Below are 111,030 nucleotides of genomic sequence, written 5' to 3'. Positions count from 1 at the left end.
CTCGGTCGATCCGCAGCAGGGCGGCGACGTCACGCTCCTGCGGGACGGCGGGATCGCGGGCGCGATCTTCCGGTCGAATCCGGCCGCATCGGGCGACACCGCCTTTCCCGACCGCCTGCGGGCGCTCGCCTCGGTCCTGGCGGCGGACCGCGCCTTCGACCCGTCCTCGGAGCTTGCGACCCGGAGCAGCCTCCAGGACTTCGCCACGGCCTCCATCGGCTGGCTCGCGGGCAAGCGGCAGGCCGCCACGGCGGAATCGGCCTACCAGGCGACGCTGCTCGCCCGCGCCTCCGACGCCTATTCCAACGCCACCGGCGTCAACGCCGACGACGAGACGGCGGCGGCCCTCGCCCTCGAACGGTCCTACACCGCCTCGGCCAAGCTGCTGACCCTGGTGAACGACCTCCTGAAAACCCTCATGGACGCGGTGCGATAGACCCGATGCGGACCAACGCCCTCTCCACCCTGAGCTTCTGGAACACGCCGCGCATCGGCGTGTCCCGCATGCAGTCCGACATGGCGCGGGCCAACCAGGAACTCGTCACCGGCCGCTACGCCGATGTCGGCCTCGCCCTCGGCGGCCGCACCGGCCTCGCCGTCGGGCTGCGCCAGAAGACCGCCGAACTGGCGGCCCTGCGCGAGGGCAACAACGCCGCGACGCTGCGGCTCGGCACCACGCAGGCCGTGCTGAAGCAGATGCAGGCCGGGGCCGACGCCACCCTGACGGCGCTCACCGGCACGCCCGAAGACAAGCGCGCCGGCGTCCTCAAGGACATTGCGGCGAACGGGCTCGTCACCCTCACCGCGCTCCTCAACACCTCCGCGGGCGGCCAGTTCGTCTTCGGCGGCACCCGGACCGCCGAGGCGCCGGTGACCGCCTATGCGGGCAGCCCGGCCTCCCCGGCGAAGACCGCCGTCGATGCGGCCTTCCAGGCGGCCTTCGGGATGTCGCAGGACAGTCCCGGCGCGAGCGCGATCACGGCCGCCGACATGGCGAGCTTCCTCGACGGACCGGCCTTCCAGGGCCTGTTCGACGCCGGCACGTGGAGCACCGACTGGTCCAAGGCCGGCACCACGCCCCTGACGAATCAGATCTCTCTGAGCGAGACCGTCACGACCTCGGCGAGCGCCAACGCACCGGCCCTGCGCAAGCTCGCCATGGCCTACGTGATGGCCTCCGACCTCGGCGCCCAGAACCTCTCGGCGGCGGCGCAGAACGTCCTCACCACGCGGGTCGCCGGGTTGCTCGGCGAGGCGAGCCAGGGTCTGATCACGCTCCAGGCCGACCTCGGACGCTCGCAGGCCGCGATCACCGCCGCCAACACCCGGCTCGAGTCCCAGACGACCCTGCTCCAGTCGCAGATCGGCGCGATGGAGGGCGTGGACACCGCCGAGGCCAAGACCCGGGTCGACCGCCTGTCGACGCAGGTGCAGATCTCCTACGCCCTGACCTCTCAGCTGCGCCAGCTCAGCCTCGTCAACTACCTCTAGCGCGGCGCCGGCCCGGGCTTCCGGGCACCGCGACGACCCGGCGGCGGGGCCTCGACCCCGAGGGACCCCGCCGGCCCCAACGGCTCACCGGCCCGGTCCGCGCCTCGGCGCGGCGGGCCGCGGATACACGGGACAGGACCGATATGTACCAGTTTTCCTATGCCGAGATCCTGGAGGAGGCTCCGGCCATCGCGCGCGAGCGCGAGCGCGCCGCCTTCGACCAGGCCCTCGACCTGCTGCGCATCGCCGACCGGCCCGATGCCCAGCAGACCGACCGCGCCACGGCGGCCGGCTTCCTGCAGAGCCTCTGGGGCGTGCTCATCGAGGACCTGCACAGCGAGGATAACGGCCTGCCGCCGGACCTGCGCGCCGACCTCGTCTCCATCGGCCTGTGGAGCATGCACGAGGCCAACGCGGTGATCGCCGCGCCGGACCGGACCCTGTCGGCCCTCATCGCGGTGAACACCTCGATCCGGGACGGCCTGCGGTGAGCCGGCCCATGCGCCTGTCCCTGCGCGCCGGCGAGCGCGTGTTCGTGAACGGCGCGGTCCTGCGCGTCGATCGGAAGGTCTCCCTGGAGCTTCTGAACGACGCCGCCTTCCTGCTCGAGACGCACGTGCTCCAGGCGGAGGCGGCGACGACGCCCCTGCGCCAGCTCTATTTCGCGATCCAGGCGATCGTGATCGAGCCGGCCGGCGCCGAGCGCGCCCGGGACCTCTGCCGCACCCTGCAGGCCGGAATCCTCGACGTCGTCGCCGATCCGGAGATCCGCGAGGGCGTCCTCGGCGTCGACCAGCTCGTCGCGGCGGGCCGGCTGATCGAGGCGCTCAAGCTGCTGCGCGGCCTCTATCCGCGCGAGGCCGCCCTGCTGGCGGCCACCCCGCAGGCGGGTGCGGTCGCCCTCGAGGCTCTGCCAGGCCTCCCGGCCGCATCCGCGAAATCCCACACCCACCCGGCCTGACCCGGCCATCGAACCAGGAGGCCCGCCGATGAGCGTCGCCAGCGTCACCAGCACGGCCACATCCCAGACGGCCACCACCGCCGCCGCCACCAAGACGGCGACGGGCATCGCCGCCTCGATGAACGCCGACACGTTCCTCACCCTGCTGATGACGCAGCTGAAGAACCAGGACCCGACCAAGCCGATGGATTCCACGGCCTATGTCAGCGAACTGGCGACCTTCTCGCAGGTGGAGCAGGCGACCAAGACCAACACGAAGCTCGACTCGCTGCTGTCGTCGAGCTTCCTCTCGCAGGCCGATCAGATCATCGGGCGCACCGTCACCTCCGCGGACGGCACCACCACCGGCGAGGTCCAGTCGGTGAAGATCACCAGCGAGGGCGCGCTCGCCCGCCTGACCAGCGGCCAGGACGTGCTCCTCACCGAGGGCATCTCGCTGTCGCGGTGACGGGTTCCGGTCTAGACACGGCCCGACCCTTCCACAGGACGAGGCAACCACCCGGATGAACGAGGTCGACGCCCTGGAACTCGTGCGCGCCGCGATCTGGACCGTGATCGTCGCCGCCGGTCCCGCGATCGCCGCGGCGATGCTGATCGGCATCGCCGTCGCGCTGCTGCAGGCGCTCACGCAGATCCAGGAGGTGACCCTCACCTTCGTGCCCAAGATCGTCGTGATCCTGCTGGTGCTCCTCGTCACGAGCTCGTTCATCGGGGCGCAGATCTACACCTTCGCCGAAGCCACCTACGGGCGCATCGTCACCGGGTTCTGACCGAGACCCCGGAGGACGATCCCGGCTTCCTCCAGGCGCGCCCGCACCGCCCGCGCCATCGCCACCGCCTGCGCGCTGTCGCCGTGCACGCAGACCGAGTCGATCCGCGTCGGCAGCAGCGTGCCCTGCGCGCTGAGGATGCCGCCGGCCCGCACCATCGCCAGCACCCGGTCCGCCGCCGCCTCGGCCTCGGCGATCAGCGCCCCGGTCCGGCCGCGCGGGATCAACTGGCCCGCCTCGGTGTAGCCGCGGTCGGCGAAGATCTCGGCATGGACGGCGAGGCCCGCCGCCTCGCCGGCCGCCACCTGCTCGGTGCGGGCGATCGCCAGGAGCCCGAGCGTCGGATCGACGGCCCTGACCGCCCGCGCGACGGCATCGGCCACGTCCCGCTCCGCCGCCGCCCGGTTGGCGAGCGCCCCGTGCGCCTTGACGTAGGCCAGGCGATGGCCCGTCAGGGCGGCCAGGGCCTGCGCGGCGCCGATCTGATAGGCGACCTGCCGCTCGATCTCGGCCGGGCCGAACGGCATCGGCCGGCGGCCGAAGCCGGCGAGGTCTGGAAAGCCCGGATGCGCCCCCACGGCGACGCCCCGCGCCAGCGCCAGGGCGAAGGTCTCGGCCATGATCTCGGGGTCGCCGGCATGGAAGCCGCAGGCGACGTTGGCCGAGGTCACGAGATCGAGCATCGCCGCATCGTCGCTGCAGCGATAGGCGCCGAAGCCCTCGCCGAGATCGGCGTTCAGGTCGATGGTCGGCATCGTGGCGCATCCCGGCTCGGCGCGGCCCGGCGGCCGCTGGCGGCGCGATCCTAGCCGACCACGCCGCCGATGAGATTGGTCCCGAGCAGGAATTCCGAGGGGAAATCGGTGCGCAGCACGGGCTGGCGCGCGATGGCCGGGACCAGGGCCGCGCGCTCCGCCCGCCGCGCCGCCACCGCCTCGGCGATCCCGACGGCGGCGAAGCGCAGCCGCGTGCCCGTCTGGGCCTGGGCGAGCCGGCCGAGATCGGCGCCGATCACAGTGGCGATCTTCGGGTAGCCGCCCGTGGGCTGGCGGTCGGCCATCAGCACCAGCGGCTGGCCCGAGCCCGGCACCTGGATCGCCCCCATGGCGATGCCGTCGGAGACGATGTCGTGAGTTCGGGCGCGGATCGCGGGACCTTCGAGGAAGCAGGCCATGCGGTCGCCCCGGGGGCCGATCCGCCAGGGTCCCGCCAGGAAGGCGTCGCGGCCGCAGGCCTCGAACAGATCGTCCTGCGGCCCCCAGATGACGCGGATCACCTCCGGGGGCCGGTGCAGCCAGGGAACGGCCAGGCGCGCGGGCTCTCCGACCGCGGCCCGCGGACGCGCCACCGGAAGGCCGTCGCCCGCCCGCAGGCCGCGCCCGTGGAGGCCCCCGAGCCCGGAGCGGGTGTGGGTCGCCGTCGAGCCCAGGACCGGCGCCGCGGCGATCTCGCCCGCCACCGCGAGGCTGCACCAGGCCCCGACCCGTCCCGCCCGGAGGGTCAGCCGGGCGCCCGGCCGCAGGGTCAGGGCGACGGCCGGGGGGAGGGGGCGCCCGTCGAGGTCGATGCGCAGGTCGCCGCCCGCCAGGGCGACGTCGATGGCGGCCTCCGCCACTGTGAGCGTGAGGCCGCCGAGGGAGACCTCGATGGCGGTGGCGGTCAGGGGATTGTCGAGGGCGCGGTTGGCGGTGGCGTGGGCCAGGGGGTCCATCGGCCCGGCCGGCGTGATGCCGTAGCGCAGGAAGCCGTGCCGGCCGGCATCCTGCAGGGTCACGCCGCCCCCCGCCGCGAGGATCCGGAGCGTGGCCTCGGCCGTCACGGGCTCCTCCGCGCGAGGACTTCCCCTGCCTCCGCCCGGGCGTCCAGGGCGGCGAAGGTCGCCGCGTCGATGGGCTCGAAGCGAAGCGCATCGCCGGGCTCGACGAGGAAGCTCTGCGGACGCGCCTCGGAATAGAGCCGCTCCGGCGTACGGCCGACGACGTACCAGCCCGTGGGCATCGGGACGGTCGCCACCGCGGCGAGGCCACCGCCCACCAGGAGGGCGTTGGCGGGATGGGGCGTGCGCGGGGTCTGGCGCCGGGGAATCGCCAGGGTTTCGGAAAGGCCGCCGAGATAGGCAAAGCCCGGCGCGAACCCGTACATGTAGACCCGGTACGAACCCTGGGCGTGGCGCTCGGCGACGGCGGAGGCCGTCAAACCGGCGTGGTCGGCGACCGCCGCGAGATCCTCCGCATGGACCGGGTCGTAGCAGCAGGGCAGCGTCCAGCTGCGCCCCGTGCGCGACGGTGCCGCGGAGCGGCCGAGACGATCGGCGACCCAAGCCGCGAGGACGTCGCGGCCGAGAACCAGCGGGTCGTAGTGGATCATCAGAGAACGGTAGGTCGGCACCGTCTCCAGCAGGCCGGTGATCCGGTCCTCCGCCAGTGCCGCGTCCAGGGCGAGCACCCGTGCATTGAGATCCGGATCGACCCGGGCGCCGAACTCGACGACCAGGGCCGCCTCGGCGGCATCGAGAAACCGGACGGTGTCTGCCTCGGGCTGCGGCACGGCGGGATCCTGGTTCGCGTCGGCGAGCGGCCGGTGCCGCCGGACCCTCAACGGTTGGACTTCTTCTCGCGCTGGTAGGTCCGGATCGCCCGAGCGCAGTCCGGCGAGAGCTTGCGCAGGTTCTGACGGAAGCAGGCCTCGACCTCCGGTCCGCCGGGAGGATGCATGCTGCAATGCTCGAGATAGTCCCCCGTGCAGGAGAGCTTGAGCAGCTCGCGGATCGGCGTGGGTTCCGCCGATGCGATGCCCGGAACGAGCAGGGCGGGGAGGAGGAGTGCGAGGGGGAGCTTGGACATGGGTCGATCGCGACTTTCACTGGATACGCTACAGGCGACGCGCGGTGGGTTCGAAGTCCCAACGCGCGTCGTCGACGCAGACAAAGATCTTAGCACGCGCGCATCTGCGCGGCGGGATCGTCGGTATTCCAACGCGCGCCGAGCCCGTTCGGTCGCCTCCCCGGCGCCAGGCGACCCTCGCACAAGCTTGCGGGGAGACAAGCCGGTGCAGATTCACGGGGGTTGAGTATCCGCCATGGCGGCAAGCGCCACGATCGCACCGGAGCGCCGCTCCCAGCGGGACATCGGGTTCGCGGCGGGCATCGTCGCCATCCTGGCGATCCTGTTCCTGCCGGTGCCGGCGATCCTGCTCGACATCGGTCTCGCCTTCTCGATCGCCCTCTCGGTCCTGATCCTGATGGTGGCGCTCTGGATCAAGAAGCCGCTGGAATTCTCGGCCTTTCCCACCGTCCTCCTGATCGCGACCCTGCTGCGCCTGGCGCTCGGCATCGCCACCACCCGTCTCATCCTGGCCAACGGCCAGCACGGCGTGTCGGCGGCCGGCCACGTCATCCAGGGCTTCTCACAGTTCGTGATGAGCGGCGACTTCGTCATCGGGATCGTGGTCTTCCTGATCCTGATCACGGTGAACTTCCTCGTCATCACCAAGGGCGCCACCCGCATCGCCGAGGTCGGCGCGCGCTTCACCCTCGATGCCATCCCCGGCAAGCAGATGGCGATCGACGCCGATCTCAACGCGGGGCTCATCGACGACAAGGAGGCGCAGAGCCGCCGGCGCGAACTGGAGGAGGAGAGCGCCTTCTTCGGCTCCATGGACGGCGCCTCGAAATTCGTGCGCGGCGAGGCCATCGCGTCCCTGATCACCATCGCCGTCAACGTCTTCGGCGGCATCATCATCGGCACCACCCGCCACGGCATGCCGCTGGGGCAGGCGGCGGACGTGTTCACCAAGCTCTCGGTGGGCGACGGGCTCGTCTCGCAGATCCCGGCGCTCATCGTCTCGCTGGCCGCCGGCCTCCTCGTCTCCAAGGGCGGCACCCGGGGCACCGCCGAGCAGGCGGTGATGGGCCAGCTCGGGGCCTATCCCCGCGCCCTCGCGGTGGCCGCCGCCCTGATGTTCATGTTCGCCCTGGTGCCGGGGCTGCCCTTCCTGCCCTTCATGGTGCTCTCCGGGCTGATGGCCTTCACCGCCTACGCGATCCCGCGGAAGCTCGCCGCCGAGAAGGCCCTCGTCGATGCCAAGGCCCTCGCGGAGGAGGAGAAGAAGCAGATCGCGGTCCGCGAATCCGTCAAGGAATCGCTCAAGACCCCGGAGATCGAGCTCTGCCTCGGGCGCCAGATCTCGGCCCAGCTCCAGGGCGCCCAGTCCGAGCTCTCGCACCGGGTCGCCAAGATGCGCCGCAAGTTCGCGCGCCAGTACGGCTTCGTCGTGCCCGACATCAAGCTGACCGACAGCCTCGCCGTGCCGCCGAAATGCTACCAGATCCTCATCCACGGCACCGTGGTGGCGACCCAGGAACTGCGGCCGGGCGAACTCCTCGTGGTGGTCGGCGACGGCCCCGTCCCGGACGTGCCGAGCGACGAGGTCCGCGAGCCCGCCTTCGGCATGAAGGCGCGCTGGGTGCTCGACGCCTATGCGGGCGAGGTCCGGCGCGGCGGGTTCGAGCCCATCGACGGCTCCTCGGTGCTGCTGACCCACCTCTCCGAGGTCATCCACAACAACCTGCCGACCCTCCTGTCCTACAAGGACATGCGCAACCTGCTCGACCGGCTCGACCCCGAGTACAAGCGCCTGCTCGATGAGATCTGTCCGTCGCAGATCTCCTATTCGGGCCTGCAGGCGGTGCTGAAGCTCCTCCTCTCCGAGCGGGTGTCGATCCGCAACCTGCACCTCATCCTGGAGGCGGTGGCCGAGATCACGCCCCATGCCCGCCGGGCCGAGCAGATCGCCGAGCATGTCCGCATGCGCATCGCCCAGCAGATCTGCGGGGATCTGGCCGAGAACGGCGTGCTCGCGGTGCTGCGCCTCGGCAGCGCCTGGGACCTCTCCTTCCACCAGAGCCTGAAGCGCGACGGCAAGGGCGAGGTCATCGAGTTCGACATCGACCCGCGCCTCGTGGAGCAGTTCGGCACCGAGGCCTCGGAGGCGATCCGCCGGCAGATGCGCGAGACCCGCAACTTCGCCCTCGTCACCGCGCCGGACGCGCGCCCCTACGTGCGCATGATCATCGAGCGGCTCTACCCGACGCTGGCCGTCCTCTCGCATCTGGAGATCGCGCGCGGGGTCGAGATCCGCTCCCTCGGGACCATTTCGTGACGGCTCCGCTCCTGGCCGTGCTGGGTCCCGAGAGCTTTCTCGGGGTGTTCCTGATCTTCTGCAGGGTCGGTGCCTGCCTGCTCATCGTACCGGGCTTCTCGAGCCCCCGCGTGCCCGCGCAGGTCCGCCTCCTCATCTCGCTCGCGGTCTCGCTGGCCCTGACCCCGCTGCTGCTGCCGCTGTTCCAGGGCAAGCTCGCTGCGCAGGACCCCGGCGCGACCCTGGGCTGGATCGTCACCGAGAGCCTGACCGGCCTCGTCCTCGGCTTCCTCGGCCGGATCTACTACGTCGTCCTGGAGACCGTCGTGAACGCCGCCGTCACCATGGTGGGTTTCGGCGGCATGCCCGGCTCCGTCGCCGAGGGCATGGACCCGGTGCCGGCCGTCGAGGCGATGATCATGATGGCAGCGGCCGCCCTGCTGTTCGCCGCCGACCTGCACTGGGAGCTCTTCCGCGGTCTGATCGATTCCTATGCGCGCATCCCGCCCGGCGAGGGCATCGGCTCGCAGGCCGCCCTGGTGCGCATCGTGGACCAGATCACGACCGCCTTCGTGCTCGGGCTGCGCATCACCGCGCCGTTCCTCGTCTACGCGGTGGCGGTGAACCTCGCCGCCGGCTTCGTCAACAAGCTCGTGCCGCAGATCCCGGTCTACTTCATCGCCACGCCGTTCATCATGGCCGGCGGGCTGCTGCTCCTCTACGCCATCAGCAACGAGTTCATGACGCAGTTCGTCATGGGCTACTTCGACTACCTGCGCCGGGGCTGAGCCGATGACCACCCGCCTCCGGCTCGTCCGCGCCCAGCGCCTGCTCCGGGTCCAGGAGCAGATGCGGGGCATCGCCGAACGCGACCTCGCCGCCAATCGCGCGCAGGCCGCCAAGGTCGAGGCCGATCGGGCCGCCATGCTGGCCACCCTCGCCGGCGAGACCATGCACGGCCTGTTCCTCGACGCCGCCGCGCGGCGGCTGCGCGCGCTCGCGGCCGAGGCGACCGAACTCAGCGCGACCTCGACACGACTGTCTGAAATACTGTGCGCCCGCGGCCTCGCCGAGAAGCGCGCCGAGCGCCAGACCGACGGCCTCCTGAAGCTGCGCCACCGCGAGCGCGAGCAGCACGCCCTGCTCGAGCAACTCGACCTCATGGCCGCGCGCGGCGCGCATCCGTCGGACTGACCGGCAAGGCCACGATGCAAGCCTGCCGAAAGCCACGGGGCCTATTGGTCCGGGCAACCGGCTCCTCGAACCTGCCGAAACGCCTGCCATGAGCATCTCGCCCCCCACCGACATCGTCCTCGACGTGGCCCGCGCTGCCGATCCGGGCCGCGTGCAGGAGGCTGCCGCCAAGCTGTCGGCCCCCGGGACCGATCCGGCGGCGTTCGGCGACGCCTACCGCATGGCCGGCGTCTCGGTGCACATGCCCCTCGACGCCCGCGGAACCCTCACCGCCCTGCAGACCGACAACGCGGTCTCCGGCGCCGGCAAGGCCGGCGATCCCTACAAGCAGTTCGAGGCCTTCGTCCTGCGCCAGTTCGTCGAGACGATGATGCCCTCGAAGGCCAGTGCCGTCTTCGGCAAGGGCAATGCCGGCGGGATCTGGAAGTCGATGCTCGCCGATCAGGTCGGGACCCAGGTCGCCAAGGCCGGCGGGGTCGGCATCGCCCGGATGCTCGAGGCGGCGCGCCCGCTCAATCCGCCCGCGGCCGCCATCGCCCCGTCGGCCAAGACCTCTGAGAGCTGAGACCGCATGCTGCTCGAATCCCTGAAGCGCCTGGAAGCCACCGTCACGGCGGAGACCGAGGCGCTGCTGGCGCACCGCCCCGTCGATCAGGAGGCGGTGAACCGGCGCAAGAGCCAGAGCCTGCTCGAACTCACCCGCCTGACGCGCGGCCTCGATCCCGCCGACCTCGAGCCATCGCTGCTCGACCAGCTCCTACGCCTGCGCGGCGCCCTGGAGCGAAACCAGGATGCGGTCGGTCTGCACCTGCGGGCCGTCGACGAAATCTCCGGCATCGTCGCGGACTCGATCCGCGAGGCGGAGTCCGACGGCACCTATTCCGGCCATCTCCGGCGCTGAGGCCCGCTCCCCGCCATGCGCATCCTGATCACCGGCCTGTGGATCTGCGGCCTCACCATCCTGTCCTGCTACGGCGCGGTGACCTGGGGCGCGGGGTTGTTCGCCAAGAAAACCGAGCCCTACCTCGAAGGTCTCCAGTATCAGAAGCTGCCGCCCATCAACGTCCCCATGGTTGTCGACGGCAAGGTACAGGGTTACATCATTGCCGTCCTGGTCTTCACGGCCGATGCACGGTTGATGCACACGCTCTCCGTCCCGCCCAACGCCTTCGTGGTCGATGAAACATTCCGGCAGATCTACACGGATCCGGCGATCGATTTCAAACGCCTGTCCCGCTACAACGTCACCCAGCGCCTCGCCGAGATCCGCAAGCAGGTGAATGCCCGCCTCGGCTCCGACGTGGTGAAGGACGTTCTGGTGGAGGAGTTCAACTTCGTCGCCAAGCGCGAAGTGCGCTCCTGAGACCGAGCCCTACGTCTCCGTGAGCAGGCGCTCGAAGGCGGTCTCGCCGAGGAGCGCGGTCAGCCGGCGATCGGCATCCGCGTCGGCCGCGAGGACGAGGCCGCCGCAGACCGTGCCCTGGCCGGCGAAGGCGTAGCCGAGCACGCTGGTCGGCTGCAGGCCGCCGGAGGGCGCGGCGACGAAGCCCTGCAGGGCGCCCGGATGGCCGTTGCAGCCGTTGCGGATCGTCAGGCCGGCGCAGCGCCCCGTCACCGCCAGGGGCGAGAGCGAGAGCCGGTGGCGACCGGCCTGGGCCATCGCCCGGCGCGGACCCGCCAGGGCCAGCAGGATGTCCGGGGACAGGTGGACGGCGCCCTCGAAGCTGAGAGCGCCCGGCCCGGCGAAACGGTCGAACACCGCCAGCCCGGAGAGGTCGTCGAGGACGAGGAAGACCCGCCGGTGGGCGATCCCGGGGCCGTAGGCCTGCGTGGCGAGACGGTGGGCGGTGGCGCCGATGAGGCGCTGCGCCCCGAGGTAGAGGGCCGGGCCGGCCATGGGTTCGCGCTGGTCGAGGGCCGCCACGTTGTGGCCGGCGCCCGAGAGCAGGTGGTGGCGGGCGGCGCCGGTCTCGACCTGGCTCGACCCGCCGGCTTCGACGATCCAGCGCACGCCTTCGCAGGCATAGACGAAGGAGCCGACGTCCCGGTGGCCCGGACCGGGGCCCTGGCTGGCGAAGGTACAGGCGAAGTGGCCCCAGCCGCGGCCGGGGGCGTCGTGGCGCTGCGCGATCATCCCCGAGGCCGGGTCGACGCGGCCCGCGGCGGGCTCGGGGGTGACGCGCGGTATACCAGGACGGTCGCGTCGAGGTCGTGGGCTTTCGGACCAGCGCTCGGCACTGAGCGCGCGTCCCGCATCCGCGCCGAGGCGCCCGATCCAGCCGGCGGCATCCTCGCCGGCGGGGGCGTCCCCGAACGGCGGCAGGCGCCCAGTCGGATCGAGGAGACCGGCGATCGCCGGGAGCCCGGCCGCGACGAGCCGGTCGAGCCGGGCCTTGAGCGCCGACTCGGCGGGGTCGTCGGCGTCGAGGCCGAGGCCCAGGGCGCGCAGCAGGGTCAGGAGCTCGAGGCGCTGGTGCAGGGCGGGGTCGGAGAACCGCCCCTCCGCATCGAGGAGCGGCGCCAGTCCGTCCGCGAGGGCGGCGTCGGCCAGGGAGCCCCAATGCGCCGAGAGCGGCAGCAGCGGCAGGGCGCGGGCGACGGCGCGCAGGGTCGCCGCCGCCTGAAGCTGGTGGATCGAGCGGCCGAAGGTGTTCTGGCCGAGGATTTCGGCGAGCGCGAAGCCGTGGCGCACCGCCTCGCCGGTGAGGGTGAGGGAGGCCGGGCCGCCGGGCTTGCCGGCCCGGGCGAGGAGCCGCAGGACGGTCTCGGTGCGGGCGGCCAGCGCCGCCGGATGCAGGGCGAGGCCGTCGGTGGGCGCCCCCCAGGGGTTGGCCCGCGACCAGGACAGGGCGAGGCCGACGGCCGTGGCCGCCCCGCCGGGGGCCTCGGCGAGCGCCCCGAGCCAGGCCAGGGACTGGTACTCCAGGCGCCAGGGCACCGAGCGGAACGGGTCCTCGGTCCAGTCCGGCGCCTCCGGCAGGGTCCAGGCCGGCTGGCCGGCGAGGCGCAGGATCCGGTCGAGGCCGGCGGCGCGGTGATTCGCGCCGCGCTGGATCGCCCGGGCGCGGGCGAGCACCCCCGGCCGGGCGGCCACCGCCTCGGGCTGCGGGCACCAGCCGGCGAAGGCGGCGGCGGGCAGGGACAGGCGCTCGGCGAGGCGGGCGAGGAAGTCCGGGGCGGCGAGGAGGTCGTCGGCGCAGAGGCTCTCCAGCCGCATCCGGTCCTCCAGGGCCACCTCCGGCGGGGCCAGGAGTTCCGCCTCCGGCGGGGCCGGGAGTTCCGCCTCCGGCCCGTCCGCCTCCCAGGTGGCGAAGCCGACCGCCACCCGCGCCGCCCCGGCGGGGGGCTGGAGCTCCAGGGTGAAGCGCCGGGCCTGCTGGTGGGCCGAGAGGTCGACGAGGGCGCCGAGGCCCGGCACCGAGATCGTGCCGGGATAGGGCGGGTCGAGCGCCGCCCCGTCCCGGTCGCGGTAGACGATGCGGGCGAGGGCCGCGTGGGCGCCCGGCCGCGGCGTGTGGAGCTGGCCGCGCAGCACGAGGCCGCAGCCCGGCACCAGGGCGTGGTCGCGCCAGGCCGGCTCCGGCCCGAGCCGGTGCCGGATCCGGGGGATCAGGGAGGGCGCCGGCGGCAGGTCCGCCCCTTGCGTCAGGCGGGCCTCGGCCACCGCGAAGGGGTGGCTGTTGCGCCAGGAGCGGATCGTCACCGTGAGGCGGGTGGCCGGCGCGGGCACCCGGAAGGCGAGGTGGAGGCGTGCCGCCCGCGCCCCGTGCGTTTCCGGCGGCAGGGCGGACGGGCCGGCGATCCAGGCGCCGTGCGGGTCCAGCAGCGTCCGGTCGAGGCCCGGCACGTGGTCGAAGTCGAGGCTCGACCCGTCCGCGGCCAGGAAGTCGATCCCCACCAGGGCGAAGTCGAGGGCGCCGCCGGCGGTCTCCGCCTCCGCCCAGGCGAGGCGGAAGCCGAGGTGGCACCACCCCTCCGACGCCACGCCGTCGAAGGGCAGCACCACCCGCGACCAGCGGTTCTTGGCCGGAATCCAGTGCTCGTTCTCCCCCGGCCCGACGCCCGCCCCGCCGGCATAGCGGGCCGCCTCCGGCAGCAGGAACCGGACGTCGGACGCAAGCGGCGCGCTCACGAGGCGGACCGGACGGGGGCTGCGGGCGGGGAGATCGGCAAGGCGGGGCGTGGGGTGTGGGTCAGGGGAGGTCCGGCCGATGTCGGGTGCGCCCGGGGCTTGCCGGGGTGTGGGCACTGAGGCGGGCAGGCTCGTGCGTGTCAAGCAGATGGCGCTGCCATGGGCTTTCAGTCCCCATTGGAAGGGGCGCCGAGGCAAACCGCACGACCTTGTCGAGGCGTCCTGGCATCGGTCGCGCCAGCGCTTTCAAGAAAGCGGAAGCGGAGTATCGCTCCTCGAAAGCTCTGCGCGCTGGCTGCCGACCAAGCCGGGTGGCCGCGAGTCATTCTGTTGCCGACAGGAAGATTCCGTCTGCATGGGCTGCGTCGTCTAAAGATCTATACCCGTGAGGGCATAAGTCGTCACTCTCCTTCTCCTGTAGAGGCCAAGCCGAGAGGTTTCGTTGAACCCGTTCCCCCGTGTGGCGCGCCGTCGTCCAATAGTCTGCGAATCCGACATGTAATCGAGTTCACGTCTGCACAGATATTCTTCGATATTCAGTTTAGAGGCCTGGAATTTTGTAAATATCGTGTGCTCGGACGCCACGCGGGAGAGGCCTGCGCTATGCTGAAGAGGAAGCTCTCGCCTTTGCCGCTCGCGTGGACGTTGTGCAGCCTTGCTGCGCCCGCCCTCGCCGAAATCCATATCGATGGCGCGAAGATCACGGCCGGGGAACTGTGGGTCCTCGGGTCCGTCGACGAACCAAGTGCCGAGATCATGCTCGATGAAAAATTTAGTCGCTGGACCGATGCGAAAGGCAACTATGAATTTCGTGTGATCTACCATCCCTCGAGTTGCATCATCAAACTCCGGACACGAAAGCAAGTCCGCGAGGTCGTCGTCGGAGAATGCGGGCAGCAGGGTCCTCAAGGGCCGGCTGCCGTCGGTCCACCCGGGTCCATGGGCCTGATGGGTCCGAAAGGTGAGCGAGGCCCATCCGGGCCGCAAGGGCTACCTGGGCCACAGGGTCCTTCCGGATCCGATGGCGCGATGGGCCTTGCCGGCCCGGAGGGGCCTCAAGGGCCGGGCGGGCCACGCGGCGAAGCCGGACTCGTCGGAGCGATCGGCCCGGCCGGCCCCCCAGGACCGCAAGGGGCGGTCGGTCAGGCGGGACCTCGCGGTCCGGCAGGACCACAAGGCGAGCCGGGGCGTCCGGGCGCCGCCGGTCCGCCCGGACCCATCGGCAGGACGGGTCCGCCCGGTCCTCCGGGAAAGACGAGTCCGCCGCCCCCTGCAAGGCCGCAGAACACTGCTCCCTTGCCCGCCCGGAGGGACCAACCTCCAGCGGAACGACCCGAGGAGGGGGCAGGAGGCGGTCCGAACGAAGCGGATCGCTATTAGTGTTCGGCTCTGTCCTGCAGCTTGAGGATGCCAGACCAACGTTCGTCTCGCTGACAGCCATGGCTGCGCGCGACATGGTCCGAGACGGGTACGGGCGGACCTTGGCCTTGCTTCCGGAAGGGGTCGTTCTCTATCCGACCCAACCTCGCCGTCCGGGACGCCATCAGGCTTCCCCGAAAGCGGCCGTAGGATAACCGCCTCTAAAAATCCTCCCGAATCAATTGACAAATCTCGCGCTTTGTTTTGGCTGCTTGTGCTTCTCATCTCGATAGTCAATTATTGCTTGTCCCAATCACGAATAATTATTTTCTAGTTAACACATTTCTCTACCAATTATTTGCAAAATATTCAGTGGCGGCGCGCGTTGTCTTTTACGCCTTGGATTAACTGGTGTATAAACTTCTTTTCCCGACCGATTTCATCTGTAGAAATCCGAGAAAATAAGCGATCAAACCAAATCGATGTAAAGAATATTAGGACCCAGCCTGTCGAGAACATAAGAAATTCAGTTCCGGCAATCTGTATGCTCCCCTGCCAAAGCCTGACGAGAACCCCGGACAGATAGATGACCGGATAAAGCCAAAACATTTTCCAGTTTGAGGGCATAGCGTAACTCCACACCCTTCGACCCTACGATGCAGAAATCAATGGCGCCTTATCGGAGAAGCGCAAAATCGAACTTTGGCCACTGTTTGTGAGCGGCCGCGACTGTGACATCCGCTTCACTGCATTGCTGCTCGGAAGCGGACGGTCTCAAGACCACCCAATCTGGTCATTCTAAGCTGCTTCTCGAGAGCTTGAGAGCGGACGTTCACTCATCCGCAATAGGCCGATAACGACCTGAACGGTGTGTCTGGTATCCAATCCCTTTACCGACACCCGGAAGTTCGCCTTTTATCATCGACTTTTGTCGAGCCCGAACCTGTCGCGAAGATCCGACCGGATCTGTCATGTCGGAGAAACCCGAGCCGCCGGCAGGGCCGACAAACGCGGGCGTGTTCCGCGGCACGCCATCTCGAACGGGGTCCATGCCGCGGACAGGTCGCGTCTGACCGATCCTGACCCCATACGCACCTCACGCAACCCGAAGCCTCTCCCGGTATGGGGGCCGTCGCCGCCCGCGCGCCACCGCCCTCCGGAAGCCCGCACGCACCTCCCACCCCCCGCCAGCCTCGGACAAGATAGCCGCCCTAAAGCTCCGGTCATGAACGATTGGGATCGGAACCGGCCGTGACAGGCGTCTACCTCTTCGACCTGGCCTCGCAGCAGGCGCGCTACCTCGCGGTGCGGCAGGCGACCATCGCGAGCAACGTCGCGAACGCCAACACGCCCGACTACAAGGCGCGGGACGTGGTGCCCTTCGCCGAGGTGATGGCCCGCACGGCCTCCACGGGCATGACCATGACGGAGAGCGCCCACGTCACGGCCGGCGAGGGCCGCATCCCGGTCAAGCCGGTGGCCGCCGGGGAGGCCTGGGACGCACTCTCGACCTCGAGCTCGGTGAGCCTGGAGCAGGAGATGCTCAAGGCCGGCACGGTGAGCCGCGAGCACAACCTCAACATGGGCATCGTCAAGGCCTTCGACCGGATGCTCAAGGCCGCGGTGCGGGGCAGCTGATGATCGACCCGCTCACCGCCTCCACCCGTCTCGCCTCCGCCGGCATGGAGGCGCAGTCCCTGCGCCTGCGCATCGCCGCCGAGAACGTCGCCAACGCGCAATCGGTGGGCGACGCCCCCGGGGCGGACCCCTATGCCCGCAAGACCGTGACCTTCCGGTCCGCCATGGACCGGGCGGCCGGCGGCCCCACCGTGGCCCTGCGCCGGATCGGCACCGACGACGCGCCCTTCCGCATCGAGCGCGACCCCGGCAACCCGGCCGCCGATGCCGAGGGCAACGTGAAGATGCCCAACGTCAACGTGCTGGTGGAGATGGCCGACATCCGCGAGGCCAACCGCTCCTACGAAGCCAACGTCCAGGTGATCAAGCAGGCCCGCGCCATGGTCGCCAGCGTCATCGACCTCCTGAGGACCTGAGACCGAGCGATGATCGAAGCCCTCACCTCGCTCGCCGCCTTCGACCGGGCCGCCGGCATCACCCGCACCGACAATGCCGCGCCCCTGGCGCGCACCAGCTTCCCCGTGCTGCCGGCGGCCTCCCCGGCCGCGCCCGGCACGGATTTCGGCGACGTCATGGCCCAGCTCGCCGGCGGCCTGCGCATCTCCCTGCGCACCGGCGAGGCCGCCGCCATCTCGGGCATCCAGGGCAAGGCCTCGACGCAGCAGGTGGTCGAGGCGGTGATGTCCGCCGAGCAGAGCCTGCAGACCGCCATCGCCGTCCGGGACAAGGTGGTCGCCGCCTATCTCGAACTCAGCCGCATGCCGATCTGACCTTTGCGCCATCCGAACCTCGCCCGACCGAACCCTGGCCGATCCGACGAACCGACGGGACCGTGACACCATGAGAGCGCTCGCCATCGCGGCCACGGGCATGAACGCCCAGCAGATGAACCTCGAGGTCATCGCCAACAACATCGCCAACCTGAACACCACCGGCTTCAAGGGCGCCCGGGCCGAGTTCACCGACCTGCTCTACCAGGCCGAGCGCCAGCAGGGCGTGCCGAACCAGGCCGGCCAGGAGCCGGTGCCGGAGGGCGCGATGCTCGGCCTCGGCGTGCGCACCGCCGCCATCCGCAACCTGCACCGGCAGGGCCCCCTGGCGAACACGGCCAACCAGCTCGACCTGGCGGTGAACGGCCGGGGCTACTTCCAGATCACCAACCCCAACGGCGAGATCAACTACACCCGCGCGGGCGCCTTCAACCGCAACAACACCGGCCAGATCGTCACCCTGGAGGGCTATGCCCTCGACCCGGCGGTCCTGATCCCCAACGGCGCCGTCGACGTGGTGATCAACCAGTCGGGCCAGGTCTTCGCCAAGGTGGACGGGCAGGTGCAGGCGCAGAATCTCGGCCAGATCACCCTGGCCAACTTCGCCAACGACGCCGGCCTGGAGCCCCTCGGCAACGGCCTCTACCGCGAGACCGCGGCCTCCGGCGCCCCCGTCACCGGCGTGCCCGGCGACCCGAGCTTCGGCAAGCTCCAGCAAGGTTATCTCGAGAGCTCGAACGTCGATCCCGTCAAGGAGATCACCAACATGATCACGGCCCAGCGCGCCTTCGAGATGAACTCGAAGGTGATCCAGGCCGCCGACGAGATGGCCGGCACGATCTCCAAGGGCATCCGCTAGGCCGAACGGTTTCCACTGAGCCGGCTCGGCGGCGGCGCCCGACCTCGACATCCCCAACCTCCGCGCGGCGGCGACGGGCGGCACCGGCTCCCCGCCGGCGCGCGCGGCCGCCCGTCCGGGCCTCCTTCCAAGGGCGCGACCACCTCATGGGCATTCACCTTCCGGGCTCCTTCCTGCGCACCCGGTGCCGCCTGGCGGCCCTCGGCCTCGCGCTGCTGGCCGGGCCGGCCGCCGCCGACGACCTGCTGCTGCCGGTGCCGACGGTGACGATCTATCCCGGCGACACGATCAAGGCCGCGATGCTGCGGGTCCAGGCCTATCCGGACACCTTCAAGGCGCGCACCGCCGTGGTCGACGCGCCGATGGCCATCGTCGGCCGGGTCGCGCGGCGGATGCTGCTGCCGGGCGAGCCCGTGCCGGTCAACGCCATCGACGATCCGCGCCTCGTCAGCCGGGGCACGCCGACGCAGATCGTGTTCGAGGAGCAGGGCCTGCTCATCACCGCCGTCGGCGCGCCGCTCCAGAACGGGGGCCTCGGCGACGTCATCCGCGTGCGCAACACCGACACCAACCGCATCGTGCTCGGCACAGTGATGGCGGACGGGCGAATCCGGACCGGGGACCGCTGATGCGCCGCTTCCTGGCGATCCTCGTCTCCCTCGCCCTCGCCCTGCCGATCCCGGCCCTGGCCGGCACCCGGATCAAGGACATCGCCACCCTCAAGGGCGTGCGCGACAACCAGCTCGTGGGCTACGGCCTCGTCACCGGCCTGCAGGGCACCGGCGACACCCTGCGCAACGCCCAGTTCACCGAGCAGTCGCTGCAATCGATGCTCGACCGCATGGGCATCAACGTCCGCGACGCGCGCCTGCGCACCCGCAACGTCGCCGCCGTGATGGTGACCGCCGACCTGCCGCCCTACACCGGCACCGGCTCGCGCATCGACGTCACCGTGACCTCGCTCGGCGACGCCACCTCGCTCAAGGGCGGCACCCTGCTGATGACGCCGCTGATGGGCGGCGACAGCCTCACCTACGCGGCCGCGCAGGGGCCGCTGGCGGTCTCCGGCTTCAGCGTCGGCGGCCAGGCCGAGACGGTGACGCAGGGCGTGCCCACCGCCGGGCGCATCCCCAACGGCGCCCTGATCGAGCGCGAGGTGCCGGGCACCTTCCGCGACCTGCCCGAGCTCGTGTTCGAGCTGAAGAACCCCGACTTCAAGACCGCCACCATGGTGGCCGACGCCATCAACGCCTATTCCCTGGCGCGCTTCAACCGCCGGGTCGCCGCCCCGCGCGACCAGCGCGCCATCGCCCTGCTGCGGCCCGGCAACATCGCCCAGACCCGGTTCGTGGCCGAGATCGGCGACCTCACCATCAACCCCGACACCCCGGCCCGGGTCGTCGTCGACCAGCGCACCGGCACGGTGGTGATCGGCCGCAACGTCCAGATCTCCACCGTGGCGGTGACGCACGGCAACCTCACGGTGCGGGTCACCGAGGCGCCGGAGGTCTCGCAGCCCGCCCCGTTCTCCAACGGGCAGACGGCGGTGGTCCCGCGCACGGAGGTGGCGGTCAACGAGCAGGCCGGCCGGATGGCGATCATCGGCGGCTCGGATCTCCAGACCCTGGTGCGCGGCCTCAACAATGTCGGGCTCAAGCCCAGCGACATCATCTCGATCCTGCAGGCGGTGAAGACCTCCGGGGCTCTCCAGGCGGAGCTGGTGGTGCAATGAGCGCGACGAGCGGCCTTCCGCTGCCGGGCGAGCCGGCCCGCCTCGTGGTCCAGAGCCGTCCGCCGGCGGCGTCCGGGCGCTGGCTCGCGCTGATGGCCCTGCGGGTGCTGCTCTTCGTCGGCGCCCTGGCCCTCGCCTCGTTCGGCCTCGGCCCGGTCCGCGCCGCCGAGGGCGGCCGGCCCGCGATCTCGGGGCTGAACCCGGGGCCGCTCCCGAGATCCGCCCCGAAGCCGGCGGTCCCCCGCCTCGCCGTCGCGGCCAAGCCGGTGACGGACCCCGCCGTCACGGTGGTGTCCCAGCCCATCGAGACCACGGGGGCGATCGACGCCAAGGGGATCGACGCCAAGGGGATCGACGCCAAGGGGATCGAGACGCAGGTCGCCGAGATCCGGGCGCCCGAGGCGGAACCGGCCAAGCCCGACCTCGCGAAGCCCGACCTCGCGAAGCCTGCGCCGAAGCCGCCGGCCTATTGCGCCAGCATCGCGGATGCCGCGGCGGACGCGCGCTTCGCCTGGCAGAAGGAGCAGCTGGCCATCCTGGAGAAGCAGGTCGAGGAGCGGATCGCCGCCCTGGAGGCCAAGCGCGCCGAGTACGAGACGTGGCTCGCCCGCCGCGACGCCTTCCTGGCCAAGGCCGACGAGGGCGTGGTCGCGATCTACACCAAGATGCGGGCGGATGCCGCCGCGCTCCAGCTCGCCAACATGCCCGACGAGGGCGCCGCCGCGATCCTGACCAAGCTCAACGCCCGCACGGCGAGCGCGATCCTGAGCGAGATGGAGGCCGCGCGCGCCGCGCAGCTGGCCCGCATGATGACCGAGATGGGCAAGACCGGCGCGGCCAAGGCCGACGCGGCCAAGAAGCCCCGCACGAGCGAGAAATCCTGATGTTGTCCAACACGTTCCGGGCCGGCCTGATCCTCGCGCTGGCGGCGCCCGCCCTCGGCGCCTGCAACACCCCGGTGGACCGGATCGGCCAGGCGCCGCTGCTGACGCCGATCGGCACGGGCCTGCAGCCGCCCCGCGAGGCGCTGCCGACCACCTACGGCTCCCTCGGGCGCCGCACCTATCACTCGACCTGGTCCCCGGGCAGCGCCGAGATGTTCCAGGACCCGCGCGCCCGCAACATCGGCGACGTGATCACGGTCTCGATCCTGATCGACGACAAGGCGCAGTTCGGCAATTCGAGCGACCGCTCGCGCAGCCAGAAATCGGGCCTCGGCTTCGATTTCGGCTACGGCGTCTCGGGTCTGAAGGATTCGGCCACCGCCGATACCGGCATCCGCTCGTCCACCGAGACCAAGGGGGCGGGCAACATCGACCGCTCGGAGGTGCTGCGCCTGCAGGTCGCCGCCATCGTCACCGAGCAGATGCCCAACGGCAACGTCGTGATCAGCGGCTCGCAGGAGGTGCGGGTCAACAACGAGGTCCGCGTCCTCACCGTGGCGGGCATCGTGCGGCCGCGGGACATCTCGCGCAAGAACACCATCGACTACGACAAGATCGCCGAGGCGCGCATCTCCTATGGCGGGCGCGGCCGCATCTCCGACGTGCAGGCGCCGACCTTCGGCCAGCAGGTCTTCGAGACCCTGGCGCCGTTCTGAGACCTCGGGAGCGGGAGCGCAGCCATGGCGGCCAAGACCGGCGACAAGGCGGACGACAAGAAGGGCGGCGGCAAGGGCTGGATCCTGGCGCTCGCCCTGACCAGCCTCGTCGCCATCGGCACCGGCGGCGGCCTGGGGATGTACCTCCTCTCCACCGTCGAGAAGGCGGTGGACGTCAAGAAGAAGGACGAGGAGGATAAGGCGGTCAAGGTGCTGAAGTACACCGGCGACCTCGCCCTGCGCAGCGTCGGCTCGGTGGTGACCAACCTCGCCGACACCAACGACGCCTGGGTCCGCCTCGAATCCTCGGTGGTGTTCAAGACCGGCTCCGTGCCGAACCCGGACGTGGCGCTGGCCGAGATCCGCTCCGACATCGTCGCCTACCTGCGCACGGTCTCCCTGAAGCAGCTCGAGGGCGCCAGCGGGCTGCAGCACCTGCGCGAGGACCTCAACGAACGCGTCGCCCTGCGCACCAAGGGGCAGGTGCGCGAGCTGATCGTCGAGATGCTGGTGGTGCAGTAGGGCGCCGTCGCCGGAGCCCCGTCCTCCTCGGCTGCTGGGAAGAACCATGAAACCGCTCACCACCGAAGGCCTCGCCCTCGCCGCCGGACTCGCCGCCGGCCTCGCCCTCGCGGGGCCGGCCCTGGCCCAGTCGGCCACGGGGCTTCCGGCCCTCGACGCCCTGCTGCCGGCCGGCAACGGGGCGGCGAGCGGGCGCATCCTGCAGCTCGTGGCGCTGCTCACCGTGCTGTCGCTGGCGCCGGGCCTCCTCGTCATGGTGACGAGCTTCACCCGGTTCGCCATCGCGTTCTCGTTCCTGCGCTCGGGGCTCGGCCTCCAGAGCACGCCGGCCAACATCTTCCTCGTCAGCCTGTCGCTGTTCATGACGTTCTACGTCATGGCGCCGACCTTCGACCGGGCCTGGAACGAGGGCGTGAAGCCGCTCACCGAGAATAGGATCTCCGAGGAGGAGGCGATCCCCAAGCTCGTCGAGCCGTTCCGCGAGTTCATGATCCAGCACGTGCGCCCGAAGGATCTCCAGACCTTCACGGATCTGGCCAGCCGCACCATCCCCAAGGCCGAGGGCGGCGAGAAGATCGACCTGCGCATCCTGATCCCGGCCTTCATGATCTCCGAGCTGCGCCGCGGCTTCGAGATCGGCTTCCTGATCGCGCTGCCGTTCCTGGTGATCGACATGATCGTCTCCACCATCGTCATGTCGATGGGCATGATGATGCTGCCGCCCACGGTGATCTCCCTGCCGTTCAAGGTGCTGTTCTTCATCCTCATCGACGGCTGGAACATGCTGGTCGGCGGGTTGGTGCGATCGTTCTTCTGAGGCGGAGACCCGCAGCGCATGGTCCCACGCAGAACGGCGCTTTTCCCTTGTGAACGCGGGTCCGACCCGTTCGCCTAACGAGATGGAAACGCTGTTTCACAGCACAGGGCGGAGGCTCTGTTTTTCGCTCACCCGATCGGTGCGGCCATGTATCCTGCGCGTGTGCGGTCAGACTTCGGAGATGCTTGATGTTTCGGTCCTGTTCCTGTTCGGAGAGCCATTCCGGCGACTGCACGATACCGGGCGAGCTCGGCCGGCGCGCCTTTCTGGCGAGTGCCGTCGGGGTCGGGATGTCCCTGGCCATGGCACCCGGAGCCGTCGCGCAGGCCGCCCCGGTTCCCCCCGGGCGGAAGGCGTTCATGGAAGAGGCGACCCGGCTCGCGATCGAATCCGTCGAGAAGGGGTGGGGCGGGCCGTTCGGAGCCGTGATCGTCAAGGACGGGGAGATCATCGGGCGCGGCCAGAATCGCGTGCTGTTGACCGGCATTCCGGTCTTCCACGCGGAGATCACCGCCATCATGGACGCCTCCGCGCGACTCAACCCGAAGGCCCTGCTCGGCAGCGATTACGGCGCGGGCACGATCCTGGAGATGATCCCGCGTGAGCCCGGCTCCCCCGATCCGGTGGCCGAGCGGGCCAGGATGCTCAAGGGCTGCGAGATCTACATCAACGGTGCGCCTTGCCCGATGTGCATGAGCGCCATCTACTGGTCGCGGATCGACCACGTCTACTTCGCCGCCAGCCTCAAGGACACGAGCCAGATCGGTTTCGACGACGCCTTCCAGTACGAGGATTTCGCCAAGCCCTGGGATCGGCGCCGCATCCGGGTCAGTGAGAACTTCGAGCGCGAGACGGGGCTGAAGGCCTACGAAGCCTGGATGAAGAAGGCGGACCGCCACCCCTACTGAGCGCGGCCCCCGCGGCGGCGCAATCTCCGCGCAAGGCTGGCGGGCGATGGGACGCTGTCGGATCGCGGATCCGTAGCGGAGCAGCCCACCGAATGTCCGGTCTTCAGCACGCCGAACGGCTCTGGAACAACATCCTCGCGCTCGGCGGCCGGCGGATCGCCGCGCTGTCTCTGATCGGCGTGGTGGTCTTCCTCGCCGTCGGCCTCGGGGCGCTCTATCTCAGCCGTCCGGCGCAGGAGACGCTCTATACGGGCCTCAGCCGCGAGGATGTCGGCCGCATCGGCAGCGTGCTCAAGGACGCCAACATCCCCTTCGACGTCAGCGCCGACGGCGCGGCCGTGCTCGTCGCCTACGGCCACACCGCCCAGGCCCGGATGCTGCTCGCCGAGAAGGGCCTGCCGCAGAGCGCGAAGTCCGGCTACGAGCTGTTCAACGATCTCGGCTCGCTCGGCATGACCTCGTTCATGCAGGAGGTGACCCGGGTGCGCGCCCTGGAGGGCGAGATCGCCCGCACGATCCAGGGCATGAAGGGCGTGAAGGCCGCCCGCGTCCACATCGTGCTGCCCGACCGCGGCTCGTTCCGCCGCGACCAGCAGCCCCCCTCCGCCTCCGTGGTGGTGCGCACCGAGCCGGCCGACGACGTCAGCGGCGCCCAGTCGATCCGCCACCTCGTCGCTTCCGCCGTGCCCGGCATGAAGCCCGACCGCGTCACCGTGATCGGCTCGGACGGCTCGCTCCTGCTCTCGGGCGACGATGCCTCGGCGGTGCCCACCGGCAAGATGGCGACCCTGGAGAAGACCATCGGCCACGAGGTCCAGGACAACATCCGCCGGACCCTGACCCCCTATCTCGGCGTCGGCAACTTCGAGGTCAGCGTCGCGGCGCGCCTGAACACCGACAAGACCGTGCAGAACGAGACGATCTTCAACCCCGACCAGCGCGTCGAGCGCTCGACCCGCGCCGTGCGCGAGACCGAGAACTCGCAGAACCGCAACGCCTCGCAGCGCCCGACGAGCACGCAGCAGAATCTGCCCGACCAGCGCGCCCGCTCGGACGGCAACGACACCGCCAGCAACGAGACGCAGAAGCGCGAGGACCTCACCAACTACGAGATCTCCTCGAAGACGATCCAGACCGTGAGCGACGGCTACAACATCAAGCAGATCTCGGTGGCCGTCCTCGTCAACCGCGCCCGCCTCGCGGCCCTGGCCGGCCCGGATGCCGGCAAGGCCGCCATCGACGCCCAGGTCGCCGAGATCGAGCAGCTCGTGGGGTCGGCCGCCGGCTTCAACAAGGACCGCGGCGACAACGTCAAGGTCGCCGCCGTCGGCTTCGTCAACGACGGGCAGCCCCTGGAACCGGTGGCGCCCCTGAGCCTCACCGACGTGCTGATGCGCCAGTCGGCCACCCTGATCAACGCCGGCACGATCCTGCTGGTCGCCGGCCTGCTGATCTGGTTCGGCCTGCGCCCGGCCATGCGCGCCATCCTGGAGATCCCGGCCGCCCAGCAGGAGGAGGCGCGGGCCCTCGCCGCCGCGGCGGAGGCCCAGGCGCTGTCCGGCGGTGCCGCGAACGCGGCGCTCGCCGGCCCGAACGTCACCGCGCTCGGCGGCGACCCGGACGCCCTCCCGAGCCTCGCCGGCCCCGGCCAGAACCCGGTCGCCAGCATGATCGAGGACCTCACCGAGAAGCTGAACCGCTCCCCGCAGAAGAGACTTGAGCAGATGATCGAGGCCGACGAGGCGCAGGCCGCCGAGATCCTGAAGCGCTGGCTCATGCGTGAGGCCGCGTGATGGCTCCCGCGATCGCCCGCTTCCTCCCCGACTTCTCCGACGCCGTGGCGCCGGTGCGCGGCGCCCCCGCACATCGGGCCGCCGCGCCCGCCCCGGCTTCCGCGCCGCCGCCCCGTCCCCCGGAAGGGCTCGCGGCCCTGCTGCGCAGGCCCGTGGAACCGCCCGAGGACCGCGAGGCGCTTCTGCGCGCCGCCGAGGCCCGGGGCCTGGAGCGCGGGCGCGCGCTCGGCCGTGCCGAGGCCGGGGCCGAATCCGCCTCGGTGCTCGCCTGCCTCCAGGCCGACCACGATGCGCGCCTCGTCGAGCTGCGCCAGGCCTGGTGCGCACAGGAGGGCGACCGCCTCGCGGCCGGCTTCGCCGATGCGCTCCAGGCCCTCGGCGCCGGCCTGACCGACCGGGTCGGGCACCTCCTGGTGCCGGTCCTGACCGAGGCTCTGCGCCGCCAGGCCGTCGACGAACTCGCCCAAAGCCTCGCCCGCATCCTCGGCGACGCCCGTGCGCCCGTGCGGGTGAGCGGCCCGGCCGACCTCCTCGACGCGGTGTCGGGCAAGCTCGGCCCCTTCGACGCCGCCGTCGAGTTCCTGCCTTCGGAGGCCGTCGACGTCTCGGTGCAGGCCGACCAGACCGTGATCGAGACCCAGCTCGGCGCCTGGGGCCGCCTGATGACCGCTGCGGTCCGGGGAGCCTGACCCGATGGCGGACGAGGGCCACCACGAGATCATCATCATCAAGCGCCACGGCGACCACGAGGACGGTCACCACGGCGGCGCCTGGAAGATCGCGCTCGCCGACTTCATGACCGCCATGATGGCGCTCTTCCTGGTGCTGTGGCTGATCGGCTCCACCACCAAGGAGACGAAGTCGGCCATCGCCGAGTACTTCAACCCGGTGAAGCTCGCCGATGTCAGCTTCGACCGGAAGGGCCTGCGCGACCCCCAGAACAAGCCCGGCGAGCCCGCGCCGGACGAGGGCAGGCCCGACGGCGGCACCGGCGACGGCACCACCGAGGGCAAGGGCGGCAAGGCGGATTCCAGGACCGACGGCAAGGCCGACGGCAAGGGCGGGTCCGGCCCGCCGGGCAGCCGCGCCCGCGAGGCGGCCCTGTTCCAGGATCCCTATGCGGTCCTCGCCAAGCTCGCCGCCGAACTCGAACCGGGACCGGAGACGGCCTCGGCCGACGCGGTCGCCACCGAGACCGGCGAGCCCGGCATCAAGGGCGGCGAGGCGGCCCGCGACCCCTTCGACCCCCTCTACTGGCAGGTCGCGCCCCTGGCCAAGACCCGCACCGAGCAGGCCGGATCCACCGGCACGGTGACGCCGCTGCCGCAGGAGACCCGCCCCGACGTGCGCGCGGCCGTCCAGGGGGCGAAGCCGGCGGCGATCAAGGTCGCCTCGGCGCTCCCGGGCGAGTCCGACGCCAGGGTCATGGCGCTGCTGGCCAAGGCCGAGGCGCCCAAGGACCCGAAGGCGGAGGCCAAGGCGGCCGCGGAAGCCAAGACGGCTTCGGAGGTCAAGGCGGCTGCGGAGACCAAGATCGTGCAGGAGGCGAAGGCGGCCGAGGCGAAGATCGTCGAGGCCAAATCGGCCGACGCGCGGGCGGCCGATGCCGCCGAGGCCGCGGCGATGGCCGAGATCAAGGCCGAGATCGCCAAGGTCCTCCCGATGGAGGGCGGCGCTCCGGCGCCCCGCACGGAGGTCCGCCGCACCGGCGAGGGCATCCTGATCAGCCTCACCGACGAGACGAACTTCGCGATGTTCAGCGTCGGCTCGGCCGAGCCGCAGGCCAAGGTGGTGCGGGCGCTGGAGCAGGTCGCGCGCATCCTCAAGGACCGGCCCGGCCGGATCGTCGTGCGCGGCCACACCGATGCGCGCCCCTTCCGCTCGGAGGTCTACGACAACTGGCGCCTGTCCTCGGCCCGGGCGCAGATGGCCTCCTACATGCTCGTGCGCGGCGGCGTGCCCGATGCGCGCCTGGAGCGCATCGAGGGCTACGCCGACCGGCAGCCGCGCAACCCCGCCGATCCGAAGGCGGCGGAGAACCGCCGCATCGAGATCCTGCTGCGGGCGCGGCCCGAGTGATGCGGGCCGCCGTGATGCGCCGCGCGGGACTGGCCGGCCTCCTGCTCGCCGGGATCACCGTCGTCCCGGCCGCACGGGCGGCGGAGTCTCACGGCGGCGGCGATCACGGCGCGGCCCCGGCCGCACCGGTCGAGCCGCTGCCGGTCGCCCCGCGCCCGCTGCCGGTCGAGCTCGTGCGCACCCTTCAGCTGCTCCAGGACCGGATCGCCCAGGGCTCCGCCCAGGCCCATCACGGCCAGCGCGCCTTCCTGTCCCTGGCCGAGTCGCGCATGCTCGGCCTCGCGCCCGAGGCCTGGGCCGATCCGGCCAGCGTGCACGCGGCGGTGACCTTCGCGCTGGGCGGCGGCGGGCCGGCGCTGCTGCGCCACCTCGTCGCCTCGGGCAAGGTGCCGGAGGCCGAGCGCCCGGTGGTGTTCGGCGCGCTGGCCTATCTCGAGGGACGCGAGAAGGAGGCCCGCGCGCTCCTCGTGAAGATCGACCCGCTCGTGGTGCCGGTGAGCCTCGGGGCGCAGCTCGCCCTGGCGCAATCCGCCCTGGTGGTGCGCGACGACCCGACCCAGTCGATCCGCCTCCTCGACCTCGCCCGCCTGCTCGCCCCCGGCACCCTGGTGGAGGAGGGCGCGCTGCGCCGGGAGATCTTCGTGCTGGCCCAGGCCAACGACCTGACCAAGTTCGAGTCCCTGGCGGTGCAGTACCTGCGCCGCTTCCGCCACTCGGTCTATGCCGGCAACTTCCGCCAGCGCTTCGCCGCCGCGCTCACCCGCCTGGACTTCGCCGGCGACGAGGCCCGCTTCCGGCGCCTCCAGGCCATGCTCGACGAGATCGAGCCCGAGGGCCGGCGCGAGCTCTACCTCCTCGTCGCCCGCGCCGCCCTCGACCAGGGCAAGACCGCCACGGCGGTGTTCTCGGCCGAGCGCGGCGTCACCCTGGCGGAGCCCGGCTCGGTGGAGGCGGTGCGCGCGCGCCTCTACCGGGCCGCGGCCCTGGTCGTGGTGGACGGGCGCTTCGAGGAATCCGTCGAGACCCTGCGGATGACCGATCGCACCGTGCTCGAGCCCGCCGACCGCGACCTCCTGGACGCCGCGCTGTCGACGGCCCGGGAGATCCGGGCGGGGGCGCCCGCGCCGGTTCCCGTCCCGGCGGAGCCGAGCGGCCCCCGCGTGCTGCCGGTCGCCCCATCCATCGCCCGGGCGCAGGACGCCATCGGGCGCATCGACGCGATCATGCGGAGGAGCGAGCGTTGAACACCCTCGGTGCCACCAGTCCCGGCCCCCGCGCCCTGCCGGAGACGCCCGGTCCCCGCAGCGCGGGCATCGATGCGCCGGATTCCGATCGCGACGCCTTCGGCACGGTGCTGGGCGCCCTGTCGGGCCAGGGCCGGCCGGATTCGGCGACGCCCGAGGCCGACCGGCCCGGCCGCCGCCGCGACGACGAGGCCGAATCCGCTCCGCGGGCCTCCGGCGAGGAGACGGACCCCCTGGCGCTCCTCGCCCTCGTGGTGCCGACGGCCGTCCCCGCCGGGATGCCGGCGCCGAAGCCGCAGGCGATCTCCCTCGAAACCCTGGTCGCCCGCGCCGCCCCGGACCCCGCACCCGGACCCGCCGCACAGGCCGCCGCCGCGTCGGCCCTGTCCGCGGCCGGCGCGCCGGACCTCATGGCCGGGACGGACTCGGTCGCGGCCGGGCTCGTGCCGCAGCCCGCGACCGCCGAGGGCCGGACCCGCGTCGCCGTGCTCCAGCGCGAGACCCACTTCGCGCCGGTTCTGCCGAGCCTCCTCGGCGGATCGCCGGCGCCGACGCCCGCCACCCTGCCGCCGGCTCCGGCCGATGCCGCCCTCGCGGGCACGCCCCGGCTCGCGGCGGGCGCGGCGCTGCCGCCCGGTTCCGCCACGGTCCAGACTTCCGGCGCATCGCCCGCACCGAGCGGTGCGGCGCTCGCCGCCCATCCAGCGCGCACCGTTCATCCAGCGCTCCCGGCCGCCGCCGAAACGCCTCGGGTGGAGCCCCCGAACACGACGCTCCCGACGGGTCCGGCGAGCCTCGCCTCGTCCGGCGCGCCCGTCCTCGCGGCCCCGGCCGCGCCCGCCTCGCCCCCTGCTGCGGCGGCCGTCGCGGCCGCGGTGCCGGGGCTTCCCGCCGCCGCGGTCGGCGACCGGACCCGGCCGCCGGGATCGCCTCGGGGCGAGGGGGCGGCCTCCGCTTCCGAGGCGGCAGCCTCCGCTTCCGAGTCGGCCGTCGGGCTCGCGGAGCCGGCGGCGACCGAGCGGCCCGCCGCGACGCCGCGACCGATCCTGCGCGTGGAGCCGGTCTCGGCCTCCGGCGATGCGGCCGCCCGCGCGGGCGGCACCCTGCCCGAGCCGGTCCAGCCGAATGTCGGCGAAGCGAGCCTGCCCGCCGGCTCCCTGCCCGGTCCCGCCTCCGCGCCGGCCCAGCAGGTGGCCGCGGCCGTCCTGGCGGAGCTGCCGCGCGGGCCGGCCGGTGCCATGGCCGGTGCCTTGGCGGGTGCGCTGCCCGGAGCCCCGGCCGGGGAGGGTCCGCTGAAGCTCCTCACCCTGCAGCTTCATCCGGCCGATCTCGGGACCGTGCTGGTGCGGATGCGCCTGCGCGACGGGCAGCTCGAGCTGAGTCTGCAGGCCAGCCGCGAGGACTCGGCGCGCCTTCTCCGCGAGGGCGGCGAGGTGCTCAACGACCTGCTGCGGCAGGGCGGATACCGCCCGGAGAGCGTGACCGTCACGGTCGCGTCGACCCCGGCGGACGGCCGGGGCGCGCAGGGAAATCCAGGCTCGCAACAGGGACAGGGCGCACAAGGCTTCCCGAGCCAGGGTGAATCCGGCGCCAACCAGGGCCGACCCAGCCCGGACCAGGCCGGAGGCCGGTCCTCCCGGGGCGGCGATCCGTCCGCCACCGATCTCCACGAGCGGATGCATGAGAGCGTTTCGAGCAGCCCTGACCGCAGCGGCGTTTACCTCTAGCCTCGGCTCGAGCTTCGCCAACAGCGCGCCCCCGGCGCCGGGCAAGGCCGCGGCGCTGCCCGCCTCGGCCAATATCTGCGAGCGCGAGATGGCGGGGGCCTCGGCCAAGCACGGCGTGCCCCTGGGCGTGCTCTACGCGGTGGGGCTGACCGAGAGCGGCAAGCGCGGCTCGCTGCAGCCCTATGCCATGAACATCCAGGGACGCGCCTATTTCGGCACCAGCGCCGCCGACGTGCTGAGCCAGCTCGCCCAGGCCCGGGCGAGCGGGATCAAGCTCGTCGACCTCGGCTGCATGCAGATCAACCACCACTACCACCGCGAGAAGTTCGCCAGCCTGGAGGCGATGATCGACCCGCGCCAGAACGTCGAATACGCGACCCTGTTCCTCAAGCAATTGAAGGCCCGGGAGGGCAGCTGGACCCTGGCGGTGGCGCGCTACCATGCCGGGCCGAACAACAATCCGGCCCAGAAGCAGTATGTCTGCCGGGTCATCACCAACATGGTCGCCACGGGCTTTGGCGCCTGGACGCCGGGCGCACGCAGCTTCTGCCAGTAGGGCGCTTGAGCGGTCCTGCGTCCGGACCCCGTGGTCGCCCCCGTCCCGGACCCCCTCGTCCGCGCTCCACGGTGCTCGGACGTTCCCCGGATGCGGATTGGCGTCCATGACGTTGCGCGCGTCCCGGCTCTGATCAGGAACTTCGATGGCCTTCGTCTGCACCATCCCGGCAATGGCCACGGTCCAGCAGGACGACGCGACCCTGCGCATCACGCGGTGGGACTTCGCGCCCGGCGCGGTCACCGGCTGGCACGCGCACGGATGGCCCTATTTCGTCGTGATGCTGGTGGCGGGGACCCTCCGGGTCCACGATGGCGAACATGTCACCGACACCCCGCTGGAGGCCGGACAGGCCTATGGCCGCCCGGCCGGCATCCGGCACGATGTGATGAACGGCTCCGACCACCCGATCGCCTTCGTCGAGATCGAGGTGAAGCGGCCGGATGCCCTGGTCATGGGGCCGGTATCCGGAGAGACGCCGCCTCCACCAGCCGATTCCGGGACGAGCGCTCGGAGCCCGGCCGGGTTTCGCTAGGCCGAGGCCGCGCGCTTCTCCTGCCATTCCTCCTGGATCAGGTGCATCGACGGGGGCAGGCCGAGGACACGGCGATAGACGGCGACGCGCCGCAGCGCAGCGCGCTTTTCGTCATCCGATCGGGCGCGATACAGCCGTTCCACGGAACAGAGCAGCATGTCCGCGTCACGGGCCGGCAGGGCAGCCAGGGTATGCAGCGTGGGGAGAGCGGACCGAGACATGGGCATGCCCGGGGAACGCCCGGACCGAACGGTCGGGACCCTCACGGCTGTGTGAGCGCGCCGTCATGGTGAACGGATCGCCGAAGAGGGTCGGCATCTCGACAGGGGGATGGCGGGTTCCTGTCGGCCCATCCCGACATCGATCGGCATGGTCGGAACCGGATGCGCAAGACATTGGCGGTCTTGCCGAAGTCAAAACAGCACAAGTGCCGGATCTCACCGGGCAGCATCAAAATACACTTGAGATACCGGAAAATTTAATTTGTGGAGCTGAATCCGAGTTTTTTCAGCCATGCGCCGAACACATGACAATTGGCGACGAGCGCGTCATCTCCTCCTCTGGGGCATGCGCTATAGTGGGTGAAATCATCCGTTGGCGCATTATGGTGCGTTGCAAAATGAGCAATCCGCAGCGCACAAAAATATGGTTCTCTGTTCTCAACGGCGGGCCTGTTGCCAGCCAAACCGGAGAACTCAGATGCGCGCGACCCGCCTCCTCGCCTTGACCGTCCTCGCTTCCACGACCTTCGCCACGGGCGCGGCCATGGCGGGCGAGGCCCTCTACCTGACGCCGCCGCTGTTCCGTGAGCAGGCACGCGAGACCCAGCAGGTGCAGAGCGTCAGAGACCTGACCACCACGCCTCAGCCCGTCTCCCCGGCAATGCCCGCCACCGCCGCCAAGACCGCAAACGCCGGTGGCGAGGTCGAAACGACCGGTTCTTTCTGAGCGGACGAAGACCGCGACGACGGAACGGCGGCGGCGGCCCGGTGGTCCGCCGACGACGGTGAAGCAGGCTCATCGAGCGATCCCTCCGGGGTTCGCCTCGCTGAGCCTTTCGTCGTATCTCCGCGCCACGGCGTTCGCCGTCGGCGACCCGGTTGGCCAAGCCTCCGGGGGTGCAAGCAAGGTCTCCGCGGTTGAAGGCGTCGGTGGCGCGCGGCCGCCGGGATTGCCCTCGACGCGAGCCCCGTCGGCACCGACCCGCATTAGCCGATGAAGGTGTAGCCCATGAAGCGCTTGGCCTCGATCGGATCGTAGCCGAGGCGCTGGCTGAGCTTCTTGCGCAGCTTGCTGACGTGGCCCTCGATGACGCTTTCCTCGACACCGTTGCTGTAGACGCCATAGACGATGTTGTAGATCTGCGACTTGGTCATCCGCCGACCCCTGTTGCGGACCAGGCATTCGAGGATGTGTCGCTCGCGGCGCGGCAGCGGCAGCACCGCGCCGTCGACCTCGGGATCGCGCCCGTCGAAATGCACCTTCAGGCGCTCGGGTTCGGGCGCCGCCTCACGGGGCGGGGCCGCCTGCGCGTTCACCCGGCGCCAGATCGCCTCGGAGCGCGCCAGGATCTCGCGGATATGGACGGGCTTGGGCAGAACGTCGTCGATGCCGGCCTCGAAGAGCTGCAGGGTCTGGTCGAGGGAGCGCACGTCGCTGAGCGCGATGATGGGCGCGCGCGACAGCTTGCGGATCAGGGTCGCGCACTTCGCCCGGTCCTCGAAATCGCCGAGCAGGAAGCCCTGGATCGCGTCGCGGTCGACCCGGGAGGAGGACTGGAACCACTGGGTGAATTCCTGCGGATCGAGGCCGAGGGAGGAGATGCCCTCACGGTCGAAGCTCGCCTTGTAGCCGGAATTCACCGAAGGCCGCTCGTCGACCAGGACATACATCATCGATCTCCGGATGATCTTGCAACGGTCGGGGTCTGTACTGGGTAAGGCCCGGGTGATGGGACAAGCATAAGTCGTGTCGCCGAAGCGACTTCGCCAGCCATCCTATAAACCGGACCGATCGAGTCGACTTTATCATTCAGCAATGTCGGGCATCGCCGATGGCGTCAATGACGTTGGTGACACACGCGGACGTGATCGCGCCGTCCGCAGCCGGAAAACCGTCACGGTTCGGGCCGGCCCCGGCGCGGACGGGCCGCGCGCCGCCGCTCAGGCGGCGGCGCGGGTCAGGCGTGCCTCGGCGAGGGCGGTCTCGAAGCCGTGCAGGCAGAAATCCGGGCCCTTGTCGGCCAGGATGCGCTGGATCGCGACGCCGACATAGACGCCGTCGAGGATGAGCTTGAAGAACACCGTCACGGGCTCCGACACGAACTCCATGTCGAGCACCACGGTGAGCGAGCGGCCCCAGTCGAACCGCACGTCGGCCCCGTCCGCATACGCGATGGTCGCTTCCTTGAAGAAGGGCTCGGCGGAGGAGGCGACGAGGTCGGCGATGTTGCCGTGGCGGGCGGCCTGAACCCAGCCGATCAGGATGCCCCCGTCGAGAAGGCAGAGTTCGGCGATGAAATCCCGGATCGCGTTGGCGAACACGCGCTCGGCATCGGCGAGCACGTCCGGGACGTCCACGGACAGCGCTCCGGTCGGGAAGGACGCCTCGGTCATCAGCGGGCCTTCGAGAACAGGAAGAACAGGATCTGAGCCACTGCGCTGTAGAACTCCGCGGGAATCATCTGGTCCACCTCGACACTGTCGTACAGGGACCTTGCGAGAGGCTTGTCTTCCACGACCGAAATGCCGTTGGCCTCGGCGATTTCTCGAATACGCAGCGCCACGAGGTCCTTGCCTTTGGCCAGAACGAGGGGAGCGGGCTGCTCGTCTCGCGCATACCGGAGAGCGATAGCGTAGTGGGTCGGGTTTGCTATGACTACGGTCGCCTGCTTCACGTTCGCGAGCATGCGTTTTCGCGAGCGGTCCTGCGCCAGGGAGCGCAGGCGGCTCTTCACGAGGGGATCGCCCTCGGTCTGCTTGTGCTCGTCCTTGAGTTCCTGCTTCGACATCCGCAGGGAGCGCTGCCAGCGCAGGCGCGACCAGACCAGGTCGGCCGCCACGATGACGATCGTGGCGATGCAGACGACCGAGACGAGCCGGATCGAGACGGAGAGGATGAGATCCGGGATCTGACTCGGGTCGGCGAACATGGCACTCACGGCTTTGCCGCCTTCCGAGCGCAGGAGCAGCAGGGCGACGAGACTGATGCTTAAAAATTTAAGGACCGATTTCAGAAACTCGACCTGACCCGCCTTTCCGAAGATTCGTCCCCAGCCCGCCGCCGGCGAGACGCGCGACCATTGCGGGCGGATGCGCTCGCCCACGAAGCTCGGCACGTTCTGGACGAGGGCGGAGACGAGGCCGCAGAGGCCGATGATCAGCACGATCGGGATCAGAAAGCGCGCGGTCGCGATCGCGGTTCCTTCGAGGATCCGGGCGACGTCCTGATTGTTCTCCAGGGCGAAGTCGCGGGGATGATCGAGGAAGGGCGCGAGCGCCTGCAAAAGCGGCGTGACCGCGTCGCGCACCACGAAGCTGAGGGCGATGAGCAGGCCGAGGATCGAGGCGAAGACCGGCGCCTCGCGGGAGAACGGGACGTCGCCCTTCTCGGCCGCCTGGCGGATCTTCCGCTCGGTGGCGGCTTCGGTCTTGCTCTCCTGATCTTCGTCGGACATGGCGCGCGCCGGGCCGGGCCGCCGTCCCTAGCGGACGAGGGCTTCGGCCTCGTCCCCGGCGTTGATCTCCAATTCGCCGCGCCCGGCCATCTCGAGGGCGAGATCGGTGATGCTGCGGCGCGCCTCGGTCACGTCCTTCTGGGCCGCCGGCTCGCCGCCGTTGAGCTCGTGCTCGACCATCCGGCGCACGCGGGCGGACAGCGCGCTGAGGATGATGCCGCGGAACTCGGCGTCGGTGCCCTTGAGGGCCAGGATCAGCCGGTCGTTCGGCACGGCGTCGAACAGGGTCGTACGGGCACGGGGCTGGAGCTTGACGATGTCGTCGAAGGTGAAGAGCAGCCCCTTCAGGATCTCCACCGATTTCGGGCGCGATTCCGACAGGCTGGTCAGCACCTCGTCGATCTGGGTGCGCTCCATCTTGTTGATGATGTCGGCCATCTTCGCGTGGGTGTCGGCGCCCGAATTGCGGGCGCCGCTGGCGAGGAGGTCCTCGTGGAGAGCCTGCTCGACGGTGGCGATCACCGCGTCGCAGACCGGCTTGAAGCTGAGCATCCGCCGCATCACGGTGTTGCGGGTCGGCTGGGGCAGGTGGGCCATGACCTTGGCGGCCGCCGCCGGCTTGAGGCGCGACAGCACGAGGGCGGCCGTCTGCGGGTGCTCCTTGACGAGGTAGCTCGCGATCACGCCCTCGGAGACCGTGGTCAGGCGCTCCCAGACCGAGCGCGTGGTATCGCCCCGGACGTCGGCCAGGATGTCGGCGACCTGGTCGGCGGGCAGCAGGCCGGTGAGCAGCTTCTCCACTTCCGCGGCCGTGCCGACGAGGCGGCCGTCGGCGGCGAATTCGTGCGAGAACATCTCGACGATGTCGTCGAGCTGAAGGGCGCTGACGGTGCCGAGTTGCGTCGCCGAGCGCGTGATGCGCTTGATCTCCTCGGAGTCGAAGTACTTCAGCAGGCGGCCGGCGGCCGGCTTGCCCATGGCGAGCAGCAGGGCCGCGACCTCGTCCACCGGGTTGAGGTGCCGGTGGACGCCCGGCGTCCGGTGGGGGATCGGCACGCTCGCCACGGGTTCGCCCTCAGCCGTTCTGGCCAGCATCGGCCGGACCCACGATCTCGGTGAGGGAGACGCCGAAGCGGGAATTGTCCTCCTCGACCACGACGATCTCGCCCCGGGCCACGACCCGGCCGTTGACCGTGACGTCGACGGGCTCGCCGACCCGGTGGTCGAGGGGCACGATGGCGCCGCGTCCGAGCTTCATCAGGTTGGCCACCGGCATCGTCGCCGAGCCGAGCACCACCTGGATCAGCACCGGGATGCGCAGGATCGAATCGAGGTTGCGGCCGTCGCCGATCCGCGCCTCCGCGCCCTCCTGCCCCGCGACGGAGCCGGTCGGCGAGGCGGTCGGCGAGACGGTCGGCGAGACGGTCGGAAAGACCGGGGCGGTGGTGCCGGCGGAGGCGAGGTCCGCATCGTCGAAGGGGCTGTTGCTCATCGTCCGCTCGTCAGGGGCTGCAATCGAACGTCAGGGGAGGAGTCGGCCGGCAGCGGAGGGAAAAGGATCGGGGAAAGTCGGGCGGGGCGCAAGCGGATCGGCGCGCCTCAGCCGTGTTGGATGCCCTGCGCGGCCACTTGCGGCCCGCGTGTGGCCGAAGCATCGCGCCGGGCGGCCTCCAGCTCCGCGAGGAGGTGGCGCGCCTCGCCGAGGCGCTGGTCCAGCGCCTCCAGGATCTCGCGGCCCTCGGTGCTGAAGCTGCGCACCGCATCGCCGGCCTGGGCCAGGGCGTGGCCGGACTGCGTCAGGATGCGGCCGTACTCGGCCTGGGTCCGGTCGAGGCGCTTCAGCTTGAGGTACATCGGCACCACGCAGGCGCTCGTGGCCACCAGGGCCACGAGGAGGATGGTGTCAACCCACGGTGTCATTGGACGCGTCTTCCCTGTCCTGTGCGATGGCCTCGTCGACCCGCAGCACGTACGAGCCCTGCGCCTGGCCCATGTGGCACCAGAACAGCGGCCGGTCGTTGCCCTCGAGCTTCACCCGCGTCGACGGCGTCGCGTCGAGGCCGATGACCTGGCCGACCTTGAGCTCGGCGATCTCGCCCAGCGTCAGCAGGCGCTCCTCGAGCACCGCCCGCAGGGTGACCTCCGCCTTCTGCACCTCGGCGGCGATCTGCTGCGTCCATTTCGGGTCGCGGGCGGCGGTGTCGCCCGTGAGCACCTTCGAGAGCGCCGGGCGCATCGGATTGACCACCGACTGGGGCAGGATGAGGAACATCTCGCCGCCGCGGTTCAGCGCCTGGATGGCGAACTTGGCCTCCACCGCCTTGTTGTTGCGTCCGCCGATCACCGCGAATTCCATCCGGGTCTCGGTCCGCTCCAGGCGGAACGGCGTCGCCGAGACCAGGGAGAACGAGGATTCGAGCGCCTTGCCGACCTGTTCGAGGATGGTCTGGGCGAGGCGGATCTCGAGGCCCGAGAAGGCGCGCTCGTCCTCGACCGGCGGCTCCGCCCCGTCGGCCCCGAACAGGGCCTCCACCATGGTGAAGAGGAAGTCCCGGTCGAGGCCGACCAGGATGTGGCTGTCCCATTCGGGGGCGTGGAAGATGCCCGCCACCGCGTTGTTCTCGTAGGCGTCGAGCATCTCGCCGAAGCGGCCGCTCCCGAAGCCGCCGAAGGAGAAGTAGACCGGCGAGGCGACCAGCGGCTTGAGGTTGTCCGAGCAGGCCGAGGTGAGCCGGTCGAACACCACGTTCAGCATCGGCATGCGGTCGAGGGACAGGCCCCCGGCCTCGATCAGGCGGGCGCGGATGTCGGCGGCGTTCCCGGCGGAGGCTCCGTCCATGATCAGGCGGCCTCTCGCTGCGCGCCGCCGTTGACGGTGGCGTTCTCGACCTCGTCGATGGTCGGCCGGTCGCCGAGGGAGATGCCCTTGCGGCCGTGCTCGACGGCGATCTGCGGCACGGCTCCGCTCATGTAGGCGATCAGGCTCTGCTTCACGATGATGTAGACGTGGTTCTGCTTCTCGCGGATGGTCTTGATCTTGATCGCGAAGGGAGCGAGCACGCCGTAGGACATGAACACGCCGAAGAATGTCCCCACGAGTGCGGCGCCGATGAGGCCGCCGAGGATCTGCGGCGACTGGTCCAGGGCGCCCATCGCCTTCACGATGCCGAGCACCGCCGCCACGATGCCCAGCGCCGGCATCGCCTCGGCCACCGTGGTCACGGCGCCGTAGGGCTTGAGGCGGTCCTTGCGGTAGCCGCTGATCTCCTCGTCCATCAGCGCCTCGATCTCGTGGGCGCGGGCATTGCCGATGAGGATCAGCCGGGCGTAGTCGCAGATGAACAGCACCAGGTCGGCGTTCTTGGCGACGTCCGGATAGGCCTTGAAGATCTCGGAATTGGCCGGGTCGTCGAGATGCGGCTCGACCTCGTTGCGGGGCTTGGTCTTCAGCTCGCGGATCAGGGCGTGCAGCAGGCCGAGCAGCGCGAGGTAGTCCTTGCGCTTGGGCACCTTGCCGGTGAGGGCGTCCATGCTCGCCTTGCCCGTATCGACCACCGTCTTCATCGGGTTGGCCATGACGAAGGTGCCGGCGCCCATCCCGCCGATGATGACGAACTCCCAGGGCTGCCAGAGCACGACGAGGTGGCCGCCCATGGCGACGAAGCCGCCGAGCATGCAGCCGATTGCGATGACGAGGCCGATCAGAACGCCCAAGGCTCAACGCCTCCGATGGGGGTGAGGAATCCGATGCAGCGGACCTACGCAGGATGGCTTGCGCGGGGCTGGATGGCCGGTCCGGACGCGAAACGCACCGCTGGGCGGCCCCGCGCGTTAGGCAGAGAGCCGACACCGCAACGCGAGACCGCCATGAGCAGCACCCCGTCCGACAACGACCACGAGCCGGCCACCGTCAACGTCTCGGAGCCCTGGACCCTGGCCTACTGGGCCCGCCGCTTCGAGGTGCCGCTCGAGGAGGTCGAGGCGGCGGTCGCGGCGGTCGGCCACGAGCCCGCGAAGGTCGCGGCACAGCTCGGCCGGCCCTGGCCCTTCGCGGGCAGCGGGATCGTGTGAGCGCCGCGCCTCAGCGGCGCCCGGTGGAGCCGAAGCCGCCCGAGCCGCGTGCACCGGCCTCCGTCGGCGGAGCCGCGTCGGAGCCGTCGCGGATCGCGAGCGTCGGCCGGGTCACGCGGGTGAAGACGAGCTGCGCGATGCGGTCGCCGGGCGCGATGCGCAGGGCGGACCCGCCGGGGTTGCGGTTCCAGGCCGAGATCAGCAGCGGACCCGCGTAGTCGGCGTCGATCACGCCGGTGCCGTTGCCGAGGACGAGCCCCTCGCGATGGCCGAGCCCGGAGCGCGGGAAGACGAGGCCGCACCAGGCCGGATCGCGGATCGCCAGGCTGAAGCCGGCCGGGATCAGGGCCGGCGGCCCCTGGGCCGGCAGGTCCAGCGCCTCGTCGAGGCAGGCATGGAGGTCGAGGCCCGCGGCCTGGGCCGAGCCCCAGCGGGGAAAGCCCCAGCCGGAGAGGCGGGCGTCGAGGAGGACGATCGCGACGGAGAGGTCGGGGTTCACGGCGTCCGGGCCGCGATGGCCTCGGCGAGCGCCACGGTGCGGGCGGCTTCCGCCGCATGCAGGCGCTCCACCATCTTTCCATCCAGCCCGATGACGCCGCGGCTGCGGTTCTCCGGCTCGGCGAAGGCGGCGAGGATGCGCCGCGCCCACGCGACCTCGTCCGCGCTCGGGCCGAAGGCGGCGTTGGCCGGGGCGATCTGGTCGGGATGGATCAGCATCTTGCCGTCGAAGCCGCAGTCGCGCCCCTGCGCGCACTCGGCCGCGAAGCCCGTCGCATCGCGAAAATCGTTGTAGATTCCGTCGACGGCGTCGATCTCGTAGGCGCGGGCCGCCGCGATCACGCTCATCAGCCAGGGCATCAGGGCCGGCCGGCCCGGGACGCCGAGGCGCAGCCGGCTGGCCTTGGCGAGGTCGTTCGGCCCGACCATGAGGCAGGCGAGGCGGGTGTCGACGTCCCGGGCCGAGCTCGCGATCTCGGCGAGGTGCAGGATCGCCATCGGGCTCTCGATCATCGCCCAGGTCCGGGTCCGGTCCGGCGCGCCGAGGCGGCGCAGGCGCGAGCCCACCGCCACCAGGGCGTCGGCGCCCGTCACCTTCGGCACCACGATGGCGTCGGGTCCGGCCGGCGCGATGGCGGCCAGATCCGCCTCGCCGTAGAGCGTGTCGAGGGCGTTGATCCGGACCACGACCTCGCGCGGGCCGAAGCCGCCCTCGGACACCGCCCGGGCGACGGCCTCCCGGGTCGCCGCACGGGTCTCGGGCGCGACCCCGTCCTCGAGGTCGATCATCACCACGTCGGCGGGCAGCGTGCGGCCCTTCTCCAGCAGGCGCGGGTTCGACCCCGGCATCGCCAGGACGCTGCGGCGCGGGCGGATCTCGGTCATGGCGCATCCCCTGGCTGAGCGAGTCGGGCGCCGCGCGACCGCACCCGGCCGCGGGGCCGGCCCGGTCCCGGGCGGACGCGACTCACCCTTAGGACCCGGCGATAGCCTCCCGCGGATTCCGATTCAAGGCGCGGGCTTTCCCCGCGCCGGGGCGCCGGTCCCCGTCCGGCCATCCCCGGCAAACTGCCCGGATCGCGCCCGTGCGGCCCGCCCCGGAGGCGGATGTCATCGAACTGTCGCGCAATCGTCATACCGCCTTGGTCCAACCCGCCGTATGGCGCGGTGCACAACGGCGCGGGGGCTGCGGCTTCCCGGGCCGATGCACGCTCCTCCAGGAGACCAGCACATGAAATTCACGACCCTCGCCGCCCTCGTGGGCCTCGGCCTCGCCACCCTCGCGCCGGCGCAAGCCGCCGACATCACCGGAGCAGGCGCGACCTTCCCGTTCCCGGTCTACTCGAAGTGGGCCGAAGCCTACCGCAAGGACAGCGGCATGGGCCTGAACTACCAGTCGATCGGCTCGGGCGGCGGCATCAAGCAGATCCAGGCCAAGACCGTCGATTTCGGCGCCACCGACGCGCCGCTGAAGGGACCGGCCCTCGAGAAGGACGGCCTCGTCCAGTTCCCGACCGTCATGGGCGGCGTCGTCACCGTGGTGAACATCCCGGGCATCGAGCCGGGCAAGCTCAAGCTCACGGGCGAGATCATCGCCGAGATCTACGCCGGCAGGATCGCCAAGTGGTCCGACGCCAAGATCGCCAAGCTCAACGAGGGCCTGAAGCTCCCCGACGCCAACATCACCCCGGTCTACCGCTCGGACGCCTCCGGCACGACCAACATCTTCACCACCTACCTCTCCCAGGTCTCCGAGCCCTGGAAGAAGGAGTTCGGCGCGGCCACCACGGTCAGCTGGCCGGTGGGCCAGGGCGGCAAGGGCAACGAGGGCGTCACCGCCACCGTCAAGCAGGTCCCCAACGCCATCGGCTACGTCGAGTCCGCCTACGCCAAGCAGAACAAGCTCAGCCACACCCTGATCCAGAACAAGGCCGGCAAGTTCCCGCAGCCCGACGACAAGGCCTTCCAGGCCGCCGCCGCCAGCGCCGACTGGAAGTCCGCCCCCGGATTCGGCATCTCGCTGACCGACCAGGCCGGTGACAACGCCTGGCCGATCACCGCCGCCACCTTCATCCTCGTCCACAAGGACCCGGTCGACGCGGCCAAGACCGCCGACGTGCTGAAGTTCTTCGACTGGGCCTACAAGAACGGCGACAAGCTCGCCACCGACCTCGACTACGTGCCGCTGCCCGACGCCGTCGTCGGCCAGATCCACGACGCGTGGAAGGAGATCAAGGGCAAGGACGGCAAGCCGGTCCTCAACATGTGAGCCCGTCCCTCGCGGGCCTCCGGCCCGCGAGACCCCGGGGGCGAGCCACCGCGCCCCCGTTTCGCGACGGACGGGACCGGCGCCACGGCGCCGGTCTCCCCCTCGCCACCCCCTTTGGCAACGATCCGGTGATCCCCCCTCGCGCCGGCGAACGGCGCAGGGTAGGACGCCGCCCGGTGAAGAGAAGACATTCGGATGGCCGCCTTGACTGACCAGATCGCCCTGACGCGCGACCGCGCCTCGGCCCGGAAGAAGCCCGGCGGCCTCGGCGACAGCCTGTTCCGCGCGGCCTCCTACGGCTCGGCGCTCCTGGTGCTGTTCGTGCTCGCCGGCATCCTCGGCTCCATCGCCTACGGCGCCTGGCCGGCCTTCAACGAGTTCGGCTTCGGCTTCGTCACCTCCAGCGCCTGGAACATCGGGCAGGAGCAGTACGGGGCCTTCGTGGCCATCGTCGGCACCCTGGCCTCCGCCTTCCTCGCCCTGCTCATCGGCGTGCCGCTCTCGCTCGGCATCGCCGTCTACCTGACGCAGCTCTGCCCCGGCTGGGCGCGCAAGCCGGTCGCGATGACCATCGAGCTCCTCGCCTCGGTGCCGAGCATCATCTACGGCATGTGGGGCCTGTTCGTGTTCGCGCCGCTCTTCGCCCGCTTCGTGCAGGTGCCGGTCTCGAACGTGGTCGAGGGCATGCCGATCGTCGGCACCCTGTTCTACGCCCGCGTCCCCTCGGGCGTCGGCATCCTCACCGCCGGCATCATCCTGGCGATCATGATCGTGCCCTTCGTGGCCTCGATCACCCGCGACATGCTCGACCAGATCCCGACCGTGCTGCGCGAGAGCGCCTACGGCATCGGCTGCACCACCTGGGAGGTGGTGCGCCACGTCCTCGTGCCCCAGGCCTCGGTCTCGATCATCGGCGCGATCATGCTCGGCCTCGGCCGGGCGCTCGGCGAGACCATGGCGGTGACCTTCGTCATCGGCAACGCCAACCGGCTCTCGGGCTCGGTCTTCGACCCGGGCTCCACCATCGCGTCGCGCATCGCCAACGAGTTCAACGAGGCCGACGGCCTGCAGCTGAACTCCCTGATGGCGCTCGGCTGCATCCTGTTCGTCATCACCTTCTTCGTCCTGATCATCGCCCGCATCCTCACCCGCCGCGCCAAGGTCGCCTGAGGCCGCATCGCCCCGGCCCGCCCCGAGACGTCAGGAACCCATCATGGACGCCGCCAACCCCCTCGCCACCACCGCCGCGCCGGCCCGGATCAGCCGGGTCCGCCCCGGCCGCCGGATCGCCGACAAGACCCTGATCCTGGCGAGCACCCTCGCCACCCTGATCGGCATCGTCGTCCTCGGCTCGATCCTGTTCATGCTGGTGGTCGAGGGCATCAAGGGCTTCTCGCCGACCCTCTTCACCAAGCCGACGCCGGGCCCCGGCTCCGAGGGCGGCGGCATCGCCAACGCGGTCCTGGGCAGCCTGGTGCTGACCTTCCTCGGCATCCTGGTGGCGACCCCGGTCGGCGTGATGGCCGGCACCTTCCTGGCCGAATACGGCCGCAACTCGAAGCTCGCCGACGTCATCCGGTTCCTCAACGACATCCTGCTCTCGGCACCCTCGATCCTGATCGGCCTGTTCGTCTACACGCTGATGGTGCGCCCGATGGGCTCCTATTCCGGCTGGGCCGGCGCGGTGGCTCTGGCCATCATCGCCACCCCGGTCATCGTGCGCACCACCGAGGACATGCTGCGCCTCGTGCCCTCCACCCTGCGCGAGGCCGGCGCGGCCCTGGGGGCGCCGCCCTCCATCGTGATCAAGAGCATCACCTGGCGCGGGGCCAGCGCCGGCATCGTCACCGGCATCATCCTGGCGCTCGCCCGCATCGCCGGCGAGACCGCGCCGCTGCTCTTCACCGCGCTCAACAACAACAGCTGGTTCCGCTCCGACCTGATGGGCGGCATCCCGAACCTTCCGGTGATGATCTACCAGTTCGCGCTCTCGCCCTACCCGAACTGGCAGCAGCTCGCCTGGGCCGGCGCCCTCCTCATCACCGTCACGATCCTCGCCCTCTCGATCGTGGCCCGCTTCGTCATCAAGTCCGAGCGCTCGCGCTGATCTCCGGCGCGCCGCACCTCCCCGCATTCCGACCGACAGGATCTTGAACCGATGAACGCCGCTCCCGGGATCACGTCCGCGCAGCTCACCGGACGCCACAAGGCCGACGAGTCCTCACCGATCCGCATCGCCGTGAAGGACCTGAACTTCTACTATGGCAGCTTCCATGGCCTGAAGTCGGTCAACCTCAACTTCCACGACCGCCAGGTCACGGCGCTGATCGGCCCCTCGGGCTGCGGGAAGTCGACCCTGCTGCGCACCTTCAACCGGATCTACAGCCTGTATCCGGAGCAGCGCGCGGAGGGCGAGATCCTCCTCGACGGCCAGAACGTCCTCGACTCCAAGGTCGACCTCAACGAGCTGCGCTCGCGCATCGGCATGGTGTTCCAGAAGCCGACCCCGTTCCCGATGTCGATCTACGACAACGTCGCCTTCGGCCTGCGCCTCTACGAGAAGCTGCCCAAGGCCGACCTCGACGTGCGCGTCGAGGAATCCCTGCGCAAGGCCGCCCTCTGGGACGAGGTGAAGGACAAGCTCAAGCAGTCCGGCATGGGCCTCTCGGGCGGCCAGCAGCAGCGCCTCTGCATCGCCCGCACGGTGGCCCAGCGTCCCGAGGTGATCCTGTTCGACGAGCCGACCTCGGCCCTCGACCCGATCTCCACCGGCCGCATCGAGGAGCTGATCGAGCAGCTGCGCTCGGAATTCACCATCGTCATCGTCACGCACAACATGCAGCAGGCGGCGCGCATCTCGCAGTTCACCGCGTTCATGTACCTCGGTGAACTGGTGGAATTCGGCCCGACGACGCGCATCTTCATGAATCCGGAGAAGCGCCAGACGCAGGATTACATCACCGGCCGCTTCGGCTGATCCTCGGCAGGCCGGAACCGACCCGTGCGGGCCGGTCGCGGCCCGCGCCAGACACCATCAGGGCGGGCACCGTGCAGGCGGCCCGATCGAGGAGCACACCCATGCCCGACCACATCGTCAAATCCTACGACACGGACCTCGAAGATCTGCGCCGCTCGATCTCCGAGATGGGCGGCATCGCCGAGAAGATGATGACCGAGGCCGGCGAGGCCCTGGTGCGCCGGGATTCGCCCCTGGCCCAGGCGGTGATCTCCGCCGATACCCGCCTCGACACCCTCCAGCGCGAGATCGAGGAGCGGGCGATCCTGCTCATCGCCCGGCGCCAGCCCCTGGCGATCGACCTGCGCGAGACCGTGACGGCGATCCGCGTGTCGAACGATCTCGAGCGCATCGGGGATCTGGCCAAGAACGTCGCCAAGCGCGTGGTCGCGATCGCCGACCAGATCCAGCCGCAGAAGATCGTCATCGGCGTCCAGCACATGAGCGACCTGGTGCAGGAGCAGCTCAAGGACGTCCTCGACGCCTATGCCAGCCGGGACATCAAGGCGGCGCTGGACGTGTGGGAGCGCGACGACGCCATCGACGCGCTCTACAACTCGCTGTTCCGCGAACTCCTGACCTACATGATGGAGGATCCGCGCAACATCTCGTTCTGCACGCACCTCCTGTTCGTGGCCAAGAACATCGAGCGCATCGGCGACCACACCACCAACATCGCCGAGACGATCCACTACCTCGTCACCGGCGAGAACCTGCTGGCCGAGCGGGAGCGCCCGAAGAACGACGCCTCCAACTACGCCACCGTGGACGTGCCCGGCGCGGCCTGAATCCGTGCCGGTCTGATCGAAAGCGCACGATGAGTACGCGTATCCTGATCGTCGAGGACGAGGAGGCCCTGACCCTCCTCCTCCGCTACAACCTCGAGGCCGAGGGGTTCATCGTCGACTCGGCCGCGCGCGGCGACGAGGCGGACCTGCGCCTGCAGGAGCAGGTCCCCGACCTCGTCCTCCTCGACTGGATGCTGCCGGCCCTGTCGGGCATCGAGCTCTGCCGCCGCATCCGCGCCCGGCGCGAGACCGAGCGGCTGCCGGTGATCATGCTCACCGCCCGCGGCGAGGAGGGCGACCGCATCCGCGGCCTCGGCACGGGGGCGGACGACTACATCGTGAAGCCGTTCTCGGTGCCCGAGCTCCTCGCCCGGGTCCGTGCCCTGCTGCGCCGGGCCAAGCCCGCCCACGTGGCCAACCTGCTGGTGGCCGGCGACATCGAGCTCGACCGGGTCAGCCACCGCATCCGCCGGGAGGGCCGCGAGATCCATCTCGGGCCGACGGAGTTCAAGCTCCTCGAATTCCTGATGCAGAGCCCCGGCCGCGTGTTCTCCCGCGAGCAGCTCCTCGACGGCGTCTGGGGGCACGACGTCTACATCGACGAGCGCACGGTCGACGTCCATGTCGGCCGCCTGCGCAAGGCCCTCAACCGCCCGCGCCAGAGCGACCCGATCCGCACCGTGCGCGGCTCGGGCTATTCCTTCGACGAGATGTTCGAGGCGGAAGCCGAGTAGCTGGGCCGAGTGACCGAAGCGAGCAGCGGAGCCGGATCGCCGGCCCCGAACGGCGCGAGGCCGGTCGGCGCCCGGGTTCGCCCTCAGGCGAACAGCATGGCGTCGGTGGGCAGGTGGACGGTGAAGCCCTTGCCCTCGTCGACCCAGTTCGGGCCGGCGGCGCCGTGGTTGATGCCGTTGGCCTCCTCGGCGCTGCCGGCGAAGTGATGCTGGCCGGTCTGGGTGTTGTAGAAGCGCTCCAGGGTCAGGCCGCCCGCGGCGCTCGCATCCGCGTAGGCCTCGAAGGCCACGCCCTCGTACTTGTAGCTCGGCGCGGTCTTCAGGACCTGGTCGCGCTCGGCGACGCTCGTCGTGAAGAAGTGGGCGTTCGAGACCGTATCGAAGAACCGGAACACGTCGACGGTGTCGGCGCCCTCGGCCGGAGTCGCCCAGGGGGTGCCCTCGTAGGTGAACCACGGCAGCGTCTGCTGGATCTGCAGCTTCTCCGCCGTGCTCGTCGTGTAGAAATGATCGCCCGTATGCGTGTCGTAGAACCGGTACACCGCCGTGACGGCGCTGGTGACCGGGGGGGCGGTGACGGGGGCCGCCGGAATCGCCGCGACCGCCGCCGGGGCGCTCGGGGCGCCGTAGAGGGCCTGGATCCCCGCGACGTCGCCGGCGCCCAGGGCGGTGACGGCCGGATTGAGGATCGCGTTCATCACCTCGGGCTTGGCGTTGTAATGGTCGAGCCCGAGGGCGTGGCCGATCTCGTGCAGGGCGACGACGGCGAGGTCGACGTTCTGGTTGCTGATCACGCGGGTGCCGGAGGCGTGCCAGCCCTCGCCGGTGTCGAAGGTCACGGCCGCGGATTGCATGCGCTGGCCGCTGAAGGAGTAGTTGGCGTAGCCCACGGTGTTGCCGAGGCCGTCGATGCCGCCGAGGGTGAAGTCGATCTGGGCGGTCGCCGTCGAGGCGACCTGCTGGAAGGCGATGTCCGCGGAGGCGGCCCAGGCCGCGAAGGCGCTCTGGAGGATGCCGAGGAACGAGGTCGGGATCGTGCCGTCGACGGCCCAGGTCACGGTGCCACCGCCGGTTCCCGCCGCGCCCGCGCCCCAGCGCGGACCCTCCAGCGCATAATCGCCCATCGGCTCCCCTCCCGTCCGTTCGGGCCAGGGTCGGTCGAAGAGATTTCGATTGCCTTAACCGCACCCGCCGGGGCGGTCCCTCACACGATGCTGCGCACGACGCCGCCGTCGACGCGGAGCGCCGCGCCGCTGGTGGCGCTGGCGGCCGGGCTGCAGACGTAGGCGACCATGCTGGCCACCTCCTCGACGGTGGCGAGGCGGCCGATCAGCGAGGTCGGGCGGTGCTCGGCGACGAAGGCGCGGCCCGCGGCGTCGAGGTCGACCTCGCCGCCCGTTCCGGCCTGCCCCTGCGCCATGCTCTTCATGAACTCGGCGACCCCCTCCGACAGGGTCGGGCCCGGCAGCACGCTGTTCACGGTGACGCCGCTGCCGGACACGGTCTCGGCGAGGCCGCGGGCGACGGCGAGCTGGGCGGTCTTCGTCATACCGTAATGGACCATCTCCACGGGGATGTTCACGCCGGATTCGGAGGAGATGAAGACTACGCGGCCCCAGCCGCGGGCCACCATGCCGGGGGTGTAGGCTCGCGCCAGGCGCACGCCGCTCATCACGTTGGTCTCGAAGAAGCGATGCCAGTCCTCGTCCGGGATCTCGAAGAAGGGCTTGGGCTCGAAGATGCCGGTGTTGTTCACGAGGATGTCGACGTCCGGCAGCCCGGCGACCACGCGGGCCGCTCCGTCCGGGCTGGCGACGTCGCCGGGCGCTCCGATGAAGCCGGCATGGCCGGTTTCCCGCTTCAGGCGCTCGACGGCGTCGCGGACCCGGTCCTGGGTGCGCCCGTTGATCGCGACGTTGGCCCCGAGCTCGCCCAGCGCCTTGGCGATGGCGTAGCCGATGCCGCTGGTGGAGCCGCTGACGAGGGCGCGCTTGCCGGACAGGTCGAGATGCATGGGATCGTCCTCCGTGAGGGTCTCGGCCGGGTCAACGCACGGGACGAGCCCTGGTGCGATCGTCCTCCGCTTCAGCCCTCCGCCTCAGCCCTCCGGCCGCCGCCGCAGGACGCTCGTCACCGCGCCGAGGCTCGCGAGGCCGACGGCGCACCACAGGGTCGCGGCCACCGGGCCGGCCGGCGCGCCGCCCTGGTGCAGCCCGAAGATCACCGCCACCAGGGCGGCGCCGAAGGACTGGCCGGTGAGGCGGGCGGTGGATTGCATGCCGCTCGCCCCGCCGCTGCGGTCGCGCGGGGCGCTGGTGATGATGACCTTGTTGTTGGGGGACTGGAACAGGCCGAAGCCGAGGCCGCACAGCGTGAGGCGCCAGGCGATGTCGAGGTGCGAGGCGCCCTCGGGCAGCAGCGCGGTCGCCGCGAGGCCGGTGGCCATCAGGGCGAGGCCGACGCCGCCGAGCAGCCCCGGGGCGTAGCGGTCGGCGAGGCGCCCCGAGATCGGTGCCATCAGGGCGATGGCGATCGGCCACGGCGTCATCAGGAAGCCGGTCTGCGTCTCGGAGAGGTGCAGCACGTCCTGGAAGTAGAAGGGCAGGGCGACGTAGGCCATCATCTGCGCCGAGAAGGAGGCGACCGAGCTCGCCATCGACAGCGCGAAGGCCGGAATCCGCAGGAGGTCGACGGGCAGGAGCGGGCGCGCCATCCGGGTCTGCGTCCAGACGAAGACCGCCCCGATCGCCACCGCTGCACCGATCTGCGCCAGCGCCACGCCCCGCGTCGCCGGGTCGCCGAGGCCGTCGACGCCGATGATGAGGAGCCCGAAGGTCAGGGCGTTGAGGACGGCGCTGCGGAGGTCGAAGCGCCCGCCGCTCCGGGGCGTCACCGGAAGCGTGCGGGCGCCCACCGTCAGGGCGACGAGGCCGACCGGCAGGTTGACCAGGAACAGCCAGGGCCAGCTCGCCACGGACAGGATCGCGGCCGCCACCGTCGGCCCCGCGGCGGAGGCCATCGCCACCACCAGGGCGACGTTGCCGACGCCGCGCCCGATCAGCCGGTGCGGGTAGATGAAGCGCACCAGGGCGATGTTCACGCTCATGATTCCGGCCGCCCCCAGCCCTTGCGCGATCCGCGCCGCCACCAGCCAGTCGAGGGTGGGGGCGAAGGCGCAGGCCACGGAGGCCGCCGTGAACAGGACGAGGCCGGTGAGGTAGACCCGGCGATAGCCGAGGATGTCGCCGAGGGAGGCGAGCGGCAGCAGCGCGGCCGTCACCGCGATCTGGAAGCTGTTCGTGACGAAGATGGCCGCGGAGGGCTCGACCGCGAGATCCTTCGCCATCACCGGCAGGGCGACGTTGACGATGGCCCCGTCGAGCACCGCCATGGTCATGGCGAGGCCGATCGCCAGGAGCGCCAGCATGCGCTCGCGCACCGGCAATCCGTCCGTCACGGGCTCCGCCGCGGCGCTGGGGGCATGCTTCGTCATGGGCGGACCCCTGGGACGCTGCGGCAGGTTTCGCAAGGGCCGGCGCGACTCGGCGTGCTCTTTGTCACCCCGATCCGGCGGTCCGCGGGCGGTACCTGCGCTATGTCGGACAGGACGCGCCCGACCGCGCGCCGCTGCCGGGAACCCACATGGACGCGCTCCTCAAGATCTCCGCCCTCGTGCTGGCGGCCCAGATGTCCCTGGCGCCGGCCTCCGCCCAGACCGCCGGGACGGACGCCGCGCCCCTCGGCATCGGGCTCGAGGGCTTCGCCTATCCCTACCCGGTCTTCTTCCTCGAGCGGATGCGCGACGGCGAGCGCCAGCGCCTCGCCTACATGGACGTTCCGGCCGAGGGGCAGGCCAACGGGCGCACCGTCCTCCTCCTGCACGGGCGCAATTTCCCGTCGAGCTACTGGCAGCCGGTGATCCCGGCGCTCACCCGCGCGGGCTACCGCGTGGTCGCTCCGGACCAGCTCGGCTTCGGCAAGTCGGCCAAGCCCGTGGGGGCCTACACCTTCGACGCGATGGCGGCCGACACCGTGGCGCTGCTCGACGCCCTCGGCCTGAGGCGGGTCGACGTGGTGGCCCATTCCATGGGCGGCATGCTGGCGGTCCGCCTGACCCGCAACGCGCCGACCCGGGTCAACAGCCTCGTGCTCGAAGCACCGATCGGCCTGGAGGATTACCGGTTCGCGGTGCCGCCGGTCTCCGACGCCACCCTGCTGCGCCTGGAGGGCGACGCCACCGCGGAATCCTACCGAAGCCAGCTCATGACCAACTACGCCCTCTCGCTGCCGGCCTCGGCCATCGAGCCCTTCGTGTCGCTGCGCGAGCGGGTGAAGGGCTCGGGCGAGTATCCGCGCTGGCTCCAGTCCTTCGTCAATTCCTACCAGGCGATCTGGGGGCAGCCGGTGGTGCACGAGATCCCGCTGATCCCGGTTCCGACGCTCTTCGTCATGGGCGAGAACGACCGCAACGCGCCCGGCAAGCCCTTCGCGCCGGAAGCCCTGCGGGCGGGACTGGGGCGCAACGCCGAGCATGCGCGGACGCTGGCCGGCCAGATGCCGAGCGGCCGCGCCGTGGTCCTGCCGGGCATCGGCCACCTCGTCCACATGGAGGCGACGGACAGGTTCAACGCCCTGACGCTCGAATTCCTCGACGGGCACTGAGCGCCGGGCAAAGCAACGGGAGACACGCGATGGGCATGGATGTCGGGATGATCGGCCTCGGCCGGATGGGCCGCGGCATGGCGGCGAGCCTGGTCCGGGCCGGGCACAGGGTCCGGGTCTGGAACCGCTCGGCCGGTTCGGCCGACGGGCTCGCCGGGGTGACGCCGGTGGCGAGCGCCGCCGAGGCCTTCGCGGGGGATGCGGCGATCACCATGCTGGCCGACGACGCGGCCCTGCGCGCGGTGATCGTCGAGGGCGGCCTCCTCGACGGCGGGATCCGTCCGGGCCTCCATCTCTCGATGAGCACGATCTCGGTGGCCCTCGCCCAGGACCTCGCCGCGATCCATGCCCGGGCCGGCGTGCCCTACATCGCCGCCCCGGTCTTCGGACGCCCGGACGTCGCCGAGGCCGGCGCCCTGAACATCGTGGCGGCCGGCGACCCGGAAGCGGTGGCGCGGGCGCAGCCGCTCCTCGACGCGATGGGCGCCCGGACCTGGGGCTTCGGGTCCGAGCCGCACCGCGCCAACGCGGTCAAGCTCGCGGGCAACTTCATGCTGATTTCGGCGATCGAGGCGATGGGGGAGGCGGCCGCCCTCGCGGAGGGGCACGGGGTGTCGGGGGCCGACCTCCTGGACCTCCTGACCAGCACCCTGTTCGCCTCGCCGGTCTACAAGAACTACGGCGCCCTCATCGCCGCCCGGCGCTACGAGCCGCCGGGGTTCAACCTCAAACTCGGCGCCAAGGATGTCGGGCTGGCGCTGTCTGCCGCCGGGGCCGCCGGAGTGCCGATGCCCTTCGCCAGCGTCCTGCGCGACAACCTCATCGAGGCGATCGGCCACGGCGATGCCGACAAGGACCTCGCTGCCCTGGCCGAGGTCGCCCGCCGACGCGGCCGCACGGCCTGAGGCTCGGCGATCTTCGGCTTGGGCGGTCTTCGGCTTGGGCGATCTTCGGTTCAGGCGGTTTTCGGCTCAGCGGGCGAAGACGAACAGCGACACGCCGACCACGACCGGCACCAGGGCGGCGAGGCCGATGAACAGCGGCATGATCCAGCCGCTGCCGCTCTCGGGCTTGGCGGCCTCCCGCGCCTTCGGCGCCGCCGCCTCGGTCTTCCGGGCCAGAGCGATGCGGGCATGCGAGGGCGCATTCCCCGCCGCCTCGTCGTCGGTGCCGAGCTGCGACAGGCCCGGGTCGTAATGAGCGATCTTGTCCCCGGTCCGGCCGCTGTCGATGTCCGCCTTCAGCATGGCGGTGGTGGGCCGCTCGGAATCGGGCGGCGTCTCGACCGCGAGGTTGCCCGGGGCGGGGGGTGTTTCGGATCGTAGGGTCATGCGGGGGGCTCCATCGGCTGGGGCGCGTCTATGAGGAAGCAACGCGCCATGGCCCCGCCCGTTCGCCGCCCGCTCTGACGCAGGAACGCTGCGCGCCGGAGACGCCGTTCGCGTCCGCCCCGGCTCGTCTTGGCGGTCCAGGGGCGCACGACCCGGTCTCGACCGTGCGCACTCTGGCGGTCGGGCCTGCCTGGGCGGCGACCGGGTTCCGGCCCCCCTGCTTCCGACGGCCCGGGGGCCGGATGGGCCTTGCGGAACCCCCATCGACGATCCAGGACCCCTTTGGTCCCGCTCGTGCTTCCGAACCGGCGGAAAAGTGCGGGATGGATCGGGACGACATGCGGGACGACGTGCGGGACGAGGCGACGCGGGTGGAGAGCCGGGACCGGGTGGGTTCGATCTGCCGCTCCCTGCGCCGGGCGATCGTCGAGCGGGCGATCATGCCCGGCGACCGGCTGCCGGAAGATGCGCTGGGCGAGCGCTTCGGCGTCAGCCGCACCATCGCGCGCCAGGCCCTCGGGCAACTGGCGGGGGAGGGGCTGGTGGAACTGCGGCGCAACCGCATCGCCGTGGTGGCGACCCCGAGCTGGGCGGAGGCGCGAGACACCTTCGACGTGCGCATCAGCCTGGAGCGCCTCGTGGTCGCGCGCCTCGCCGGGCGGCTCACGGCCGAGCAGCAGGCGGCGCTGAACGCGCATATCGGCGAGGAGGAGGCGGTCCAGGGCGGCGCGGACGGCGCCTCGATCCGGCTCGCCACCGAATTCCACCTGCTGCTCGCCCAGATGACCGGCAGCCCGGTGCTGGAGCGCTACGTGGCCGAACTCGGCTACCGCTGCGCCCTGGTGCTCTCGCTCTACAGCCGGCCGCATTCCGCCGAGTGCGGGGTCAGCGAGCACCGCGCCCTGGTCGCCGCCCTGATCGCGGGCGACCCGGAGCGGGCCATGGCGCTGATGGACCATCACCTCGACGCCGTGGCCGAGCGGGCGCGGATCGTCGCGACCCCGCCCCGCGAGCGCGACCTCGGCCGCCTGCTCGCGCCCTATATCGAGCCCGTGGGCGCCTGAGCCCGCCTCAGGTGTTCAGGCCGTGCTGGCTGAGGATGCGCTCGGCGCTGTCGTTCCAGACCTCCATGGTGACGATCAGGCCGTCGCGCACCGTGAACCGGTCGACGTAGCGGTTGCCCTCGAAGGGCGTCCCGTCGGGCCAGGCGCCGTAGAGGGTGCCGAGGCTGTAGACCGTGGTGACGCCGTCGCCCGGCACGACGTCGAGCCGCTCCATCCGCTTCTTCACCCAGGCGTAGCGCCCGGCATTGAAGGCCGTGACCTCGCGGGGATGCGCGAAGGTGCGCCCGCCCGTGAACACGATGGTGATGCCCGGCGCCATGTAGGTGGCGGCCCGCTCGGGATCGGGAACCATCGAGGCTTCGAGATAGGCGGTGACGTTTGCGGCATCCCGGGCGGTGGTGTCGGTCATGATCGGATCTCCTCGGTCAGGCCCATCCCTGCCGCAAACGCCGCCAAAGTGCATGCAAAAAGTGTATGCACTTTGGCGCATCCGGAGGCAGTGCGGCGGCTGTCCGCAAAATTTATCAAGCAATTTCAAGGCCGAAGCCGATGGCACGGGGGTTGCGGACCGAAACGCGGAGCATCCGCCGGAGACACCCCCATGCGCAGCCGCCCGACGCCGCCCCTGACCCGACGCCTCGCCCTGGGCGCCTGCCTGCTCCTCGGGCTGCCGTTCTCCGGCACCGTCCGGGCCGAGGAGCCGATCCGGATCGGCCTCGTCGCGGCCCTGAGCGGGCAATCGGCCAAATCCGGCGAGGCGATCTCCCGCGGGATCGGCCTCGCCATCGACGAGATCAACGCCGGCGGCGGCGTGCTCGGGCGCCCCCTGGAGCTGGTGGCGCGGGACGACGAGGCCAACCCGTCGAAGGGCGTGCTCGCCGCCCGCGAGCTGATCCAGCGCGTCGGCGTGGTGGCCCTGGTCGGCGGCCTCGACACGCCGGTCTCGATGGCGCTGGTGCCGATCGCCAACCAGATGAAGGTGCCGTTCCTCGGCCCCTGGGCCGCCGGCACCGGCATCACCCGCAACGGGGCGGCCGACAACTACGCGTTCCGGGTCTCGGCGGTCGACGCCCTGGTGGACGAGGCCCTCGTCGCCTACGCGGTGAAGGCCCACGGGGCGAGGAAGCCGGGGATGATCCTCGTCAACAACGCCTGGGGCGAGTCGAACCAGCAGGGCCTGACGGCGGCGCTGAAGGCCGCCGACCTGCCCGCCGCCGGCATCGAGAAGTACGAGGCGGCCGATCTCGACATGGTGCCCCAGCTCACCCGCCTGCGGGAGGCCGGCGCCGACACCCTGTTCCTCGTCGGCAATGTCGGGCCTTCGGCCCAGGTGGTGAAGTCCCTCGACCGGATGGGCTGGAGCGTGCCGGTGGTCTCGCACTGGGGTCCGGCCGGCGGGCGCTTCGACGAGCTCGCCGGGCCGAGTGCGGCACGCGTCCACTTCATTCAGACCTTCACCTTCGCGGGCAACACCAGCCCCAAGGCCCTGGCCGTCCTCGACGCCCTCAAGAAGAAGTATCCGGCGATCAGGTCGATGGCGGACGTGACTCCGGCGGTGGGCATCGCCAACGCCTACGACGCCACCCACCTGCTCGCCCTGGCGATCAAGGCCGCCGGTTCGACCAAGGGGCCGGAGGTGCGGGACGGCTTCTACAAGGTCGCGACCTATCCGGGCCTGATCAAGACCTACGACAAGCCCTTCGCGCCGGGCCGGCACGACGCCCTCGGGCCGCAGGACTACGTCTTCACCCGCTTCAAGGACGGCGAGATCGTCGCCGTCACGAACTGAGACGCATGCACCGAGGAGGCAGGGCCGATGCTCACGGGAACGCTCATCACCGGCCTCGGCCTCGGCAGCATGTACGGTCTGGTGGCGCTCGGCTTCCACATCACCTACGCGGTCTCGGGCACGGTGAACTTCGCGCAAGGGAGCGCCGTCACCCTCGGGGCGGTGCTGGGCTACGCGCTGGGGGTGACGCTGGGCTGGCCGATGCCGGCGGCGATCCCGGGGGCGCTCCTGGGCTGTGCCGTCCTCGGCCTCACGGTCGAGCGGCTGCTGGTCCGGCCCTTCGTGGAAAAGGGCTCTGATGCCTGGCTGCTCGCCACCGTGGCGGGCGGCATCGTCCTCGACAACGCGATGCTGTTCACCTTCGGAAAGGAGCCCCGCAGCCTGCCCTCGTCCCTGGCGGTGACGCCGGTGGAGATCCTCGGCACCGGCATCTACCCGCTCCAGCTCCTCATCCCCGTGGTGGGGCTCTCGGCGGCGGTGGCGATCCAGACCCTGTTCCGCCGCACCGATCTCGGCCGCGTGCTCCTGGCGGTGGCGCAGAATGCGGACGCCGCGCGGCTGATGGGCATCGACGTCCGGCGCACGGTGGCCTGCGCCTTCGCGCTCTCGGCACTCCTCGCCGGGGCCGCCGGCCTCCTCATCGCGCCGCTGTTCTCGGTCTCGGCCGAGATGGGGGCGCTGTTCGGAATCAAGGCCTTCGCGGTGGCGATCCTCGGCGGCATCGGCTCGGCCACCGGCGTGGTGCTGGCGGGCCTGCTCTACGGGCTCGTCGAGGCCGGGGTCACCGCGACGCTCGGCTCCGCCTACACCCAGCTGGTGGTGTTCTCGGTGATCATCCTGGCCCTGGCGCTCCGCCCCGACGGCCTCCTCGGCCGCGCCGCGATCAACAAGGTCTGAGCCCGATGCACCGCTTGCGCGCGCCGGCCGCGATGCCGCTGACGATCCTGGCCCTGACCCTGGCGGGCCTCGCCCTGGTCGGGCTGACCGGCGGCTACAGCCACTTCGTCATCGCGCTGGTGGCCCTCACCACCATGGCCGGGACCGGGCTCAACGTCCTCCTCGGCCTGACCGGGCTGATCTCCTTCGGGCATGCGGGCTTCTACGCCGTCGGCGCCTATGCGAGCGCGATCCTCACCGGCGCGGGCCTGAGCTTCTGGCTCGCCGTGCCGACCGCCGGCCTGCTGTCCGGCCTGGTCGGGGCCGGGCTCGCGGTGCCGGCCATGCGGGTGAAGGGCCCCTACCTCGCGATGGTCACCATCGCCTTCGGCTTCATCATCGAGCACGCCCTGATCGAGGGCGGGTCGCTCACCGGCGGCCAGAACGGCCTCGTGGTCACCGCCGGGCCGAGCCTGTTCGGGCTTCCCTTCGTCGAGCGCGAGCTGGCGTTCCTCGCCGTGCTCGGTGCGGGCCTCAGCCTCTACGGCTTCCAACGCCTCGCCCGCAGCCGCCTCGGCCGGGCGATGCGGGCGGTGCGCGACGCCGACGTGGCGGCCGCCTCCCTCGGCTTCGACCCGGTGCGGGTGAAGACGCTGGCCTTCGCGATCTCGGCGGCGCTGACCGGCCTCGCCGGGGCGGTGCTGCCGCCCCTGATGCTGTTCATCGCCCCGAGTTCGTTCCCGTTCTCGCAGTCGATCCTGTTCGTGCTCTCGGTGGTGGTCGGTGGGGCCGGCACGGTTCTCGGGCCGCTGTTCGGCGCCCTCGTCACCGTGCTCCTGCCCGAGACCCTGGCGGGACTCGCCGAGTACCGCCTGCTGTTCTTCGGCCTCGCCACCCTGGTGGTGCTCTGGCTGGTGCCCTCGGGGATCGTCGGCAGCGTGGCCCGGCTGCTGCCACGGCCGCGAACCGGCGCCGCTCTACCGGCCGTCGATTTCGGCCGGCTCATCGGGCAGCGCGGGGCCGAGGCCCTGGTGGTCGAGGGCATCGGCATCGGCTTCGGCGGCATCCGTGCGGCCGAGGGCGTCTCGGTCCGGGCCGAGGCCGGGGCGGTGACGAGCCTGATCGGCCCCAACGGCGCCGGCAAGACCACCGTGCTCAACATGATCTCGGGCTTCTACCGCCCCCAGTCGGGCGCGATCCGCCTGGGCGATCGGAACCTCGCCGGCGCCCCGGCCCATGCCATCGCCCGGGCCGGCATCGCCCGCACCTACCAGACCACGCGCCTGTTCGGCTCACTGGGCGTTCTCGACAACGTCGCGCTCGCGTTCGAGCCGGGCCGCCTCTGGCGCCGCTCCGGCAAGGGCGACCGCGCCGCCGCGGCGTCCCTGCTGGACTTCGTCGGCTACGCGGGCGACCGCGACCGGCCGGCCGCGGAGCTGCCCCATGTCGACCGCCGCCTCGTGGAGATCGCGCGGGCGCTGGCCGGCCGCCCGCGCATCCTCCTCCTCGACGAGCCCGCCGCCGGCCTGACCCGGGCCGACACCGACGCGCTCGGCGGCCTCCTCCGCCGGATCGCCGCACAGGGCATCGCCGTGGTGCTGGTCGAGCACGACATGCCCCTGGTGATGGGCGTCTCCGACGCGATCCTGGTCATGGATGCCGGGCGGCCGATCGCCCACGGCAGTCCGGCCGCGATCCGCCGCGACCCGGCCGTGATCCGCGCCTATCTCGGCGGGGCCGACACGCCCGCGCGGCCCCGCGCCGCCGCCTGGACGCCGCCGGCCGACGCGGTGCTCTCGACCTTGGGCCTCACCGCCGGCTACGGCGCCGCCCCGGTCCTCGACCGCGTCGCCCTCGAGGTACGCCCCGGCGAGACCGTGGCGCTGCTGGGCGCCAACGGCGCCGGCAAGTCGACGACCATGCGGTCGCTGGCCGGCCTGCTCCGGCCCGTCTCCGGCGGAATCGTGCTGGAGGACCGGGCCATCGCGCAACTGCCCGCCCACACGATCGCCCGCCTCGGCCTCGCCCTGGTGCCCGAGGGCCGGCAGGTCTTTCCCGAACTGACCGTGATCGAGAACATCCGCCTCGGGGCGCATGGCCGCGAGGCGCCCATCGACCCGGCCGAGATCGAGGCGCTGCTCACCCGCTTCCCCCGCCTGCGCGACCGGGCGACGAGCCGGGCCGGCCTGCTTTCGGGAGGCGAGCAGCAGATGCTGGCGATCGCCCGCGGGATGATGGCGCAGCCGCGCATCCTCCTCCTCGACGAGCCCTCCCTCGGACTGGCGCCGGCGATGATCAACGCCCTCTACGCCGTCGTGGCGGACCTGCGCGACCAGGGCGTCACCATCCTGATCGTCGACCAGATGGCGGCGCTCGCCCTGACGGTGGCCGATCGCGGCTACGTGCTGGAGCAGGGCCGCGTCGTCAGCGCCGGCACCGCCGCCGAGCTCAGCGCCGATGCCGGCCTGGAGGCCGCCTATCTCGGGGCCGCCTGACGCGGCGGCGGTGACGGGGCCGCAACGTCGAAATCATGTGGCGGACGCGGCGGCTGTCATGGCGACCGTGATCCCATCGTCGGGGGAGGGTACCTCGTCGGGGACGGCAACCCGGGGAGCTGGAAAGATGTGTCACCGCGTCGAGCAGCCCGAAGGTCGCGACCGCCGAAGCGAGGTGGCCGCCGAGCCTCCGCACGACGGCACCTTCGGACGCCTTGCTGCCGGCGGGGATCTGCGTCACGGCCTTTTCCCGTCGCAGGGTGAGCCAGGAGAGCCCGCGGTGCCGCGACCGTGCCTTCGGGATCGCGATGCCAGGAGCCAGGCGCATGCCTGTCCTGGATCGCCCCCGTTCGGCAACGGAAATGAACTTTGGCGAGCGCCGCGATTTAAATCCGGCGCCCGACGCACGGACCCGCGGCGACCTCATCCCGTATTCCAGGGCGATCCGCGCCCTCGCCGGATACGTCACGCAAACTCTTCGGCGTCGCGGTTCGCTGTTGCGGCAGTGACCGCACGACCCCGAGCCAGCACCAAGACGCCGCATGAGAGACATCGACACCCCCACGCCTCCGTTGATCGCTCGGCCCGGGGTCGGCTTGGCCCAGGGGCTCGATCACCAGGCACTGTTCGAAGCGGTCCCGACACCGCTCCTGGTCGTGTCCCCGCCGCATTGGATCGTGGTCGCCGCCAACGATGCCAGGCTCCGTGTCACCGGCATGTCGCGGGCCGCCCAGATCGGATGTCGGCTCTTCGATCTCTTTCCGGACGATCCAGCGGATCCCGGCGCCGATGGCGTCCGAAACCTCACCGCCTCCTTCGAACGCGTCCTGGCCACCAAGTCGCCCGATACCATGGCGGTGCAGCGTTACGCCGTGCGCGATGCCCAAGGCCGCTTCCAGGAACGATGGTGGAGCCCGGTCAACGTTCCGGTGCTGGGGGCGGACGGCGAGGTCGCCTTCATTCTCCACCGGGTCGAAGAGGTCACCGAGACGGTCCGGCTCCGCGGCGAGGCGGAGGCGATGGACCGGCTGGCGCAGGATCAGCAGCGGGTCATCGATCGGCTCGTCGCGACCGAGGCTGAGTTGCGCAGGAGCGAGGAGTTCAGCGGCCGGGTGCTGGCGAGTTCCGCCGACTGCATCAAGGTCCTCGACCTGGACGCGCGGATCGAATTCATGACCGAACAGGGCATGTGCGTCATGGAGGTCGACGACTTCGAAGCCGTCCGCGGCGCCTGCTGGCCGGACTTCTGGACGGATGACGGACGCGTGATGGCCGCTGCCGCCGTGGCGACCGCCAGCGCCGGCGACGTCGCGCGTTTCCAGGGTTTCGCGCGGACGATGAAGGCCAACCCGCGTTGGTGGGACGTGGTCGTCACGCCGATCAACGGTCCCGAGGGTCGGCCCGAGAAGCTTCTGGCGGTCTCGCGGGACCTGACCTCCGCAAAGCGGGCCGAGGACGCGCTGCGGATCAGCGAGGAACGGCTGCGGGATCTGAACACGACGCTGGAAGGCCGCGTGGCGGCGCGCACGGCCGAGCTCGAACAGGCCCAGGACGCCTTGCGGCAATCCCAGAAGCTGGAGGCCGTCGGACAGTTGACCGGGGGCGTGGCGCACGACTTCAACAATCTGCTCACGGTGATCAAGTCGTCCACCGACCTGCTCAAACGCCCGAATTTGCCGGAGGAACGACGGGCGCGCTACGTCGGCGCCATCTCGGACACCGTCGACCGGGCCGCGCGGCTCACGGCGCAGCTCCTGGCCTTCGCCCGACGGCAGTCGCTCAAGCCGGAGGTCTTCGATGCCGGGGCCAGCGTGCGGGCGATCAGCGGGATGATGGCGACGCTGGCCGGATCGCACATCGAGGTCGAGATCCGGCTCCCCGACGAACCGTTGTTCCTGAACGTCGATCCGAGCCAGTTCGACACCGCGCTGGTCAACATCGCCGTCAATGCCCGCGACGCGATGCATGGCGAGGGCCGCATCGTGATCGAGGTCGCCGCCGTCGAGACCATGCCGGCCGTGCGTTCCCATGGCGCGGTGCAGGGGGACTTCGTCGCCGTCTCGGTCAAGGATACGGGAACCGGCATCCCCCCCGACAGGCTCGACCGCATCTTCGAGCCGTTCTTCACGACCAAGGGCGTCGGGCACGGCACGGGTCTCGGCCTGAGCCAGGTGTTCGGCTTCGCCAAGCAATCGGGTGGCGAGATCACCGTCGAGAGCCAGGTCGGGGAAGGCAGTACCTTCACGCTGTTCCTGCCACGGGCGGACGACGTCGGAGGAACCGTCACCGAGGTCGAACCCGACGGGCATCCCGATGGCCAGGGCGTCCGCGTCCTGGTGGTGGAGGACAATGCCGAGATCGGCAGCTTCGCCACGCAAAGCCTGGCCGAGCTCGGTTTCGTCCCCGTCCTGGCCTCCGACGCCGCCGCGGCCCTGGCCGAACTGGCGAAGGACGCATCGCGCTTCGACGTGGTGTTCACCGACGTGATGATGCCGGGAATGGACGGGACCGACCTCGCACGCTGCATCCGTCGCGATCACCCCGACCTGCCGGTGCTGCTGACCTCGGGCTACAGCCATGTGCTGGCCAAGAACGGGACCTACGGATTCGACCTTCTGCGCAAGCCTTACTCGGTCGGGGAGCTCTCACGCCTTCTGCGCAAGACCGTGGACACGCAGCGGCTTCGAGGGATCGGGGACGGATCCGCGCCGTAGCGCCGACGCTTCCGGCGACGAGTAAAAACGTTCCTGGCGACGGTGGCTCGAATGAGGCATTGTGCGACCCGCGGAATACCTGTCTCGGAGGTCCGTCCATCGGAAGGTTTCCAGTGTCCTCACAATCCTCGATCCCGCCGCTCTGGACGGCGGAGCAGCTCCGGCTGGCCCTCGATGCCGCGGGTGTGACGCTCTGGTCGTGGAACGTCGACACCGATGCCTTCTCGATGGACGAGCGCGCCTTCGAGCTCTGGGGCTTGCCACACCGCCCGTCCGTCCGATTCGAGGATCTGTCCTCCCGCATCCACCCGGCCGACCGTGACCGCGTCCGCGCGGCCTTCGCGGCGACCCGGGCGATCCACGGACCCTACGAGATCGACTTCCGCATCCTGGCCGATGGCCGCGCCAGGTGGATCTCCGCCCGGGGGCAGGGCAACGACAAGGACATCGTCGCACGGGTGATGTCGGGGATCTTCCTCGATGTCACCGGGCGCAAGCAGGCCGAGGAGGGCCACGAACTCCTCGCCGGCGAGATGAGCCACCGGGTCAAGAACCTCCTCACCATCGCCGCGAGCCTGACCGCCATGACCTCGCGGTCGACCAACACCACGGTCGACATGGCCCGCGAACTCACCCAGCGCCTCACGGCGCTCGGCCGCGCCCACGACCTGGTTCGTCCGCTTCCGGGCATCGAGGGCAAGGCGGCGCTTCTCGGCGACCTGATCGCGATCCTCCTGAAGCCCTACGATGACATGGGTGCGTTCAGCGGGCGCATCCGCGTCTCCGTGCCGAGGATGGGCGTGGGCGAGGCCGCCGCCACGACCCTGGCGCTCGTGGTGCACGAACTGGCCACCAACTCGCTCAAGTATGGTGCCCTGTCCGTGCCGACGGGGACGTTGGACGTGTCGGCCACGGACCGGGATCAGAACCTCGCGCTCGTCTGGACCGAGCGGGGCGGTCCGCCGGTCGTCCGACCCACCGGGGCCGGCGGTTACGGAAGCCGCTTGCTCGACAGGGCGATCAGGCAGCAATTGGACGGGTCGGTCGAGCGGTCCTGGAACGAGGCCGGTGTCGTCGTCAACCTCACGATCGACAAGACGCTCCTCGTTCGGTGAGGCGGCGTTCTCGTTGAAGAGCCGTCCACCGAGTTCGATGTCGGTGACCGTCGAATGCTCGGGTGCCCGTCATGACGCTTGGATACTCTTGGATCACTGCATTGAGAGGCCGATCCTTCGTCGGAGGTCAGCGCATTTCGATGGGACCGGGCGGCTGGGGAGCCGGCGGCTCGACCGGCGGATCGATCTCGGGCGTCTGAGGCTCGGGAGCCGGGTCGCCGATGGGCGGCAGGGGATCGCCCTCCGGGCGCGGAGTGTCCGAGTGCATGCGTCTCGTTCCTTCGTGTTCGGATCCGCTCAAGGGAGCGTCCGTGGACAACGTGCGACGTCCGCGTTTGTCCCGCCATCGGCCCCGCCCCGGGTGACGGCAAAAACGCGCGACGGCGCGAATTTCTCGGGAACCGAACGATCGCGGCCGCGTTCGCTGCGCGCGAGGCCGTTTCGCGGCTCGCCATGCGGGCGCCGGGTCAGGCTTCCGGCGACCCTTGTCATCACGTTGCTCCACGGAGGATGTGGTCATGAGGACCCTCGATTTCGCACCGCTCTACCGTTCCACCGTCGGCTTCGACCGCCTTTTCTCGCTGCTGGATCAGGCTACCCAGGCCGAGGCTTCCTCGACCTGGCCGCCCTACGACATCGAGAGGGTGGAGGACGACGCCTACCGGATCACCATGGCAGTCGCCGGGTTCGGATCCGACGAGATCGATCTGACCCAGCACGACACGACCCTCCTGGTCACCGGCCAGCGGAAGTCGTCCGAGGGTGGGCGCCAGCTCCTGCATCGCGGGATCGCCGCCCGGACGTTCCGCCAGAGCTTCAGCCTCGCCGACCACGTGAAGGTCGTCGATGCCAGCCTCGAGAATGGTCTGCTGACCATCGATCTCAAGCGCGAGGTGCCCGAGGCCCTGAAGCCGAGGCGAATTCCCATCGGAGGGACGCAATCCGCCGTCGGCCAGGACAACGCGCAGCCTCGGATCGAAGCCGAGCGCAAGGCGGCCTGAGTTCCGCCCCGCCGTCGTACGCTCCCCTCGCGCACCCGTGAGAGGGGAGCGCCCATCCAACCCACCTTCAGGAAGGATGATCGATGTCGATGCTGGAGACCCACCTTTCCCGTACCAGCGCCGTGAATCCGCACGGCGCGCACCCGGCCTCCTTCGAGGCGTGGCAGGCGCTCGTCGCTCCGGGCGACGTGTTTCGTCACCCGAGGGACGTGCTCGCCCACCCGGGGCTATCGCAGGACGAGAGACGCGCGATCCTCGCTGCCTGGGCATCGGATGCGAGCGCCCTCGAAGGCGCTCCGAGCCTGCGATGCCTCACGGGCAGCAGGGCCGAGCCGGTATCGGTCGATGCCGTCCTTTCGGCCTTGGGCGAACTCGACCGGAGGTCATCTGCGGCGACACCTGCCAACCCCGCGCCTGCCAGCCCGCCACCCGCCACCCCGCCGTGGCCGTACAGGCGGCGCCGCCTGCGCCGTCTCGTCGATCTGCACCGATACGTCCGTCCCGGACGGCGTGACGACGATGACGATCCGCCGCCGTGTCCGGTGATGTCGCTGCCGCGTCCCAAGACGCCCCCGGACGCCTCGCTCGCCGCTGCGATTCCAATCTAGGACCCGACGCGTTGGGGCGGGCCATGCCGAACGCCTGCTCCCACATGGATGATCGCGCCATGATTTGAGGCTTCGTCCCGCACCCGAGGCAAGGCGCGCGGAACGTCCGCTTCGCCCTGATGCTCGTTCCGTACGGACCGGCAGCTTCACAGCACATTTTAGTCGGACGCTGATGAGCATTGCACCAGCGAAGCTGAACGACTGGGTCGTGTCGCAAGCGACCGTTCACACATGCAGCCCTTGCCTCGGCGGTCCGGATCGGGTGCCGAGACACGGCCGACGCAGCCCGGCAGGGATGACGACCGGATCATCCCGACCGTGAATCAGCCCATCCGTGCTGCGTCGCCGAGACCTGTCCGTGCACAGTTCGGATGAACCACCGAAACGAAGGAAGGATCGGCCGGACACCCGTCGCCGGTTCGAATGGGGCTGCCTTGGATCAGGCAAGCTGCCAGGGCATCGCGAGATAGCTGAAGCCGTCGCCGCTGCGGACGATCCGGCCGAAACCCGGCCATGGCAGGTGCATCCCGCCGACGAAGGTGGCCTTGCCGGCAACGGCATCGAGCGTCCGCAGCCGACTCTCGACTCCGAGCGCCGGATCCACGTCAACGCCGACGCGCGCACGTGGCGTCGGCAGTTGCAGCACGGGATGATGCAGCACGTCCCCGAGGATCAGCATGGAGGCGTTGCCCGACGTCAGCATGAAGGACGTGTTTCCGGGCGTATGCCCCGGCCCCGGCAGGGTCGAAATTCCCGGAACGACCTCCGTCTCGCCGGTGTCCCGGAACCGCCGGATGCGGTCGGCGTATGGTGCGACCGCCCTCCGGGCCCCCTTCACGAAGCTGTCGCCCTGCGGGACGCGCGAGAGGTTCGCGTCGTCCAGCCAGAACGCGTACTCCGCCTCCGACACCACGACCTCTGCGTTGGGGAACACCCGCTTGCCCTCCGCGGTCGTGATGCCCAGTGCATGTTCCATATGCATGTGGGTGAGAAGGATCGTATCGACCTTGTCCGGCGTCACGCCCGCTGCCGCGAGGGAGGCGAGCAGCCGCCCCGTGGTCGGCAGATAGGTCGCGCCTCCGCCTGCATCGACAAGCACGACGTTGCGGCCGGTCTCGATCAGGTAGGCGCCCACCGGAATGGCCAATCCGTCGGGATGCGTGAAGACCTGGCTGTCGAGGGTCGCGATCGTCCGCTCGGAATCCGGGAAGAACTTCGGCAAGCCGGCGGTCGGGATGACGAAACCGCCATCGAGGAGAGCCGTCACCTTGGCGGTGCCCACCTTGGTTGGGAAAAAGGCCGGGGTGCGGGAGGATGCGCCCGTGCCCGCGTACGGCCCGGATTGGGCGGAGGCTGGGGAGACGACCTGCTTCCGCCCCGCGACGATGGCACCGAGAGCCGCCGCAGCGCCCACCAGCGCGCCTCGGCGGCCGATGGCCGGACCGAAAATTGAAACGTCACGCATGTGCCAGGATCTCCTGAAGGGTCGACGAGGCTGCCGAAGCGGGTAAGACATCGCGTCGGCCGCTGCCCGACGGGCCGAGCCCTCATCGGCGCCGAAGCTGACCGCAACCTGACGATGTGCGCGCCGCTGCTTCAGCTTGCCGTAAGCCGACGGGTGGCGAAGAGTCCGGGGAGGACGGACGTCGAGGACGGCGATCCCAGGACGGCGACCGGAGCAGGGCGGTGCCGCTCCGGCGCTCGGCCGGTCGGGACCGAGCGCGTCCATCGGCGGTCGGGGCCGACGGGCAGGTCGCGAGTGGGTGCCACGGGCGGGGGAGACCGGGCTACGATGAGGGTGCTGATGATCGAGGACGACCTCGTGCTCGGTGCGGCCACGCGCGATCAGGTCGCGGCAGACGGCCATTCTGTCGATTGGGTCAACCGTCTTGATGAGGCTGACGACGCACTCGCCACCGCCGGGTACGACCTGATGTTGCTCGACCTGATGCTGCCGGACGGGCTCGGCGTCCCGTTCCTCAAGCGGCTGCGAGGGCGGGCCGTCGCGACACCCGTCATCATCCTCACGGCGCTCGATCAGGTGTCGGACCGCATCGCGGGGCTGAACGCCGGGGCCGACGACTACCTCGTGAAGCCGTTCGACCTCGCCGAACTCTCGGCACGCATCGGTGCGGTCGCGCGCCGCTATTCGGGCAACCCCAACCCGATCGTGGTTCTCGGAGCCCTCGAGATCGACATCGCCGCCCGGAGCATGACGTTGAAGAACAAGCCCGTCATCCTGACCGCTCGGGAGTGGGCGTTGTTCGAGACCTTCCTGCAGAGACCCGGCCAACTCCTGTCGAAGGCCCGCCTCGAAGAACGGCTGTACTCCTTCGACAGCGAGGTCGACAGCAACGCGATCGAGGTGCACATCAGCCGGCTCCGCAAGAAGCTCGGCGCCCACGTCATCCAAACGGAACGCGGTCTCGGCTACCGGCTGGCGCGCCCGTGAGGATGTTCGGTTCGATACAAGCCTACCTTGCGCTCGTCATCGGGCTCGCGGTGACGGTGTTCTGGCTCGTGTCGGCGACGATCACCGTCTGGCGGGTGAGCCAGGAGATGGACCAGGTCTTCAACGACGGATTGAAGACGACGGCTGAGCGCATCCTTCCGATCGCACGGCGCGATCTCCGCGAGGGACGCCTGCGGCTTGAGGCGTCCGAGGCCGACAGCAGGATCGACGACAGCCCGACGCTGATCGGGCGGGCCGCACGCTACGGCCAGGACCTGACATTCGTGGTGCGCGATCGCAAAGGCCGCGTCCTGCTCGGTTCGGACGGCGTCGACAGCTCCGTGTTTCCTCCGTTCAGCCAGCCCGGCTTCCTCTGCACGAAGACCCACAAGATCTACTCCGACGCCTCCCGCGACGGGAACATCACCATCGGCGTCGCCGAGCAGCTGGATCGCCGCCGCGAGATGTCCCGGACCATGCTCGCGGGACTGGCGCTGCCGCTCGTCATCGTCATCCCGCTGAGCCTCCTGACCATCAGTCTCGTGGTGAGGCGATCGCTCCGACCCGTTCGAGGCCTGCAGCAAGGTCTCGCCCGACGCGGAGCCCAGGACCTGTCTCCCCTTCCGGAAACGGACGTGCCGAGCGAGCTCGCTCCGATCTTCGCCGGCGTGAACCAGTTGCTCGGCCGGCTCACGGGCGCCTTCGAGGCGGAGCGCAGTTTCGCGGCGAATGCGGCGCACGAGCTTCGCACCCCGGTCGCCGGGGCGATCGCCCAGGCCCAGCGCATCCGCTCCGAGACCCAGGAGGAGCAGACGAGCCAACGCGCCATGGAGATCGAGGCCACCCTGAAACGCCTGACGCGGACCTCCGAGAAGCTCATGCAACTCGCTCGCGCCGAGGGTGGCCGTCTGCAACTCGACGACACTTCCGACCTCCGCCTGGTCCTGCGCCTGATCGTCGAGGACTTCGTGCGGGTCGGCGAGAGGCGGATCGCACTGGAACTTCCGCCCGACCCGGTCCTGTCCTTCCTCGATCCCGACACCGTCGCGATTCTCGCCCGGAACCTGATCGAGAACGCGCTCCGGCACGGTTCACAGGACGAAGCGGTGGAGGTCATCCTGAAGCCGAACGGTTCGCTGTCCGTATCGAACCTCGGACCGATCCTGGCGCCGGCCGCCCGCGACCGCATCATGCACCGGTTCGAGCGGGCGAACGGCGTGATGGACGGCCATGGACTCGGGCTCGCGATCGTCCGGACGATCGTCGACCGCGTGGGCACGAAGATCGTCGTGACCTCACCGCTCCCGAATTCGGACGCCGGTGTCGAGGTCTCCGTCATCCTGCCCGCGCTGGCATGAGGGAAGGCCCTGAAACAGGCCTCGGATCGTGCGGCGGTTGCCGACCGAAACGCGAGGTGAGGAGCGCGTGTCCGTCGGCAGGTGCGGGGCAACCCTCGCTAAACTGCTCGCCCGTCAGCCAGAACCGGCCCGTCGGCTCCTGCCACGGGCGCCGTGAATCACACCCGCGCCGTCCACGCCACCATCATGGGTCCGGACGCTTGCATGCGAGCGTCCGCCGGGACGTGTTCGGCAGGTAGGATGCCGGTCACCCGGTGACGCGCCGCGAGGCCCGGAACCTCGAGGCCCGGAACGAAGCGTCGCGGCCCCTCGGGATATCGCGCGGCGGCTTCCGGACCCGGGAAGGCTGCCACGAAGTCCATCGGTTCTGGCCGGGCGCTGGGCCTCGTCTTGTCGGTCCCCCTGGCCACATGGTTCGCGCGCGGCCGATCGCGCGTGGAACTCGGCACCGAGACGGCCCGGCGCGACCTCGCCGAGTCGCGACAGCAGCAGGACCTCGGCGTCCCGGAAGGCGCCCGCGAGCGGCCGGCACCCGTCCGAGGCCGTTCAGCCCGCCGGGCGGGCGACATCCTCGCGGAGCAGCGCCTCGGCGCGGCTTCGGGCGCGCAGCCAGCGCCGGCATTCGCGCCGGGCATCCGACAGGGCGCGATGCTCCGCGGCCGGATCGTCGCGCGCCTCCAGCCGCAGGGCCGCGAGGAGCCCGCCCGCCTGGGCGTCACGCGCCGCGGGCGCCACGCCGCCCGCCGCGAGCACGTCGAGGATGGCGCGGCGCTGCGCCTCCGCCGTGGCCTTCAGCCGAAGGGCGTGGCGGGGCAGGCCGGCGGCGCGCAGGAGCCGGCTCAGCCACCGGCCGTCCCAGGAGGGCGCAGACGCGTAGAGTGCGACGCCGCGCAGGGCCGTGAGCATGTGCAAAGCCACCCAGTCATGGGCCACGCCCTCGCGCTCCAGGCGCTCCCGGGCGAGCCCGTGCACCGCTTCGGCCTCGGGCGCCCAGTCGGTCCATCCCGGAGCCGGGCGGATGAGGAAGCTCTCCGAATCGCCGTCGGGAAACACCCACGCCACCTCGATCGGGTAGCTGGTCCTGGCCAGCGAGGACGCCTCGAAATCCAGGAAGGCGATGCGGCTCAACGGTGGACCATCGGGACTGAGACCGGACCGGGATGGGAAAAGGAACGATACCGGGCAACAAACCCGCGCAAAGCCGAGTTCCGGCTTCGACGAACCAAGAAGGATTCCGGGTGAGCGACGCAACACCGATCCCGATGCCCGCGCGCGGAACCCGCCGCTGGCTCGCCGATTCCGCCCCCGGCGCAGGATCCTTTCTCGACAGATCCGCCACCCTCGCCAAGCCGGTCGCGCGCTTCCACCGGATCGCGGCCGCCCTGGCCGCGCCGCATCCGGCGCTCTGGGGCCTCGCCCTGGCGATCGCCCTCGTCGACGCGGTGTGGCTGCGCCGGGTCGGAATCGCCCTGGCGCCGTTCGGCTTCGGCATGGCGGCGGCGCTGGTGGCGGCGCTGCTCGCCCTCGCGGTCCTGTTCGGCCCGGTCCTGTCCGAGCCGAAGCTCCGGGCGATGGCGCTGGCGAGCGCCAGCCTCATCGCCGTGACGCTGCCGATCGCGGTGCTCCACTACCTGACCGCCACCTGGGCGCTGCCGCTGGCCGATGCCCGGCTGGCGCGGGCGGAGGCCGCCCTGGGCTTCGACTGGCCCGCCTACATCGCCGCTCTCCAGGCGCAGCCGCGCCTCGCCTGGTGGCTGGCGCTCGCCTATCACACCAGCGGCCCGCAGGTCGGGCTCACGGTGATCGTGCTGAGCGCCACCCTCCGGGTCGGCCGGCTCTGGGCCTATGTGCGGATGTTCGCGGTGCTGCTCCTCGCGGTCGTGCTCCTCGCCGCCCTGGTGCCGGCGGCCGGACCCTTCGTGCATTACGGTCTCGCCACCGTGCCGGACGGGTCGATCGAGACCCTGGGCGCCCTCTGGCACCTCGACGCCCTGGAGCACCTGCGCGCCGGGACCCTGCGCACTCTCGCCCTGGAGGACATCCGCGGCCTCGTGACCTTTCCCTCCTTCCACGTCTGCCTCGCGGTGCTGACCGCCTGGGCGCTGGCGCCGGTCCGGGTCCTCGGCCCCCTGGCCATCGCGCTCAACGCCGTCGTCATCGTGGCGACCCTGGGGGCCGGCGGGCATTACCTGCCCGACCTCCTCGCCGGCTTCGTGCTCGCGGTCACGGTCATCGGCGGACGCGCGGCCCTGCGCCGCGGCCTCCGCCCTGCCGCTGCCGGCCGCGGCCCGGAGCTCCGGCTCCGTCACCGGCTTTCCCGGCCGGGACCCGGCGGGCGTCGCCGGCCGGGCGCGCACGGGGCGCGGTCCCTACGATGACGGGCAGGGGAGCGGGCGCGAGGCCGGGCCGCGGTTCGGCCTGCGCGGAGGCTGGCGCGATGTCGGGGCTGACATGATTTGCCTTGGCGCACGCGGCGCCCCACCTCGTGGGTCGAAGCCGTCCGCCGCGCCGCACACGGGACCAACGCCCTCGATGACAGCCGCCATCCCCTTCGCCAACACCTATGCCCGCCTTCCGGAGCACTTCTTCGCCGCGGTGAACCCCACGCCCGTGGCGGCGCCGCGGCTGATCCGGGTCAACCGGGATCTCGCCGCGGAGCTCGGGATCGAGGCCGCCTGGCTGGAGAGCCCGGAGGGCGTCGCGGTGCTGGCGGGCAACCGGGTGCCGGAGGGCGCCGAGCCCCTGGCCATGGCCTATGCCGGCCACCAGTTCGGCAACCGCGTCCCGCAGCTCGGCGACGGGCGGGCGATCCTGCTGGGCGAGGTCGTCGGGCGCGATGGTCTCCGGCGCGACATCCAGCTCAAGGGGTCCGGTCCGACGCCGTTCTCCCGGCGGGGGGACGGCCGCGCCGCCCTCGGGCCGGTCCTGCGCGAATACGTGGTCAGCGAGGCCATGACGGCGCTCGGCATCCCCAGCACCCGCGCCCTGGCGGCGGTGCTCACCGGGGATTCCGTCATGCGCGAGACGGTGCTGCCCGGCGGCGTCCTCACCCGCGTCGCGACCAGCCACATCCGCGTCGGCACCTTCCAGTACTTCGCCATGCGGGGCGACGTCGACGGCGTGCGGGCACTCGCCGACCACGTCGTCGGCCGGCACTATCCGGAGCTGGCGCTGGCGCCGAACCCCTACGGCGCGCTCCTGACCCGGGTGGTCGAGCGCCAGGCCGACCTCGTCGCGCGCTGGCTCCTCGTCGGCTTCATCCACGGGGTGATGAACACCGACAACTGCGCCGTGTCCGGCGAAACCATCGATTTCGGCCCCTGCGCCTTCCTCGACGCCTACGATCCCTCGGCCGTGTTCAGCGCGATCGACGAGAATGGGCGCTACGCCTACGGCAACCAGCCGGGCATCCTGCACTGGAACCTCACCCGCTTCGCCGAGGCGCTCCTGCCGCTGCTGGCGCCCGAGTCCGAGGACGGCATCGCCGTGGCACAGGACCTCCTCGCCGCCTTCGGCCCCCGGTTCGAGGCGGCCTATTACGGCGGCCTGCGGGCCAAGCTCGGCCTCACGACGGAGCGGGACGAGGACCGCGACCTCGGCCGCGCCCTCCTGGAGGCGATGCAGGCCGGGAGCGCCGACTTCACCCTGACCTTCCGGCGTCTCGGTGCGGCGGCGCCCGGTCCCGACGGCGACGGACCGGTGCGCGACCTGTTCACCGATCCCGCGGCCTATGACGCCTGGGCAACGCGCTGGCGGTCGCGCCTCGCCGCAGAACCGGTGGATCCGTCCGAGCGCCGGGCGGCGATGGACCGGGTCAACCCAGCCTTCATTCCCCGCAACCATCGGGTCGAGGCCGTGATCGAGGCGGCGATCACGCGCGACGACTTCGCGCCCTTCCACGAACTCGTGACGGTTCTGTCCCGGCCCTACGACGACCAGCCCGCCTTCGCGGCCTATGCCGAGCCGCCCCAACCGCACGAGCGGGTGCTGCAGACCTTCTGCGGCACCTGATCCGAAACGGCCTCGTCCGGGCGGCGTTCTCCGGATCGGGAGACCCCGCTCATGACGGAGACGCGCCGGATGCCGACAGATCGCGTCGCCGAAGCCACCGACGACCGGTCACCCGGGCACAACGCCGCCGCCAAGGCGGAGTCCCGCGGCCCCGCCACCGGGCAGGTCAGGGACGCGCCCGGCGAACCGCTGGAACGGCCCGGAACCGAGGTGGCGGGGGACGCCGCCATCGACGGGCCGCGCCTGACGCCGCAGGGCCGTATCGGAGACGCGGCGCAGGACGCGGACGAGACCGCTCCGTTGGGCGGCGTGAAGACCGGGCAGACGGACGAGGCCGAGGGCTGGGGAGGCCGGACCGACCGATCCGTTCTCCCCTTGCGGTGGCGGAACGCGCCTTGGCTTGCGGCGTTTCTGGTATACTGTATTTCATTGACGACCGTCACCGCATGCCAGGGGTGTCCCGATGAACCGCGCAGTGAAACCGGACCGTCCGATCTGGCCCTCCGTCCCGGACGATGTCCCGTCGCCGCAAACCACGCGCCCGGAGGCCGTCCCGGTTCCCGAGATCGATCCCGCGATCCTCGAACGGCCCAAGGTCGACGAGGCCGCGAGCCAGCGCATCGGCTTCGAGGGCTTCGGGTCGTTCTCGGGCTGAGCGGACGGGAAGCGCGCCGCCTCACGCCACGGAGGCGACCGGGTGCTCCGGCGCCGCGGCATCCGCCGTCCAATCCACCGCGAACAGCACCATGTCGCGGGTGTCGCGGCACTCCGACGGCGGCATTCCGGAGAGGCGCAGCATCGTCCGCGTGGCGGGCGAGAGCAGGCGGATCACTTCGTCCGAAGCCGCCAGGGTCAGGTCGGCGGCCTTCGCCCGGGCCTCGATCCGCGCGAGGCGGTTCATCGCCGTGCCCAGCACCGTGAATTCGGCGCGGTGCCCGTCGTCGAAGACCCCGACCAGCACCTCGCCGGCGTGCAGCGCCATGGTGACGCGCAGTTCCGGGCGCCCGTCCCGGCGCCGGTCCCCGTTCAGGATCGCGAGGCGTGCGACGATGGTCCGGGCGCAGGCCAGCATCGCCTCGGCCTGGGCCTGCGGCCGCCCGACGATGAACTGGGCCAGGATGCCGTCGCCCACGTACTTGTCGACGATGCCGCCGTGCTCGCTCACCGCCACATGGGTCAGGGCGCGGATATCGAGCAGGGCCCGCACCACCTCCTCCTGAGCCTGATCCCGCGAGAAGGCCGAGAAGCCGCGCAGATCGAGGCCGAACAGGCCGGCATGGCGGGACTGGACCGCGCCGACCCCGCCGCCGCGCTCGGCGAGTTCCCCCGCCACCCGGCGCGGCACGAAGCGCGCGAGGCTGGTGCGTTCCCGTTCCATCCGCAGGGCGGTCGTCACCGCCATCTGCAGGCGCCGCACGCCGTCGATCACCACGAGGCTCGCGGCGAGAAAGGTGAGGAGGCCCGGGACCTCTTCATCCAGGGTGACGTGCGGACCGAGGTGGGCACTCTCGGGGGCGAGGTAGGCGAGGAGAATCGTGCCGCCCCAGGCGAGGCTCACCAGCCCCGAGAAGACGGCGGTGTGCCAGACCCGCATGCTGAGCCCGGTCTGGAGCAGGAGGAGGAAGGCCGGCAGCCGGCTCACCGCGGTCGCGGTCTCCTCGGTCTCCACAGCGCCGACCAGCATGTGCTCGACGATGAGGAACAGCGCGACGCCGGCATTCAGCAGGGTCGCGGTCCAGGCCAGCCAGTCCGTCCGGGGCTCCGCCCCGCCGTCGCGCCGGGACGCGCGCCAATCGGCGATCCCGAGGCCGAGGGAAAAGACCGCGTAGATTCCGAGTCCGATCCAGTGATGCGCGGAATGGCTCGAGCCGTCATAGCCCTGGGCGGTGGCCAGGAGCACCAGGACGATGACGAAGTAGAGCACCAGAGAGCGGCGGCCCGAGGCCGCCTGGAGCCGTCGCAGGATGGAGGGATCGCCATCGATGGGACGGCGACGGGAGGGCAGACGCATGATTTCGGCCGTCGCTGAAGGGAGCGTGGCTCCTTACCATGCCGGGCCGCCGACGCAGCGGCGACGATTCGCCGTGGCTCAGAGCGCGCCTTCGCGGATGGCGCCCGGATCGGCCAGCGCGTGCAGGAGGCGCGCCGCGCTGTGGGCGAAGCGCAGGGTCACGGCCTTGCGCCGGGGGCCGCTCAGGGGATGGTCCGCCGGGTCGCGTAGGATCGCGGCGCCGAAGCCGTCGGCGACGATGAGGCCGGCATCCTCCGGCGTCAGGGTGGTGGAGAGCGTCTCCGGGATCGCGAAGTAGAAGCGATCGCAATAGTCGCGGTAGTCCGGCCATTTCCGGTCCGCCCGGAAGTCGGCGACGCTGGACTTGATCTCCACGATGGTGAGGCGTCCGGCCGGACACAGGGCGATGAGGTCGGCGCGCCGGCCGTTCGCCAGGGAGAATTCCGGGATGGTGACGTGGCCGAGTTCGGCGAACAGGCGCCGGACGCCGCGCTGGACCTGGAGCGCGGTCGCCGACTGACGCCGGTCGGGCGGAAGGATCACGGACGCGAGGGCTGCTGACATACGGCTCTGATGCATCGGAACGGTGTCCCGAATCGGGACCGTCGCAAGGAAATCAGCCGCCGCGCGGCTTGTCACCTGCGACCCCTTTGCCGCTGCCGGGGTGGAGTGACCGCCCGGTTCGTGGCACCCATCGCGGCGGAGCGGATACGGGGGAGGCGGGCCTGCCGGAGAACGGTATCGCAACGCGGGATGCGGCGGCCGCCCGGGTGGCGCGCGAACTGGGGCGGCTGGAAGCGCTGGCCGCACGGCGGCGCCTGCGGGTGCGCCTCCTGCGGGCCGCGCGCGGCCTCCTCGGCGGTGGCGCGATCCTGGCGGCCCTGATCAAGCTCAAGGTCGCGGGTTCCCTGGCGCTGAAGCTCGGGATCGCCGCGCTGGTGGCCCTCGGCCTGGCCTGGCCCTTCGCCGTCCTGGCGGTTCTGCTGCTCGTCGGCTTCGTCGTGTCCCTGGTGAGCCTGTTCGAGGGCGGTGCCCTGGACTGTCCCGACGCTGCGTCCTGCGACGGCTGCGAGCGCCGGGAAAAGCGGGCCGCCCGCCTGCGCCACCTCATCGCCCGGCGCCGGGCCTGGCTCACGGCCCCGTCGGGGCCGGCCCCGAGCGCGCGCCGGCGCGAGGCCGACCCCCTGCCGGCCGCGTGAAACGCCTCAGGGGCCGTCCCGCAGGGCGGCGCGGATCGCGTCGAATCCGTCCGTGAGGGCGGCGGGTCCCGGCTGGAGGATGAGCGGCGACTTGATCTCGTGGATGCGCCCGGCCGCCACGGCCGGGATCGCGTCCCATCCCGGGCGGGCGCGGATGCGCTCGCGGTTCACCCGCTTTCCGCACCACGAGGCGAGGATCACGTCGGGGCGTGCCGCGATCACCGCCTCCGGGCTCACGATCCGGTCCCGGGCCGCCGCCTGTCGGCTGAGCTCGGGGAAGACGTCGTCGCCGCCGGCCGCCGCGATCAGGTCCGAGACCCAGCCGATGCCGGAGATCAGCGGCGCGTCCCATTCCTCGAAATAGACGCGCGGACGCGGCCGCCCGGCGCTCTCCAGCGCCGCCTCGGCGATCCGGTCGGCGAGCCGCGTCGCCAGCGCGTCGGCCTCGGCCGGCACGCCGGCCAACGCGCCCACCGTCCGGATCATCGCCAGGCAGCCGGCGAGGTCGCGCTGGTTGAACAGGTGCACGGCGATGCCGGCCCGGGCGAGGTCGGCCACGATCTCCGCCTGCAGGTCGGAGAAGGCGAGCACGAGGTCGGGCGTGAGGGCCAGGATCTTGGGCAGGTCGGCGCTGGTGAAGGCCGAGACCCGCGGCTTCTCCCGCCGGACCCGGGCCGGGCGCACCGCGTAGCCCGAGACGCCGACGATGCGGTCCTCCTGGCCGAGGAGGTAGAGCGTCTCCACCGTCTCCTCCGTCAGGCAGACGATTCGCTCGGGCGGAAACCGGCGCACGGCGCCTCAGCCCTTCAGGTAGCCGAGGAGCCCGGCCCCCGGCGCCAGCATGAGGAAGGCCCAGGCCAGAGCCGAGGTCACGTTGGCGATCTGGAACGGCAGGCGCTTCACCCCGAAGACCCCGGCGATCAGCGGCACCACGGCCCGGGCCGGCCCGATGAATCGCCCGATCAGGATGCCGCCGGCCCCCCACTTGCGGCAGAACTCCTCGGCGCGGGCGACGATCGCGGGATAGCGCCGCATCGGCCACATCTGCTTGGCGCCTTCTTTGTAGTAGTGCCCGAACTCGTAGGAGACCCAGTCGCCGAGGGCCGCCCCGAGGGCACCGGCGAGCATCACGGGCCAGAACGGGATGCCGACCGACCCCATCAGCGCGCCGATTCCGAGCAACAGGAAGGTGGCGGGCACCAGCAGCGACAGGAAGGCCAGGGACTCGCAGAACGCGAGCACGCCGACGATCAGCGGTGTCCAGCCCTGGTTCGCCTCCACGAAGGCGAGGGTGCTCGTGCGGATTGCGTCGAAGTCCATGGGTCTCGCTTGAGGTTCGGCGCCTCCCTGTGACCGAGGGCGCGGATCGGGGCAAGCGCGTCGGGCGCCGGCGGGGGTGCGTCGGGACGGAAAACCGGGTTAAGGGCTGGCGCCACCGCTGCTTCGCCGCGCGACCTCGGGAGATTCCGCCATGAACATCCTCTCGATCCAGTCCCACGTCGCCTTCGGCCACGTGGGCAACGCCTCTGCGGTGTTTCCGATGCAGCGCCTCGGTGTCGAGGTCTGGCCGATCCACACGGTGCAGTTCTCCAACCATACCGGCTACGGCGCCTGGCGCGGGCGGGTCTTCGACGGCCCGGCGATCGAGGATCTCGTGGCCGGCATCGCCGAGCGCGGCGTACTCGGGACCTGCGACGGGGTGCTCTCGGGCTATATGGGCTCGGCCGATATCGGCACCGCCATCGTGCGGGCGGTGGCGTCGGTGCGGGCGCTGAACCCGCAGGCGCTCTACGCCTGCGACCCCGTGATGGGCGACACCGACCGCGGCATCTACGTGCGCCCGGGCATCCCCGAATTCATGCGCGAGCAGGCGGTGCCCGCGGCCGACATCGTGACCCCCAACCAGTTCGAGCTGAACCACCTCTCGGGCCTGCCCACGGGCACCCTCGACGAAGCCAGGCGCGCGGTGGCCTCGGTCCAGGCCCTCGGACCCCGCGTCGTCCTCGTCACCTCGCTGATCACGAACGACACGCCCGACGACGCCATCGACCTCCTGGCCGGGGAGGGCGGCCATTTCTGGCGCCTGCGCACCCCGCGCCTGCATCTCGACGTGAACGGCGCGGGCGACGCCATCGCGGCCCTGTTCCTGGTGCACTACGCCCGGACGCGCTCGGCCGCCCTGGCCCTTGGGATGGCCGGGGCCTCGGTCTACGGCCTCCTGCGCCGCACCGCCGAGGCCGGCTCGCGCGAGATCCTCACGGTGGCGGCCCAGGACGAGTTCGTGACGCCGAGCGAGACGTTCCCGGTGGACAGCGTCTAAGGTGATCCCTCGCTCAGCGTCACGCTTGCAGAGCCCGGAGACTTCGCCATGCCACGCCGCTTCGTGACCCTCGACGTCTTCACCGACACGCCGCTGACCGGCAATCCCCTCGCCGTCGTGCTCGATGCCGAGGGGCTCGACACCGCCGCGATGCAGGCCCTGGCGGCCGAGTTCAACCTGTCCGAGACGGTGTTCGTGCTCCCGCCCGAGGCGCCGCGGCACCGCGCCCGGATGCGCATCTTCACCCCCGCCTCCGAACTGCCCTTCGCCGGGCATCCCACCCTCGGCACCGCCATCCTCCTCGCCCTGCGCGACCAGCGGGCGGGACTCGCCGACGCGCTGGCCTTCGGGCTCGAGGCCACGCTGGGGACGCTCGCCTGCGTCGTCGAGCCCGGGGAGGGGCGCGGCACCGGGCGCTTCAAGATGCCGGTCCTGCCGGAATACCTGGGGGAGGGTCCCGAGGCGGATCGGGTCGCCGCTGCCCTGGGCCTGGAACCGGGCGAGATCGGCTTCGCCCGCCACGCGCCGAGCCGGCACCGGGCGGGGCCGGCCTTCCTGTTCGTGCCCCTCGCGAACCCGGCGGCCCTCGACCGTGCCCGCGTGGTGCCCGCCGCCCTCGACGAACTCGGGTCGCCCGCGGCGCTCTACTGCTACACGCCCGATCCCGAGGGCCTCGGCCATCGCTATCAGGCCCGGATGTTCGCGCCCCATCTCGGCGTGCCCGAGGACCCCGCGACCGGGTCGGCGGCGGCGGCCTTCGCCGGCGTGATGATGCAGTTCGAGCCCCTCGGCGACGGCGAGCACGACATCGTCCTGCGCCAGGGCGTCGCCATGGGCCGGCCGAGCACGATCGGGGTCCAACTCGTCATCGAGGCCGGCGCCCTGCGCTCGGTGGAGATCAGCGGGGCGGCGGTTCTGGTGAGCGAGGGCACGCTGCTTGTCTGACGGCTTCACGCTGACGCCGCTCCGGCGGATCGAAGCCCGGCTGGTGCCCTGCGACTGGACCTGGGCCCGCGACCAGGCCGGGGCGATCGCCGAGACCTGGGCGGCCCGGCGCGCCGAACGGCCGGACCTGTTCGACGGGCCGGTGCTCCTCGCCCGCGACTGCCGCATCGACGGATCGACCTGCGCGATCGACCTGTTCGAGGTCGCCTATTCCCAGTTCCTCGCCTTCCGCCTCGCCGGGTCCCCGGATCCGGCCGTGACCAACGCCTTCGCGGCGGTGGTGCCATGGAGCGCCGACGGCGCGGCCGTTCTCGGCATCATGGGCGGACACACCGCCAATGCCGGGCAGATCTATTTCGCCTGCGGAACCCCCGATCGAGCCGACCTCCGCGACGGCGGCCGCGTCGACCTCGCCGGCAGCGCCGGACGGGAGTTCCTTGAGGAGACGGGCCTGACCCTGCCGGCCGGCGCACCGGAAGAGTGGGTCCTGGTCTCGGGCCAGAGCCAGCGCGCCTTCCTGCGTCCGGTGCGCTTCACCGAGACGGCCGGGGCGCTGCAGGCCCGGATGGAGGCGCATCGCCTGAGCGAGGCCGCGCCGGAACTCGCCGGCTTCGCCGTCGCGCGCGGCCCGGACGACCTCGATGCCGCCCGGACGCCCGGGTTCGTGCGGGCCTATCTCGCCCGCGCCTTCGCGGGCGCTCAGCGGTAGCCGTAGCGCGCCTTCGCGGCCCCGAGCAGGCTCAGCGCCTCGCGCTCGCGGCCGCCCGCGCAGGCATCGGCGGCGTTGCGCAGGTCGGCGCTGAAGCGCTCGCCCACGGGCGGGTTGAGATTTCCCGTGGCGACATCGCTGTCGACCACCGCCTGGGTACGGGCGATGACGGGGCCGCAGCCATTGCCCTGCGGCAGTGGCGCCGCGACCACGGGAGCGGCCGCGACGGCGGCCGCGGGCGGCGCCGAGGCGGTGGGCTTGCAGGCGCCGAGCAGGGCGGCGGAGAGAAGGGCGGCGACGGCGAGGCTGACCCGGGACACGGCGGCTCCTGACTGTAACCGTGCCGGCAAACGGCACAGCTTGATCCGGGGCGGTTTTGCGCCGTGCGCTCCGGCCGGTCAATCGGGCGCCGCCGAACCAACCCGCGCGGGGAGGGCGGCCACGGCGGCCGCCCTCGGTCTCGGTCCGGTGACGTGGGTCCGTTTCCTTGGATCCGTTTCCTTGGATCCGTTTCCTCGGACCAGTGTACTCGGATCTACTTGGACTTGTCGGCGATGGCCTTGAGGCCCGAATCGTAGATGCCCGAAACGGCGTCGATCGCCACGGCGTCCGGGGCACCCTTCGCCTTGAAACTGCCGGTCCAGTTCACCGTCGAGCCCGAACCTTTCGGCATCACCGAGATCGTCGAGGAATAGTCGCTCACCGGCAGCGGGCCCGAGACGATGGCATAGGTGTAGGACATCGCCTTGTCGTCGCGCTTGGTCTGCGACTCGACGATGGTGCCGCCGCCCTTGAGGCTCAGGGTCCGCAGGGTCTTGCCGCCGTCCTGCGACAGCACGCACTTCTCGATGGCCGGATGCCACTGCCCGATGCCGCAGAAGTCGCCGATCGTCGCCCAGACCTTGGCCGGAGGCGCGGCGACGTCGATGGTCTTGGCGGCATCGAGTGCCAGCACCGGGGCCGTTCCGGCGAGCAGGGCGAGGGTGGGCAGGGCCAGGGTGCGCGACAGCATCCGCGACATGGTGGGGGATTCCTTCCAGATTTTTTCTTGCGTGGACGGACTGATTTCGCCGCCGGATCGTATTCGATCCGTCAGCGAAGCTAGGCGGAGCGGCCCTCACGGCAATGCGTCCGACCCAAACGATCGCGAATTCCGCGGATACCTTGTGGGGAACCGGCTCTGATTGCCGGATCCGGTCCCTTTCGACCGCCGGGAGGGCCGCGGCGGTCTCGGTGCCGAACCTTGTCAAGCCGGCTGCCAGCGGCTAGGTAAACCGCCTTCGCAAGCGTTCGCGCGCCGCCGCGGCGCGCCCTTGCCTCTCGGGAGAGACGAGCCTTGGCCAGCGCCGGCTCCACGCGCAGCATCACCGACGCCGCCTTCGCGGCCGCCCGGTCGCGCGCGTCTCTTGCCGCCCTGCTGCTCCTTAGCCGCCCCTGAGGGCCGTCCGGGCGCGTGCGCCTGGGCTCTCAGGGGCGTGCCGTTCGCGAAGGCCGGCGCCGACACCGTGGCGCCTGGCCCGGACCCCTTCGATCTTCAGGGCGCCGCGTCCCTTCCCGGACCGCGCCGCGACAGGACATCCGCCATGACCACCTCACCGACTCCGGCCCCCGAAGCCCGCACGAAGGACCGCGTCCTCATCTTCGACACCACCCTGCGCGATGGCGAGCAGTGTCCGGGTGCGACCATGACCCTCGACGAGAAGCTCGCTGTCGCCGAGCTCCTCGACACGATGGGCGTCGACATCATCGAAGCGGGCTTCCCCATCGCCTCGAACGGCGACTTCGAGGCCGTCGCCGAGATCGCCCGCCGGTCCAAGCGCGCCACCGTCGCGGGCCTCGCCCGTGCGATCCCCGGCGACATCGCCCGGGCCGGCGAGGCGGTGCGGCAGGCCAGGCGCGGCCGCATCCACACCTTCGTGTCGACCTCGCCGATCCACCTCGCGCACCAGATGCGCAAGTCCGAGGACGAGGTGGTCGAGATCATCCTCAAGACCGTGTCCCAGGCCCGCGACCTCGTCGCGGACGTGGAATGGTCGGCGATGGACGCGACCCGCACGCCGATCGACTATCTCTGCCGCTGCGTCGAGGCGGCGATCCGCTCGGGTGCCACCACCATCAACCTGCCCGACACCGTGGGCTACGCCACGCCCGACGAGTACCGCCGGATGTTCCAGGATGTCCGGAACCGGGTGCCGAACGCCGACAAGGCGATCTTCTCGGTGCATTGCCACGACGATCTCGGGCTCGCCATCGCCAACTCCCTGGCGGGGGTCGAGGGCGGCGCGCGTCAGGTCGAGTGCACCATCAACGGCATCGGCGAGCGCGCCGGCAACGCCGCCCTGGAGGAGGTCGTCATGGCGATCCGCACCCGCGGCGACGTGTTGCCCTACGAGACCGGGATCGAGACCACGATGCTCACCCGCGCCTCGAAGCTCGTCAGCCACGCGACCAACTTTCCCGTGCAGTACAACAAGGCGATCGTCGGCCGGAACGCCTTCGCGCACGAGAGCGGCATCCACCAGGACGGCATGCTCAAGCACACCGAGACCTACGAGATCATGACCCCGGCCTCGGTCGGCGTCGCCAAGACCTCGCTGGTCATGGGCAAGCATTCGGGCCGGGCCGCCTTCCGTTCGAAGCTGGACGAGCTCGGCCTCGTGCTGAGCGACAACCAGCTCCAGGACGTGTTCGAACGCTTCAAGGCGCTGGCGGACCGCAAGAAGCACGTCTACGACGAGGACATCGAGGCGCTGGTCGACGAGAACCTCGCCACGGCACACGATCGCATCCGCCTGGTCTCCCTGTCGGTGATCGCGGGCACCCGGGGTCCGCAGCGGGCGACCCTCAAGCTCGACATCGACGGCCGCGTCGTCACGGAGGAGGCCGACGGCAACGGCCCGGTGGATGCGGTGTTCAACGCGATCCAGGCCCTGGTGCCCCACGCGGCCGACCTCGAACTCTACCAGGTCCATGCGGTGACCGAGGGCACCGATGCCCAGGCGGAGGTCTCGGTGCGCCTGAAGAGCGGCGAGCGCAGCGTCACGGCGCGTGGCGCCGACCCCGACACCCTGGTCGCCTCGGCCCGTGCCTACCTCTCGGCCCTCAACAAGCTCGAGGCCTGGGCGGTGCGCCTGCACGCCCAGAGCCCGGCCTCGGTTTAGCCGAGAAAAGAGCGCCCCGGGGGTGGACACCCCCCGGGGCGTTTGCTATCAGCCCCCTCGTCGCGGCGGACTTGGTGGGCCGCAGCGACCGCCGCAAGGCGTTGGGTGCATAGCTCAGTTGGTAGAGCAGCTGACTCTTAATCAGCGGGTCCAAGGTTCGAACCCTTGTGCACCCACCAAACATCTCAACCACTTATATTGTTTTGCAGCCCAGCTTCCCTAAGGTTGGGCGGCAATTGGGCGGCATTAGCTTGATGCCCGACCCCTTCAGTGCTGAACATCCCTTCCAACGTATCCGGTCGCATGACTTCGGATGCCTCATTAAGCCAAGCTGTTGTGCTTATGGTCAATAAGGACCGGCACGTTCAGCAAGTAGGCGTTGGCTTGTATCAGGCGTGCGCCATCGGTAGCTCGGCCACCTGCGTGGTGTAGCGCGGGCTACGCATCTCGAACTTCGTCGACCACGTGTGCTTCTCCGTGAGCCCAGCCCGAGCCGGCACAACGGCGCGCCCCGGCCGAAGCGCACGTTGCAAACATACATAGCAGCCATCAGCGCTCGCGGCGCATCCTCCAGGCGTTTTAGGTTGGTAATGGCCACACCGGCCTTGCTGTGGCGACAGGGCTGCTCGCCCAGCGTTTCACGCCAAGTAGGCGCTTCGCTGTTGGATGCCCACACTTGCGCTGATGCGCCTCCACACCGAGCGCGTCGCCCTCGACCTCACAGTGCGCCGCGCGCTTCTCGATTGGTCCGGCTGGTGGGTCAGGGTCTACGACAAGAACGGCCGAGTGGCGCTGGCTAAGATGTTCACCGAAGGCCGCGATTATCGCCCGAGCGCACAAGACTGAGAAGCTATGGAGGCAGCCCGGCCAAGCGGTGTGAGCAGCTGCCGGACTCTAGGCGGGAAGGTGAGTGCTCGAATCAGGTAGGAATGGCTCAATCGCTGTGGATAAGTGACAGAAGGCACATCATGACACCTTGTCGCACGTCACTGCTCTCCCCTGTTGATAGGTGTGGATGTAATGTGTGTTCCTCATATGTTCTCATCGCGAGATAAGCAGCGTTCCGCTTCGTGTTAGGGGTGCCCCGGTGAAAGCCGCCGATCCGATCCCGACCCGCCTTCTGAAGGCAAAGGTATACTCAGTGGCTGAGGATGCGGCCGCGCGCCTCAAGTTCAAAGCTGGTGATGCGATGGAGCCTCTTGTCGTGAGACTTGGGGGGCGCATAGAATATAAAACGGCAGAGGTAACTGCAGATAAGCTGCCGGAGTCAATCATTGTGCGTTCCATGAGTGACTTCACGATCTTTCTGCCTAGTGTAACTTCAGCCGTGCGCGATAGATTTACAATTGCACACGAGCTGGGTCATTTGTTCTTGCATTACCCTTTGGTTTCATCGTCAGCGCCAGGCACGGTGATGGTGGCAACCCGCTGGGTCAACGAGAGTAATGAAGCATTACAGCGGGCCGAATGGGAAGCTAATTGGTTTGCTGCCGCTTTTCTCATGCCAGCAGCAGAGTTCAAGCAGGTTTACGAGGCGAGAGGGCGTTCCAGCGACGCAACATCTATACACTTTGGAGTGAGTCCAAAGGCTGCAGAGATACGCGCGCATTCGTTGCGGCTCTAGTTGATGGGTGAGTGCCCCAAGTACCGCGTCCGGCTTTTCATGTCGGTTGATCTCGTTGGATCGACGGCATTCAAGGCTAAGCATGGCGATAGACGTGAAGGTGGCGAGCCTTATCCCGTCTGGTTGAATCGCACGAGGAGTTTTTACCGCCAATTCCCCAACATGATGAATGCGTATTTTAAAGAATACGCGGGCATTTCTGAAGGGAGAGAAAGTTTCAGCGACAGATCGCCAAAAGTTTGGAAGACTGTGGGCGACGAAATTATATTTTGTATTCGTGTAGTATGCCTGGAGCACCTTGCGTGTTGCATTAGAGCATTCACCAAAGCTTTGTCCGCTTATGGTAACCTCATTAACGAGCAAGAGGCGGAGTTGGATGTAAAAGGTTGCGCTTGGATTGCATCCTTCCCGGCACCTAACGCCACCGTGACGTCGGCCAGCCGTTTTTCCCTTGAGCAAACTCAGAGCAGCGTTGGAGATCAGCTCAACGAAGAAGATGAAATGAAAGCTGATATAAATCCCGGTGAGTATGATTTTTTAGGAAAGCAAATAGATACCGGGTTTAGAATATCGAAGTTCGCACAGGCTCATGAGCTGGCACTATCCATCGATCTAGCTTGGCTGCTAACCATGCTAAGGCACATGGATTTGGTCGATTACCACTTTACCTTTCGGGGCAAAGAGCAGCTCAAAGGAGTGATAGGGGGAATGCCATATCCCGTTATTACGGTGCAAACAGAGCGCTCACCAGAAAAGCGTGAGTTAGACTCTTTGGAAAGATCTGTCTCCGGCCTCGAATTTGCGGAGCCTATAAGGTTGAGAAACTACATTCATCAGTTTATGCAGCAAAATAAAATCGAGATACCAATTGTTGCATTAGCTCGAGAAAAGTTCGACGAGGCACAGCTTCCGCAGTGCTACAAAGATTTGACTGCCGCATGGGACATTGGGATTCTCGAAGAGGGGGAACGACAAAAATCAAACGAAGAAGCTGAGGCCTTCGTGGACCCGCATCAGCTAATTCCGCCTTCTCCGGAAGGTCCAGGAAACATAGACGAAATAAATACTGCAATTGACAAATTGGTTGAAGGATATTGGTCAAAGGGTCAAGTTTGAAGGGTTGCTGAGGGTTGCTCGTGCTATGTGATAACCTTTAGCGCGGCGTTGTGGAGTAAACCAACGCGGAACTGAAAGCGAAAGACCTTCGGCGCCGCTGCTGGGTTGATGTGTTTGAAGAGCCGCCAAATTTGCTGCGAAAGAGGCACGCATGTGGCGGGAATACGCGGCCCAGAGCGCACTCTGGACGGCGACTTGCAGATCCACACCTACGACTCGGCCGGCGAGCGCGTGTTCTGTTCCGGAGGTAAGGTGATAGCGTTTGCCCCCTACGCTTAATGGGGCTGAAAAGGCCAGCATAATTAGCGCCGTGATGAGATTGCCACTGCGCCGATCTCATTTGCGGCACTCGGTACGACCCCTACCCGAACGTGGCTATAATCGTGCAACGCCAGCGGTAGGCCGGCGATTCGCGCTCCATGGGAATGAACAAGAAAAGCCTCACCGAAAGGGATATCTGCACCAAGTTCATCCTGCCCGCCATCAAACAGGCGGGCTGGGACGAGATGGTGCAGGTCCGCGAGGAGGTCTATTTCACGAAGGGGAAGATCACCGTTCGTGGCAAACTCGTGAGCCGCGGCAAGGCGAAGAAGGCAGACTTCGTCCTTTACATCAAACCCAACGTCCCGCTGGCGGTCATCGAAGCGAAAGACAACAACCACGGCGTCGGCGACGGCATTCAGCAGGCTCTCGAATATGCCGAGACGCTGGAGGTCCCCTTCGTCTTCTCATCGAATGGCGACGGCTTCCTCTTCCACGATCGCACAGGTGCGAGCCCTCAGACAGAGGTCAACCTGGGGCTGGATGCATTCCCGTCGCCTGACGAGCTTTGGACCCGCTACCGTGCCTGGAAGGGATTGAGCTCCGCGGCTGAGGAACTCGTCCTGCAGGACTATTACGACGACGGCAGCGGCAAGGCCCCGCGCTACTACCAGGTGAATGCCGTCAACGCGGCCATCGAAGCCATCGCCAAAGGCCAGGACCGCGTCCTTCTCGTGATGGCGACCGGCACCGGCAAGACCTACACGGCCTTCCAAATCATCTGGCGGCTGTGGAAGGGTAGCCGCAAGAAGCGGATCCTGTTCCTGGCCGATCGCAATGTGCTGATCGACCAGACGATGGTGAACGACTTCCGGCCTTTCGGTGCGGCGATGGCGAAGCTGTCGACCAGCTCGAAAACGATCGAGCGTAACGACGGCAGCAAAATTGATTTGCCGCTCGCGCTTGACCGCAAACGCCGGATCGACACGGCCTTCGAGATCTATCTCGGCCTGTATCAGGCCATCACGGGCCCAGAGGAGCGGCAGAAGCTGTTCCGCGAGTTCTCACCCGGGTTCTTCGACCTCATCGTCATCGACGAGTGCCACCGCGGGAGCGCCGCTGCAGATTCAGCGTGGCGCGAGATCCTCGACCACTTCTCTGCCGCGACGCAGGTTGGTCTGACTGCGACGCCGAAGGAGACCGAGTACGTTTCGAACACCGACTACTTCGGCCCGCCCGTGTTCACCTACTCGCTTCGCCAAGGCATCAACGATGGCTTCCTGGCGCCCTATAAGGTTGTGAAGGTCCATATCGATCGTGACGTCGAAGGCTACCGCCCTGAGAAAGGGCAGGTCGACCGTGACGGCAACGAGGTCGAGGACCGCATCTACAACGCGAAGGACTTCGACCGCACGCTTGTGCTCGACGATCGAACCATACTGACGGCGAAGAAGGTCACGGAGTTCCTGAAAGAGAGCGGCGACCGCTTCCAGAAAACCATCGTGTTCTGCGTCGACGAAGAGCATGCCGCCCGGATGCGCCAGGCTCTCGTCAATGAGAATATGGATCTATGCGACGCGAACCACCGCTATGTTATGCGGATCACCGGGAGCGACAAGGAAGGCCAGGACCAGCTCGGCAACTTCATCGATCCCGAAGCGAAGTACCCGGTGATCGTGACCACATCCCGGTTACTCTCAACCGGGGTGGACGCACAGACCTGCCGTCTCATCGCGCTCGACCGTGCCGTCGGCTCTATGACGGAGTTCAAGCAGATCGTCGGCCGCGGGACGCGGGTGCATGAGGACACCAAGAAGTACTTCTTCACGCTCATTGATTTCCGAGGCGCGACCAGCCACTTCGCTGATCCGGATTTCGACGGCGATCCTGTACAGATCTATGTGCCTGGCGCTGACGATCCCGTCACGCCGCCTGACGATCCGACGACCTCACCGGACGAGAATCTGACCACGACGCCGGAAGGCGTCGCAAGCGGCGATGATGAGCCAGGCGCTGCCAAGTCAGCTGGGGCAGGTATCATCAAGGTATATGTTGATGGCGTCGGAGCGAAGGTCATCGCTGAGCGCGTCGAGTACCTCGACGAGCACGGCAAGCTGGTGACGGAGACCCTGCGCGATTTTACAAAAGCGGCACTTAAGAAGCGCTTCGCCAGCCTCGACGACTTTTTGAAGCGCTGGAAAGGCGCAGAGCGGAAGCAGGCGATCGTGGAAGAGCTCGCGGCCGAGGGTCTGCCCCTTGACGTCATCGCCGACGAACTGGGCAAGAACCTCGATCCGTTCGATCTAATCTGCCACATCGCCTTCGACGCCAAGCCTCTCACACGTCGGGAGCGGGCCGAGCAGGTCAAGAAGCGGGACGTCTTCACCAAATATGGGGACCAAGCCCGAGCCGTCCTCAATGCCCTGCTTGAGAAGTACCGAGACGAGGGGGTTCTGACCCTCGACGATACCAAGGTCCTCAGGATAGCGCCCTTTGATACGATGGGCACCGTCGTTCAACTAGTTAAGGCATTCGGCGGCAAGGCGGATTTCGAGAGAGCCGTCCACGAGCTGCAAGACGCCATGTACCAGGAAGTCGCGTAAGCATGTCAGTTCGCAATGTCGTCAAATCCGTCCAAGACATCATGCGCCAGGACACCGGCGTCGACGGCGATGCGCAACGCATCAGCCAGCTGTGTTGGATGTTTTTCCTGAAGATCATGGATGACCAGGATCAGGAGCTTGAGCTCACGCAAGATGGATATCAGTCGCCCATCCCGGAGAAGTTCCAGTGGCGCACGTGGGCTGCTGACCCGGAGGGCATCACAGGCGAACGGCTCCTCACCTTCATCAACGGCGAACTGTTCCCAGCGCTGAAGGGCTTGGTACTCACAGGGCAAGCGGGTGACCGGCGACGCGTCATTCGCGACGTGTTCGAGGATGCCTATAACTATATGAGATCCGGCCAGCTGATCCGGCAGGTGATCAACAAAATTTCAGCGGTCGACTTCAACGATTTGGCTGAGCGCCAGCACTTCGGCGACATCTACGAGCAGATCCTCACCGACCTTCAATCCGCCGGCAATGCAGGCGAGTACTACACACCACGAGCCGTAACTGCGTTCATGGTGGATCGGATCGACCCGCGGCCAGGTGAAACATTGTTCGATCCAGCCTGTGGTACGGGAGGCTTTCTCACCTGCTCTATCCGCCACATGCGCAATCGCTACGTGAAGAAGACGACTGACGAGTGGGCGCTTCAGGCAGGCCTTCGCGCGGTCGAGAAGAAACAGCTGCCACACATGCTTTGCGTCACCAACATGCTGTTGCACGGCGTAGAGGATCCGAGCTTCGTCCGTCACGACAACACGTTGGCCCGGCCACTCGTCAGCTGGGGCAAGGACGAGCGCGTTGACATCGTTCTAACCAATCCTCCCTTCGGCGGTCGTGAGGAAGACGGGATCGAGAACAACTTCCCGACCTTCCGCACGAGAGAGACGGCCGATCTATTCCTGGCACTCGTTGTCCGACTGTTGAAGCCGGGTGGGCGCGCTGCCGTGGTGCTGCCGGACGGGACGCTGTTCGGCGAGGGCATCAAGGCGAAGCTAAAGGAGCACCTCATGGAGGAGTGCAACCTGCACACGATCGTTCGCCTGCCGAATTCGGTCTTCAAGCCCTATGCATCAATCGGCACAAACCTGCTCTTCTTCGAGAAGGGAACGCCGACCAAGGACATCTGGTTTTACGAGCACCGGGTGCCGGTGAGCCAGAAAGCCTATTCAATGACGAAGCCGATCCGGCTGGAGCACCTACAAGGCTGCATCGACTGGTGGGGCGGCAAAGACCGGAAGGGACGAGAGGAGACACCACAGGCGTGGCGCGTCACTGCCGAGGAGGTGAAGGCACGTGGTTACAATCTCGACGTCAAGAACCCGCACAGCGTTGCCGACGACCACGGCGACCCGGAAACGCTGCTTGCGGAGCTTGCAAGCGCCGAAGCTGAAACTGCCACCTATCGCGATCAGTTGAAGGCAATCCTGGCCGAGGCTCTGGCCCGATGAACGCCGAACGCTTGCTAGCGCATTACGAGAAGATCGCCGACGCGCCCGACGCAATCGCACGCCTGCGCCGCTTCATTCTCGATCTAGCCGTGCGCGGGAAGCTCGTGCCACAGGATGGGACTGAGGAACCGGCCTCGAAACTTCTGGTTCGGATCGAGAAGGAAAAGGCACGGCTGGTGGGGGCGGGGGAGCTTCGGAAGCCCCGCGATCTAAACAACGGCGGGATAATTGTCGAACCTTTCCTAATCCCAGGGACGTGGAAGTGGGTGCGGCTTGATGAAGTTGGCGCCATCGTAGGCGGAGGCACGCCTTCTGCTGGAGATGCAGAAAACTTTGTGGAACCAGGCAATGGCGTTCCGTGGCTAACACCCTCCGATCTTGGCGGCTATTCCGAGGTCTACATCTCGCGAGGATCCCGTGACCTGTCGAAAAAAGGAGCGCAGGTTTCATCGGCGACCGTAATGCCAAAGGGGACGGTGCTGTTCACCAGTCGGGCACCCATCGGCTATGTCGCTATCGCGGCAAATCCAATTTCAACCAATCAGGGCTTCAAGTCGGTCGTTCCTTACGTCGCCGACTGCTCCCGCTTCATCGCGATAGCAATGAAGTCATTTGCGCCCGAGATTGATGCGAAAGCACCGGGCACCACCTTTAAGGAAGTCTCGGGCAAGATCGTCGCTGCAATTCCATTCCCCCTTCCGCCTCTCGGCGAACAGCGCCTTATCGTCGCGAAGGTCGATGAACTGATGGGCCTGTGTGACCGGATAGCGTCAGCGCGCACCGCGCGAGAAGCGGCACGCGACCGACTGGCGACGGCAAGCCTCGCCCGCCTTAACGCGCCCAATTCCGAAACCTTTCAAGATGACGCTCACTTCGCCCTCGATGCGCAGCAGTCGCTCACCACTCGCCCCAACCAGATCAAGGCCCTGCGCCAAACCATCCTCAACCTCGCAGTGCGGGGTAAACTCGTGCCGCAGGACACGAAGGACGAACCGGCGTCGGAACTGCTGAAGCGAATCGCGCAGGAAAAAGCGAAGTACTCTGGGCGAAATAGACTGCTTCCGGCCATCGAAGAGACGGAAAAGACATTTGATGTCCCACCAACCTGGCAGTGGGTAAGAATGGGCAATGTGTTTTCAATACGTACAGGTTTCGCCTTCAAGAGCTCGACTTATGCTAAAAACGGAACCCTAGTATTTCGGGTGACTAACTTTGATCGCAGCGGCTCCTTTGATCTTTCGGACGCCGTTTTCTATCCAACTGAAAAGCTAGACCCAAAAATATCTGGCTTTTTGCTAGAGCCGGGCGAAATAATAATGGTAATGGTGGGTGGCACCATTGGCAAGACCACAATTATAGACAGTTCAATTCTGCCTGCACTTCTAAATCAAAATATGTGGCGCATTCGTTCTTTCGGCAGCTGTCTGCCGAGCAAGTTTGAATATTTTCTAGTAAAACATATCAACCAATCCATCTACGGACTTACTCAATCAACTCATGGACACTTCGCTATGAGTGATTACGAAAGAAGAGTTTTTCCTCTGCCTCCCCTCGCCGAACAACACCGCATCGTAGCCAAAGTCGATGAGCTAATGGCACTCTGCGATCAGTTGGAGGCGAGCCTCAACACTACTGCCGCAATCCGTAGCCGCCTGCTTGAGGCGCTGCTCGCCGAGGCACTTGAGCCGGCACTGGTGCAGGAACTTTAGGCTGCGGAATAGGGTATAATCTGTAGGTAGCGAGGTACTCATACCGCGCTTTTGGCCGATCAGCTCTCGTGGGGCGAGCCTGCAGAGGATCTGAGCGACCCGTGTGTCTCGACGATTTCTGCGCAACCAAGCCAAGCCATAACAGCCTGCAACGAGTTGAAGGTGTGATCGATCCTGCTGAATGGGGGCTGTCGCTTCTCGGCCGGCGGATCGTTCAGCAATTAAATCATGCCAGATGTGGTCGCTATCACGACCGCGGATCTCGCGCACCACACTGCCGACGATCCCGCAGTCCTGTGCGAGATCATAGCTGCCGCGAACACGTTGCCGCGTAGTCGCGACCGGCTTCCAGCACGCTCACCACCACCCGTTGGTGGCGCGCGGTGTCGCTGAAGGACGCGAGGTCCACCCTGCAGGCTTCGCAGGCATCAGACAGTAGCGATCCGCACTCCAAGTCTCCGATGACGCGCTCCAGAGCACCCTCCAGCGACCAGGCCACCACCTCGGAACTGTCGGCAGGGACGGGCTGGCCGGCCGCATCCTTGGCGATGTCGTCACGGGTCCAGGTGCCGGGGGTGGTGTAGATGGCCAGCATGCCGTCGAGAACTTCGGTCACGGTCATCATGTCGGTGGTGCTCCAGCTTGTGTGTTGAAAAAGGTGGCCCTCCAGCTCCCATTCCGAGAGTTCATCGGCGGCCCAGGCGTCGCCGGCCTGCCAGGCCGCGAGCCACACCGAGCCATTCGGACGGATGAGGGCATAGGCTCCGGCCAGGCGGTGGTTCTCGGCCTCGAAGTTGGTGCCGCGCATGTCAGTGGCTCCCGGCACGGCGGGCGGCATGGGCGCAAGCCCAGGCATACTTCAGGGCCTCAGACATCCGCTCGGACCAGGTGCCGCGCCCGGCCCGAGCGTTGGCCACGGCCTTCGCCATGATCGCGCGCCGGTCGAACCCAGCCGCCGGGGTCCAGAGCCGGGACTTGGTGCCGTTCTCGGCCCGCATCGCTTCAATCTTGGCGGCGTGAACCGTGGCCAGGTAGGCCCGGCGCTCGGCCGCCGGCTGGCGGTTGGAGCGCATGTCCCGGAGGGCGGAGGACCAGGAGATTGAGCGGCGGAGCGACACTGCGTTTTCGCTTTCGTTCAACATTTTCTGTTGGTATTGATATGGACGGCCGCCAGGGCCGTCAACATAAAATGTTGAAAGATGATGAACGCAGCACAATGCCGCGCAGCTCGCGCCCTTCTCGACTGGACCCAACCGCGTCTCGCGGAGGCCGCCGGGGTGGGACTGTCGACCGTGGTTGATTTCGAGAAGGAGCGCCGGGCCGTCTCGGCTGAAGCCGTGGGGAAAGTAGCGGCGGCGCTTCAGGCCGCCGGGATCGAGTTCACCAACGGCGGCAAACCAGGCGGTGTCCGCCTGGCCATAGAGGGCGCATGACCATGTCCGCACTCGACGCACTGAACGAAGTGATGACTGGCCCGCAATCCCCCGGTTCGCATGACCGTCTGCCCGCTTTCATAGGTTGGGCGCAGGAACACGGCGCTGAGCTTGGTGCTGATCCGGCCCAGTTCTGGGCCGGGTTCCACCAAACTTGGATCGATTGCGACGACACATGGGACCATCGCGATGAGTTGCTGGAGCTGCTGCGCGATTTCGACGCCGAGGCTGAGCCGTGTGCCTCTCTCCGGGAGGACAGCGACAGAGCGTTCTACGCATCCTTGCCGGACCGGATCACAGTCTATCGGGGGTGCGACATGGACCGGGTGATGGGTCTCGCTTGGACGACTGACAAGGCTGTAGCCCTCGGCTTCACCAAGGGGCACAGGGGGATATCGGTGCCTAATCCGGTGCTCGCCTCGGCCTTCGTTCGGAAGCACAACATCCTCGGTACCTACCAGCAGCGCCAAGAACGGGAAATCCTAGTGGACCCTGCCCGGAGCCTTACCAACATCCGGGTTCGGTTTGTGTGAGGGTAGGAGCCGTAGGCGCCGCCTATTTGAAAAAATCTCCGTCCAGGGCTCGTACGATCGCAAAATTGATGATGGCCGTTCGGGTTTGGCCCATGCGCTTGGCCAGCTCATCGATCCGGTCCAGCAGCTCGGGCGAGATCGTGTGAGAGATCGCCCGCTTGTTGCCCTTCCAGATCCCGCTGTGAGGTTTGGTGCGCGAACCCTTCGTATCCTTCGCCTTCATAGCATTGCCTCCGATAGGAACTATCGAGGTTTGAAGGAGTAAACAGAACGCGCGGACTGCAGTATAAGTAAGTTGACCAATTGACCTATCATCGCGGACAACTAGGATGTCCGAATTGAGGAACTGGTTGGTACGCTCTCGCACCTGTAGGACTTGAAAAGTCCGCATCAGCTCCTTCCTGTTCGCGGAGCGCATCGGCGCCGAGGCGGAGGTAATCCGCCGGCTCATCACCGAAGCCTTGGATGCCCGAGGCGTAAAGGCCGGCGATCCCAAGCAACCGGCCGGACAGTGAAACACCACGTTGTTTTGGGAGGAAACAGAGCAGGGGCCGACTTCAAAATTCCGGGTATCAGTCGGCAGCTACGACTGTTCTCCATTTAATTCGGCTGTCGGACGGACAGGTTAGTGTCAACGCACAATAGGCTTCTAGCCCATCTGCATGCGGGTGCCTCATTTGGTTGTAACTACGATACAGGATCGTTCACGCTCTTCGCAGAATGCAGTTTGGTACGGGTCAGGGTTGAGGGGGCCGAGATTTGACTAAACCCGCCATTAACGAACCAGTCGTCTGCTGCGAGGGTCTCGAAGAAGACATGCTGCCATGAATTGGGCTTCTCGGCGTGGCAGATACGCTCTTCTTCTAGATGCGCTTGCACAGCCGTTGCACCGCCTCGATGATGGAGCCGCTGAAGACGTAGCTTGAGGGGACCGAGATTAGCGGTTGCGTTGGTCGCGAAGCTGATGCCCAGACCGCATACGGTGAAGTGGCGGGCCACTCGCTGCTGATCAATCGATGACCAAGTAGACGGTGGTGCCACCGAAAAAACGAGGATCAGCGGGGTTCCATAGTCGAGCGTGGCCGTGATCCACTGTTCGGTCAGGAGGTGCGCATCATAATAAGGATGGAAGGTCTGCTCGCCCGCTGTCTTCGGAAATCGAGCCTTTTTAGTATCATTGCAGAAATGGCAAGCAGGAACAAGATTAAGAGGCAGAACGGAGAGATCGGGGTAGCGCGATTTCGGCAAATGGTGATCGACATGGGCGACCGTTCCAATGCTGCAGAGTGGGCAAAGCTTGTTGGGCGCAGCGTTCTTGATCGCATCGTAGAAAGGTCGCGCGGCCCCGCGCGTGGCGCTCAGATGATCTTCGTAAAGCGCCGTCAACTCCGCCTTTGTGACGGAACCTAGGTCAGTAAGCCTGACGACGAGATCAAGCTGAGATTTGGTTGCTAGCGTCTCATACAGGGTTTCGTTGGCCTCGATCGCGCCTTTAACCGCATTCATCCGGGCGACGAGATCAATGTCCGCTAAAGCGCCAATGCACGAGGCGAGAACGTCCGACACCGCGAGGATAGGCTTACCAAGCTTGTACATAATTCAGAAGTCCAGGGCGTCTTCGTCATCAACATCGGGCGGCAGCAAGGTCAGCGTTCTGGCCATTGCACGCGCTTCTCCGCCGAGCTGGCCATTGAAATAGTCGAGCACTTCATCGTAGCTGTGCGCCTGGACCGCCTCGTTGATCATCCGGTAAAATCCGGTCTGCATGACTTCTAGACCGAAGACCTGATGGGTCAGGATGCCGACATTCTCGCCAAAGGTTTCGTCTTGCGGCCGATCGGCACGACTCGATAAGCCCGACCGACTCAGGATCCACGCGCATGTCCTCGGTACCTCCTGGAGAACTACAGGGGAGTGGGTAGCAATGATCGCGACGCCGTTCCGATCTGTCAGCAGATTGGAAAGCGCCCGGACGAAGGCAGACAAAAGAGGTGGGTGGAGGTGACCCTCAGGCTCGTCAATCAGGACCAGCGACTTCTCTTCGACTAGTTCGACCAGCTTGGTGATAATTAGCAGAACAATACTGTGACCTGAACTCAAATTGCGGAACAGCCGCCACGCCCGCTGCTCCCAGCCTTCCTCCTCGTCCCCCACAATCCCCGAAATTTCGGCTTCCTTAAATAGAGGGTCTGCTTCAAGTAGCTCCAGAGCGTGTGCCCAGCGATCACGCCGCGCGCCGATCCGACAGGCGACGATGCCTTCCTCGAAGTCCTTGAAGAGATCCGGCTGCGCCTTGATCGTCAGAGGCTCGGTTCCGACGTTGCGGTCCTCACTGCCCTCGCGCGCTTGCGCAGACTCTCGGATCAAGCCGACATAGGCGTAGCGAACTCCGAGAGCTGCCGAATTGGTGACGAGCGGCCCATACTTATCGAACGGGCTAAACGACACCGTGACTAATCCAGCAAAGCCATGACCACGCTCAAAGGATGAAGAGGTCGATGTCAGCGGGCTAAGTTCTCCGGGCGAGCCGCCCCTCGGCGCTTCCAGTTCGAGAAAGGCACGCGCTAAAAGGTCGAAGCATCGCGACTTGCCAACCCCGTTACGACCGATCACGACATGGATGTTGCTCGGCGGGTGAGAAGCGGGCGTCACCCGGAACGTGAGCTTTGGTGGTTCGTCAACAGCGCGCGGATCAGCTGGGAACTCAAAGAGGAATGCGAAGCTGGTAAGCGCCGCATCGCCGAGCGCGAGCTTGTGAAATCTATTTCTCACGCGGTCGCTGTCGATGTAACGGAGCAGTGATTGCCGAAGGGCCTCCTCACCAGAGTGGCGATCGAGTAAAGTCAGATCATGCGCGCAATCACGGAGGGCAACCAGGAACCAGTCGCGATATTCGGCGCCCATAGTGTTGAGCGTCTCATAGTAATTTTCCGACTGCCCCATAGAGTACCAATCACCGTCGAGAGCGGGGAAGGTCGAAGGTAGCTGGGTGCGCGCGTTTTCATGCGTCATACCTACGCGGGCAATCTTGACTTGGCCGACGTTCGTTCGTGTGCCGTCGACCGCGATCACAAACGCGGTAAATTGCGTTACCCATATGTACCAGTCGTTCCAATTATCGGAAACGAGAAGTACTTCATTTCCTTGACTTGCAGCCTGCGCACTCTGGACGACCCTGAACATTGTGCTTCCCCTGGGTCACTTGGCGTCCTGCCGAACAGCGAGCACGAACTTGGCCGGAATAGATCATCGGTTCGATCGGCGCCAGGCTACGATAGTGGCGATCGCTTGCGAGGAAGGGGGCACAGCATTGCAGCCCATCAATCCGCAATGCTGTGTGGCGTATGGTTTTGGCGCTGGTAGTTCTGGCTATTATCGGTGCTGTCCACGCCCGCGAACGGCCAGCGGCGCGTAGTGCTGGTGTACCGCATCCCGCCAAAGTACTGCATGCCGCGAAGCATATGGATGTTGGAGTTTCTGCAGTGCTGCTGAGCAAGTGCATTCCGGGCATCATCCGTACGCCGGCACGAAGCGTCAAACAGCACAATGGCGAATTCGGCCTTCGATCAGATACAGACACGAGGCCAAGCCTTGGTGAGCTAGAGAAGTCGAGCCGTCGGTTCGTCCATGTGCCAGACGGGGCTCCTCGGTGACCGAAAGGTCACTATCGGATCAAGGCGCCTTAGCGTTGAGACCCAGCATCAATCAAGTCGGGGATGACTGCCCACGTTGTTGGGCAATCCAGCCATCGGTTACACCGGTCGTGGTAGGGGGGGCAGTCCGTGATAGCGCCTCGCTTCCATTTTGAGAACGAGCCGATGTCGATCATGACGCTCTGGCCGATCTCATGGGCACGTGCAACGTCATCCAACCGAGCCTTTGCACACACAGAATTGCCTACCAGCCAGCCCATATAAGGCTGCCACTCGGGTGATGTGTGTGCCGTGGTAGTGAATGGCCACTGCCATTAGCCCCCAGCCGCCACCCTCTTGATGAGCTGCTTCACGGCACCACCCCGGCTGATGTTCTCGGTGATGTAGTGGACCACATCGTTCGGGCCGGGTGTGGGCACCTGATCCGGCGCGACCACGTAGACCGAGGTCTCAGCCCGGGCCGAGCTAGCAAACCGGGCCGGCTCCACCGGGGGTGCCTTCGCCATCACGCCCGCGCCCATGGCGTTCATGCGGTCCAGGCTCTCCCGGCCGATCACGTCGACGGCCGATCGCTTCAGGACGAACTCACCAGGCATCAGGGTGCGGGGCACGCTGTCCCGGTTCGATGTGCCGCCCGTGACCAGGCCACCGGTCGCCATGCCAGGGCCGGCGAAGGAGCTGAACAGGCCGCCGAAGATGCTAGTGCCGGCACCAGCGCTTGAGCCACCCCCGAGCATGTCACCGAACAGCGACTTCATGATCTGGTTCGACAGGGCCTTGGACGCGATCTGGGCCATGTCGGTGAGGATCGAGGTGGCGAAGGTCTTGAAGGCATCCCTCCCCTTGATGGTGCCGGTCGCCAGACCCGTGAACAGGCTCGACATGCTGTTGGACATGCCGGCCATGGACTGTTGCCAGTACCCGGACATCTCCTGGGCCGCCGTCTTAAACTCCCCGGTCTTGCGATCGATCATCCCGGCCGACGTGAAGAAGTCGAGCGAGCCCCGGCTGAGGGCCGCGCCGTAGTCCTCCCGGCGCCCCTCCACCCCCTTCTGGAGGCTGGCGTTGGCGCCGTACTCGGCCTCCTTCTTCTTCAGCTCGGTGATGCGCTCCTGGATCGCGGCCCGGCCGGTCTCGGATAGGAGGCCCTTGTCCCGGAGCTGGCCGAGCTGCTGTTCCAGGGCCAGCTCCTCAGCTCGCACCGAAGCCGATTGCCCTTGCAGTCTGAGGCGCTCCGCTGCCTGGCGCGCCGCTGTCTCGGCGGCCTGCACCTCCCCGGCCGAGACCTTGCCCGAGGTCTCATCGCTCTTGAGGTAGTCGGCCCGTGCCTTAGTGCGGTCGGCCTCCTCCCGGTAGGTCTTCAGGGTCGCTTCCCCGATGGCCTTCGCGTTCTCCTCCACCAGCTTGGCGGCCCGGTCGGCATAGGTGCGCTGGATGCGGGCCACCTGGTCGCCCTGCTCATCCGGGGGCAGGGCGGTGAAGCGGTCGCTGGTGCGCTCGCGCTCCAGGTCTTTGTCCCGGAGCCCGGCCAGGTCGGTGATCGTCCGGGTGGCCGGCGCGAGGTCGGCCGTCCGGCCCACGGCCCGCTTGTCCAACGCGAGCTGGTCGGACAGGCCTTGCTCATCCCGAGCAAGCTGCCGTTGCTGGAGGGCCAGGCGCTTCTGGCGGATCGCGCGCGCGTTGCCCTCATCGGTGGTCGCGGCCTCGGCCCGAGCCTTCCGGCCGGCGGCCTCGCCTTCGTCCAGCGCTTCCCCGGTGGGGGTTACCAGGCGGTCGGCGCGGGTGGCCTTCGCGTTGAACGCGGCCAGGAGCCGGGTGGTGAACTCGGCGGAGGTGTCGCCCTCCCGGCCGCCGTTGGCGGTGATGGCCTGGGACGCGCGGGCCGCGTTCACCCCGGCATCCATCAGGGCCTGGATCGCACCCTTGCCAGGGTTGCCCAGAAGCGCCGATCCGCCGGTCTCGCCCTGATTATACAGGACGTAGCGGTTGTCATCGGAGAGGTTCAGGCCCTTGGCCCGGAGGGTCTTGTCGATGGCGTCGAAGTAGCGGATCGCGGCCAGGGCGGACTGAGCCACGTTCGTGGGATCAGCCAGGCCGTAGTCCCCAGCCGTGCCGCGCGTGAACTGGAACACGCCCTTGGCACCCGTCGAGCTGACGGCCTTCGGGTCGAAGTCGCTCTCGAACGATCCGAACCGGAGGAGGGTGCGGAGCCGGTCATTCCGGCCGGCGCCCTCGGCTGCATCGGCGATCCGCCGAGCTACCCCATTGTCGGCCAGCTCGGGCGTCCGGTTGAACCCGGTCGGTGCCGTGACGGCCTCACGGGCCAGCCGGAGCTGGCCCTGCTGGTCCACGATGTTGATTCCCTGCTGGAGGAGTTCCCGGACCTTCGCGGCCAGCTCGGCCGCCTTGTCCACGGTGGTGGCCGGGTCGCGGATCTGCTTGTCCAGCCCTGCCACCTGGGCATCCAGCACCGCCTTCTGCCGGCCGAGCGCCCGTTCCTGGGACGCTAACAGGTTCTCGGTGATCCGCTTACGGGCCTCGGCCACACGGTCGGTGTAGCCTGCCAGGCGCGCGTCCAGCTCCTCATTGGCCTGGGCCAGGCGCTCGCGCAGCTCGGGCCGGCTGTCCACCTCATTAGGGTTGGCGGTCTCGGCCTCGATGAGCTTGCGCGCAATCTCCCGTTGCCGAGAGACGAGGTTCTGCACCTGGGCCTCGATCTCACCAGGTTCGGCGGTGTCACGGGTGGTCCCGGCCCGCTTCATTAGGGTGTCGAGCTGAGCGGCGATATTCTTGCGCTCGGCCTGTAGCTCGCGCGTGAGGTCCGGCCGGATCGATGCGGCGATCTCGTCCAGCTCCTTGGTGACGCCCCGGCGCAGGCTCTTGATCAGGTCCACGATCCGAGCACCGGCCTCGGTGACCGTCTTGTCGGCCGAGCCGGCCGCCTTCAGGCTGTCGAGGTAGCCCGAGAACTCCGCCTCCAGCTTGGTGGCCTCGGCTTGGGTGTCTCGGATCGCGGCGACGATGCCGGCCTTCTTCTCGGACCCGGACAGGCTCCGGTCGCCCTCTATGGCCCAGCTCCGTTCCGCGAGGGATGCTTGCGCATCAGCCGCCCGCTGGCCGAACGCCTGGAACTCCGGGGCCTGCTGAAGGCGGGAGACATCGGCACGGGCCGACAGCTCGGTGAGCTTGCCCTGGGCCGCGATGGTCCCGGCGTTGGTCTTCACCGCATCCGAGAACAGCACCGCGATCCGGTCCAGCTTCTCCAGGCTGTCCGTGAGGCCCGCCAAGCGGCCGGGGCTCGATCCGTCGAGGCGCAGGGGTGCCGCTTCACGCTCCAGGCGCTGGCGTTCATCCAGGATAAGCTGCTGGAACCGAGACACTCCCAGCGGATCATCCTTGCCCAGCGAGGCCGGGTTGCGGATCACGTCCAGCAACGGCTTCAAGGCGGTGAGGCCCGCGCGGGCCAGGGCAGCATCATCCGATCGGGGACCGGCCGATGCCTTCACCGGGAACCGCGGATCCGCATATTCCGCCTGGCCGCCCCCGAGCGCGTCCGAGATGCGCTGATCCGCGCCACGCCGGTCCACGTTGCCCTTGGTGACCAGGGCGTCCAGCTCCTTCGCGGTGACCGCGAACTGGCGCTGGAGGAGTTCGGTGTTCTTGCCCTGAAGCTCGGTGCGCAGCCGGCGGTAGGCCGCGATCAGCTCATCAATTGATGCGGCGTTGGCCGAGATGCTGAGCCCGAGGTCACCGAACGCCTTCTGGGCCTCCAGGATGGTGTTGCGGCGCAGGACGGGATCAGCGTTCAGGCGCTCGCGGCGCTCCATCAGGAGCCCGAGCTGCTGGTCCACCCCGGAGATGCCGGTTTCGATGGACTGCGCCTGCGCCTGCACCTCGTTGCGGACGGCCCGCACCTGGTCCAGGGCATCCTTGGCGCGATCGATGCGCGCGAGGTACGCCGCTCCACCAAAGGCCGCACCGGCCGCCGCGAGGGCCAGCACGGCCGGGTTGGCGAGACCCGCCAGGAGCGGGGCGAGGCTGGCCGCGAGCGCACCGAGGCGCAGGCCAGCGGCGGCCACCGCGATGGTGCCGAGGCCGGTGCCTACGATGGGGAGCACCACACCGAGCTTGCTGGCGGCGTCGGTGAGGGCGGCGGCGGCATCCACACCGCTGGTGAGGCCCGAGACCATCGGGCGGAGGCTCTTGTCCAGGATCGCGAAGCTCACGTTCCCGAACCGCGTGAGCGACGCGGACAGGCTCTCGTTCGCCCTGGCCGCACCCTCGGCCGCCGCGTTGGACAGGGTGAGGTCACCACCGAGGCGCTTGATGAAATCGCCCTGGCCGACGATGGCGGCGAATGCAGCGGCCGAACGGGTCTCCAGCGAGCGCATCGCCTCAGCGCTGCCGAACCCGGCCTTGCGCAGGTTGTCGAGCACGCCGAGCAAACCGTTGGATCGGAGGTCCACGTCGGCCATGGAGAGGCCCACCTGGCGCAGGGCATCCTTCAGCTTGTCCGTGGGCGAGGACAGTTCGATGATGAGCTGGCGCAGGCCGGTGCCGAGCGTAGAGCCGGACTTGATGCCGGCCTGGGCCATGCCACCGAGGGTGGCGGTCAACTCGGTGAAGGACACGCCGCTGTCGCGCGCCGTGTTGGCGACGTAGGAGATGCCGAGCTGGAGTTGCTCCATGCTGAGCTTGGAGCGGTTCAGGGCGCCCACGAACACGTCGGCGATGTCGCCCGAGCGGGCGGCCTCCATGTTGTAGGCGCCGAGGATCGACGTGATGGCCTCCACCGACTGCTGAAGGGTGGACCCGGACGCGGCGGCCAGGTCGAGCACCGGCTTCAGGGTCTGGCCGACGCCCTTGGCTGACAGACCGATCTGGCCGAGCTGGATCGAGACGTTGGCCAGCTCGGTGACTGAGAACCGGGAGGTCGCGGCGACAGCCAGGAGCTGATCCCGGAAGCCTCCCATCTCGGTGTTAGTGGTCTCGGTGATGGCCTGAAATTGGCGGAGCTTATCGTCGAACTCGGTGATGTCCTTCAGGCCGGCGCGGAGCATCGCGATGCCGGCGCCGATGGTCGCGTAGTTCGCCGCGATCTGGGCCTGGGCCTGAAGTAGGCCACCACCCTGGCCGCCACCAGGTGGGAGGGGCGGTGTGCCGCCGGCACCGCCGGCACCGCCCATGCCCGAACCACCGCCGGAAGCGGGCGGGGCCGCGCGGGCCGCTGTCTGGGCCGCCGTGAGGGCGGCGGTCGCGGTGCGAAGGTCGGCCTCGGCGGTGCGGAGCTGGTCCCGAAGGCCCGACTGGAGGCCGCCCTGGTCTCGGGTCGCGGCAAGCTCGCGGCGCAGGCTGATGACCTGGGACACCAGGGGGTCCACGGACCGCACCGTGGCCGTGAACTGATCGTTCAGACCGCGCGCCGACTGGACCATCTCGCGCATGGCCTGGGCCGTGCGCTGGAGGCCGCTGGCCAGGGTCGCTTCGTCTAGGACGATATCGACATCGATCTGAGAGTTGTCGCCGCTATTGGCCATTGATCTGCGCCGCAAAGGCCAGCATGTCGTCCACACTGGTGAGGTTATCGACGGGCTGCGACTGCTTCGCACCGAAGACTTGGCCAGCCGTGAACAGAAGGCTTTCGGTGAAGGACATCGCCTTCACCATCTCGAACTGCACCTTCAAGTCCGTGATGCGGATCAAGTCTTCTAGGGTGTGCGACCAATACACGACCGGCAGGGCGCTCGGCTTGGTGCCGAGGGTGAAGATGATCGTGTCTACGAAGCTGAGGGCACCAAACCATTCAGCGACGACCCGACAGCCGTCAGTCGCTCCCCGCTGGTCTTGATGACGGCCAGGTGCTTCTCCAGCCGCGAGAGAAAAAAATGGCTGACGTGGTCCTTGATGAAGTCGAGCGCCGCTTCCGCATCCTCAATGTTGAGTTCGTGGAGGTTCACGGTCTCGCTCTCGATCCGCCGGCCGCGCTCGTCACGGGGCGACAGGAGGATGTCCAGGACGGCGGTTCGGGTGGGGAAGTGGAAGTCCACTTCGGGGAGACGCTCGAAACTGCCGATTACCTCGGCCAGCTCGTTCAGGCGGCCGAAGAACATGGTCACGTTGGTGGACTTGTCACCAAGCTTGATGTTAAGAGTGGGCTGCAGCGAGTTCATCTTGTTGTCTCCTGATGTTACTCAGGAGAGATGGCTATCGATACAGTCTGATGGAAGGGCCGGCGCAGGATCAATGCGATGATGCTATTCGGATTCACTGGCGCTTCAAAATTAATTTTATTCGTTGATGTTGTAGTCAATATTATCTGTGTTCAGACGGGGTGATCCGACACCTACATCATTTTCAAATTTAAATATTAGTTTCATTTTTAAACTTCGATGATGATCGATCATAGTTAGATTAAAACAAGGCCTCATCATCTATGATCTGATCCATAAGATCTCTGATATGGACGCTTGGATAGACCGCGAAACGGTCGTTTCGTGCATCTGTGAGGATGCCGTCAAATCGTAGGTGACGGTTCGAATCGGTGTCGCGCACGATTGAGAACACAGGTGATCCGCTAAGCCCGTCCGGTTCGATACTGGAACGTGTAGATCGTTCATCCTTGACGAACATATTCCTGTTATCAACGTCTAAAAGCTTCAGATCATCTGGGCGAAGATCTTGCCGGATCCAGCGGTTTACAATGCTAACAAGCTGGCCATCATTATTCAGGTTGATGATCTGAGAGTCGGTTGGATAGCCAATCAAGAAAGAGTAATCGACGGCGACATCGGGATTGTCTGACCAGAGAACAGTGTCAAGGTTCAACGCTTCAACGCGATGAGTTTGCACGCGATCCTCAAAGTCGAAAACGCATAGATCTTGTAAGGACCGATACTCTTCCTCGCTGATTTGCGGCCGGTGCAGCGATTTTGGAGGAATAGCGAGCGTTCGACCACCACCATTCGCCAGTACAACGAACTTCTCGGGGAGAGGTTTTCCACTTCCGTCGCCGGCTTGATGGTTGGTTGCTAATGCGACTGCCAACCCACGATAACGGCAGAGAACTGCTGTTCCAGAAAGCTGCAGCTCCCACTCATCGTCGCCCGTCGAGAAAAGTGCCGGTCGAACGAAGCGACGCATTGAGTCGGGAGCGCTTTTGAATGGTATGAATGCCCCATTCACGCCCACGCTCATTTTCGCTTCAGCGACTTTCCAGGTCGGGATCATCAAGCGCTCGCTGGGATGACATACGAAGTTAGCTTAGCAGCGTAATTTCGGCTAGAGGTATTAAACTAGAGGGGCGACACCTGGCGCGCTGAAGCCGGCAGCAAACTGCAAAGCTCGATTTAAGCCGGTAAGTGACACCGTGGGCTGTGCTATGGAGTTCAGAGGCTCGGCGTCTCGATCCGCTCCAGAACACGCCGCACAGCGGTGGCCGTCCACGCCGTGCCTCTCGGTGTCGTGAGACCACGCTGGCCGAGACCGGCCGCCAGGTCGCGCAGGGATACGGCACCCTCGGCCCGTAGCTCCGCGATGTCTCGAGCCAGATCATCAGCCCGGTGCTGGGACTTGCTCGACCGGATCGATGCCGATGCCGCCGCAGCCTTGCCGGCCTGGGCCGGGAGGTGGTGGGTCGGACCACCGAGCTTGACGCCCCGCTCCTTCGCGGCGGCCAGTGCCGCCTTGGTTCGTGCCGAAATCATCTTGCGCTCTGCCTGCGCTACCACTGCCATGATCCCGACCACCATCTCGTTCGCCTCGGGCATATCGGCCGCTACGAAACGCACGCCGGCCCGCTGAAGCCCCAACAAGAAATGGGCATCGCGGCTCAGCCGATCCAGCTTTGCGATCACCAGGGTGGCGCTGTGGAGGCGACATAGGCGCAGGGCCTCGGTGAGCTTGGGTCTATCGTTGCGCTTGCCACTCTCGACCTCCACCACCTCGGTAACCAGGGACCAGGCGCCGCCGTTCAGGAAGTCGGTGACTGCCTTGCGCTGCCCCTCCAGGCCAAGGCCGCTGTCACCCTGTCGCTTGGTGGAGACCCGGAGGTAGGAGACGAACCGGCCTTCGGCCATGGCGGAGAACCTTGTGTCGTTTGGCAGTACGACCGTACTGGCTAATGACACCTGTATGGTGGAGGCCCCCCCGAAGCGTCAAGAAAATAATCAGACTATTCGGTGAGATAAATCCCTTTACTTTACAGCATGGGTATGGGCGGGTCTTATTATGTAGATATCAACACTTGTTAATATACACTGTCCGCCATGTAAACTTCCGAAATTTTTTTATTCTACTTGGATGATAACAGATCAAGATACCGCTGCCGGCCAAACGGAGTGAAGCGCACATCATCTCGCACCAAACCATTCCTTCTTGGCCATGCGCCGCACGAACTCCAGAGTGGCAAACCCGTCCCCGAGGTTGGTGCGGCTCGCCAGCATGGCTTCATCCACAGGCCGGAGAGGAACATCGTTCTGAGATGCCTCTTGCCCTTAGGTCTGACCACAAGGCGAAAGGGCAACTTTAAATGAGCTTTCTGGTCTCTCGCGCAAATACCATTGCGTCGGCGGTATCCATTCCGAACCGGACGGAGGTTCTAGAAACCGTTGTCGGCGTCCTGTTCATTGCCAGTCTCTGCGTCGCCGGGGCGTGCCTACCGATGCTCCACTAGGAGTGAAGCTCGCTCGCGAGCCAAATCGTAGACGCAAAAAAGCCCCACCTGAACTAGGTGGGGCTGATGAGCACGTAGGTCGTGAACGGCTTGAGTGTTGTTAGGCGGCGAGCTTCGCGGCCACGGCAACCGGCCCGTTGTCGTTCACGACGGCAAGCTCACCAGCAGTGATGACGGAAGCGCTGCTCTTGGGGGTCAGACGGTCAGCAACGAAGGCAACCAGGGCGACGTTGGCGGCACCAGCAGCGACGACGGAGGCGAGAAGCAGAGCGGTCATGAGAGGCTGTCCTGAGAGGCGTTTGCGTTGCAGCGGTTATGATCGCATCTGCCCTGCTGTGGTATACCAGATACCAGATGCTGGCCATGATTCTAGTGCATGGATTAACCGGTTATCTCATTCAGCCCCGCGTTATGTGCAATATGCTGGTAGGACCCGTTCAGAATGGCATGTGTTATCCTGCCGGCTAGCACTGGCGCCTCCCACACTCGAAGGCGCTGGTGTCGTTGAAGCGCACACTGGGTTCCGTCGCCCGCGCTATCAATGGGTCGATGGTTTAGAGATCGCTAACCACATCCCGAGATGATCGGGATACCTTTGCGGTGGGACCCGTTTAGACCCTGCGAACGATCGTTCGCAGCTCGTGGAAAGCCACCGTGCTCATCCTCAATCCGCTGACTGGCAAGCTTGTCGAGATCCCCACCCCAAAGCCGCTAAAGCCCTGAACATCCTATCCCTCTGCAATAGAGGTAAGCACACGTCAGGCATGCGGCTGGAGCCCTCGGATCCCCGGAGCTACCTCGGCCATTAGCCGGGCATGAGCGCACCCCCTTCATCCCCGGGCTCTGTACTGGAGCAGCGCAGAGCACCTCGTCACGACCTGTTTCGGCTCGGTGAGTTGCACCCATCAGGATGGTCGTACCCGTTCGAGTGTCTGGTGCGGGAAACCTCCACCCATGGAGCGCTCATCGAAGTGGGGCAGATGGCTGACTTGCCCGATGAGTTCACGCTCACTATCGAGAGCGCCGGCATCCGCAAGCGCTGTCAGGTGGTGCGCCGCACGGAGCGATATCTCGGCGTCGCGTTCAGGCCGTAAGCAGCAAGCTCGCTGGGGAAGCCAGAGCCGGTGAACCGCGTACCAAGTTGAGGGTTCGGCCGAGCCGCAGACGCAGTTCACGCCGAAACGAGCAGGCTCTCCAGGTACTTCTCAAAACCACCGCGAGCGAACTGCACGCCATCCGCCACGTAGGCTCCCGGTCCGGCGCTCCGGGCGTAGCGTTGAGCCCATCGCCGGACTTCGGTGTGATCCTCGATCACCATGCCCGCAGCGGTGGCGAGATGGGTCTGCCAGAAGGTGACGGCCTCGGTGGGCTCGCCGCGGCGCTGGGCGAGCCAGCACAGCGCGTCGGAGATCAGGTAGGCGTGCCGGTGGCCCTTGATCCAGTCGGCTGGCAGAGCCTGCGGACCGACCCCACGCAGGCGCCAGACACCGAATAGCCCATGATCGATGCGTAGGGTCTCGGTGAGCACCCGCGCCGAGACCGGGCACCAGGGGTGGCGCAGGGGGAAGATGTCCCCGGACGGGGGCGGAAGATCTGCGAGAGATCTACGATCTGCTAGCATCATTATATTATCGAGCCTCTTCTTCCTTCTTCTTTACCCCTCCCCCCCAGAGATAGAAAAATAAAGGAAAGATAGAAAATATTATAGGACTTCTGGGGGGGAGGGGGTGCGACAAGGGTGCGACAAATCTCAGGCCGCAACCCGATCTCCCGATGCCCAACCCATGGCAACGCCCACACCGGGCTGGATGCCCAGAACCTGCGCACCATGCTCAGTGTCCTCGACGGCGTAGCCCAGCTGCTCCAGGCGCGTGCGGAAGTCCTCGCGGCCCAGAGGAGCGCCGTAGGCCTGCTGCACGAACTTGACGTACTTGGCTTGGAGATAGACCAGCTCGATCTGCGCACCGGCAGTCTCAACGCAGCGCGTAGAGGCCTGCATGAACTGCAGCACGGTGCCGATCCGGCGGCGCCAGGCCTCAGTCGCCTTGATCAGGACCTCGGGGATGCTGAGACCGCTACGGGCGTACTCGACGGCTCCACGGACCACCCAGGCCAGCACACCGGCAGCCTCGGCCTCGTAGATGATCGCATAGAAGTTCGGGATGCGCTCCTCACGGGGGATCACCACATCATAGGGCACGCGGACGAACCGCGCCCACAGCGCGTCGTCGGCCTCGTTGGCGTTCGGCCACGGATTGGATGCCACCGCCATCGAGAAGGTGATGGGGATCACCCGCTCGTTCTCGTGGTTCGCACGGGTCGTGTAGGTGGCATCGCCCGTCAGCTGTTTCAGTCGCTGGCTGTCGAGCCGGCGACCGTCAGTGCTCTCCTGACCGAACACGATGCGCGAGCCCTCGAACCGGGCGAGGTCGGAGCGGGGACCGTTCGGACTGCGCTTGTCGTCGCTGACGAAAGCGCTGGCCGAGGTTTCGATCGCGTAGCCCGGCAGCACCTTCAGCAGGAGGTCCGTCAGGAAGCTCTTGCCGTTGCGGCCGCCGCGTCCGTGCAGCCAAACCATGATCTGCTCGGGCCGCGTGCCGTGCAGGGCCTGGCCGAAGAAGATCCGCAGGAAGTCGCGGACCACCGGGTCGGGCTGCACCCGCATCATGGCGGCTTCGAAGCGCGGGGCTGCCGCGGTCGGATCGTAGGCGGTCGGAATGCAGCGGGTGTTCAGCAAGGTCGGATCGTGAGGTGAGAGGGCGCCGGTCTCAAGATCAATGACACCGTTCATGACCACCAACTTGCCTGGCAGGTTGTCGAACTCCGTCGACAGCGCCGCCACGTCTGGCATCGATGCCGCCACGTCGACCATCGCGCGCAGCCGGGTGCCCTGACCCGAAGCACGCGCATGGGCCTTAAGAGCCTTCTGCACCTCCACCTTCGGTGCCGCGTCCGCGTCCGCTCGGATGCCCTCGACGGTCTCGCGGGCGAGCCGGATCATGTTCAGGGCACCGGGATCATCCGCCCAATGAGTGCCGGTCCAGAGGCGCCAGATCTTCTTATCAGGCACGTACCGGACGACATCACCGTGGTCGCGAACGAAGCGCTCAGCGTTGCCGGTGTCATTCATCTCGAACCACTCATTGGGATCGTAGCGCATTGCTGAAGCCGCGATGCTGGCGACCTCATCGTCACCGAGCGGCTGGTCGCAGTTCTTGCGATTGTAGATCGCCAGGAGGGCGCAGACCGCCTCCTCATCGTGGCCCTGACCGCGCAGCCGGCTCGCCTCGCGGAACAAGGTATCGTTGCGCGAGCCCTCACCGATGGTGCCGCGCGAGCCCCGCACAGGCTTCGCGCCCTTCGCCGCCGTCACATCATAGCCGACTTCGGCCAGGGCCTTGCGCATCTGGGCCTCGATGTCGGCTGGCAGGAACTGCACCTCGTCCAGGCAATCCACGAGGTGCCGGTTCGCCGTGTAGGCCTTGACCGTGTTCGGGTGGATCGAGGGCGGCAGCACGATCTGCGAGCCGGCGCCGAGCACCTCGACCAGCGTCTGAAGCTTGCCGGCCGCATCGCGACACTTGATGCGGAACGTCTCGATGTCGCCGTTCCAGTGATAGATCCGCACCATGCCCTTGCGGCCGATGCGCTGCCAGGGCGAAGGGGGCAGGATGCGGTTGAGGGCGTCAAACACCGCCGGGTCGTCGCTGTCGATATCAACAGCGACCAGACCGCTCTGCGGGCCGAGCGGGAGGCCGATATTGCCCGTCCGATAGAACCGCTTCCAGGAGACGCGCTCGGCATCGGTCGGCATGCGGCTCTGCATCTCCTGCCAGGACGGCAGCACCGGCTCCTTGCCGGTCGGCTTGCCGTCCTTGCCACCCGAGGGCGTGTAGGCCCGGAGCGGCATGACGGGCAGGCCGGCATCCCAGTATCGGTCGCAGTTGTCGGCGAAAATATCGCCCGCGTCGGCGGGACTAGTGTTGATCTTCGAGGGAGAAACGATCATATTCATGAGTGCTAGCAGTCCTCGAAAAGCGGTTAGCGGAAGTATCGATCCCTCGACCAGTTGAGCCCTGGCCGGGGGATTACTTTGCGTAGACGGCGAAGCGGCGCTGGCGGCCCGGTGACGAGATATGCTTGTCGAAGAAGTCCTGACCCTCACCCGTCTTCGACCAAGCGAGAGCGCACTCCAGATTGGTGATGATCTCGTACTGGTCGGTCGCCTTCAGGTGATCCTGGAAGGCATCCACGAGTTCGCGGCCGAAACGGTCCCATTCCGCCGATCTGAAGCTGTAAGGACTGCCCTCGTTCATCTGGAACAGCATACCCAGCGCGAAGGGCGAGCCCTCACCACGGAAGAGGGGGTTCTTCTCCTCGGCGGGAATGAACTTTGGGTCCAGTTCGATGAAGACCTTGCCGCCGACCTTGAAGCGAGGCAGGTTTTTATCGATGAAGACGAGAGACCAGCCGGTCATCTTCCGAACTTCTTGCCGCGAGAAGAGCTTAGGTGAAGTGTTCATCGACGTTCTTTCTGGAATTACACTAAGCCAGACATAAGAACGCAAGCGAACACATGCGAACGCAAGGTCATAGCTGCTAGGACCTATGCTGATCTACTTGCGAGAGCGACTGTTCAGCCAATCGTCCAGGTCCACGCGGCGGACGCCGATGAGGCGGTCGGACAGCTGGATAATGCGTGGGCCACGGCCGGCGCGCATAAGGCGTCGCAGCGTGGATAGGGAAACGCTAGCGGCCTCGCACACGGCGGGCAGGCGCAGAACGACGTTCGTATTTGGCATGGAAATGTCCAGTTCAAGGGACTGGTGCAGCCGGCGGGTACGCCTTGCTGACCAACAAGCGACAGGGTCGACTGGAATTTGAACTGGAACTGCTTACGTCGTAGCTGTTCAAGCGGAGGCACGCAAGGCCAAAACGTGCGAAGCCCCATCACGGCGTTGCTCGGGCGTACCTACAATTCTAAGTCCGTAGAAAAATTCTTTTTAATGTTCTGCGCGCCTGATGCTCTAATCACAGGATGGTATCTATGCGCACATTGATCATGATCGCCGCTGCAAGCCTTGCGTTCTTCGGCCACCTTGCTTCCGCTGAAGCTCGTGGCGGCCGAGCCTTTGGTGGCCTCAGAGGGCACCTTACCTCGCGCGGCACAGGGGTGGCTCCGCACCTTCATACGTCGCCGAACGTCATCCTCAGCAACAACATCTCCCACCGCGTCGGGTCGGCACCGCAATATACCTCGCTGCCGGGGCC

Annotated in this window: 113 protein-coding genes, 1 tRNA gene and 1 pseudogene (1 of these 115 cut by a window edge); 69 read left to right on the top strand and 46 right to left on the bottom strand. The window is 68.4% G+C overall.

All coding sequences use genetic code 11. The features are described 5' to 3' along the window. The 6 genes from flgK to ACLBWX_RS01635 form a co-directional block, all read left to right on the top strand. Nucleotides 1-436 carry the final stretch of a flagellar hook-associated protein FlgK gene (gene flgK, locus ACLBWX_RS01660; protein WP_447675351.1) on the top strand. 1,037 nt of this gene lie to the left of the window's left edge, so 436 of the gene's 1,473 nt are visible here — the last part of the coding sequence; the start codon falls outside the window, past its left edge; it ends in the stop codon at nt 434-436. Between the two features lie 5 nt (nt 437-441). Further along, complete coding sequence (locus ACLBWX_RS01655) at nt 442-1,491, top strand: flagellar hook-associated family protein (protein WP_447675350.1); 1,050 nt, start codon at nt 442-444, stop codon at nt 1,489-1,491. A 143-nt stretch (nt 1,492-1,634) separates the two neighbouring features. After that, nucleotides 1,635-1,982 (top strand): flagellar biosynthesis regulator FlaF, encoded by a 348-nt coding sequence (flaF, locus tag ACLBWX_RS01650; protein ID WP_447675349.1) that lies wholly within the window; start codon nt 1,635-1,637, stop codon nt 1,980-1,982. A gap of 8 nt (nt 1,983-1,990) precedes the next feature. Next, a complete protein-coding gene (flbT, locus tag ACLBWX_RS01645; RefSeq protein WP_447675436.1) occupies nt 1,991-2,452 on the top strand; it encodes a flagellar biosynthesis repressor FlbT in 462 nt (153 codons plus the stop codon). 28 nt (nt 2,453-2,480) lie between these two features. Beyond that, a complete protein-coding gene (flgD, locus tag ACLBWX_RS01640) occupies nt 2,481-2,900 on the top strand; it encodes a flagellar hook assembly protein FlgD (protein ID WP_447675348.1) in 420 nt (139 codons plus the stop codon). A 55-nt stretch (nt 2,901-2,955) separates the two neighbouring features. Then, on the top strand, nt 2,956-3,222 hold the full coding sequence (locus ACLBWX_RS01635; protein WP_056477701.1) for a flagellar biosynthetic protein FliQ: 267 nt from the start codon (nt 2,956-2,958) through the stop codon (nt 3,220-3,222). Here the strand turns inward: ACLBWX_RS01635 and ACLBWX_RS01630 are convergent. The 4 genes from ACLBWX_RS01630 to ACLBWX_RS01615 are packed head-to-tail and all read right to left on the bottom strand — an operon-like array spanning nt 3,195 to nt 6,065. Beyond that, complete coding sequence (locus ACLBWX_RS01630; RefSeq protein WP_447675347.1) at nt 3,195-3,977, bottom strand: 5-oxoprolinase subunit PxpA; 783 nt, start codon at nt 3,975-3,977, stop codon at nt 3,195-3,197. The genes ACLBWX_RS01635 and ACLBWX_RS01630 overlap by 28 nt on opposite strands. Before the next feature lie 50 nt (nt 3,978-4,027). Next, nucleotides 4,028-5,041 carry a 5-oxoprolinase subunit C family protein gene (locus tag ACLBWX_RS01625; protein WP_447675346.1) on the bottom strand — a complete coding sequence of 338 codons (1,014 nt, stop codon included), beginning with the start codon at nt 5,039-5,041 and terminating at the stop codon, nt 4,028-4,030. Then, nucleotides 5,038-5,769, bottom strand: coding sequence for a 5-oxoprolinase subunit B family protein (locus ACLBWX_RS01620; protein WP_447675345.1), 732 nt, complete (start codon nt 5,767-5,769; stop codon nt 5,038-5,040). The genes ACLBWX_RS01625 and ACLBWX_RS01620 overlap by 4 nt, the downstream gene beginning before the upstream one ends. A 47-nt stretch (nt 5,770-5,816) precedes the next feature. Then, entirely contained in the window at nt 5,817-6,065 is a 249-nt protein-coding gene (locus ACLBWX_RS01615; RefSeq protein WP_447675344.1) for a hypothetical protein, read from the bottom strand. Between the two features lie 235 nt (nt 6,066-6,300). Here ACLBWX_RS01615 and flhA point away from each other — a divergent pair, with 235 nt between their 5' ends. The 6 genes from flhA (at nt 6,301) to ACLBWX_RS01585 (ending at nt 10,918) form a co-directional block, all read left to right on the top strand. Next, the gene (flhA, locus tag ACLBWX_RS01610; RefSeq protein ID WP_447675343.1) at nt 6,301-8,382 is read left to right on the top strand and encodes a flagellar biosynthesis protein FlhA; all 2,082 of its coding nucleotides are present in this window, start codon (nt 6,301-6,303) and stop codon (nt 8,380-8,382) included. Then, nucleotides 8,379-9,149, top strand: coding sequence for a flagellar biosynthesis protein FliR (gene fliR, locus ACLBWX_RS01605; protein ID WP_447675342.1), 771 nt, complete (start codon nt 8,379-8,381; stop codon nt 9,147-9,149). Before flhA ends, fliR begins: the two co-directional genes overlap by 4 nt. 4 nt (nt 9,150-9,153) lie before the next feature. Further along, complete coding sequence (locus ACLBWX_RS01600) at nt 9,154-9,555, top strand: hypothetical protein (RefSeq protein ID WP_447675341.1); 402 nt, start codon at nt 9,154-9,156, stop codon at nt 9,553-9,555. An 88-nt stretch (nt 9,556-9,643) separates the two neighbouring features. Continuing rightward, the gene (locus tag ACLBWX_RS01595; RefSeq protein ID WP_447675340.1) at nt 9,644-10,120 is read left to right on the top strand and encodes a rod-binding protein; all 477 of its coding nucleotides are present in this window, start codon (nt 9,644-9,646) and stop codon (nt 10,118-10,120) included. Nucleotides 10,121-10,126: 6 nt separating this feature from the next. Beyond that, entirely contained in the window at nt 10,127-10,456 is a 330-nt protein-coding gene (locus ACLBWX_RS01590; RefSeq protein WP_447675339.1) for a flagellar protein FlgN, read from the top strand. 15 nt (nt 10,457-10,471) lie between these two features. Beyond that, nucleotides 10,472-10,918 (top strand): hypothetical protein, encoded by a 447-nt coding sequence (locus ACLBWX_RS01585; RefSeq protein ID WP_447675338.1) that lies wholly within the window; start codon nt 10,472-10,474, stop codon nt 10,916-10,918. A 9-nt stretch (nt 10,919-10,927) separates the two neighbouring features. Here the strand turns inward: ACLBWX_RS01585 and ACLBWX_RS01580 are convergent, their stop codons facing one another. Further along, complete coding sequence (locus ACLBWX_RS01580; RefSeq protein ID WP_447675337.1) at nt 10,928-13,687, bottom strand: heparinase II/III domain-containing protein; 2,760 nt, start codon at nt 13,685-13,687, stop codon at nt 10,928-10,930. 2,610 nt (nt 13,688-16,297) lie between these two features. Between ACLBWX_RS01580 and flgB the strand changes: the two genes are divergently transcribed. From flgB to ACLBWX_RS01490, 18 genes and pseudogenes are all read left to right on the top strand, one after another. Next, nucleotides 16,298-16,684: a flagellar basal body rod protein FlgB gene (flgB, locus tag ACLBWX_RS01575; RefSeq protein WP_447675336.1), complete on the top strand. Its 387-nt coding sequence runs from the start codon at nt 16,298-16,300 to the stop codon at nt 16,682-16,684. Further along, entirely contained in the window at nt 16,684-17,100 is a 417-nt protein-coding gene (flgC, locus tag ACLBWX_RS01570) for a flagellar basal body rod protein FlgC (RefSeq protein WP_447675335.1), read from the top strand. Before flgB ends, flgC begins: the two co-directional genes overlap by 1 nt. 9 nt (nt 17,101-17,109) lie before the next feature. Next, complete coding sequence (locus ACLBWX_RS01565; RefSeq protein ID WP_447675334.1) at nt 17,110-17,454, top strand: flagellar hook-basal body complex protein FliE; 345 nt, start codon at nt 17,110-17,112, stop codon at nt 17,452-17,454. Nucleotides 17,455-17,524: 70 nt separating this feature from the next. Then, the gene (gene flgG / locus ACLBWX_RS01560) at nt 17,525-18,313 is read left to right on the top strand and encodes a flagellar basal-body rod protein FlgG (protein WP_056213247.1); all 789 of its coding nucleotides are present in this window, start codon (nt 17,525-17,527) and stop codon (nt 18,311-18,313) included. Nucleotides 18,314-18,459: 146 nt separating this feature from the next. Then, nucleotides 18,460-18,942 carry a flagellar basal body P-ring formation chaperone FlgA gene (gene flgA, locus ACLBWX_RS01555; protein WP_447675333.1) on the top strand — a complete coding sequence of 161 codons (483 nt, stop codon included), beginning with the start codon at nt 18,460-18,462 and terminating at the stop codon, nt 18,940-18,942. Further along, a complete protein-coding gene (gene flgI / locus ACLBWX_RS01550) occupies nt 18,942-20,045 on the top strand; it encodes a flagellar basal body P-ring protein FlgI (protein ID WP_447675332.1) in 1,104 nt (367 codons plus the stop codon). The genes flgA and flgI overlap by 1 nt, the downstream gene beginning before the upstream one ends. 386 nt (nt 20,046-20,431) lie before the next feature. Beyond that, nucleotides 20,432-20,929 carry a MotE family protein gene (locus ACLBWX_RS01545; protein ID WP_447675435.1) on the top strand — a complete coding sequence of 166 codons (498 nt, stop codon included), beginning with the start codon at nt 20,432-20,434 and terminating at the stop codon, nt 20,927-20,929. Then, the gene (gene flgH / locus ACLBWX_RS01540; RefSeq protein ID WP_447675331.1) at nt 20,929-21,645 is read left to right on the top strand and encodes a flagellar basal body L-ring protein FlgH; all 717 of its coding nucleotides are present in this window, start codon (nt 20,929-20,931) and stop codon (nt 21,643-21,645) included. The genes ACLBWX_RS01545 and flgH overlap by 1 nt, the downstream gene beginning before the upstream one ends. Before the next feature lie 24 nt (nt 21,646-21,669). Next, on the top strand, nt 21,670-22,167 hold the full coding sequence (locus ACLBWX_RS01535) for a flagellar basal body-associated FliL family protein (protein ID WP_447675330.1): 498 nt from the start codon (nt 21,670-21,672) through the stop codon (nt 22,165-22,167). A gap of 46 nt (nt 22,168-22,213) precedes the next feature. Continuing rightward, nucleotides 22,214-22,984, top strand: a complete 771-nt coding sequence (gene fliP / locus ACLBWX_RS01530; RefSeq protein WP_447675329.1) for a flagellar type III secretion system pore protein FliP — start codon at nt 22,214-22,216, stop codon at nt 22,982-22,984. A 359-nt stretch (nt 22,985-23,343) separates the two neighbouring features. Next, complete coding sequence (locus ACLBWX_RS01525; RefSeq protein ID WP_447675328.1) at nt 23,344-23,892, top strand: nucleoside deaminase; 549 nt, start codon at nt 23,344-23,346, stop codon at nt 23,890-23,892. Nucleotides 23,893-23,984: 92 nt separating this feature from the next. Further along, complete coding sequence (gene fliF / locus ACLBWX_RS01520) at nt 23,985-25,685, top strand: flagellar basal-body MS-ring/collar protein FliF (protein ID WP_447675327.1); 1,701 nt, start codon at nt 23,985-23,987, stop codon at nt 25,683-25,685. Next, the gene (locus ACLBWX_RS01515; RefSeq protein WP_447675326.1) at nt 25,685-26,374 is read left to right on the top strand and encodes a hypothetical protein; all 690 of its coding nucleotides are present in this window, start codon (nt 25,685-25,687) and stop codon (nt 26,372-26,374) included. The genes fliF and ACLBWX_RS01515 overlap by 1 nt, the downstream gene beginning before the upstream one ends. 4 nt (nt 26,375-26,378) lie before the next feature. Further along, nucleotides 26,379-27,764 carry a MotB family protein gene (locus ACLBWX_RS01510; protein ID WP_447675325.1) on the top strand — a complete coding sequence of 462 codons (1,386 nt, stop codon included), beginning with the start codon at nt 26,379-26,381 and terminating at the stop codon, nt 27,762-27,764. Next, nucleotides 27,764-29,008 (top strand): chemotaxis protein MotC, encoded by a 1,245-nt coding sequence (locus ACLBWX_RS01505; protein WP_447675324.1) that lies wholly within the window; start codon nt 27,764-27,766, stop codon nt 29,006-29,008. The genes ACLBWX_RS01510 and ACLBWX_RS01505 overlap by 1 nt, the downstream gene beginning before the upstream one ends. Next, nucleotides 29,005-30,735 carry a flagellar hook-length control protein FliK gene (locus ACLBWX_RS01500; RefSeq protein ID WP_447675323.1) on the top strand — a complete coding sequence of 577 codons (1,731 nt, stop codon included), beginning with the start codon at nt 29,005-29,007 and terminating at the stop codon, nt 30,733-30,735. The genes ACLBWX_RS01505 and ACLBWX_RS01500 overlap by 4 nt, the downstream gene beginning before the upstream one ends. Further along, nucleotides 30,689-31,291, top strand: a complete 603-nt coding sequence (locus tag ACLBWX_RS01495) for a transglycosylase SLT domain-containing protein (protein ID WP_447675322.1) — start codon at nt 30,689-30,691, stop codon at nt 31,289-31,291. Before ACLBWX_RS01500 ends, ACLBWX_RS01495 begins: the two co-directional genes overlap by 47 nt. A gap of 145 nt (nt 31,292-31,436) precedes the next feature. Beyond that, nucleotides 31,437-31,748: pseudogene (locus tag ACLBWX_RS01490) on the top strand (cupin domain-containing protein); the annotation flags it as partial. 74 nt (nt 31,749-31,822) lie between these two features. Here the strand turns inward: ACLBWX_RS01490 and ACLBWX_RS01485 are convergent. After that, nucleotides 31,823-31,984, bottom strand: coding sequence for a hypothetical protein (locus ACLBWX_RS01485; RefSeq protein ID WP_447675321.1), 162 nt, complete (start codon nt 31,982-31,984; stop codon nt 31,823-31,825). A gap of 541 nt (nt 31,985-32,525) precedes the next feature. On the opposite strand from ACLBWX_RS01485, the gene ACLBWX_RS01480 reads away from it, so the two are divergent. Then, nucleotides 32,526-32,774, top strand: a complete 249-nt coding sequence (locus ACLBWX_RS01480; RefSeq protein WP_447675320.1) for a hypothetical protein — start codon at nt 32,526-32,528, stop codon at nt 32,772-32,774. Nucleotides 32,775-33,034: 260 nt separating this feature from the next. Here the strand turns inward: ACLBWX_RS01480 and ACLBWX_RS01475 are convergent, their stop codons facing one another. The 8 genes from ACLBWX_RS01475 to motA form a co-directional block, all read right to left on the bottom strand. Beyond that, nucleotides 33,035-33,718: a response regulator transcription factor gene (locus tag ACLBWX_RS01475; RefSeq protein ID WP_447675434.1), complete on the bottom strand. Its 684-nt coding sequence runs from the start codon at nt 33,716-33,718 to the stop codon at nt 33,035-33,037. A 270-nt stretch (nt 33,719-33,988) separates the two neighbouring features. Then, nucleotides 33,989-34,441 carry a hypothetical protein gene (locus ACLBWX_RS01470; protein ID WP_447675319.1) on the bottom strand — a complete coding sequence of 151 codons (453 nt, stop codon included), beginning with the start codon at nt 34,439-34,441 and terminating at the stop codon, nt 33,989-33,991. Continuing rightward, nucleotides 34,441-35,502 carry a flagellar biosynthesis protein FlhB gene (flhB, locus tag ACLBWX_RS01465; protein ID WP_447675318.1) on the bottom strand — a complete coding sequence of 354 codons (1,062 nt, stop codon included), beginning with the start codon at nt 35,500-35,502 and terminating at the stop codon, nt 34,441-34,443. Before flhB ends, ACLBWX_RS01470 begins: the two co-directional genes overlap by 1 nt. Nucleotides 35,503-35,529: 27 nt before the next feature. Next, a complete protein-coding gene (locus ACLBWX_RS01460; protein ID WP_447675317.1) occupies nt 35,530-36,597 on the bottom strand; it encodes a flagellar motor switch protein FliG in 1,068 nt (355 codons plus the stop codon). Then, nucleotides 36,578-36,994, bottom strand: a complete 417-nt coding sequence (gene fliN / locus ACLBWX_RS01455) for a flagellar motor switch protein FliN (RefSeq protein WP_447675316.1) — start codon at nt 36,992-36,994, stop codon at nt 36,578-36,580. The genes ACLBWX_RS01460 and fliN overlap by 20 nt, the downstream gene beginning before the upstream one ends. A 107-nt stretch (nt 36,995-37,101) precedes the next feature. Then, nucleotides 37,102-37,422: a hypothetical protein gene (locus ACLBWX_RS01450; protein ID WP_447675315.1), complete on the bottom strand. Its 321-nt coding sequence runs from the start codon at nt 37,420-37,422 to the stop codon at nt 37,102-37,104. Then, a complete protein-coding gene (locus tag ACLBWX_RS01445; protein ID WP_447675314.1) occupies nt 37,406-38,341 on the bottom strand; it encodes a flagellar motor switch protein FliM in 936 nt (311 codons plus the stop codon). Before ACLBWX_RS01445 ends, ACLBWX_RS01450 begins: the two co-directional genes overlap by 17 nt. A gap of 2 nt (nt 38,342-38,343) precedes the next feature. After that, a complete protein-coding gene (gene motA / locus ACLBWX_RS01440; RefSeq protein WP_447675313.1) occupies nt 38,344-39,216 on the bottom strand; it encodes a flagellar motor stator protein MotA in 873 nt (290 codons plus the stop codon). 153 nt (nt 39,217-39,369) lie between these two features. Between motA and ACLBWX_RS01435 the strand changes: the two genes are divergently transcribed. Then, on the top strand, nt 39,370-39,573 hold the full coding sequence (locus tag ACLBWX_RS01435) for a DUF3606 domain-containing protein (protein WP_447675312.1): 204 nt from the start codon (nt 39,370-39,372) through the stop codon (nt 39,571-39,573). A 10-nt stretch (nt 39,574-39,583) separates the two neighbouring features. Here ACLBWX_RS01435 and dut read toward each other — a convergent pair whose 3' ends face one another. After that, nucleotides 39,584-40,072: a dUTP diphosphatase gene (dut, locus tag ACLBWX_RS01430; RefSeq protein WP_447675311.1), complete on the bottom strand. Its 489-nt coding sequence runs from the start codon at nt 40,070-40,072 to the stop codon at nt 39,584-39,586. Beyond that, nucleotides 40,069-40,956 carry an HpcH/HpaI aldolase/citrate lyase family protein gene (locus tag ACLBWX_RS01425; RefSeq protein ID WP_447675310.1) on the bottom strand — a complete coding sequence of 296 codons (888 nt, stop codon included), beginning with the start codon at nt 40,954-40,956 and terminating at the stop codon, nt 40,069-40,071. The genes dut and ACLBWX_RS01425 overlap by 4 nt, the downstream gene beginning before the upstream one ends. Nucleotides 40,957-41,302: 346 nt before the next feature. On the opposite strand from ACLBWX_RS01425, the gene pstS reads away from it, so the two are divergent. From pstS to phoB, 6 genes are all read left to right on the top strand, one after another. Then, nucleotides 41,303-42,340 (top strand): phosphate ABC transporter substrate-binding protein PstS, encoded by a 1,038-nt coding sequence (gene pstS, locus ACLBWX_RS01420; RefSeq protein WP_447675309.1) that lies wholly within the window; start codon nt 41,303-41,305, stop codon nt 42,338-42,340. Between the two features lie 195 nt (nt 42,341-42,535). Next, nucleotides 42,536-43,510 (top strand): phosphate ABC transporter permease subunit PstC, encoded by a 975-nt coding sequence (gene pstC, locus ACLBWX_RS01415; RefSeq protein WP_447675308.1) that lies wholly within the window; start codon nt 42,536-42,538, stop codon nt 43,508-43,510. 43 nt (nt 43,511-43,553) lie between these two features. Then, nucleotides 43,554-44,447, top strand: a complete 894-nt coding sequence (gene pstA / locus ACLBWX_RS01410; protein ID WP_447675307.1) for a phosphate ABC transporter permease PstA — start codon at nt 43,554-43,556, stop codon at nt 44,445-44,447. 51 nt (nt 44,448-44,498) lie between these two features. Next, nucleotides 44,499-45,317 carry a phosphate ABC transporter ATP-binding protein PstB gene (pstB, locus tag ACLBWX_RS01405; RefSeq protein WP_447675306.1) on the top strand — a complete coding sequence of 273 codons (819 nt, stop codon included), beginning with the start codon at nt 44,499-44,501 and terminating at the stop codon, nt 45,315-45,317. A 101-nt stretch (nt 45,318-45,418) separates the two neighbouring features. After that, nucleotides 45,419-46,144: a phosphate signaling complex protein PhoU gene (gene phoU / locus ACLBWX_RS01400; RefSeq protein WP_447675305.1), complete on the top strand. Its 726-nt coding sequence runs from the start codon at nt 45,419-45,421 to the stop codon at nt 46,142-46,144. Between the two features lie 29 nt (nt 46,145-46,173). Continuing rightward, on the top strand, nt 46,174-46,878 hold the full coding sequence (gene phoB, locus ACLBWX_RS01395) for a phosphate regulon transcriptional regulator PhoB (RefSeq protein WP_056213308.1): 705 nt from the start codon (nt 46,174-46,176) through the stop codon (nt 46,876-46,878). Between the two features lie 83 nt (nt 46,879-46,961). On the opposite strand, the gene ACLBWX_RS01390 is transcribed toward phoB, so the two are convergent. From ACLBWX_RS01390 to ACLBWX_RS01380, 3 genes are all read right to left on the bottom strand, one after another. Then, the gene (locus ACLBWX_RS01390; protein ID WP_447675304.1) at nt 46,962-48,002 is read right to left on the bottom strand and encodes a matrixin family metalloprotease; all 1,041 of its coding nucleotides are present in this window, start codon (nt 48,000-48,002) and stop codon (nt 46,962-46,964) included. Between the two features lie 80 nt (nt 48,003-48,082). Then, nucleotides 48,083-48,892 carry an SDR family NAD(P)-dependent oxidoreductase gene (locus ACLBWX_RS01385; RefSeq protein ID WP_447675303.1) on the bottom strand — a complete coding sequence of 270 codons (810 nt, stop codon included), beginning with the start codon at nt 48,890-48,892 and terminating at the stop codon, nt 48,083-48,085. A gap of 84 nt (nt 48,893-48,976) precedes the next feature. Continuing rightward, nucleotides 48,977-50,371, bottom strand: coding sequence for an MFS transporter (locus ACLBWX_RS01380; protein ID WP_447675302.1), 1,395 nt, complete (start codon nt 50,369-50,371; stop codon nt 48,977-48,979). Nucleotides 50,372-50,520: 149 nt separating this feature from the next. Between ACLBWX_RS01380 and ACLBWX_RS01375 the strand changes: the two genes are divergently transcribed. Both ACLBWX_RS01375 and ACLBWX_RS01370 read left to right on the top strand, forming a co-directional pair. After that, on the top strand, nt 50,521-51,540 hold the full coding sequence (locus ACLBWX_RS01375) for an alpha/beta fold hydrolase (protein ID WP_447675301.1): 1,020 nt from the start codon (nt 50,521-50,523) through the stop codon (nt 51,538-51,540). Between the two features lie 35 nt (nt 51,541-51,575). After that, nucleotides 51,576-52,445, top strand: a complete 870-nt coding sequence (locus ACLBWX_RS01370; protein WP_447675433.1) for an NAD(P)-dependent oxidoreductase — start codon at nt 51,576-51,578, stop codon at nt 52,443-52,445. A 66-nt stretch (nt 52,446-52,511) separates the two neighbouring features. Here the strand turns inward: ACLBWX_RS01370 and ACLBWX_RS01365 are convergent, their stop codons facing one another. Further along, nucleotides 52,512-52,871: a hypothetical protein gene (locus ACLBWX_RS01365; protein WP_447675300.1), complete on the bottom strand. Its 360-nt coding sequence runs from the start codon at nt 52,869-52,871 to the stop codon at nt 52,512-52,514. Between the two features lie 323 nt (nt 52,872-53,194). Between ACLBWX_RS01365 and ACLBWX_RS01360 the strand changes: the two genes are divergently transcribed. Then, a complete protein-coding gene (locus tag ACLBWX_RS01360; RefSeq protein WP_447675299.1) occupies nt 53,195-53,935 on the top strand; it encodes a GntR family transcriptional regulator in 741 nt (246 codons plus the stop codon). A 7-nt stretch (nt 53,936-53,942) separates the two neighbouring features. On the opposite strand, the gene ACLBWX_RS01355 is transcribed toward ACLBWX_RS01360, so the two are convergent. Continuing rightward, entirely contained in the window at nt 53,943-54,344 is a 402-nt protein-coding gene (locus ACLBWX_RS01355; protein WP_447675298.1) for a nuclear transport factor 2 family protein, read from the bottom strand. 192 nt (nt 54,345-54,536) lie between these two features. On the opposite strand from ACLBWX_RS01355, the gene ACLBWX_RS01350 reads away from it, so the two are divergent. From ACLBWX_RS01350 to ACLBWX_RS01325, 6 genes are all read left to right on the top strand, one after another. Next, nucleotides 54,537-55,724: an ABC transporter substrate-binding protein gene (locus tag ACLBWX_RS01350; protein WP_447675297.1), complete on the top strand. Its 1,188-nt coding sequence runs from the start codon at nt 54,537-54,539 to the stop codon at nt 55,722-55,724. A 27-nt stretch (nt 55,725-55,751) separates the two neighbouring features. Next, on the top strand, nt 55,752-56,621 hold the full coding sequence (locus tag ACLBWX_RS01345) for a branched-chain amino acid ABC transporter permease (RefSeq protein ID WP_447675296.1): 870 nt from the start codon (nt 55,752-55,754) through the stop codon (nt 56,619-56,621). A gap of 5 nt (nt 56,622-56,626) precedes the next feature. After that, nucleotides 56,627-59,095, top strand: coding sequence for a branched-chain amino acid ABC transporter ATP-binding protein/permease (locus ACLBWX_RS01340; protein WP_447675295.1), 2,469 nt, complete (start codon nt 56,627-56,629; stop codon nt 59,093-59,095). A 326-nt stretch (nt 59,096-59,421) separates the two neighbouring features. Then, nucleotides 59,422-59,604 (top strand): hypothetical protein, encoded by a 183-nt coding sequence (locus ACLBWX_RS01335; RefSeq protein ID WP_447675294.1) that lies wholly within the window; start codon nt 59,422-59,424, stop codon nt 59,602-59,604. Between the two features lie 33 nt (nt 59,605-59,637). Continuing rightward, nucleotides 59,638-61,809 (top strand): PAS domain-containing protein, encoded by a 2,172-nt coding sequence (locus ACLBWX_RS01330; protein WP_447675293.1) that lies wholly within the window; start codon nt 59,638-59,640, stop codon nt 61,807-61,809. Between the two features lie 113 nt (nt 61,810-61,922). Next, the gene (locus tag ACLBWX_RS01325; RefSeq protein WP_447675292.1) at nt 61,923-62,924 is read left to right on the top strand and encodes a sensor histidine kinase; all 1,002 of its coding nucleotides are present in this window, start codon (nt 61,923-61,925) and stop codon (nt 62,922-62,924) included. 127 nt (nt 62,925-63,051) lie between these two features. Here the strand turns inward: ACLBWX_RS01325 and ACLBWX_RS01320 are convergent, their stop codons facing one another. Beyond that, nucleotides 63,052-63,192: a hypothetical protein gene (locus ACLBWX_RS01320; protein WP_447675291.1), complete on the bottom strand. Its 141-nt coding sequence runs from the start codon at nt 63,190-63,192 to the stop codon at nt 63,052-63,054. Nucleotides 63,193-63,442: 250 nt separating this feature from the next. Between ACLBWX_RS01320 and ACLBWX_RS01315 the strand changes: the two genes are divergently transcribed. Together ACLBWX_RS01315 and ACLBWX_RS01310 are read left to right on the top strand one after the other, a co-directional pair. Beyond that, the gene (locus ACLBWX_RS01315) at nt 63,443-63,925 is read left to right on the top strand and encodes an Hsp20 family protein (protein ID WP_447675290.1); all 483 of its coding nucleotides are present in this window, start codon (nt 63,443-63,445) and stop codon (nt 63,923-63,925) included. Nucleotides 63,926-64,008: 83 nt separating this feature from the next. After that, complete coding sequence (locus tag ACLBWX_RS01310; RefSeq protein WP_447675289.1) at nt 64,009-64,533, top strand: hypothetical protein; 525 nt, start codon at nt 64,009-64,011, stop codon at nt 64,531-64,533. A 439-nt stretch (nt 64,534-64,972) separates the two neighbouring features. Here ACLBWX_RS01310 and ACLBWX_RS01305 read toward each other — a convergent pair whose 3' ends face one another. Further along, nucleotides 64,973-65,998, bottom strand: coding sequence for an MBL fold metallo-hydrolase (locus ACLBWX_RS01305; protein WP_447675288.1), 1,026 nt, complete (start codon nt 65,996-65,998; stop codon nt 64,973-64,975). Between the two features lie 327 nt (nt 65,999-66,325). Between ACLBWX_RS01305 and ACLBWX_RS01300 the strand changes: the two genes are divergently transcribed. Then, entirely contained in the window at nt 66,326-66,985 is a 660-nt protein-coding gene (locus ACLBWX_RS01300) for a response regulator (RefSeq protein ID WP_447675287.1), read from the top strand. A gap of 2 nt (nt 66,986-66,987) precedes the next feature. Then, entirely contained in the window at nt 66,988-68,343 is a 1,356-nt protein-coding gene (locus ACLBWX_RS01295; RefSeq protein ID WP_447675286.1) for an ATP-binding protein, read from the top strand. A 546-nt stretch (nt 68,344-68,889) separates the two neighbouring features. On the opposite strand, the gene ACLBWX_RS01290 is transcribed toward ACLBWX_RS01295, so the two are convergent. Beyond that, on the bottom strand, nt 68,890-69,471 hold the full coding sequence (locus tag ACLBWX_RS01290) for a 3'-5' exonuclease (protein WP_447675285.1): 582 nt from the start codon (nt 69,469-69,471) through the stop codon (nt 68,890-68,892). Nucleotides 69,472-69,581: 110 nt separating this feature from the next. On the opposite strand from ACLBWX_RS01290, the gene ACLBWX_RS01285 reads away from it, so the two are divergent. The 3 genes from ACLBWX_RS01285 (at nt 69,582) to ACLBWX_RS01275 (ending at nt 73,009) form a co-directional block, all read left to right on the top strand. Further along, complete coding sequence (locus tag ACLBWX_RS01285; protein ID WP_447675284.1) at nt 69,582-70,721, top strand: phosphatase PAP2 family protein; 1,140 nt, start codon at nt 69,582-69,584, stop codon at nt 70,719-70,721. Nucleotides 70,722-70,875: 154 nt separating this feature from the next. After that, on the top strand, nt 70,876-72,354 hold the full coding sequence (locus ACLBWX_RS01280) for a protein adenylyltransferase SelO (protein ID WP_447675283.1): 1,479 nt from the start codon (nt 70,876-70,878) through the stop codon (nt 72,352-72,354). A gap of 463 nt (nt 72,355-72,817) precedes the next feature. Continuing rightward, on the top strand, nt 72,818-73,009 hold the full coding sequence (locus ACLBWX_RS01275) for a hypothetical protein (RefSeq protein WP_447675282.1): 192 nt from the start codon (nt 72,818-72,820) through the stop codon (nt 73,007-73,009). Between the two features lie 21 nt (nt 73,010-73,030). On the opposite strand, the gene ACLBWX_RS01270 is transcribed toward ACLBWX_RS01275, so the two are convergent. Then, on the bottom strand, nt 73,031-74,365 hold the full coding sequence (locus tag ACLBWX_RS01270; protein ID WP_447675281.1) for an adenylate/guanylate cyclase domain-containing protein: 1,335 nt from the start codon (nt 74,363-74,365) through the stop codon (nt 73,031-73,033). A 78-nt stretch (nt 74,366-74,443) separates the two neighbouring features. Continuing rightward, nucleotides 74,444-74,929 (bottom strand): MmcB family DNA repair protein, encoded by a 486-nt coding sequence (locus tag ACLBWX_RS01265; RefSeq protein WP_447675432.1) that lies wholly within the window; start codon nt 74,927-74,929, stop codon nt 74,444-74,446. Between the two features lie 206 nt (nt 74,930-75,135). Here ACLBWX_RS01265 and ACLBWX_RS01260 point away from each other — a divergent pair, with 206 nt between their 5' ends. Continuing rightward, the gene (locus ACLBWX_RS01260) at nt 75,136-75,564 is read left to right on the top strand and encodes a hypothetical protein (protein ID WP_447675280.1); all 429 of its coding nucleotides are present in this window, start codon (nt 75,136-75,138) and stop codon (nt 75,562-75,564) included. A 6-nt stretch (nt 75,565-75,570) separates the two neighbouring features. Here the strand turns inward: ACLBWX_RS01260 and ACLBWX_RS01255 are convergent, their stop codons facing one another. After that, nucleotides 75,571-76,356 (bottom strand): cobalamin-binding protein, encoded by a 786-nt coding sequence (locus ACLBWX_RS01255; RefSeq protein WP_447675279.1) that lies wholly within the window; start codon nt 76,354-76,356, stop codon nt 75,571-75,573. Between the two features lie 6 nt (nt 76,357-76,362). Beyond that, on the bottom strand, nt 76,363-76,884 hold the full coding sequence (locus tag ACLBWX_RS01250; protein WP_447675278.1) for a DedA family protein: 522 nt from the start codon (nt 76,882-76,884) through the stop codon (nt 76,363-76,365). Between the two features lie 151 nt (nt 76,885-77,035). On the opposite strand from ACLBWX_RS01250, the gene pdxY reads away from it, so the two are divergent. From pdxY to ACLBWX_RS01235, 3 genes are read left to right on the top strand one after another with little or no spacing between them, the layout of a single operon-like run. Further along, nucleotides 77,036-77,884 carry a pyridoxal kinase PdxY gene (gene pdxY / locus ACLBWX_RS01245; RefSeq protein ID WP_447675277.1) on the top strand — a complete coding sequence of 283 codons (849 nt, stop codon included), beginning with the start codon at nt 77,036-77,038 and terminating at the stop codon, nt 77,882-77,884. A 48-nt stretch (nt 77,885-77,932) separates the two neighbouring features. Continuing rightward, nucleotides 77,933-78,829, top strand: a complete 897-nt coding sequence (locus ACLBWX_RS01240; RefSeq protein ID WP_447675276.1) for a PhzF family phenazine biosynthesis protein — start codon at nt 77,933-77,935, stop codon at nt 78,827-78,829. Then, nucleotides 78,822-79,538, top strand: coding sequence for an NUDIX hydrolase (locus ACLBWX_RS01235; protein WP_447675275.1), 717 nt, complete (start codon nt 78,822-78,824; stop codon nt 79,536-79,538). The genes ACLBWX_RS01240 and ACLBWX_RS01235 overlap by 8 nt, the downstream gene beginning before the upstream one ends. On the opposite strand, the gene ACLBWX_RS01230 is transcribed toward ACLBWX_RS01235, so the two are convergent. Continuing rightward, entirely contained in the window at nt 79,529-79,858 is a 330-nt protein-coding gene (locus ACLBWX_RS01230; RefSeq protein WP_447675274.1) for a hypothetical protein, read from the bottom strand. The genes ACLBWX_RS01235 and ACLBWX_RS01230 overlap by 10 nt on opposite strands. A 215-nt stretch (nt 79,859-80,073) precedes the next feature. After that, entirely contained in the window at nt 80,074-80,559 is a 486-nt protein-coding gene (locus ACLBWX_RS01225; protein WP_447675273.1) for an SRPBCC family protein, read from the bottom strand. 562 nt (nt 80,560-81,121) lie between these two features. Here ACLBWX_RS01225 and ACLBWX_RS01220 point away from each other — a divergent pair. Both ACLBWX_RS01220 and ACLBWX_RS01215 read left to right on the top strand, forming a co-directional pair. Next, nucleotides 81,122-82,699 (top strand): 2-isopropylmalate synthase, encoded by a 1,578-nt coding sequence (locus tag ACLBWX_RS01220; protein ID WP_447675272.1) that lies wholly within the window; start codon nt 81,122-81,124, stop codon nt 82,697-82,699. Nucleotides 82,700-82,802: 103 nt separating this feature from the next. After that, nucleotides 82,803-82,878, top strand: a tRNA-Lys gene (locus ACLBWX_RS01215). 210 nt (nt 82,879-83,088) lie between these two features. On the opposite strand, the gene ACLBWX_RS01210 is transcribed toward ACLBWX_RS01215, so the two are convergent. Beyond that, nucleotides 83,089-83,199, bottom strand: a complete 111-nt coding sequence (locus tag ACLBWX_RS01210; protein ID WP_447675271.1) for a DUF4113 domain-containing protein — start codon at nt 83,197-83,199, stop codon at nt 83,089-83,091. Nucleotides 83,200-83,365: 166 nt separating this feature from the next. Here ACLBWX_RS01210 and ACLBWX_RS01205 point away from each other — a divergent pair, with 166 nt between their 5' ends. The 6 genes from ACLBWX_RS01205 (at nt 83,366) to ACLBWX_RS01180 (ending at nt 91,469) form a co-directional block, all read left to right on the top strand. Next, complete coding sequence (locus ACLBWX_RS01205; protein WP_447675270.1) at nt 83,366-83,545, top strand: hypothetical protein; 180 nt, start codon at nt 83,366-83,368, stop codon at nt 83,543-83,545. A 241-nt stretch (nt 83,546-83,786) separates the two neighbouring features. Next, nucleotides 83,787-84,323, top strand: a complete 537-nt coding sequence (locus ACLBWX_RS01200; protein ID WP_447675269.1) for an ImmA/IrrE family metallo-endopeptidase — start codon at nt 83,787-83,789, stop codon at nt 84,321-84,323. Between the two features lie 39 nt (nt 84,324-84,362). Beyond that, nucleotides 84,363-85,439 carry a hypothetical protein gene (locus ACLBWX_RS01195; protein ID WP_447675268.1) on the top strand — a complete coding sequence of 359 codons (1,077 nt, stop codon included), beginning with the start codon at nt 84,363-84,365 and terminating at the stop codon, nt 85,437-85,439. Nucleotides 85,440-85,864: 425 nt separating this feature from the next. Further along, complete coding sequence (hsdR, locus tag ACLBWX_RS01190) at nt 85,865-88,303, top strand: EcoAI/FtnUII family type I restriction enzme subunit R (protein WP_447675431.1); 2,439 nt, start codon at nt 85,865-85,867, stop codon at nt 88,301-88,303. Between the two features lie 2 nt (nt 88,304-88,305). After that, the gene (locus ACLBWX_RS01185) at nt 88,306-89,760 is read left to right on the top strand and encodes an N-6 DNA methylase (RefSeq protein ID WP_447675267.1); all 1,455 of its coding nucleotides are present in this window, start codon (nt 88,306-88,308) and stop codon (nt 89,758-89,760) included. Further along, nucleotides 89,757-91,469 carry a restriction endonuclease subunit S gene (locus ACLBWX_RS01180; RefSeq protein WP_447675266.1) on the top strand — a complete coding sequence of 571 codons (1,713 nt, stop codon included), beginning with the start codon at nt 89,757-89,759 and terminating at the stop codon, nt 91,467-91,469. The genes ACLBWX_RS01185 and ACLBWX_RS01180 overlap by 4 nt, the downstream gene beginning before the upstream one ends. Before the next feature lie 304 nt (nt 91,470-91,773). Here ACLBWX_RS01180 and ACLBWX_RS01175 read toward each other — a convergent pair whose 3' ends face one another. Next, entirely contained in the window at nt 91,774-92,277 is a 504-nt protein-coding gene (locus ACLBWX_RS01175) for a hypothetical protein (RefSeq protein WP_447675265.1), read from the bottom strand. Between the two features lies 1 nt (nt 92,278). Beyond that, a complete protein-coding gene (locus tag ACLBWX_RS01170; protein ID WP_447675264.1) occupies nt 92,279-92,542 on the bottom strand; it encodes a hypothetical protein in 264 nt (87 codons plus the stop codon). Nucleotides 92,543-92,668: 126 nt separating this feature from the next. Here ACLBWX_RS01170 and ACLBWX_RS01165 point away from each other — a divergent pair, with 126 nt between their 5' ends. Next, a complete protein-coding gene (locus ACLBWX_RS01165) occupies nt 92,669-92,902 on the top strand; it encodes a helix-turn-helix domain-containing protein (protein WP_447675263.1) in 234 nt (77 codons plus the stop codon). Next, on the top strand, nt 92,899-93,435 hold the full coding sequence (locus tag ACLBWX_RS01160) for a hypothetical protein (RefSeq protein ID WP_447675262.1): 537 nt from the start codon (nt 92,899-92,901) through the stop codon (nt 93,433-93,435). Before ACLBWX_RS01165 ends, ACLBWX_RS01160 begins: the two co-directional genes overlap by 4 nt. A 22-nt stretch (nt 93,436-93,457) precedes the next feature. Here ACLBWX_RS01160 and ACLBWX_RS01155 read toward each other — a convergent pair whose 3' ends face one another. From ACLBWX_RS01155 to ACLBWX_RS01115, 9 genes are all read right to left on the bottom strand, one after another. After that, nucleotides 93,458-93,658, bottom strand: a complete 201-nt coding sequence (locus ACLBWX_RS01155; RefSeq protein ID WP_447675261.1) for a ribbon-helix-helix protein, CopG family — start codon at nt 93,656-93,658, stop codon at nt 93,458-93,460. A 464-nt stretch (nt 93,659-94,122) separates the two neighbouring features. Next, complete coding sequence (locus ACLBWX_RS01150; protein WP_447675260.1) at nt 94,123-95,031, bottom strand: HNH endonuclease; 909 nt, start codon at nt 95,029-95,031, stop codon at nt 94,123-94,125. Between the two features lie 3 nt (nt 95,032-95,034). Further along, nucleotides 95,035-96,618: an AAA family ATPase gene (locus ACLBWX_RS01145; protein ID WP_447675259.1), complete on the bottom strand. Its 1,584-nt coding sequence runs from the start codon at nt 96,616-96,618 to the stop codon at nt 95,035-95,037. Nucleotides 96,619-97,402: 784 nt separating this feature from the next. Continuing rightward, nucleotides 97,403-102,625, bottom strand: coding sequence for a phage tail tape measure protein (locus ACLBWX_RS01140; protein ID WP_447675258.1), 5,223 nt, complete (start codon nt 102,623-102,625; stop codon nt 97,403-97,405). Then, nucleotides 102,615-102,767 carry a hypothetical protein gene (locus ACLBWX_RS01135; RefSeq protein ID WP_447675257.1) on the bottom strand — a complete coding sequence of 51 codons (153 nt, stop codon included), beginning with the start codon at nt 102,765-102,767 and terminating at the stop codon, nt 102,615-102,617. The genes ACLBWX_RS01140 and ACLBWX_RS01135 overlap by 11 nt, the downstream gene beginning before the upstream one ends. A gap of 98 nt (nt 102,768-102,865) precedes the next feature. After that, a complete protein-coding gene (locus ACLBWX_RS01130) occupies nt 102,866-103,258 on the bottom strand; it encodes a hypothetical protein (RefSeq protein WP_447675256.1) in 393 nt (130 codons plus the stop codon). A 241-nt stretch (nt 103,259-103,499) separates the two neighbouring features. After that, nucleotides 103,500-104,315: a hypothetical protein gene (locus ACLBWX_RS01125; protein WP_447675255.1), complete on the bottom strand. Its 816-nt coding sequence runs from the start codon at nt 104,313-104,315 to the stop codon at nt 103,500-103,502. 158 nt (nt 104,316-104,473) lie between these two features. Further along, nucleotides 104,474-105,163 carry a recombinase family protein gene (locus ACLBWX_RS01120; protein WP_447675254.1) on the bottom strand — a complete coding sequence of 230 codons (690 nt, stop codon included), beginning with the start codon at nt 105,161-105,163 and terminating at the stop codon, nt 104,474-104,476. Between the two features lie 696 nt (nt 105,164-105,859). Then, a complete protein-coding gene (locus ACLBWX_RS01115) occupies nt 105,860-106,036 on the bottom strand; it encodes a hypothetical protein (protein ID WP_447675253.1) in 177 nt (58 codons plus the stop codon). Between the two features lie 658 nt (nt 106,037-106,694). Here ACLBWX_RS01115 and ACLBWX_RS01110 point away from each other — a divergent pair. After that, a complete protein-coding gene (locus ACLBWX_RS01110; RefSeq protein ID WP_447675252.1) occupies nt 106,695-106,853 on the top strand; it encodes a hypothetical protein in 159 nt (52 codons plus the stop codon). Between the two features lie 77 nt (nt 106,854-106,930). Here the strand turns inward: ACLBWX_RS01110 and ACLBWX_RS01105 are convergent, their stop codons facing one another. The 4 genes from ACLBWX_RS01105 to ACLBWX_RS01090 all read right to left on the bottom strand — a co-directional run bounded on the left by ACLBWX_RS01105 (nt 106,931) and on the right by ACLBWX_RS01090 (nt 110,561). Further along, nucleotides 106,931-107,383: a hypothetical protein gene (locus ACLBWX_RS01105; RefSeq protein ID WP_447675251.1), complete on the bottom strand. Its 453-nt coding sequence runs from the start codon at nt 107,381-107,383 to the stop codon at nt 106,931-106,933. 126 nt (nt 107,384-107,509) lie between these two features. Continuing rightward, nucleotides 107,510-109,774 (bottom strand): phage/plasmid primase, P4 family, encoded by a 2,265-nt coding sequence (locus ACLBWX_RS01100; protein ID WP_447675250.1) that lies wholly within the window; start codon nt 109,772-109,774, stop codon nt 107,510-107,512. Nucleotides 109,775-109,847: 73 nt separating this feature from the next. Continuing rightward, on the bottom strand, nt 109,848-110,282 hold the full coding sequence (locus ACLBWX_RS01095; protein ID WP_447675249.1) for a hypothetical protein: 435 nt from the start codon (nt 110,280-110,282) through the stop codon (nt 109,848-109,850). 93 nt (nt 110,283-110,375) lie between these two features. Further along, nucleotides 110,376-110,561, bottom strand: a complete 186-nt coding sequence (locus tag ACLBWX_RS01090; protein ID WP_447675248.1) for a helix-turn-helix transcriptional regulator — start codon at nt 110,559-110,561, stop codon at nt 110,376-110,378. Nucleotides 110,562-111,030 lie beyond the last annotated feature (469 nt).

This window comes from Methylobacterium sp. M6A4_1b (assembly GCF_053345175.1).
This window is presented reverse-complemented; position numbering and strand designations above follow the sequence as displayed.

Bases quoted from the DNA above. Each gene is read 5' to 3' on its own strand.
- ACLBWX_RS01655 (WP_447675350.1), top strand. From the start codon at position 442: ATGCGGACCAACGCCCTCTCCACCCTGAGCTTCTGGAACACGCCGCGC.
- flaF (WP_447675349.1), top strand. From the start codon at position 1,635: ATGTACCAGTTTTCCTATGCCGAGATCCTGGAGGAGGCTCCGGCCATC.
- flbT (WP_447675436.1), top strand. From the start codon at position 1,991: ATGCGCCTGTCCCTGCGCGCCGGCGAGCGCGTGTTCGTGAACGGCGCG.
- flgD (WP_447675348.1), top strand. From the start codon at position 2,481: ATGAGCGTCGCCAGCGTCACCAGCACGGCCACATCCCAGACGGCCACC.
- ACLBWX_RS01635 (WP_056477701.1), top strand. From the start codon at position 2,956: ATGAACGAGGTCGACGCCCTGGAACTCGTGCGCGCCGCGATCTGGACC.
- ACLBWX_RS01630 (WP_447675347.1), bottom strand. From the start codon at position 3,977: ATGCCGACCATCGACCTGAACGCCGATCTCGGCGAGGGCTTCGGCGCC.
- ACLBWX_RS01615 (WP_447675344.1), bottom strand. From the start codon at position 6,065: ATGTCCAAGCTCCCCCTCGCACTCCTCCTCCCCGCCCTGCTCGTTCCG.
- flhA (WP_447675343.1), top strand. From the start codon at position 6,301: ATGGCGGCAAGCGCCACGATCGCACCGGAGCGCCGCTCCCAGCGGGAC.
- ACLBWX_RS01600 (WP_447675341.1), top strand. From the start codon at position 9,154: ATGACCACCCGCCTCCGGCTCGTCCGCGCCCAGCGCCTGCTCCGGGTC.
- ACLBWX_RS01595 (WP_447675340.1), top strand. From the start codon at position 9,644: ATGAGCATCTCGCCCCCCACCGACATCGTCCTCGACGTGGCCCGCGCT.
- ACLBWX_RS01590 (WP_447675339.1), top strand. From the start codon at position 10,127: ATGCTGCTCGAATCCCTGAAGCGCCTGGAAGCCACCGTCACGGCGGAG.
- ACLBWX_RS01585 (WP_447675338.1), top strand. From the start codon at position 10,472: ATGCGCATCCTGATCACCGGCCTGTGGATCTGCGGCCTCACCATCCTG.
- flgC (WP_447675335.1), top strand. From the start codon at position 16,684: ATGATCGACCCGCTCACCGCCTCCACCCGTCTCGCCTCCGCCGGCATG.
- ACLBWX_RS01565 (WP_447675334.1), top strand. From the start codon at position 17,110: ATGATCGAAGCCCTCACCTCGCTCGCCGCCTTCGACCGGGCCGCCGGC.
- flgG (WP_056213247.1), top strand. From the start codon at position 17,525: ATGAGAGCGCTCGCCATCGCGGCCACGGGCATGAACGCCCAGCAGATG.
- flgA (WP_447675333.1), top strand. From the start codon at position 18,460: ATGGGCATTCACCTTCCGGGCTCCTTCCTGCGCACCCGGTGCCGCCTG.
- flgI (WP_447675332.1), top strand. From the start codon at position 18,942: ATGCGCCGCTTCCTGGCGATCCTCGTCTCCCTCGCCCTCGCCCTGCCG.
- flgH (WP_447675331.1), top strand. From the start codon at position 20,929: ATGTTGTCCAACACGTTCCGGGCCGGCCTGATCCTCGCGCTGGCGGCG.
- ACLBWX_RS01535 (WP_447675330.1), top strand. From the start codon at position 21,670: ATGGCGGCCAAGACCGGCGACAAGGCGGACGACAAGAAGGGCGGCGGC.
- fliP (WP_447675329.1), top strand. From the start codon at position 22,214: ATGAAACCGCTCACCACCGAAGGCCTCGCCCTCGCCGCCGGACTCGCC.
- ACLBWX_RS01525 (WP_447675328.1), top strand. From the start codon at position 23,344: ATGGAAGAGGCGACCCGGCTCGCGATCGAATCCGTCGAGAAGGGGTGG.
- fliF (WP_447675327.1), top strand. From the start codon at position 23,985: ATGTCCGGTCTTCAGCACGCCGAACGGCTCTGGAACAACATCCTCGCG.
- ACLBWX_RS01515 (WP_447675326.1), top strand. From the start codon at position 25,685: ATGGCTCCCGCGATCGCCCGCTTCCTCCCCGACTTCTCCGACGCCGTG.
- ACLBWX_RS01510 (WP_447675325.1), top strand. From the start codon at position 26,379: ATGGCGGACGAGGGCCACCACGAGATCATCATCATCAAGCGCCACGGC.
- ACLBWX_RS01505 (WP_447675324.1), top strand. From the start codon at position 27,764: ATGCGGGCCGCCGTGATGCGCCGCGCGGGACTGGCCGGCCTCCTGCTC.
- ACLBWX_RS01495 (WP_447675322.1), top strand. From the start codon at position 30,689: ATGAGAGCGTTTCGAGCAGCCCTGACCGCAGCGGCGTTTACCTCTAGC.
- ACLBWX_RS01485 (WP_447675321.1), bottom strand. From the start codon at position 31,984: ATGCTGCTCTGTTCCGTGGAACGGCTGTATCGCGCCCGATCGGATGAC.
- ACLBWX_RS01480 (WP_447675320.1), top strand. From the start codon at position 32,526: ATGCGCGCGACCCGCCTCCTCGCCTTGACCGTCCTCGCTTCCACGACC.
- ACLBWX_RS01475 (WP_447675434.1), bottom strand. From the start codon at position 33,718: ATGTATGTCCTGGTCGACGAGCGGCCTTCGGTGAATTCCGGCTACAAG.
- ACLBWX_RS01470 (WP_447675319.1), bottom strand. From the start codon at position 34,441: ATGACCGAGGCGTCCTTCCCGACCGGAGCGCTGTCCGTGGACGTCCCG.
- flhB (WP_447675318.1), bottom strand. From the start codon at position 35,502: ATGTCCGACGAAGATCAGGAGAGCAAGACCGAAGCCGCCACCGAGCGG.
- ACLBWX_RS01460 (WP_447675317.1), bottom strand. From the start codon at position 36,597: ATGCTGGCCAGAACGGCTGAGGGCGAACCCGTGGCGAGCGTGCCGATC.
- fliN (WP_447675316.1), bottom strand. From the start codon at position 36,994: ATGAGCAACAGCCCCTTCGACGATGCGGACCTCGCCTCCGCCGGCACC.
- ACLBWX_RS01450 (WP_447675315.1), bottom strand. From the start codon at position 37,422: ATGACACCGTGGGTTGACACCATCCTCCTCGTGGCCCTGGTGGCCACG.
- ACLBWX_RS01445 (WP_447675314.1), bottom strand. From the start codon at position 38,341: ATGGACGGAGCCTCCGCCGGGAACGCCGCCGACATCCGCGCCCGCCTG.
- ACLBWX_RS01435 (WP_447675312.1), top strand. From the start codon at position 39,370: ATGAGCAGCACCCCGTCCGACAACGACCACGAGCCGGCCACCGTCAAC.
- ACLBWX_RS01425 (WP_447675310.1), bottom strand. From the start codon at position 40,956: ATGACCGAGATCCGCCCGCGCCGCAGCGTCCTGGCGATGCCGGGGTCG.
- pstS (WP_447675309.1), top strand. From the start codon at position 41,303: ATGAAATTCACGACCCTCGCCGCCCTCGTGGGCCTCGGCCTCGCCACC.
- pstC (WP_447675308.1), top strand. From the start codon at position 42,536: ATGGCCGCCTTGACTGACCAGATCGCCCTGACGCGCGACCGCGCCTCG.
- pstA (WP_447675307.1), top strand. From the start codon at position 43,554: ATGGACGCCGCCAACCCCCTCGCCACCACCGCCGCGCCGGCCCGGATC.
- pstB (WP_447675306.1), top strand. From the start codon at position 44,499: ATGAACGCCGCTCCCGGGATCACGTCCGCGCAGCTCACCGGACGCCAC.
- phoU (WP_447675305.1), top strand. From the start codon at position 45,419: ATGCCCGACCACATCGTCAAATCCTACGACACGGACCTCGAAGATCTG.
- phoB (WP_056213308.1), top strand. From the start codon at position 46,174: ATGAGTACGCGTATCCTGATCGTCGAGGACGAGGAGGCCCTGACCCTC.
- ACLBWX_RS01390 (WP_447675304.1), bottom strand. From the start codon at position 48,002: ATGGGCGATTATGCGCTGGAGGGTCCGCGCTGGGGCGCGGGCGCGGCG.
- ACLBWX_RS01385 (WP_447675303.1), bottom strand. From the start codon at position 48,892: ATGCATCTCGACCTGTCCGGCAAGCGCGCCCTCGTCAGCGGCTCCACC.
- ACLBWX_RS01380 (WP_447675302.1), bottom strand. From the start codon at position 50,371: ATGACGAAGCATGCCCCCAGCGCCGCGGCGGAGCCCGTGACGGACGGA.
- ACLBWX_RS01375 (WP_447675301.1), top strand. From the start codon at position 50,521: ATGGACGCGCTCCTCAAGATCTCCGCCCTCGTGCTGGCGGCCCAGATG.
- ACLBWX_RS01370 (WP_447675433.1), top strand. From the start codon at position 51,576: ATGGATGTCGGGATGATCGGCCTCGGCCGGATGGGCCGCGGCATGGCG.
- ACLBWX_RS01365 (WP_447675300.1), bottom strand. From the start codon at position 52,871: ATGACCCTACGATCCGAAACACCCCCCGCCCCGGGCAACCTCGCGGTC.
- ACLBWX_RS01360 (WP_447675299.1), top strand. From the start codon at position 53,195: ATGGATCGGGACGACATGCGGGACGACGTGCGGGACGAGGCGACGCGG.
- ACLBWX_RS01355 (WP_447675298.1), bottom strand. From the start codon at position 54,344: ATGACCGACACCACCGCCCGGGATGCCGCAAACGTCACCGCCTATCTC.
- ACLBWX_RS01350 (WP_447675297.1), top strand. From the start codon at position 54,537: ATGCGCAGCCGCCCGACGCCGCCCCTGACCCGACGCCTCGCCCTGGGC.
- ACLBWX_RS01345 (WP_447675296.1), top strand. From the start codon at position 55,752: ATGCTCACGGGAACGCTCATCACCGGCCTCGGCCTCGGCAGCATGTAC.
- ACLBWX_RS01340 (WP_447675295.1), top strand. From the start codon at position 56,627: ATGCACCGCTTGCGCGCGCCGGCCGCGATGCCGCTGACGATCCTGGCC.
- ACLBWX_RS01335 (WP_447675294.1), top strand. From the start codon at position 59,422: ATGCCTGTCCTGGATCGCCCCCGTTCGGCAACGGAAATGAACTTTGGC.
- ACLBWX_RS01330 (WP_447675293.1), top strand. From the start codon at position 59,638: ATGAGAGACATCGACACCCCCACGCCTCCGTTGATCGCTCGGCCCGGG.
- ACLBWX_RS01320 (WP_447675291.1), bottom strand. From the start codon at position 63,192: ATGCACTCGGACACTCCGCGCCCGGAGGGCGATCCCCTGCCGCCCATC.
- ACLBWX_RS01315 (WP_447675290.1), top strand. From the start codon at position 63,443: ATGAGGACCCTCGATTTCGCACCGCTCTACCGTTCCACCGTCGGCTTC.
- ACLBWX_RS01310 (WP_447675289.1), top strand. From the start codon at position 64,009: ATGTCGATGCTGGAGACCCACCTTTCCCGTACCAGCGCCGTGAATCCG.
- ACLBWX_RS01305 (WP_447675288.1), bottom strand. From the start codon at position 65,998: ATGCGTGACGTTTCAATTTTCGGTCCGGCCATCGGCCGCCGAGGCGCG.
- ACLBWX_RS01300 (WP_447675287.1), top strand. From the start codon at position 66,326: ATGAGGGTGCTGATGATCGAGGACGACCTCGTGCTCGGTGCGGCCACG.
- ACLBWX_RS01295 (WP_447675286.1), top strand. From the start codon at position 66,988: ATGTTCGGTTCGATACAAGCCTACCTTGCGCTCGTCATCGGGCTCGCG.
- ACLBWX_RS01280 (WP_447675283.1), top strand. From the start codon at position 70,876: ATGACAGCCGCCATCCCCTTCGCCAACACCTATGCCCGCCTTCCGGAG.
- ACLBWX_RS01275 (WP_447675282.1), top strand. From the start codon at position 72,818: ATGAACCGCGCAGTGAAACCGGACCGTCCGATCTGGCCCTCCGTCCCG.
- ACLBWX_RS01270 (WP_447675281.1), bottom strand. From the start codon at position 74,365: ATGCGTCTGCCCTCCCGTCGCCGTCCCATCGATGGCGATCCCTCCATC.
- ACLBWX_RS01265 (WP_447675432.1), bottom strand. From the start codon at position 74,929: ATGTCAGCAGCCCTCGCGTCCGTGATCCTTCCGCCCGACCGGCGTCAG.
- ACLBWX_RS01250 (WP_447675278.1), bottom strand. From the start codon at position 76,884: ATGGACTTCGACGCAATCCGCACGAGCACCCTCGCCTTCGTGGAGGCG.
- pdxY (WP_447675277.1), top strand. From the start codon at position 77,036: ATGAACATCCTCTCGATCCAGTCCCACGTCGCCTTCGGCCACGTGGGC.
- ACLBWX_RS01240 (WP_447675276.1), top strand. From the start codon at position 77,933: ATGCCACGCCGCTTCGTGACCCTCGACGTCTTCACCGACACGCCGCTG.
- ACLBWX_RS01225 (WP_447675273.1), bottom strand. From the start codon at position 80,559: ATGTCGCGGATGCTGTCGCGCACCCTGGCCCTGCCCACCCTCGCCCTG.
- ACLBWX_RS01220 (WP_447675272.1), top strand. From the start codon at position 81,122: ATGACCACCTCACCGACTCCGGCCCCCGAAGCCCGCACGAAGGACCGC.
- ACLBWX_RS01205 (WP_447675270.1), top strand. From the start codon at position 83,366: ATGCCCACACTTGCGCTGATGCGCCTCCACACCGAGCGCGTCGCCCTC.
- ACLBWX_RS01195 (WP_447675268.1), top strand. From the start codon at position 84,363: ATGTCGGTTGATCTCGTTGGATCGACGGCATTCAAGGCTAAGCATGGC.
- hsdR (WP_447675431.1), top strand. From the start codon at position 85,865: ATGAACAAGAAAAGCCTCACCGAAAGGGATATCTGCACCAAGTTCATC.
- ACLBWX_RS01185 (WP_447675267.1), top strand. From the start codon at position 88,306: ATGTCAGTTCGCAATGTCGTCAAATCCGTCCAAGACATCATGCGCCAG.
- ACLBWX_RS01180 (WP_447675266.1), top strand. From the start codon at position 89,757: ATGAACGCCGAACGCTTGCTAGCGCATTACGAGAAGATCGCCGACGCG.
- ACLBWX_RS01175 (WP_447675265.1), bottom strand. From the start codon at position 92,277: ATGCGCGGCACCAACTTCGAGGCCGAGAACCACCGCCTGGCCGGAGCC.
- ACLBWX_RS01170 (WP_447675264.1), bottom strand. From the start codon at position 92,542: ATGCGCTCCAACCGCCAGCCGGCGGCCGAGCGCCGGGCCTACCTGGCC.
- ACLBWX_RS01165 (WP_447675263.1), top strand. From the start codon at position 92,669: ATGATGAACGCAGCACAATGCCGCGCAGCTCGCGCCCTTCTCGACTGG.
- ACLBWX_RS01160 (WP_447675262.1), top strand. From the start codon at position 92,899: ATGACCATGTCCGCACTCGACGCACTGAACGAAGTGATGACTGGCCCG.
- ACLBWX_RS01155 (WP_447675261.1), bottom strand. From the start codon at position 93,658: ATGAAGGCGAAGGATACGAAGGGTTCGCGCACCAAACCTCACAGCGGG.
- ACLBWX_RS01150 (WP_447675260.1), bottom strand. From the start codon at position 95,031: ATGTACAAGCTTGGTAAGCCTATCCTCGCGGTGTCGGACGTTCTCGCC.
- ACLBWX_RS01145 (WP_447675259.1), bottom strand. From the start codon at position 96,618: ATGTTCAGGGTCGTCCAGAGTGCGCAGGCTGCAAGTCAAGGAAATGAA.
- ACLBWX_RS01140 (WP_447675258.1), bottom strand. From the start codon at position 102,625: ATGGCCAATAGCGGCGACAACTCTCAGATCGATGTCGATATCGTCCTA.
- ACLBWX_RS01130 (WP_447675256.1), bottom strand. From the start codon at position 103,258: ATGAACTCGCTGCAGCCCACTCTTAACATCAAGCTTGGTGACAAGTCC.
- ACLBWX_RS01125 (WP_447675255.1), bottom strand. From the start codon at position 104,315: ATGATCCCGACCTGGAAAGTCGCTGAAGCGAAAATGAGCGTGGGCGTG.
- ACLBWX_RS01120 (WP_447675254.1), bottom strand. From the start codon at position 105,163: ATGGCCGAAGGCCGGTTCGTCTCCTACCTCCGGGTCTCCACCAAGCGA.
- ACLBWX_RS01115 (WP_447675253.1), bottom strand. From the start codon at position 106,036: ATGACCGCTCTGCTTCTCGCCTCCGTCGTCGCTGCTGGTGCCGCCAAC.
- ACLBWX_RS01105 (WP_447675251.1), bottom strand. From the start codon at position 107,383: ATGATGCTAGCAGATCGTAGATCTCTCGCAGATCTTCCGCCCCCGTCC.
- ACLBWX_RS01100 (WP_447675250.1), bottom strand. From the start codon at position 109,774: ATGAATATGATCGTTTCTCCCTCGAAGATCAACACTAGTCCCGCCGAC.
- ACLBWX_RS01095 (WP_447675249.1), bottom strand. From the start codon at position 110,282: ATGAACACTTCACCTAAGCTCTTCTCGCGGCAAGAAGTTCGGAAGATG.
- ACLBWX_RS01090 (WP_447675248.1), bottom strand. From the start codon at position 110,561: ATGCCAAATACGAACGTCGTTCTGCGCCTGCCCGCCGTGTGCGAGGCC.